Here is a 113464-nt window from a genome sequence, read left to right on the forward strand (position 1 = left end):
GAAGTGGGCCTGAGCCAGGCCACCCGCGCCCGCGAGGCGATCGCCGGCATCAGCGGCAATGTGGAGCGGGTGAAACAGTCGCTGTCCACCATCTCCATTTCCTTGAACGAACAGCAGCAGGCCGGCACCGGCATCGCCGCCAATGTCGAGCAGGTGGCGCAGATGTCGGAAGAAACCAGCGCCGCCGCGGTGCAGACCGCCGAAGCCGCCAGCCAGGTCGAGCAGATGGCCGGCGCGCTGCAAGTTGCCATCAGCCATTTCAAGCTGCCGGCCGGCGGCCAGCCGTATTCGGCCGATGCGCCGCTGCCCGCCATTTCCGCCACGGCGCTGCGCGCCTGAGCGCGCGTCTCCCCGCCCCCTCGCCGCCGGCCTTGCCGGCGGCTTTTCCTTTTGCGCCGCGGATAGCAAAATATTGCATCGCAGCATTACCACTACGATCAGCGATGTTGGTTTACGAAAATAAAAATGGTATTTGATTGGATCGAATTTCGGCAGTGCTCAGCCTTGTTGGCGTTTTGCGCGCAAATTCAAAATTAAATTTCAAATTTATATTCAAACTTAAGTAAATTCATTTAGTTGTCCGCTATTTTTATAACTTTATTTGAATTTTCATCCCGCATGGCAGCATTGCAACGCCATGACAATCGATTTCAACCAGAATAGTCTCATACCATTTGAAGACCACTATAAGACCAGCTAACTTGCCTCCAGGACTTCCACGCAGGGATTCCGCAACTGGACCTGGAGACAATAAATGCACAAGCAACGCGTCTTACTCTTGGCCGTCCTGGCCGCCCTTTCCGGCCTGGCCCTGGCGGAAGAAGAACCCTCCGTCCCGCCTTCCAGCGATGGCCCGGCGCTGAAAGGCACCAAGCAGGCCATTCCGGCAAGCGATGTCTACGACCTGATCACCAAGTCGGAAACCACCTTCAGCGCGCTGTACTACGGCCGCGACCGCCAGGAAAAACAGCCGAACAACAGCAACGGCGGCGATATCCGCGTCAACGCGCTGAACCTGGGGCTGAACTTCAAGTCCGGCTATGCCTGGAACGTGCTGGGCTTCGACGCCGCCGCCCATAGTTCCATCCGCCTGACCAAGGGCATAGGTTTCTCCGAAGTGCTGTACCACGACTACAAGGACATGAGCAATCCGGCCGAAGGCGGCGGCGGCAAGGACAAAAGCGACGCGGTGCTGAGCCAGGCGGCGGTGAAATTCCGCCAGAGCCCGGACGGCCAGGGCTTTTCCGCCCGCGCCGGCTACACCCCGATCAGCATCGGCACCATGGGCACCTCCGGCGGCCTGCAGTCGCACTCCTACCGCGGCTTCGAAGGCAAGTACAAGCTTGGCGACTTCGAAATCGGCTACGGCTGGGCCGACCAGTTCCGCAACGAGTGGGACAACCGCTTCCGCGACATGACCAATTCCTGGGAACAGGGCCGCAGCAACGGCAGCGCCGCCAAGCAGGTGGACTACGTCAACAGCCTGGGCCTGCGTTACGCGCCGGAAAACGCCTTCATCGACTTCGGCGTCGGCGAAGGCAAGGACTACCGCCGCACCGCGCAGATCGCCGGCTCCTACACCTGGAAGCTGGCCGGCGGCGACAGCCTGACCGGCGTCGCCTACTACTTCCAAGGCAAGGATGAAGCCCAGCTCGGCATGAAGAACTCCCAAACCGCCTGGCACACCAGCGCCAGCCTGGCTTACACCACCGGCGGCCTCACCGTGCAAGGCGGCCTGGGCAAGAGCCATAACCCGGACGGCGGCGAAGTGAACTTCCGCATGACGCCGTACGGCAACAGCGACAACCGCAACTTCATCCAGACCTGGGGCCAGGACGACGACTTCGTCTGGGACGGCACCCAAGTGGTCAAGCTGGGAGTCAACTACGACTTCGCCAAGCAAGGCCTGCCGGGCTTCTCGCTGGGAGCCAGCGCCAACTACGCCACCGGCCTGAAAAACCCGAACGGCGCGCCGGACAGCAAGGCGCATGAAATCGACCTCAGCGCCGGCTATACGGTGCAGAGCGGCCCGCTCAAGGGCGCCAGCATCGGCGTTTACCCCGCTTGGTACCGCTCCGGCGACTTCTACGGCAAGCGCGACCGCAACGACGTGAAAGTGATCGCTTCCTACAGCAAAACCTTCTGATCCACCAAGTGGCCGGTCTGCCAGTGCCGGCCGCTTCGCCCATCGGGTTCGATGGGCGAAGCCACAAAGGAGAAAACCAGACATGAAGCTGAAGACCCTGAGCCTTTCCCTGCTGATCGCCGCCGGCCTGTCCGCGCCGCTGGCAGCCCACGCCGCCGACAAGCCGGTGCTGGAAGTGTGGACGATGAGCCTGTCGCCCAAGTTCGACGGCTATTTCAAGGAGCTGGTGGCCAAGTACAACGCCCAGCATCCGAATGTGGAAGTGAAGTGGACCGACTACCCGTGGGACGTGATCCAGGCCAAGTTCACCGCCGCAGTCGGCGCCGGCAAGCCGCCGGCCCTGGTCAACCTGAACGTGCCCTGGACCTACGACTACCAGCAGCAAAACCTGATCCAGCCGCTGGACGGCCTGATAGACAAGGGCCAGTACGTGACGGGCGCGTTGAAGGACGTCACCTTCAACGGCAAGGTCTACGCCTTCCCGCACTACAACGGCGCCAACGTCATCGCCTACAACGCCGCGCTGTTCAAGAAGGCCGGCCTCGACCCCAACAAGCCGCCCAAATCGTTCGACGAGGAGCTGGCCTACGCCAAACAGATCAAGGCCAAAACCGGCGTGGCCGGCTTCGCGCCGACGCTGGGCCCGACCAAGATCGAGGCGCTGCTGATGCAAAACGGCCTGGATGTGGTCAAGGACGGCAAGCCGGCGTTCAACAGCCCGGCCCACGTCGCCTTCGTCAAGAAGCTGGCCGACGCCTACAAGGCCGGCGCCTTGCTGAAGGACAATCTGTTCGCCCAGGACAATTTCCAGGTGGCGATGGCCGCGTACAACGGCGGCCGGCTGGCGATGCTGGAATCGACGCCGACCACGCTGACCCGGGTGCGCGACGAAGCGCCCAAGCTGTACCGCGACACCCGCGTCGCCCCGGCGCCGCTGGGCCCCACCGGCATCGCCGCCGGCGGCTGGATGTTCAATTTCGCGGTGGCGCGCAATGTGGACAAGGCACTGCTGCCGGAAGTCGGCAAATTCGGCAACTACCTGACCAACGCCGACAACCAGCTGGCCTTCGCCAAGCTGGCCGGCACCTTGCCCACCGCCCGCAAGGCGGCGCTGGATCCGCACTTCCAGAAAGTGTCCGGCAACGCCGGCGCCGCCGAGCTGGCGGTCGGCATCGCCGCCGCCAACCTGGACAAGACCCGCACCCTGTTCCTGTCGGTGAAGAACGCCGACACGCTGTCGGCCAGGCTGTCGGCCGCGGTGGAAAAAGCGGTGACCGGCCGCCAGGACGCCAAGCAGGCGCTGGACGAGGCCGCCGCCTACTGGAGCGGCAAGCTGTAAACGCGGCACGCGCCCGCCGCCACGCGCGGCGGGCTGTCGTCATGCAATCAGCCCGGTGAAACCCCGATGCGCAAACCACATAAAACCACCCTGCAGACCTATCTGTTCCTGGCGCCGGCGCTCGTGCTGCTGGCGGCGTTCTCGTTCTGGCCGGTGGGCTTCGGCTCCTTTCTCGCCTTCACCCGCTATAACCTGATCGACGCGCCGCAGTGGGTGGGCTGGGACAATTTCCGCGAGCTGTTCGGCGATGAGCTGTTCCTGTCGGCGCTGAAGAATTCGGCGCTGTACCTGCTGGTGGTGCCGGCGATCCAGCTGTTGGCCATCCTGCTGGCGGTGCTGGTCAACAACAGCCTGCCCGGCATCAAGCTGTTCCGCGCCGCCTACTACCTGCCGGTGGTCACCTCGGTGTCGGTGATCGGCATCATCTGGAATTTCATGTACGCCGAAGACGGCGTGCTCAACGCCGCGCTGCGCTGGCTGCATCTGATCAACGATCCGGTGGGCTGGCTCAACGATGACCATATCGCGCTGTTCGCGGTGATGTTCATCACCGTCTGGCGCGGCATAGGCTGGTATATGGTGCTGTACCTGGCCGGCCTGCAGGCGATGCCGGCCGACCTGCACGAGGCCGCGCAACTGGACGGCGCCAGCCGTTGGCAGCGCTTCTGGCGCATCACCGTGCCGCTGCTCGCGCCCACCATCTTGCTGTGCTCGATCATGTCGATGCTGGCGGCGGTGAAGGCGTTTGAGGAAGTGCAGATCCTGACCAAGGGCGGGCCGATGCAGTCCACCTACACCGCGCTGTTTTACGCTTACGAGTTCGGCATCAAGTCGCTGAACTTCGGCCGCGCGCTGGCCGCCAGCCTGGTGATGTCGGCGTTCTGCATCGTGCTGGCCTGGCTGAATTTCCGTTACCTGCAACCGCGCGACCGCTGAGGAGGCCAGATGCATTCTTCCACCACCCTGCCCGCCGCTGCCGCCGCCATCCGCGCGCGGCCGCGGCTGGCGCGCCTGGGCAACCGCGCCGTCCATTACCTGGCGCTGGCCGCCATCGGGCTGATCACCGTCTACCCGTTCTGGTGGACGCTGGTGACCGCCTTGTCCGGCGACGGCGAAGTGTTCGCCTTTCCGCCGCCCTTGCTGCCCACCGCGCCGACGCTGGCCAACTTCCGCGAGGCGGTGTCCAGCATCGACATCCTGGCCTTCTACCGCAACTCGCTGGCCATCACCGCGCTGACGGTGGCAGGCACGCTCTTGGTCAGCGCGCTGGCCGCCTACCCGCTGGCGCGCATGCAGTTCCCCGGCCGCCGGCTGGTGTTCGGCGCCATCCTCGCCACCCTGATCCTGCCTAGCGAGGTCAATTTCCTGGTCAACTTCATCACCGTGTCCAAGCTGCACCTCACCGACAGCTACGGCGGCGTGGTGCTGCCGACGCTGGCCGGCGCGGTGGGCATCTTCCTGATGAAGCAGGCGTTCGAGGCGGTGCCGCAGGATCTGATCGACGCCGCCCGCGTCGACGGCGCCGGCGAATGGCAGATCTTCTGGAAAATCATGCTGCCGCTGTCGCGGCCGGCGCTGGCGGCGCTGACCATCCTCACCACGGTGTCGGCGTGGAACCAGTACATCTGGCCGTCCATCGTGATGTCCAGCCCGGAAAAGTTTCCGCTGTCGGTCGGCGTGCTGTACCTGGCCGGCGCCTTCAGCTTCAAGACGCGGGTGGTGGCGGCCGGCGCGGTGCTGACCGTGCTGCCCATCCTGATCGTGTTCCTGTTCACCCAGCGCTACTTCCTGCGCGGATTCGATGGAGCGGTGAAATGACCCTGAGCGACGAACAACTGGACCAACTGGCCGGCCGCTGTCTGATGGTGGACGTGGCCGGGCCAGCCCTGGGCGCCGAAGAAGCGGCGCGGCTGAGGAAAATGCGGGTGCGCGCCATCTGCCTGTTCCGCCGCAACGTGCCGGACGCGGCGTCGACGCGCCGCCTGGTGGCGGGCCTGAAAGCCGCGCTGGGCGACGACATCCTGGTGGGCCTGGACCAGGAAGGCGGCGGCGTGATGCGCACGCTGTTCCTGCCGCAGGCGCCGGCGGCGATGGCGCTGGCCGCCGTCGGCGACGCGGCGCTGGCGCGCCAGGTCGGCGCCGCGGTGGCGCGCGGGCTGAAGAGCCTGGGCGTCAACTGGAACTTCGCCCCGGTGCTGGATCTGAACAACAACCCGGCCAATCCGGTGATAGGCGAGCGCTCGTTCGGCGCCGAGCCAGCGCGCGCCGCCGCCCTGGCCCGCGCCTGGATGGAAGGCCACCTGGCCGAAGGCGTGGCCTGCTGCGTCAAGCACTTCCCCGGTCACGGCGACACCCACACCGACTCCCATCTGGACCTGCCGGTGGTGGACAAGCCTCAAGCCGAGCTGCGCGACTACGAGCTGGCGCCGTTCAAGGCGCTATCCGCGCACGCGCCGGCGCTGATGAGCGCTCACATCCGCTTCCCGGCGCTGGACCCGGAATGGCCGGCCACGCTGTCGCCGGCCATCCTCACCGGCCTGCTGCGGCATGAGCTGGGCTTCCAGGGCGTCGCCATCACCGACGCGCTGAACATGAAGGCGATACGCGAACGCTGGGGCCAGGCCGCCGGCTCGGTGCAGACGCTGAAAGCCGGGGCGGATCTCGCGCTGGTGCTGCAGTTTCCCGATGAAATGGAAGCCAGCTTCAACGCGCTGCGCGCCGCGCTGCGCGGCGGCGAGCTGGCGCCGGAACGGATGCAAGAAGCCGCGGCGCGGGTGGACGCGCTGACCCGGCGCTACCCCAGCCTCGGCGATGACGACTACGCGGCCGAACAGCGCGCCGCCGACGAGGCGCTGTTCGCCGACGCCTGGGTCCGCGCGCTGACCGCCCATGGCGAGGTTCCCCTCTTGCCCGCCGGCCAGCGGCTGCGGCTAGTGGTGCAGGACCAGGCGCCGTCCGACGGCGTGTCCGAAGCCGGTCTGTCCGCCGACCGGCTGATCGCCGCGCTGTCGCGCCGCCACGCGCTGGAAGTGGTGCGCTTCAAAAACCGGGCGATGCTCGACTGGGCCACGCTGCCGCGCGACGGCGCCTTCACCGTGCTGGCCTCCACCAGCCGCGAACGCTACCGCCGGCGCGAACAACACAGCTGGAAGCCGGACTTGCATCTGGCATTATGGAACCCTTACGCCGCCGCCGACATCGCCGCGCCGGCCTTGATCAGCTACGGCTTCGCCGACGCCGCGCTGGACGCCATCAGCCGCTGCCTGGCCGGCGAGATCGACGCCGCCGGCCGGCTGCCGGTACCGCTGGGCGGCCCCCACCAGGAGCAATGAAATGTCCCGACTGTCATTGAGCAATATCCGCAAGGTTTACGACGACGGCAACGCCGTGATCCACGATGTCAGCCTGGACATCCGCGACGGCGAATTCATGGTTTTCGTCGGCCCGTCCGGCTGCGGCAAATCGACGATGATGCGCATGATCGCCGGGCTGGAGGACATCAGCGCCGGCGAGCTGCGCATAGACGGCCAGTTGGCCAACGACATCGAGCCGGCCAAGCGCGGTGTGGCGATGGTGTTCCAAAGCTACGCGCTGTACCCGCACATGACGGTGCGCGGCAATATGGCTTTCAGCCTGAAGCTGGCCGGCAAAAGCAAGGCCGAGATCGACGCCGCGGTGAACCGCGCCGCGCAGACGCTGCAGATCGAACACCTGCTGGAGCGCAAGCCCAAGGCGCTGTCCGGCGGCCAGCGCCAACGCGTGGCCATCGGCCGCGCCATCGTCAGGAAGCCCGGCGTGTTCCTGTTCGACGAGCCCTTGTCCAATCTGGACGCCGCGCTCCGGGTGCAGATGCGCATCGAACTGGCGCGGCTGCACAAGGAGCTGGGCAGCACCATGATCTACGTCACCCACGACCAGGTGGAGGCGATGACACTGGGCCACCGGATCGCGGTGTTCAACGCCGGCCGCATCGAACAGGTGGGCACGCCGCTGGAGCTGTACAACCGCCCGGCCAACCGCTTCGTCGCCGGCTTCCTCGGCTCGCCCAAGATGAACTTCATCGCGGCGCGGCCGCTGGACCCGCGCGCCGACGGCGTGGAGCTGGAGCTGCCCGGCGGCTGCCGGCTGACGCTGCCCTTCGCCGCCGCCGGCGGCGCGGCGACGCTGGGCGTGCGCGCCGAGCACCTGTTCTTCGCCGAATCCGGCCTGCCGGCGACGGTGCAGCTGGTGGAGCATCTGGGCGATCAGCAGATCGTCTACCTGCGCCACGAAGGCGAAGGCGAGCCCATCGCGCTGAGGCTGCCCGGCCACGAGGCCGAGCCGCGCCCGGGCGAGCGCCGCTTCCTGGCGCCGGACCCGCGCCATTGCCACCTGTTCGGCGGCGACGGCGCGGCGCTGCCGCGGCGCGAGCCGGCAAGCCAGCCGGCGGCCGAACTGATCGCCTGACGCGAGCGGGCGGCCCGCCGCCCGCTCTTATCCACAAGCGCAGCCAAAGCGCGGATTTATCCACAACGCACAGCCGAGAAACCAAGCGCCGAATCCATCCGGATGCGCATCGCGCCGGGAGCCATCAGCCTGCGCGCGGCCAGTCCCGCCATTGCCGCACTGCCAAGGCGCTTATCCACAGCCGCGCCGCGATTGCACACTTGTCCACAATCAACGGCCCGCGCCGCCGCGCCTCAGCGTGGAAGGGACAAAGTTGTTGAAATTGCTAAGTAAATATTCGTAAGACATCGAGAACTGCCCTACAACTAGAGCAAGATTGTTCCAATACGGAGGTTCTCATGAACCGCCAAACCTCGCTGGCCGGGCAACTGGCCGCCATCGTCGGCCTGGTCATCGCCATCCTGCTGATTTCCTCGATTTTCTCCTTAAGCCAGCTATGGGGCAGCATCCGCGTGTTCCGCGACCAAGTGGTGGCCGACCAGCGCAGCGTGCAGCAAGTGCTGACCATGCAGGTGGACTTCAAGAAACAGGTGCAGGAGTGGAAAGACACGCTGCTGCGCGGCCAGGACCCGGCCAAGCTGGCCAAATACTGGGGCAATTTCCAGCAGCGCGAGCAGCAGGTGCGCGACGAGGGCAACAGGCTGGCGGCCTCGGTGTCCGACCCGCAGGCGCAGCAGTTGCTGCTGCAATTCGTCGCCGCCCACCAGAAAATGGGCGACGACTACCGCAAGGGGCTTGACGCCTACAAGCAGGCCGGCGCCGACTTCAAGGTGGGCGACAAGCAGGTGGCCGGCATGGATAGGCCGCCGACCGAGTTGCTGACCCAGGCCAGCGACCTGCTGGCCAAACGCGCGCAGGCCAACACCGCCGCCGCGGAAGACAGCGCCAACGCCGCCTTGTGGCGGGTGGGCATCGCGATGGCCGTCGGCACCGTGCTGGGCCTGGCCTTCTTCCTTTACTACGTCAGCCGCACCGTGATCCAGCGCGCCCGCCAGCTGGCGGACGACCTGGCCCGGCTGGCCGGCGGCGATTTCACCCGCCCGTTCCACGCCGGGCGGATGGACGAGATCGGCCGCATCGCCGCCAGCAGCGAAACGGTGCGCACCCATCTGGGTTCGCTGATCGGCGAGCTGATCCACGCCGCCAAGCAGGTCGGCGACACCAGCCAGGAGCTGGGACGCTCGGCGCAGGCGCTGGCGCGCGGCGCCGAAACGCAAAACGACGCGATCGCCGACAACGCCGCCTCGCTGGAGCAAATGGCCACCAGCGTGGACACCATCGCCGACCAGGCCTCGCGCATCAGCGACGATTCGCGCAACAGCGCGCAGAAAACCAACGACGGCCTCGACGAGGTGGCGCGGCTGCGCCGCCAGGCGGAAACCATAGACACGGTGATGGGGCAAGTAGACCAGGCCTCGCAGGCCTTCCGCGACAGCACCCAGTCGATCAGCCATTTGACCGGGCAGATCCGCGACATCGCCGAGCAGACCAATCTATTGGCGCTGAACGCGGCGATCGAGGCGGCGCGCGCCGGCGAGATGGGCCGCGGCTTCGCGGTGGTGGCCGACGAGGTGCGCAAGCTGGCGGAAAACTCGGCCAAGGCCGCCAGCGAAATCAAGGGCGTGACCGAACAACTGAGCCAGAACGCGCAATCGGTGGGCTCGACGGTGCAAAGCGGCCTGGACGCCGCCCAGCAAAGCCGCGACACCATGGAGACGGTGATGGCCAATCTGCGCGAGGCCAACGACAGCGTGCAAGAAGCCAGCGGCGGCGTCGGCCAGATCCGCGACGCCATTTCCGAGCAGAAAAGCGTCTGCGCCAGCCTGGCGCAGCGCTTCGAAACGGTATCGCAGATGGTGGCCGACAACACCCAGGCCGCCGGCGAACTGCACAGCGCGGTGCTCCGCCTGAACGGCGTGGCCGCCCACATGCAGCAAATGGTGGGCAAGTTCCAGCTGTAGCGCCGCCAAGGCTAGCGCGGGCGCAACGACGCGATGCGGCTCAGGCGGAGAAAACGGGATTCGCGGCATCCAGCCGGAAGCGCAGCAGCGTCCCCGCATGCGGCGCCAGCCGCCGCGCCAGCCAATCCATGCCGACCGCGCCGGACGGGAAGCCGGCGTCCGGGCGTTCGCTGACGAACACCACGTTGCGGCTGGCTTCGGTCAGCTTGAAATGGTCCGACTCCAGCCAATTCATGCAGCGGCAAACCGTCTCCCGGCCGCCGTTCAGCCACACCACCTCGCCGGCTTGCGGCCACTCCGCTTCGGCGCGGCCCAACGGCACGAAGGCTTCGTCGCCATGCGCCAGGTCCAGCAGCAGCTCTCCGCCCAGCTTGTCGACATCTTCGCCGCCAAACGGCACCAGGCTGAGCAAGGACGCCTGGTTGTACAGATCCACCAACGGCAGGATGCTGCGCAGCTTGTCCTTTTGCACCGCCTTGACCAGATATTCCAGCGAACAGCGCGCCTTCTTGTCGCCGGGCAACTCGCGGTACAGCGCTTTCCAGCGCTGCAGCAGCGCTTCGGTATCCGCCCCTTCCGCCAAACTCGGCGCCGCCGTCGGCAAGGCCGACGTTTGCAGATCCAGGGCCAGCAGGCCCTCCACTTCCATTGCCGGCAGGCGGCCCAACAGGTCTTGGCTCAATTCGACGCGCATCGCTTTCTCCCTCATGATCAGTGCGCTGCCTATGCTAGCCAGGCTGTGGAGCGAGGGGAAGCAAATGCTTTTAATGGGGCATTAGTAGGAGGGAGCCGATGGCTTGCAGGCGGTGCGAGAGCCTCTTTGCCCCGCGGGAGAGGGGTTGGCGAGAGGGCGGCTTGCGCGCCCAGCGGGCGGATCGCCCCTGCCGGGCATCCGCCCTAACGCATCAGGCGCTCAGCGCCTCGCGCCGCGACTGCGCGCGCGCCGCCAGCCAGGCGTCCACCACCTCCGCAGCGTTGGCCGGCAGATGCAGTTTCAGCTTGGAGCGGCGCCACAGGATGTCCTCGCTGCGCGTCGCCCATTCCTGCTCCGCCAGATATTCCAGCTCGGCCGCATAGAGGCCGGGCAGCACTTCCTCGCCCAGCTCCGCCAGGCTGGCGGCCTGGCCGATCAGCTTGCCGACGCGGGTACCGTAGGCGCGCGCCCAGCGCTCGGCCAATGCCGCCGGCAGCCATGGGCAGCGCTGGCCCAGGCCCTGCAGGAAGCGGCCGAAGTCGGCGCCCGGCATGTCGCCGCCCGGCAGCGGCGCGTCGGCGGTCCAGGTGGCCTTGCGGTTGCCCAACAGCGGCGCCAGCTTGTCCACCGCCTCCTCGGCCAGCTTGCGGAAGGTGGTGATCTTGCCGCCGAACACCGACAGCAGCGGCGCGCCGGCGAGGTCCATTTCCAGCGCGTAGTCGCGGGTGACGCTGGCGGCGTTGTCCGCAGCGTCGTCCAGCAGCGGCCGCACGCCGGAATAGGTGGACAGCACGTCGGCGGGCGCAATCTGGCTGTGGAAATAGCGGTTGCTCATCTCGCACAGATAGGCGATTTCCTGCGCGTCTATCGCCACCCGGGCCGGATCGCCGCGGTACTCGACGTCGGTGGTGCCGATCAGGGTGAAATCCTTCTCGTACGGGATGGCGAAGATGATGCGTTTGTCCGGATTCTGGAAGATGTAGGCGAACGGGTGGTCGAACAGCTTCTTCACCACGATGTGGCTGCCCTTGACCAAGCGGATGGACTTGCTGGACGGCATCGCCAGCTTGTCCTCGATCAGGCTCTGCACCCAGGGGCCGGCGGCGTTGACCAGCGCGCGGGCGCGGACCTCGAAGCGGCTGCCGTCCTCGCGCGCCAGCGTGACGATCCAGTGGCCGTCGTCGCGGCGCGCCGCCACGCAGGCGGTGCGGGTGTGGATTTTGGCGCCGTGCTCGGCGGCGTCCACCGCGTTCAGCACCACCAGCCGCGCGTCCTGCACCCAGCCGTCGGAATAGACGAAGCCGCGCTTGAACGCGTCCTTCAGCGGCGCGCCCGCCGGATGCTTGGCGAAGCTGACGGTTTCCGACCCCGGCAGCACTTCGCGCTTGGCCAGATGATCGTAGAGGAACAGGCCGGCGCGGATCATCCACTCAGGACGCTGGTCGCGCGCGTGCGGCATCACGAAGCGCAGCGGCCAGATGATGTGCGGGGCGGCCTTCAGCAGCACTTCGCGCTCCTGCAGCGCCTTGCGCACCAGGCCGAACTCGTAATACTCCAGATAGCGCAGGCCGCCGTGGATCAGCTTGGTGCTGGCCGACGAGGTATGCGAGGCCAGGTCGTCCTTTTCGCACAGCGCCACCGACAGGCCGCGCCCAGCCGCGTCGCGCGCGATGCCCGCGCCGTTGATGCCGCCGCCTATCACCATCAAGTCGTATACGTCCATTGCCCGTCCTTGCTTAATCTACCGTGTTCATTCTATCCACAATAGCTAACAAGCAACACAAATAACACATTTTTCTTTCGCTATTTTTCGTTTTTACGACACTTTGGCGGGATGCAATCAGGAAAGGCAGGAAAAGGCGGATGGGAGGCTCCGGGCGAATCGGCATTCCAGCCTTGCGGGGCAAGGTTTAGCGACGGATTGGGAGCAGCGGGACGCGCAGGCGCGCGGAGAGGGAAAAACGAACAAAAAAGGAAAACGGCGCGCCGGATAGCGCGCCGTCGACTGCGATTACAGCGTGGAAGCCAGCGCCGCCAGCGTGCCGCCGATCAACGAGCCCAGCACCGGCACCCAGGCATAGCCCCAGTCGCTGTCGCGCTTGCCCGGAATCGGCAGGATGGCGTGCATGATGCGCGGCGCCAGATCGCGCGCCGGGCTCATCGCGTAGCCGGTGGTGCCGCCCAGCGACACGCCGATGCCCAGCACCAAGAGAGCCACCGGCAATGCCTCGATGGCGCCCAGCGACATTTTCGGGCCGACCATCGACAGGATGGCGAACACCAGCACGAAGGTGGCGACGATCTCGGATACCAGGTTGCCCGGCAGGCTGCGGATGGCCGGGCCGGTGCAGAAGGTGGCCAGCTTGGTGTCGGCGCAATCGGTGGTTTCATAGTGCTTGCGGTAGATCACCCACATCAGGCCGGCGCCGGCCATGCCGCCCAGCATCTGCGCGGCGACATAGCCCGGCACCTTGTCCCACGGGAATTTGCCGGCCACCGCCAGCGCCACCGACACCGCCGGGTTCAGGTGCGCGCCGCTGATCGCCGCCACGCTGAACACGCCGACGAACACCGCCATCGCCCAGCCGAAGGCCACCACGATCAGGCCGCTGTTGTGGCCCTTGGTGTTTTTCAGCAGCACATTGGCCACCACGCCGTTGCCCAGCAGCACCAACAGCGCTGTGCCGATGAACTCGCCGACCAACGCTTTGTAAAATGGATCCATGATTCAGTCTTTCAGAAAAGAGATTGGCGTCCCGCCGCGGCTGGCGCGGCGGGCATGCTTGTCGCTGGGCAATCAAGCCTGATCGTCGGCCCACACCTTGGCGGCGTTCACCGCGCGCTGCCAGCCCTTGACGTTGGCGGCCACTTCGCCGGCCGGCATCGCCGGCTGGAAGCGGCGGTCCAGCTGCCATTGGCCCTGGATGTCGTCGACGCTCTTCCAGTAACCGACGGCCAGGCCGGCCAGGTAGGCGGCGCCCAGCGCGGTGGTTTCGGTGATCTTGGGGCGAACCACGTTCACCGCCAGGATGTCGGACTGGAACTGCATCAACAGCTCGTTGACGGTGGCGCCGCCATCGACGCGCAGCTCGGCGATGCCCATGCCGGCGTCGGCTTCCATCGCCTTCAGCACGTCGCGGGTCTGGTAGGCGATGCTGTCCAGCGCGGCGCGGGCGATGTGGGCCGCCTTGGTGCCCAGCGTGGCGCCGACGATGGTGCCGCGGGCGCTGGCGTTCCAGTGCGGCGCGCCCAGGCCGGCGAAGGCCGGCACCAGGTAGACGCCGTCGCTGTCCTTCACTTCCTGCGCCAGCGGGCCGACGTCGGCCGAGTGGCGGATGATGCCCAGACCGTCGCGCAGCCATTTCACCACCGCGCCGCCGATGAAGATCGAGCCTTCCAGCGCGTACTGCACCTTGCCGTCCACTGCCCAGGCGATGGTGGTCAGCAGATTGTTCTTCGATTCGATCGGCTTGTCGCCGGTGTTCAGCATCATGAAGCAGCCAGTGCCATAGGTATTCTTCACCATGCCGGGCTGGGTGCATTGCTGGCCGAACAGCGCCGCCTGCTGGTCGCCGGCCACGCCGGCGATCGGGATTTCCACGCCCAGGTGGGCGGCGTGGGTGTGGCCGTACACCTCGCTGGAGCTCTTCACCTGCGGCAGCATCGAGGCCGGGATGCCCATGATGTCCAGCAGCTCGGCGTCCCATTCCAGCGTGTGGATGTTGTACAGCATGGTGCGCGAGGCGTTGGACACGTCGGTGACGTGCACTTTGCCGTGGCTGAAGTTCCAGATCAGCCAGCTGTCGACGGTGCCGAAGGCCAGCTTGCCGGCCTGCGCGCGTTCGCGGGCGCCCGGCACATTGTCCAGAATCCATTTGATCTTGCTGCCGGAGAAGTAGGCGTCGACCAGCAGGCCGGTCTTGGCGCGGATCAGCTCGCCCAGGCCGCGCGCCTTCAGTTCGTCGCAGAAGCCGGCGGTGCGGCGGTCCTGCCAGACGATGGCGTTGTACACCGGCTGGCCGGTTTCGCGGTCCCAGACGATGGTGGTTTCGCGCTGGTTGGTGATGCCGATGGCGGCGATGCTGCGACCGTCGATGCCGGCTTTGGCCACGGCTTCCGCCGCCACCCCCACCTGGCCGCCCCAGATTTCCTGCGGATCATGCTCGACCCAGCCCGGTTGCGGGTAGATCTGGCGGAATTCCTTTTGCGCCAGCGACACGATGTCGCCGCCGCGGTTGAACAGGATGGCGCGGGAACTGGTGGTGCCCTGGTCCAAGGCCAGTACGTACTGATCGCTCATTGAGTCTTCTCCTGATTGCCGGCAAGGCAGCATGGTTAACAGCGGGGGTGTCAACGTTGCGCTAATGTTGCTTTTTTTGCTTATGACGTTCGTTTTATTTGCGGACAATTCTATTCCCGAACACCAGCTTGTCAATCATTCGGTAAAAAAAATACATTTTCCGCAGCGCAACCAGGCTTTTCCCGCGTGACGAACCCATTTTTATCCAATTAAATCAAAGCACTGAAAAATGTAGCGCGATGCTACATTCCGCCGACGACGCGGCCATTCCGGCACGAACCGCCGCGAACCACGCGGCTAGCGGCGGCCCCGCGCCGCGTCCTGGCTGCGTTTGCGCGTCATCCGTCGTCCATCACTGCAATTCCGCACTGCAACAAGGCTTTGCGCGATTACATCCTGATTTTTGCAAAGGAAAAAATAAGAAAATAAGCGAAAATAAAGATGGCGGATTAGAAAAAAACAACACCATCAATCGTTGTTTTGCGCGCAAATCCTTCATTTCAAGTAATCCAGCCGCTACACGGCAGTTATGGCAGCATGATCGACAACGCCGGAGACAGCCTGAACAGCCTGCCGATGCGCGCTGCGCGCCGGGCAAGGCGAGCGGATTCGACCCAACGCAAAGAAGCCGTCGCGCGGACATGGCACTATCGGTGCAGACGACGCCGGACGCCGACGGCGCGGGGAAACGAATCCCGGCGCGCCGACGCCCGGCGCAGCGTTTCCGGCTCCATGCCCATAGCTTCAACCTAACCGGCCGGACGGCCGCAAAGGACAGTCATGCTTCGCAACACCAAAATTCTCGCCACGCTGGGGCCCTCATCCAGCACCCCGGAACAAATCCTGGAGCTGGCCCGCGCCGGGGTGAACATCTTCCGCCTCAATATGAGCCACGGCAGCCATGACGACCACCGCGCCCGCCTGGCCGCCATCCGCGCCGCGGAAAAGGCATTGGACCGGCCGATAGGCGCGCTGATCGACCTGCAGGGGCCCAAGCTGCGCATCGGCAAATTCCCGCAGCCCGCCACCGTGCAGACCGGCGACCGCTACGAATTCGTGCTGGATGAAGTGGACGGCGACGCCCGCCGCGCCAGCCTGCCGCACCCGGAAGCCTTCGCCGCGCTCAAGCCCGGCCACAGCATCCTGGTCAACGACGGCAAGCTGGCGTTCCACGTGGAACATGTCGAGCCGCGCCGCATCGCCACCCGCGTCACCGTCGGCGGCGAGCTGTCCAGCAACAAAGGCTTCAATCTGCCGCACACCGTGCTGCCGCTGTCCGCCATCACCGAGAAAGACCGCAAGGACGCCGAGTTCGCGCTGGCCGAAGGCGCCGACTGGGTGGCGATGTCCTTCGTGCAGACCGCGCGGGACGTGGCCGAGCTGCGAAAGATCGTCGGCACAAAGGCCGGCATCGTCGCCAAGATCGAAAAACCGTCGGCGGTGGACGATCTGGAAGCCATCGCCACGCTGGCCGACGGCGTGATGGTGGCGCGCGGCGACCTGGGCGTGGAGCTGCCGCCGGAAGACGTGCCGGTGGCGCAACGCCGCATCGTCCACCAGTGCCGCCACCTGGGCCGCCCGGTGATCGTCGCCACCCAGATGCTGGAGTCGATGATCACCGCGCCCACCCCCACCCGCGCCGAAGCCAACGACGTGGCCACCGCCGTCTACGAGGGCGCCGACGCGGTGATGCTGTCGGCGGAAACCGCCGCCGGCCAATACCCGCTGCAGGCGGTGCAGATCATGGACCGCATCATCCGCCGCGTGGAAAGCGCGCCGGACTACCGCAAGGTGATGGCGCTGGACTACAGCGCCGCCGACGAGCCGGGCCGCACCGACGCCATCGCCGCCTGCGTGCGCAAGGTGGCGACGCTGCTGCCGGTGACGGTCTCGGTCGCCTTCACCACCAGCGGCTCCACCTGTCTGTACCTGGCGCGCGAGCGCCCGTCCACGCCCATCCTGGGGATTTCTCCCAGCCTGGACACCGCGCGCCGGCTGACGCTGGTGTGGGGGGTGGTGGCCTACCACGGTCCGGATGCGGAAAACCTGGAAGACATGGTAGTGAAGACCACCTTCTGCGCCACCAAGCTGGGCCTGGCCGAACAGGGCAAGCCGATGGTGATCATCGCCGGCGTGCCCTTCGGCACCCCCGGCTCCACCAATCTCTTGCGCATCGTTTACCCGTAAGCGCCGCGTCTTCGCGCGCTTAAGACAACGGAAGCCCGCCGGCTTCCGTTTTTCATTTCCGCCGGCGCATCGCCGGCGCCGCCAAGTACTATGCTGCAACCATGGCCATACTCGCTGATCCCACCCCATGCGGCAGAAGCTTTTCCCCACCATGCTGGCGCTATGGCTGGCCCTGGCCGGCGTCCCCGGCCTGGCCGGCGAACCGCCCGGACTGATCGTCGACTTCGACGCCAGCAATCCGCCGCTGATGTACGCCGGCCAGCAAGGCGCCGCCGGCCTGTACCCGGCGCTGGTCGCCAAGGTCTGCGAACGCGCCGGCATCGCCGTCACGCTGCGCGCCGCCTCCTGGCGCCTGGCGCTGCAGGAATTGGGCGGCGGCAGCGCAGCGGCCGGCGGCATCATCAAGACCGCCAGCCGCGAAAAACTGTTCGACTTCAGCCAGCCGCTGTTCTACGAGCGCGTGGTGATGGCTTCTCCGGCCAAGGCGCCGCGCTACCGCAAGCTTGAGGACCTGTACGGCAAAAGAGTGGGCGTGATGGCCGGCTGGAGCTACGGCGACGCCTTCGACCTGGCCAGGAAGCAAGGCCGGCTCACCGCCTTCGACGGCGACAGCGACGAGCAGAACCTGCGCCAGCTGCGCCTGGGGCGGCTGGACGTGGTGTTGGGCATACGCGAGCCGCTGCAGCTGGCGCTACGCGACGGCGGCTACCGCGACGTGGCGCTGTCGCAGGAGGCGCTGGTGACCAATCCGTCCTACCTGGCCATCAACAAGCACGCGCAGCAAGAGGCGCTGCTGACGCGCTTCAACCTGGCGCTGGAAGCGATGCGCCGCGACGGCAGCTACGACAGCGTGCTGCAGCGCGAGCTGTCCAGGCGCTGAACCGGACGCCGGCCTGCGCCGCGCGCGCGACCGCGCCCGCCTGCCACCGCCCCTGCCATCAAAAACTATAAGTGCTGACCTCGATCAGATTGCCGTCCGGGTCGTTGAAATACACCGAGGTGATCGTTCCCATCGCGCCGCTGCGGGTGATCGGCCCCTCGACGATGGCCACCCCTTCGCGCTTCAGATGCTCAGCCACCTCGGCCAAGGGCAAATGGGTGATCAGGCACAGGTCGCCGGAACCGATGGCGGCGTGGTTGCGCGTTTCCTGGCCCAAGGTTTGCAAATTGATCTTCTGGTTGCCGAAACGCAGCGCGCGGCGGCCATTGCCGAAGCTCACCGCTTCCAGCTTCAGCGCGCGCTGGTAAAAGGCGACCGCCGCCTCGATGTCGCGCACGGTCAGGACGATGTGGTCGATATGGCTGATCATGCCAGCAACTCCGGTGGAAAGTATGGACCATCCACACTGCCACAAGCCGGCCGGCCTGTCATGCCGAAAGCATGGCGGCCTGACGGCCGCCGCCTCCCCTGCTATAGTCGCCTCTCAGACTTTCTCCATGCCGAAAACATGACCGTGCACCTGCCGCTGCAACAAGCCCGCCACCTGCAACTGGCCGCCCAGGGCCTGCTGACCGCGCCGCGCCGCAAGGCGAGCAAGGCCGACGCGCTGGCCGCCATCCGCCGCATGGCGCTGCTGCAGATCGACACCATCAGCGTGGTGGCGCGCAGCCCCTACCTGGTGCTGTACAGCCGCATCGGCCAGTACGACCCGGCCTGGCTGGACCAGCTGCTGGCCGAAGGCGCGCTGTTCGAATATTGGGCGCACGAGGCCTGCTTCGTGCCGACCGAGGACTACCGGCTGCTGCGCCACCGCATGCTGAACGCCGAGGGCATGGGCTGGAAGTTTTCGCCGCGCTGGTACGCGCAGCACCGCGCCGACATCGAAGCCATCGTCGAGCGCATCCGCGCGCACGGGCCGATGCGCTCGGCCGATTTCGAGCGCCGGGACAACAAAGGCAATGGCTGGTGGGACTGGAAGCCGGAAAAACGCCACCTGGAGGCGCTGTTCACGCTGGGCCGGCTGATGGTGAAGGAGCGGCGCGCCTTCCAGCGCGTCTACGACCTGGCCGAGCGGGTGCTGCCCGGCTGGGACGACGCGCGCGACCTGCTCTCGCCGGAAGCCGCGCGGCTGGAACAGGTGCGCAACAGCTGCCGCGCGCTGGGCCTGGTCAAACCAGCCTGGGTGGCCGACTACTACCGCCTCAAGCGCGCGCCGTACACCGAGCTGCTGCATGGCCTGGCGGATGCCGGCGAACTGCTGCCGGTGAAAGTGGAAGGCTGGAGCCACGACGCCTTCGTCCACGCCAGCCTGGCCGCCGAACTGGAGCTGGCGCGCAATGGCATGCTGAACAGCGGCAACACCGCCATCCTGTCGCCGTTCGACCCGCTGGTATGGGACCGCAAGCGCGCGCTGGAGCTGTTCGATTTCGATTACAAGATCGAGTGCTATACGCCTGCGCCGAAGCGAAAGTACGGCTATTTCACGCTGCCCATCCTCAACCGCGGCAAGCTGGCGGGCCGGCTGGACGCCAAGGCCCATCGCGCGCAAGGCGTGTTCGAAGTGAAATCGCTGCACCTGGAGCCGGGCACGCGCGTCAGCCAGCGGCTGGCCGACGATCTGAAAACGGCGCTGGCCAGATTGGCCGATTGGCACGGCGCGCCGCGGCTGGCGATAAGCCAGGCGCCGGGCGACCTGGCCGCGCGCATCCTGGCCTGACGCTTACTGCGCGTTGGCGTACCAGCCGCTGACGCCGGGCTGGCGCTCGTCCCACAGCGCCACTTCGCTGAACTGGATGTCGGGCTGGATGTCGGTGTAATTGGCGATATCCCCCATGATGCGCGCCGCCACCGGGCCGAAGGCCTGCTGAAAGGCCTGCACCGAATCGCACAGCAGCAGGGCCTGCGCCACGAAGCCCGGCGGGCTGCCCGCCTCGGCGCCGGACAGGCCGCGGTCCACCCGCACGCCCTTCAGGCTATGGCCCAGCAATTGCTGCACCATCGGCATGTGGCGCTGCAGGTAGTAGTCGAAATCGAAACGCGCGGCGGGCCGATGCGGATAGACGACGGACACGACGATCATGGCAAGCTCCGGTTGTGCACAAGGAAAGGCTTAACTTACTCGCCTGGTCAAAAATTGCCAATGTCATTTAGCATGGCGCGGCGGCGATGGAACTTGCCCGCCGCCGCCGCTCTCTATCCTTCAGGCAAACCACCCGAACGGATAGACGCATGCGCACCCCGATACTCCTGATGAGCGCCGCCCTGGCGCTGGCCGGCTGCGACCAGCGCCAAACCGCCCAGCTGCAGCAGGCCGCCTCCGCCGCCATCGGCAATGTGCACCAGGGCGTCGACGCCGCCAGCGCGCCGCTGGGACAGCTGAAGGAGCAAGCCAGCGCCGCGCTGGGGGCGGCCAAGCAGGTGGGCGCGGCCGCCACCCTGCTCAATCCCGAACTGAAGGAACAAGTGGAAAAACTGAAGCGGCAGGCGTCCGACATCCAGGGCGCGATCCAGCCCAAGCCCTAGCCGCCTTAACGGCATTTTGATGGCCGGGCGCGGTTTATTTAGCTTGAATTTAGACCGGCCGACCTAGCATGGGCTTGTCATTCCCCCTGGAGAAATCCGTCATGGAAAGCCTGCCCGACTTGTGCCGCGTCAGCGACATCCTGCTGGATGTGGACGTTGACTGCAAAAACCAGCTGTTCGCCTACGCCGCCCGCCAGCTGGGCCAACGCCACGCGCTGAACAGCCAGACCGTGCAAAGCGCGCTGCAGCTGCGCGAGCAAACCGGCAGCACCGCGCTGGGCCACGGCCTGGCGCTGCCGCACGCCCGCATTCCCGGTCTGAGCGAAGCCCATGCGCTGTTTCTGCGCCTGAAGCGGGACATGGAGTTCGACTCGCCCGACGGCAAGCCGGTGCGCAGCCTGCTCTTGCTGCTGCTGCCGCAGGAAGCGCATCCGCAGCACTTGCAGCTGCTCGCCGCCATCGCCCGCATGTGCAGCGAAAGGCCGTTCCGCGAAGCGCTGGCGCGCTGCGCCCACCCGCAGCAGGTGCACCAGTTGTTCCAGCTGTGGGCTGACCCGCAGCCCAGCAACGACCCGCACTTCTGGCTGGACAGCAACCGCTACTTCCTGGACACCGAAGCCAGCCTGCGGCCCGATTACAGCATACGGCGCAAAGTGGTGGCGCGCTTCTGAGCCGGGCCGGCGGAAAACCGGGCGGGTGACAGCGGAAAACCGGCTTTGCTAGGATTAAACCGCTACCGCCCCTATTTCCGACAAGGCCTGAATGTCCAATTTCCTGCTCACCATGCTCTCCCTGACCGTCGCCAGCATAGGCGTGATCACCTGGCAGCACAGCGTGCGCGCCGATTTGCTGCGGCCGCGCCGCCGCTGGCTGCAGGCCTCGCTGCTGCTGGCCACCGGGATGATGCTGGAAGGGGAACTGCTGGGTCTGCACCCGGCGGCGCTGTCGCTGGGCAGCGGCATGAGCAACGCCGGCATCACGCTGCAGCTGATGATCATCGCCCGGCTGTGCAATCTGCGCCTGCCCGATACGCTGTGGCTGTGGGTGGGCGCCTATTCGATCCTGGACAAGTGGGTGCCGCAGCCGCTGCTGAGCGCCGCGCTGTCGGCGCTGGAAATCCCGTTGCTCTACCTGGCCGCCGCCTGGCTGTACCAACGCGCCGAACAGCAGATCTGCCACAACCGCTTCAGCCCCACCGCGCTGCTGTTCCTGCTGGGGGCGCTGCTGTTCATCTGGCGCGACGCGCCCGACCTGCTGCGGCTGTACCACGGCCAGCCCCACCTGTCGCACGAGCACACGCTGGCCCACCAGCTGGCGCTGACCGTGGCCGCCGCCGCCCAGGTATGCGGCGCGGTGGGCTTTCTCAACATCGTGCTGCAACGGCAGAACAGCCGGCTGCAGGACGCCGCCAACATCGACCCGCTCACCGCCGCCGGCAACCGGCGCGCGCTGCAATACTGGCTGCGCACGCTGGAAGCCTCGACCGAGCGGGTCTGCGTGATCATGCTGGACATCGACCATTTCAAGTCGATCAACGACCGCTTCGGCCACCCGGCCGGCGACCAGGTGATCCAGGCGCTGGCCAGCCTGCTCAACAACGGCGTGCGGGAAAACGATTTGCTGATCCGCTACGGCGGCGAGGAATTCTGCCTGGTGATGCCGGACACCGGCATCGAAACCGGCCTGGCGGTGGCGGACCGGCTGCGCCAGCAATTCAGCCAGCTGGCGCTGTTGCCGGCGCAGCCGGAGCAGCGCTGCAGCTTTTCCGCCGGCGTGCACGAATGGCAATGCCGGCAGCAGGATTTCGCCAGCGCGCAGCAAAAGGCCGACCAAGCGCTGTACCAAGCCAAGCAGAACGGCCGCAACCAGGTCTGCCGGCTGTAGTCAGCGGCCGGCGGGCTTGTCCTCGCCATCCTCCCGGTGCCGCGACTTCACCGCGTACATCTGCTGATCGGCCATCCCCACCAGCGCTTCCGGGCTGGCGAAATCCTCCGGTCCGGTTTCGACGCAGCCCATGCTCACCGTCACGCCGGACAGCGCGATTTCCATCTCGGCGCGCAGACGCTGGACGAAATTGTTCTCCGCGTGGCGGCGGCCGCAATTGGGCAGCACGATGCAGAATTCGTCGCCGCCGTAACGAAAGCAGCCGTCTTCCAGCCGCGAAATGCGATTGATGATGCCGCCCAGCACGCGCAGGATCTCGTCGCCGCGCTGATGGCCTTCGGTATCGTTGATCGCCTTGAAATCGTCGATGTCCAGATACACCAGCGCCACCCTTTCATGGCGCCGCTGCGCGCTGCGCAGCACCCGGGTCAGGGTTTCGTCCAGGTGGCGGCGGTTGAGCAGGCCGGTCAACGGGTCGGTGCGCGACAGCTCCTCCAGCTGGCGGGTGCGCATCGCCACCTTTTCCTCCAGCGCCAGCGCGTACTGCTCGGACTTGTTGCGCGAGGTTTCGATTTCCGCCACCAGGCTGCGGATATAGGTTTCGAACACCAGCGCGATGTCGAACATCACCAGCTTGTCCATCGACATCAGCGTCTGCGTGCAGACATCGGGGTCGGGAATCAGCCTGGCCACCTGCACCGACAACAGCGAGCGCAGGAAATGGATGGCCGCCAGGTACAACTTGGGCTCCACGCCGATGCGCTTGTGCACCAGGCCGATGCGCAGGCGGTTGTTGACGTATTCCAGATCGTAGACGCCGCTGAACAGGTCGATCACGTAGCGGCGCTGGGCGCTGCGCAGCCGCTGCAGGGTATCGGCGTCGCCGATCAGCAGCGCGATTTCCGGGGTGCTGGTCTGCTGCTCGTAAAAGCGCTCCACCAGATCGTCCAGCTGCGGCTCGATCAGCGCGCCGGCGGCGCGAAGCAGCAATTCGTCGCGCGGCTGCAGATCGAACAGCTGCTTGCGCTGGTCGATTTCAAACTCGGTGATGCGCAACTGCTCCAGCAACGTCTGGTCGGTCTGCTTCATGCAGCCCTCCCCCTCCATCATGACCGGTCTTATTCAAACTATATCCCAGCCTGCGGGTACGCAATCTCCTTAGCGGCGCATTGCGCGCGCCAGCGAACGCGCCTGGGTCTACATCGCCGTCTGAACGGCGCGGACAACGGCCGGCGGCTTATCCACAGGCAACCGGCGGTCTGCCTGTTTATCCACAGCTTCAGCCTTCGGCTTGCTGCAGCAGCACCGCCAGCTCGTCCGCCGCCTCGCTCCATTCGGCGTCGCACTCCAGCGCCTGGCGCAAAAAGGCCGCTTGCGACGGGCTCCAGAACGGCGCGTCGGCCAGCGACACGCGCGGCGGCAGCGGATGGCTGGCGATGAAGGCCTTGATCGCCGCCGGCTCGTCGGCCAGGCCCAACTGGCGGAACAATCCGGGCAACAGGTGGCTGCTGGTATCCATCGCGCGCTCCAATGCTGGGGGAATACGCTCATCCTAGACTGATTGCCGGCACGGCAGGCATAAAAAACGGCGGCCCGCGCCGCCGTTGTGCCAACTTGGCGACATCACACCTTGTCGTACAGCTTGGCGCCGCCCTTGACGAACTCGATGGACTTTTCCTGCATGCCCTTGTTCAGCGCGTCCTGCGCGCTGATGCCCTGTTTGGCGGCGAAATCGCGCACGTCCTGGGTGATCTTCATGCTGCAGAAATGCGGACCGCACATCGAGCAGAAATGCGCGACCTTGGCGCTATCTTTCGGCAGGGTCTCGTCGTGGAAGTCGCGCGCCTTGTCCGGGTCCAGGCCCAGGTTGAACTGGTCTTCCCAGCGGAATTCGAAACGCGCCTTGGACAGCGCGTTGTCGCGGATCTGCGCGCCGGGATGGCCCTTGGCCAGGTCGGCCGCGTGCGCCGCCAGCTTGTAGGTGATGATGCCTTCCTTGACGTCGTTCTTGTTCGGCAGGCCCAGGTGTTCCTTCTGCGTCACGTAGCACAGCATGGCCGTGCCGTACCAGCCGATCTGCGCCGCGCCGATGGCCGAGGTGATGTGGTCGTAGCCGGGCGCGATGTCGGTGGTGAGCGGCCCCAGGGTGTAGAACGGCGCTTCGCGGCACCACTCCAGCTCCTTGTCCATGTTCTCCTTGATCAGCTGCATCGGCACGTGCCCAGGGCCTTCTATCATCACTTGCACGTCGTGCCTCCAGGCGATTTCGGTCAGTTCGCCCAGCGTTTTCAATTCGCCCAGCTGCGCCGCGTCGTTGGCGTCCCAGGCGCTGCCGGGGCGCAGGCCGTCCCCCAGGCTGAAGGCCACGTCATAGGCCTTCATGATTTCGCAGATTTCCTCGAAATGGGTGTAGAGGAAGTTTTCCTGGTGATGCGCCAGACACCACTTGGCCATGATCGAGCCGCCGCGCGACACGATGCCGGTCATCCGCCCGGCGGTCAGCGGCACGTACTGCAAACGCACGCCGGCGTGGATGGTGAAGTAATCGACGCCCTGTTCGGCCTGCTCGATCAGCGTGTCCTTGAAGATTTCCCAGGTCAGGTCTTCGGCCTTGCCGTTCACCTTTTCCAGCGCCTGGTAAATCGGCACGGTGCCGATCGGCACCGGACTGTTGCGCAAAATCCACTCGCGGGTTTCGTGGATGTTCTTGCCGGTGGACAAGTCCATGATGGTGTCGGCGCCCCAGCGGATGCCCCAGGTCATCTTGTCCACTTCTTCGGATATCGACGAGGTTACCGCGCTATTGCCGATGTTGCCGTTGATTTTCACCAAGAAGTTGCGGCCGATGATCATCGGTTCGCTTTCCGGGTGATTGATGTTGGCCGGGATGATGGCGCGGCCGGCGGCCACTTCCTGGCGGACGAACTCCGGCGTGATCTCTTCCGGCAGATTGGCGCCGAAGCTCTGGCCGGCATGCTGGCGCGTCATCAGCTCCAGCAAGCGGGTGTTGCCGGTGGCCTGCAGCGCTTCCACATAGGCGCGGCGGTTCAGGTTTTCGCGGATGGCGACGAACTCCATCTCCGGGGTGATGACGCCGCGGCGGGCGTAGTGCATCTGGCTGACATTGCGGCCAGGCAAGGCGCGGCGCGGCTTGCGCTGCAGATTGAAGCGCAGCTCGGCGAGCTTGGGGTCGGCCTCGCGGGCGCGGCCGTATTCGCTGGACAGGCCATCCAGCTGCTCGCAGTCGCCGCGTTCGGCGATCCAGCCGGCGCGCACCGGCGCCAGGCCGCTCTGGATGTCGATGCGGACCGCCGGGTCGCTGTACGGGCCGCTGGTGTCGTAGACGTAGATCGGCGGGTTGGCTTCGCCGCCGAACTGGGTCGGCGTGTCGGCCTGGCGGATCTCGCGCATCGGCACGCGGATGTCCGGGCGGCTGCCGGCGACATGAATCTTGCGGGAATTGGGCAAAGGCTGGATGGCGGCGGCGTCCACCACCATCTGTTTGTTTACGGGCGCGTTCATCGGGCGGGTCTCCAGGGCGATGAAGCGGCGCAAGGAGCGGTTCGGCGCATGGCCGGCTGCGGTGGGATGGCGGGGCTATCTTCGGCAGGTGACGCTTCCCTACGCCGGGATTATCCGGGTCAGGTTCCAAGGGTATTTCTCACCCGCGCCGCCGCTTTCAACCCGATGTCCTACACTTTGGTAGCCGATCAAGCCAAACGCCAGGCGCAGGACCCCTAGCGATGCTGTGAAGGTAAGGCAAATATGGGATAATCGCAAGTTATCGTCATGACACGAGTCCTTGCCGCCCCCCAGCTTCGAACGGCGCAGCGGACTCCCAGCCCTCCGGAGTTTAAGTTGATGGATTTCGAAAAAACCCGTTTCAACATGGTCGAACAACAGATTCGCCCGTGGGACGTTCTGGATACCAACGTGCTGGATCTGCTGTTTCACGTGAAACGCGAGGACTTCGTGGCCGACAATCAGCGCCAGATGGCCTTTGTCGATACCGAACTGCCGCTGCCCAACGGCAGCAAGATGCTACAGCCCAAGATGGAAGCCCGCCTGGTGCAGGACGCCTCCATCCAGCCCACCGACAAGATCCTGGAAATCGGCACCGGCAGCGGCTATCTGACCGCGCTGCTGGCCAAGATGGGCAAGCAGGTGGTGAGCGTGGAAATCGACGCGGCCCAGAAAGCGCGCGCCGCCGAAAATCTGAAACAGGCCGGCATCGCCAACGCCACCCTGGTTGAGGGCGACGGCGTGCTGGGCCTGCCGGCGCAAGCGCCCTACGACGTGATCGTGGTCGGCGGTTCGCTGCCGGTGGTGCCGCAGGAACTGAAAGACCAGCTGGCCGTCGGCGGCCGCCTGATCCTGGTGGCCGGCGACCTGCCGGTGATGGCTTGCAAGCTGATCCAGCGCGAAACCGAAACCAGCTTCCGCGAAACCGCGCTGTTCGAGACCTGTGTCGAGCGGCTGCAGAAATTCGAAGCCGTCGAACCGGCTCGTTTCAGCTTCTGACCATGCTGCGCGAAATCACCGCTCCGCAACTGGCGGCGCTGCTGGCCGATCCGCAGGCCGCGCGCCCGGTGCTGCTGGACGTGCGCGAAGGCTGGGAATACCAGCTGGCGCACATCGAGGGCAGCGTCCACATTCCGATGAACCTGATCCCGATCCGGATGAGCGAACTGCCGGACGACGCCGCCATCGTCGCCATCTGCCATCACGGCATGCGCAGCGCCCAGGTGGCGATGTTCCTGCAGAACGCCGGCTTCGACGACGTGATCAACCTCCAGGGCGGCATCGACGCCTGGTCCGCCCAGGTGGATCCGGCCGTCGCCCGGTATTGATACTGGACTAGACGGCGCGTCGCCCATTGGGGTGACGCAGCCTACCAGCACCGCCTCCGGGCGGTGTTTTGCTTGGAACGAAACGCCGCCCGCCGCCTCCAAGGGTCGTGATCCGCCACTCCCGCCGCAAAGAAACCCTATGCAAGCTCTGAATTATCTTTCCTCCGCCCTCGCCCGCGTCCATCCGGCCTGGGAAGCGGTGCTGCGCCAAGCCGACATCGCCGCGCGGCTGGCCGACATCGACCGCCAGCTGAGCCAGCAAAGCGAGGCCGGCAAGACGCTGTTCCCGCCCGCGGCGCAGATCTTCAACGCGCTCAGCTTCGCGTCGCCGGCCGACGTCAAGGTGGTGATCCTGGGCCAGGACCCGTACCACGGCGCCGGCGAAGCGATGGGGCTGTCGTTTTCAGTGCCGGAAGGCGTGCGCGTGCCGCCGTCCTTGCGCAACATCTACAAGGAACTGGCGGCCGACCTGGGCCTGGGCATTCCCGCCAACGGCGATCTCAGCCACTGGGCGCAGCAAGGCGTATTGCTGCTCAACAGCGTGTTCACCGTCGAGCAGGACCAGGCCGGCAGCCACGGCAAGCTGGGCTGGCAGACGGTCAGCGACGCGCTGATCGACGCCGTCAACGCGCAAAGCCCCGGCTGCGTGTTCCTGCTATGGGGCAACTGGGCGCAGACCAAGGCCGAGCGCATCGACGCCAGCCGCCACCTGGCGCTGAAGGCCGCCCATCCGTCGCCGCTGTCGGCCAGCCGCGGCTTCCACGGCTGCCGCCATTTCTCCCAAGTCAACGCCTGGCTGATCGCCCGCGGCCGCCAGCCGGTGCGCTGGGCCGCCGCCGCCGCGCAAAACAGCCTGTTCTGACCTTTCTGTCCGCCGCGGCGCTTTGCGCGGCGGACGGCTTGCCCTAAGCTAGTAGCTCCGCCACTTCCCTGTCCCCATCGTGGAAATCCTGCTGCTGCTGGGCCTGATCCTGTTGAACGCCGTATTCGCGATGGCCGAGATCGCCATCGTCTCCTCGCGCAAAGTCCGGCTGCTGCAAAAGGCCGAAGACGGCCACCGCGGCGCCCGCGCGGCATTGGCGCTGGCCGCCGAACCCACCCGCTTCCTGTCCACCATCCAGATCGGCATCACCTCGATCAGCATCCTGTCCGGCGTCTACGGCGAGGCGGCGCTGTCCGAGCATCTGCGCGCCGCGCTGCTCGAGGTGCCGCTGCTGGCGCCTTACAGCAAGCCGCTGTCGGTGGCGCTGATGGTGGTGTTCATCACCACGCTGTCGCTAATCCTGGGCGAACTGGTGCCCAAACGGCTGGCGCTGCTCAATCCGGAACGGGTGGCGATGGCGCTGGCGCGGCCGATGCTGCTGCTGTCGCGCGCCAGCGCGCCGCTAGTGCAGGTGTTCAGCCGCGTCACCGACGGCCTGTTGCGCCTGTTGGGCGCCAAAAAGAGCGACGAGCCGTCGATCACCGAGGACGAGATCCGCACGCTGATGGAACAAGGCGCCGACGAAGGCGTGTTCGACCGCGCCGAACAGGAGCTGGTGGAAAACATCTTCCGCCTGGACAACCGCAAGGTGGCGGCGGTGATGACGCCGCGCAAGGACGTGGTGCTGCTGGACCTGGAAGACGGCCCGGAGCACAACCGCGAACTGCTGCTGCGGCACAACTTCAGCCATTTCCCGGTTTGCCGCGGCGACAGCGACCAGGTGATAGGCATACTCAACGCCAAGCGGCTGCTGGACCGGTTGCTCACCGGCCAGCCGGCCGACTTCGCCGCCGACCTGGCGCCGCCGCTGTACGTGCCGGCCACCTCATCGCTGATGCAGCTGCTGGAGCAGTTCAAGCAGGCGCGCAGCCACAGCGCGCTGGTGGTGGACGAATACGGCGAGCTGGAAGGCCTGGTGTCGATCAACGACGTGATGGAAGCCATCGTCGGCGATATGCCGGCCATCGGCGGCGAAGACGACGAAATCGTGCAGCGCGAGGACGGCAGCTGGCTGGTGGACGGCATGGTGTCGCTGGACAGCTTCCGCGAATTCTTCGAGCTGGACAGCCCGCTGCCGGGCGAGGCCGGCGGCAATATCCACACCCTGGGCGGCGTCATCATGTTCAAGCTGGGACGCATCCCCAGCGTCACCGATCGTTTCGAGTGGAACGGCTTCAGCTTCGAGGTGGTGGACATGGACAAGACCCGGGTCGACAAGATCCTGGTGCAGCGCCGCCATCTGCCGCAACCGGAGTTCGAGTCGATTTGAGTACGGCGGCGGACGGCGGGAAACTCGCCGCCGCGCAGGCGATCTGACAACCATCGACCGCTTCCCGCCGAGACTTCATGACCCCAGCCCTGCCCGATCGCCGCGTCGTCCAGGCCGACGCGCGCCGCCTCGCCGACTGGCTTCGCCTGCGCGCGGCGCTGTGGCCGGATTGTCCCGCCGACGACCATCGCGCGGATATCTCCCGCCAACTGACGCAAACCGGCCGCTACGCCGCCTTTCTGGCGCTTGATGCCGGCAACGCCGTCGCCTTGCTGGAGATTGCGCTACGCAACGATTACGTCAACGGCGCCCGCTCCGGCTCGCCGGTGGCCTTCATCGAAGGCCTCTACGTGGCGCCGCGGCATAGACGCGCCGGACTGACGACCATGATGCTTGCCGCGGCCAAGGCATGGGCGCTGACGCGAGGCTGTTCCGAAATGGCCTCCGACACCAGCCTGGACAACCTGGCGGCGCAGGCCGCGCATCGGGCGCTGGGCTTCGAGGAAAGCGAACGCGTGGTGTTCTACCGCATGGCGCTGTGATGCTTTGCTCGTCGCGCTGATGCCCCAGCGGGGCGATCTGCCGCCATCTCCTCCACTCTGCGCATAGGCGTAACACCCGGCGAGCCGGGCTTCCGCCCTACGGCGCCGGCCGCTGGCTGAGCCTGGCCCGGCCTTCGCCGAAAACTTCCAACACGGCCCAGGCGCCGTTCAGCAGGCTCCACTGTGGCGGCGAGTGGCCGATGTCTGCGTCCATCGCCACCGGACAGCCCAAGCCATCCAGCGCGGCGCGCACCGCCGCCTGATACGACAAAGCCCCCGCGTTGGCGGCCTCAGGGCCCGTGCTGCGGCCCAACACCAGCCCGGACAGGCCATCGAACGTTCCGGACAGCCTGAGGCCCGCCAGGGCCCTTAAAACGCCGCAGGGCGCGAGTTCGCAGTTTTCCAGGTACAGGATGGCCGGCTTGCGCTTGAAGGCCGCCAGATCGAAATACGGCGTGCCCTGCAGCGATGCCAGCACGTCCAGGCAGCCGCCGATCAGCCGGCCTGCCATTTTTCCCGCTCCGCCGTCCAGCATCCGCACTTGGTTGGCAAAGGTCTGGCCAGGCTCGTCCCAGCGCCAGTAACGCGCGTATTGCTCCTGCGCCGCCGGCATGCCGGTTTCCAACGCCGCCAGCAGCGCCTCGTAGCCGGATTGCCTTTCTTTCAGCGGCGAATCCATCAGGTTGGGCCCGTGCAGCGTGGCCCAGCCGGACAGCAGGGTCAGCGGCGCCAGAAGGGTGGAGACATCGGAGAAGCCAGCCAGCCATTTCGGCGGCAGCTTGGCCAGCGCGGCGAAATCCAGCCCCGCCAGCAGCTCTATCGCCAGTTCGCCGCCCCAGGGCGGCAGGATGGCGCGGATGCCCGGATCGAACAGGAAACGCTTCAGTTCGGCCAACCGCGCGGCGGCGGGCGCGCTGGCGTCGCATTTCTCCTCGCGCAGGCACTCGCCCTCCACCACCCGGTAGCCGCGCGCGCGCAGCATGGCCAGCGCATCATCCAGCTGGTTGTGCAGCTGCGCAGGAACCCCGGAGGAAAAGGCGGTGACGGCGATGGCGTCGCCAACCTGCAACGGCGCCGGAAAACGGGTCTGCATCTGTGGATTTCCTTCCAGCCTGGACTCCCGCCTGTGGATAAGCCGCGCTTCAAGCGCGCCGCGGCAGATCCAGCGCGAACGTGATGCCGGTGTTTTTCTGCTGGTAGCCGATACGGCGGTAGAACGCGTGCGCGTCCAGCCGCTGTTGTCCCGAGCGCAGGCGGATGCGCGGATAGCCGCGTTCTTGCGCCCAGGCCTCGCAGGCCGCCAGCAACAGCCTGCCTATCCCCAATCCCCTGTGTTCCGGCGCCACCACGATGCCGCCGATTTCCACATACGACTCCGCTTCCAGCAGATGGCCGCCATGGCCATGCGCCCAACCGGCCAGCTGGCCGTCCTTTTCCGCCACCCAGATCTCGTTGTCGGGAAAGGCGCGCACCGCGGCGTAGCGCCGGCCCACCTCTTCCGCGCTGCTCGGGTAATCCAGATCGCCGCACAGTTTGGCCACCGCGGCGATATCGGTTTCCCGCATGGTTCTGATCAATATCGACATCTCGTCATCCTGTCATGCCAAAGACATGACATTCTGCATGCGACGCGTCGCGGCAACAAACGCGGCGGTTCACGACATGGCTCCGGCAGCGGCGGAATCGGCTTGCGCTGCAACCAGACGCCAATCGTCGCCATCCCGGGTTTCATGCGCGATCTCTGTGCGTTTCTTTCTATCCCATTGATAGATAGAAGGAAAAATGCACGCTCAGCTAGCTGGCAGGCTGGCTTTCCGTTGCCGGAGCCGCCGATCAGCGGTCAGTACAACGCGGGGAAAGTGGATAACTTTCCGCTGATAGGTGCAGGCTATCGAGCAGTTCCCCCTTCGGCTTGGGTGATCCACAAGTCTTGCCATGTTTTCCAAACCACGTCCTTGCAGACGTTTTTTCCTGTTTTCCCAGAGAGTTGTCTGTCTTGAGTCCAGCCTTGTTCTGCCTTGCCGTTTCTTTTCTTGTATTCCCATTTTTATATTGAAGAAACTGGTAGAAGATGGCCCAGTCCTGTTGATAAGTATATTTATCCGTTTAAATTCAATATCTTGATCGTGATGGAAAGTTGTTGTCAGCCATGGTTGTTGCGTGCTGGCTAGTTGTGGATAAGTTTGGTCTTTTCTGCAGACAGGCAGTTTTCCACATGCTGGCAACGGGAAGTGCCCTTGTTGCTGTGAACGGTTTTTTTTGCCGCCCAAGTGTCCATTCCTCACCGTTGTTTCTTTAACGCAGCTATAAAATGATGATAATGCTGAAGGCGGAGAATATTGTGGACAATCCTGAAAAATCCATGATTTTCATCATCTTGTCCTGTTGATAGCCATGGGATTATTGCAGCGCGCAAAGGCTGGGCAGATTGTGGATAAATCCGCCGCCGCTTATCAACAGCTGTTTATCCACATTCCTTGCGGAGGGATTTTGCTTGGTTAACCACAGCCCTGCTCGGGTACAATGCCCGCCATGATGAATGTGCTGATTGTGCGCACCTCGTCGATGGGCGACCTTATCCACACCTGGCCCGCCATCACCGAGCTGAAAACGCATTACCCCAATATCCGGCTGAGCTGGCTGACCGAGGAAAGCTTCGCCGACATCGCCCGGCTGCATCCGCAGGTCGCCGAAGTGCTGACCCTGCGCTGGCGCAGCTGGCGCAAGCGTTTGCTGCAGCCTGCCGCCTGGCGCGAACTGAAGGCGCTGAAGCGGCAACTGCGCGACACCCATTTCGACCTGGTGCTGGACAGCCAGGGCTTGCTGAAAAGCGCGATCCCGGCGCGCTGGGCCGCCGCGCCGCTGGCCGGCCTGGACTGGAGCAGCGCGCGCGAGGCGCTGGCCAGCCTGTTTTACGACAAGAAACATTCGGTATCGCGCCGGTTGTCAGCGATAGAACGCAACCGCCGGCTGTTCGGCCTGAGCTTCGGCTACCAGCCGCAAGGCGAGCCTAGCTTCGGCGTGGCGGCCGGAGAGCGGCCGTCGTGGATGCTTTCCGGCCGTTACGCGGTGCTGCTGCATGCCACCAGCCGCGCCTCCAAGGAATGGCCGGAGGCGAATTGGGTGGAGCTGGGCGAACGCCTGTCCAATCAGCACGACATGGTGATGGTGCTGCCCTGGGGCAACGACGCTGAAAAAGCCCGCGCCGAAAGGCTGGCCGGGCGGATGCCGGCCGCGGTGGTGGCGCCGAAGATGAGCCTGGTGGAAGCCGCCGGCTTGCTGGGCCATGCCAGCGCGGTGGTCGGCGTGGATACCGGCCTCGCCCACCTGGCCAACGCGCTGAACGTGCCATTGGCGGCGATCTACACCGATACCGATCCGCAGCAGACCGGCGTGGTGGAAACGCCGTGGGCGACCAATCTGGGCAATATCGGCCAGTGTCCGCAGGTGGATGAGGTGCTGCGGGCGCTGCGATCGCGGCGGGACTGGACGTGAGCTGGCAGCGCTGCTTGTACGGCGCGCTGTGGCGGACGCTGACGCCGCTGATCCGCCGTTATCTGAGAAAGCGCGCGAAACAGGCGCCGGCCTATCTATTGCACTGGGACGAGCGTTTCGGCCGGGTCTTGCAGCCGCGCGCCGTCGGCGCGATCTGGATCCACGCGGTGTCGGTGGGCGAAACCCGCGCCGCGCAGCCGCTGGTGGCGGCCTTGCGCCGGCAGTGGCCGGACGCGCCGCTGCTGCTGACCCAGATGACCCCGACCGGCCGCGCCACAGCCGAAGCGCTGTACCCGGACGCCGAGGTGCGCTACCTGCCCTACGATTATCCACAGGCCGCCGCCGACTTCCTCGCCGCCTACCGGCCGCGCTGCGGCGTGCTGATGGAAACCGAGCTGTGGCCCAACCTGATCCACGCCGCCGCCGCCCAGCGGGTGCCGCTGGTTTTGGCCAACGCCAGACTGTCGGACAAATCGCTGAAAGGCTATCGCCGCATCCTGGGGCTGATTCGCCCAGCCATGCGGGATTTGGCTGCTGTTGCCGCCCAAACGGCAGCTGATGCCGATCGTTTCCGGAAGATAGGCGCGGAAAACATCACGGTTTGCGGCAACAGCAAATATGATATAGAGATTCCGGCAGAACAGATGCAACTGGCGGATGGCTTCCGCCAGCGCATAGGCGCGCGCCAGGCGCTGCTGTGCGCCAGCACCCGCGAAGGCGAGGAGGCGCTGATTCTGGACGCCTGGCTCGCGGCCGGCGACGCGGTCGGCGACGCGCTGCTGGTGTTGGCGCCGCGCCACCCGGAGCGGCTGCAGGCGGTGGCGGAGCTGGCGGCCGAGCGCGGTCTGAAGCTGCAGCGCCGCAGCGACGGCGCCGCGGTGGCGGCGGACACCCAGGTGTGGCTGGGCGACAGCATGGGCGAGATGTTCGGCTATCTTGGCGCTTGCGACGTCGCCTTCATCGGCGGCAGCCTGCTGCCTTTCGGCTGCCATAACCTGATCGAGCCGGCGATCGCCGGCGTGCCGGCGCTGTTCGGCCCGTCGGTGTTCAATTTCCAGCAGGCCGCCGCCGACGCGCAGGCGGCCGGCGCGGCGCGCCAGGTGGCCGACGCCGCCGAAATGGTGGCGCTGGCGCTCTCGCTGCTGGCCGACCCCGAGCGGCGCGCGGCGATGCGCGAAGGCGCGGCGGCGTTCCGCCAGGCCCATCGCGGCGCCAGCCAGCGCATGCTGGAAGTGATCCGCGCGACGCTGGACGCGAGCTAAACCATCCGCGGCATCGGCAAGGCAAAAGCCGTCCACCCTCGCGGGAAGACGGCTTTTTTCATGCGGGGCGGCGCTTACGGCGCGGCGGGCGGCGTCAGCGCGAAGGCGAACAGGTCGCGGCGGTAGGTTTCCACCACCAGGCTGAACGGCACATTGCCGTCGCGGTACAGCACGGCAATGTGCTGGATCACCTGTTCGGGGATGTCCAGCGCGCGTTGCGCGGCGGCCGGCGCCTGCGGCCGCATTTCCCAGCCCGGCGCCAGCGGCGACCACAGCACTCTGGCCTGCTCGGTGCGGCGGGTGAAGTCCAGCGCCCGCACCGCCGCGCCGAACGGCGTGTCGGTGGTGTCCAGCAGGCGGTTCATTTCCGGGCTGAGGCGCGACGGCACATACCAGTTGTCGGCTTCGGACAGCACATGGTCGCCGCAGGCCAGCTGAACGCGGCGGTAGCCTATGGTTTCGGCGGCGCCCACCTGCAGCTGGCGGCGGATGTCGGCGTCGGCCGGCTTGCGCACGTCGCGGTCGCGCAGCGCGCGGATGCGCGGCTCGGCGGCCAGCCGGTGATCGGCGCACCATTGCTGCAGCGTGCGGGTGGCGCTGCTGTTGCTCAGCAAGGTGGCGTTGACGGTTTGCAGCAGCGCCAGCGCTTTGACGCGGGTGTCGGCGTCGTCGCGCCAGCCCGGATAGGGCCAGCCGTCGGCGCGGGCGGCGGCGGAGAGAACCGCCGGCAGCAACAGGACCAGGGGCCAAAGCGGGGAGAAGCCGGCGCGCGGCCGGCGAAAACCGTCATGATTCATAGTTTTATCGAACACTTAGCACAAAGACATTAAAGAGGCCTGGCGTAAACGCAAAGTTCCCCGCCGCGACGCTGAACTCGGGCGGCTTTTCCGCTAACGTGAAAGCTGGGCTGTCCGCAACGGGCTGGGCAGCCTGCACCGCCCTGTATTGCCCTGCGAGGAGCCGCCATGGCTAACGATTTTCAACCCTTGCCCACCCTGACTCTGCCACGCACCACCGACCTGGTGCAACTGGAGCAGCGCCCCCACCCCCCGATCCATGCGCACAGCCCGGCCCTGGCCGTGATGACCGACCTGCGGCTGGTCAATCCGGTGGGGATTTCCGCCGACGCCGGCCTGCGCGAGGCGCACCAGCGCATGATCAGCCACGGCATCCGCCTGTTGTTCGTCCATGACGGCGACGGCAGCCTGCTGGGACTGGTGACCGCGGTGGACCTGCTGGGCGAACGGCCGATCCAGTGCATGAAGGAGCATGGCAAGCACCACGCCGATGTGCTGGTCGGCGACGTGATGACGCCGCGCGACAAGCTGGACGCGTTGCGGCTGGACGACGTGGCGGCGGCCAATGTCGGCCAGCTGGTGGCGACGATGAAGCAGCTGGGCCGCCAGCATGCGCTGGTGGTGGAGCAGAATCCGGCCAGCGGCCATCACGAAGTGTGCGGCCTGTTCTCCACCAGCCACATGGCGCGCTTGCTGGGCATGCCGCTGTCGTTCATCCGGGTGCCGCAGGCCTTGTCGGAAATCCAGTACTCGCTGCTGTACACCGGCTGATTTCGGCAAGAATCGGGTCGCCGCCGCGCTGGCGCTTTCTTAGACTTCGGGCATGATAGACAGCGCCGAAGGAGAGAAAGACATGGACTGGCAGATCGAAACCCTGGCGCCCGCCTTCATCCAGCGGGCGCGGCGCGAAGGCGTGGACGCGCTGGGGCAGCCGGTGCGGCGTCTGGCCGCGCGAGGAGGCGAACCGCTGCGCGACGCGCTGCGGCGCGCCCGTCCGGGCGAGGCGCTGATCCTGGCCAGCTACAGTCCATTCCGGCTGGATGGCCCGTACCGCGAGTTCGGCCCGGTATTCCTGGCGGCCGAGCCGCAGGCGGAAAGCCTGCCGTCGCTGGACGCCTTGCTGGCCGGACCCGGCTATTTCCGCGACGCCCCCGCGCTGCGCGCCTACGACGCCGGGCAATCGATGCTGGAGGCGGCGTTGCCGGCCTGGGACCAATTGGCCGAGCGGCTGCGGCAATGGCAGGCGCGCGCCGACATCGCTTTCGCCATGCTGCGCTTTCCCGCCCACGGCTGCTACGCGCTGCGGCTGAATCGGGGGGAACTGACATGAGCGAAACCCTGCTTGCCGGCGCCGAAGCCGGCCGCGACTACCACCGCATGGCCGACGCGATCCGCTACCTGGTGGCGCACGCCGGCCAACAGCCGCGGCTGGCCGACCTGGCCGCCGCGCTGCATCTTTCCGAATCGCGGCTGCAGCGCCTGTTCACGCAGTGGGCCGGCGTCAGTCCTAAGCGCTTCATCCAGCAACTCACTTGCGAGGCGGCCAAGGCGCGGCTGGCGGCCGGGGTGCCGGTGCTGCCGCTGGCGCATGAACTGGGCCTGTCCGGCGGCAGCCGCCTGCACGATCTGTTCGTCACGCTGGAGGCGATGACGCCGGGCGAATACCAGCGCGGCGGCGCCGGCCTGGACATAGGCTGGAGCGTGGAGGCCAGCCGCTTCGGCCCGCTGCTGCTGGCGCAGACCGCGCGCGGCGTCTGCGCGCTGCAGTTCGTCGCCGACGAGGCCGCGGCCGAGGCCTGGCTGCATGGGCAATGGCCGCAGGCGCGGCTGCGCTATCAGCCCGGCGCTGCGCGCGCGCTGGCCGAGCGGTTGTTTTCGCCGCTATCGCCGCGCGCAGGCCCGCCGCTCGCGCTGCGTGTGCAGGGCAGCAATTTCCAGATCCAGGTGTGGCGCGCGCTGCTGGCCGTGCCATACGGCAGCCTGGTCAGCTATGGCCAGTTGGCCGCCGGCATGGGCCGGCCGCAGGCGGCGCGGGCGGTCGGCGGCGCGGTGGGCGCCAATCCGGTGGCCTGGCTGATTCCCTGCCACCGGGTGATCCGCGCCGAGGGCGCGCTGGGCCAGTACCGCTGGGGCGAAACGCGCAAGGCCGAGCTGCTGGGTTGGGAAAGCGCGCAACTGGCCGCGCGGCCGGAGCCGGCGGCGTGGTTGGCCTGAGGCGCGAAGCGGCCTGGCTGACGCTGCTGGCCGCCATCTGGGGAGCGTCCTTTCTGTTCATGCGCATCGCCGCGCCGGTGTTCGGCCCGCTGGCGCTGATCGCGCTGCGGGTGGGCCTGGCTGCCTGCGCGCTGCTGCCGCTGATGGCCTGGCGCGGCCAATTGGCGGTATGGCGCGCGCATTGGCCGGACATCGCGCTGACCGGTATCTTCCTTACCGCCTTTCCCTTCTGCCTGATCGCCTGGGCGCAATTGTCGTTGCCGGCCGGCATGGCGTCGGTGCTGAACGCCACCACGCCGCTGATGACCGCGCTATGGGCCTGGCCGCTAGCCGGGGAAAAGCTGACGCCGCCGCGGCTGGCCGGCCTGGCGCTGGGTTTGGCCGGGGTGCTGGTATTGCTGCGCGGCCGCGGCGCCGGTTTCGACGCCGCTGGGCCATGGCCGGTGCTGGCGATGCTGGGCGCCACCGCCAGCTACGGCTGGGCGGGACAGATGGTGCGGCGCCGGCTGCCCGGCCTGCCGCCCTTGGCTACCGCCGGCGGCGGGTTGGCCAGCGGCGCCCTGCTGATGCTGCCGCTGGCGGCGTGGGCGTGGCCGGCCGGGCCGATTCCGGTGCGCGCCTGGCTGGCCTTGCTGGCGCTGGCCTGGCTATGCACCGCGCTGGCCTACCTGATTTTCTACCGGCTGATCGCCAGGCTGGGCGCCACCCGCGCCAGCGGCGTCACTTACCTGGTGCCGGTGTTCGGCGTGCTGTGGGGCGTGCTGTTCTTGGGCGAGGCGCTGAGTCCGGCCATGCTGCTGGCGGCGGCGCTGATCCTGGGCGGGGTGCTGTTGCTGGGGCGGCGCTAGTCCGGCGCGGCGGTGCGCTACAAGGCCAGCGGTACCGATGGCGATGTTGGCAGCGCGCCGCCGCCCGGGCCGGCCCCTTGCGTGGCGGGAGCTTTTCAGCGGCACCCGGTAGCGTTGGCCAGTGATGGCCTGGCGATGTGGCTGCCGGACGGGCGGCGCTGAACGGGCGGCGCTGAACGGGCGGCGCTGAACGGGAGCTGCCTCGGGGGGAGCGGGGAATATCGGGAATCGAGTTGGGATTTCTGCTGGCTTACCGCGTGGACTATGCAGCGCTCAGCGCCAATGTGCTGAGCACCGCCTTGCTCCGCTGGGCTGGCGGCTGTTTCGCGAACAGCCTTCGCTGGGCGGGCTGGGGCTTAGCCTGGCCGGCCTGTGGATGATGCTGCGATTCCGCTGAGGCGGACCGGGCCGCGGGCCCGGCCCGATTTCAGGCCTGCGGCAGGTGGATCGCCACCTTGAAGCCGCCGTCCTCGTCGGCCAGCTCCAGCCGGCCGCCGTGCTGCTTGACGATGCGGGAGACGATGGCGAGGCCGAGGCCGCTGCCGCCGTCGGTGCCGCGGTGCTCGGCCAGGCGCTCGAACGGCGCCAGCGCGGTTTCGCGCAGCGCCTCGGGAATGCCCTGGCCGTGATCTATCACGCTCAGCACCACTTCGCCGTCGCCTTGCTCCACCCTGACCACCACCGGCGGCTGGCCGTAGCGGCGCGCGTTTTCCAGCAGATTGCTCAGCAGGCGCTCCAGCGCCAGCGCGTCGGCTTGCAGCTCAGGCTCGCTGCGCGCCTCCAGCTTCACGTCCATGTCCTCGCGGCGGAAGCGCGCCACCACGCTGGCGGCCAGGTCGGCCAGCGCCAGCGGTTCCTGGCGGCTGGTTTCCTCGGCGCGGGCGAAGTCGATGAACTGGCGCACGATGCGCGACAATTCGTCGATGTCCAGCAGCATGTCGTGCTGGTCGTGGCTGGTTTCCTGCATTTCCAGCGTCAGTTTCAGCCGGGTCAGCGGCGTGCGCAGGTCGTGCGACAGGCCGGCCAGCATCAGCCGCCGCTCGCGCGCGGCGTTGTCCAGCGCCTGGGCCATGCCGTTGAAGTTGTGCGCCAACAGCTGCACTTCGCGCGGGCCGGTTTCCGGAATGGCTTGCGGCATCGAGCCGCCGGCCAGCTCGCGGCTGGCCATCACCACCCGGCTGATCGGCCGCGTGATGCGCCAGGCGAACAGCGAGGCCAGGACGGTGGCGAACAGCGCCGCCAGCAGCGACGCCTGCAGCATCGGGTTGATCCAGCGGTCGCGGTAGCGGCCGAACGGAATCACCAGCCAGTACGGCTGGTCCAGCACGTGCACGTGCACCCACAATTCGCTGTGGTCCTCGCGCCGCGCGTAATGCGCCTGGATAGGCTCGTTCAGGTCGTGCGACAGCCGCTGCGCCAGCATCGCGCCGATCTTGGGCAGGTCGTCGGCGAAGTTCTGGCCGTGGTCGGCGTTGAACGGCAGCAGGCTGGGCAGGCCGGGACGGTTGTAATTGTCCAGAAAGGCCTGCCTCTCCTCGTTGCTCATGCCGGTCATCGAGTCTTCCAGATAGGACAGCGTGTCCAGCACCTGGATGTACAGCTGGCGCTCCAGCAGCTTGTGCCGCTCGTGGTTGGCCAGCGAGATGGTGAACAGCTGGGTGGCGATCACCACCGCCACCATCAGCAGCGCCAGCCGGAAGAACAGCGAACCGAACAGCTTGCGTAACAAGGCTTACTCCCTGGGCGAGCCGTCCGGCACGAACACGTAGCCGTAGCCCCACACCGTCTGGATGTAGCGCAGCTGGCTGTCGCCGTTTTCCAGCGCCTTGCGCAGGCGCGAGATGTGCACGTCGATGCTGCGGTCCAGCGATTCGCCGTTGCCCTTGCCCAGCGCCAGCTCCATCAGTTGTTCGCGGGTGAGCGGGCGGCGCGGGTGGTTGACCAGCACCGACAGCACCGCGAATTCGGCGCTGGTCAGCGCGATGGCCTGGCCGCTGCGGCGCAGTTCGCGCTGGCCGAGGTTGAGCAGGAATTCGCCGAACTCCACCACGTCGTCGGCGTTGTGCTGGGCGGCCAGCGCCGGGGTGGTGTGATGGCGGCGCAGCACCGACTGGATGCGCGCGGTCAGCTCGCGCGGGTTGAACGGCTTGGGCAGGTAGTCGTCGGCGCCCATTTCCAGGCCGAGGATGCGGTCGATGTCTTCGCCGCGGGCGGTCAGCATGATGACCGGCAGCGATTCGCCCTGGGCGCGCAGGCGGCGCACCACCGCCAGGCCGTCTTCGCCCGGCATCATCACGTCCAGCACGATCAGGTCGGGGCGGTTGCGCGCCAGCTTGCGGTCCAGGTCCTTGGGATCGGGCAGGGTTTCCACGCTGTAACCCTGTTGGGTCAGATAACGGGTCAGCAGCTCGCGCAGCTTGGCATCGTCGTCCACGACCAGGATTTTATTGTGTTCCATGTGGTTTTCCTCAGTGTTCAGGCTGCCAGCTTAGCGGCGCGCGCCCTGCTGCTGGCAGGCCTTGTTTTTACAGATGTTAAGCCCGTCCGTCGCGATACAGTCGTTAACAATTGTGCGGCCGGCGAAGACGTCTGAGCAAACGCTTGGCCCTAAGCTGGGACAAGGGGAAAGCCTGATCCGGCTCCCGGAACGCAATCGCCAGCGTAATCAAGCATTTGGCAGCTCCGCGGCGTTCCGGCCGCGCGGCCGCTTTGCGGCGGTTGGCGCTTGCGGTCCCGCCCGCGGACGGACGCGGCCAGCCAGGCCATCCCGAGTGGTCATGGCAGCGGTTGTCATAGACAGGATAAAATGCCGACATGAAGCGATATCTGATCATTCTGCTGTGGGGCAGCCTGTTTGCGCAACAGGCGGCGCTGGCGCAGGGTTTCCATCCGCGCGGCCCGGCCCGCAGCGCCGAGGGCCGGCCGGCGTCTTGCCAGGCCGATCCGCAATGCCCGGAAAACCGCCGCCTGCGCAATCTGCGCCAGCGCGAGGCGGCGAAGAATGGCGATATGGCGTTCGATCCGATCAAGCACCAATCCAACCGCCTGCTGCCGCCCGCTGCGGATGGCCACGCGCAAGCGGTTCCCGCCAAGCCGAATTTTTGGCAGGATAAGCGTAGACAGGAACAACAGCAGAACCAGTCCGAATGATTCGTCGTCCGCTCGGGAAAGGACGCAGTGATGAAACCACAGGGGATGTCTGGATGGGGTCGGCGCGTCTGCGCCGGGGTCGGCCTGCTGCTGTTCTGCCTGCAGGCTCGGGCGGCGGCCGATGAGGATTGCGGCCGCGCCGTCGCGCCGCAGCGCTGCTTGCTCCATCAGCAGGGCCTGCGCAGTTGTCTTGACCTGGCCGAGTCGCGCCGCCGCGCCTGCCTCTCCTACTATACCCCCCCATTGAGCTGCCAGCGCCAGCGCGACGCCAAGCGCTGCGAGGCGTTGCTGGCGGCGCAGGCCTCCTGCGAAGGCATGACTGGCGCCTCCCGGCGCCAGTGCATAGACGAGAGGCTGCCGGCCGGAGACTGCCCGCGTTCGGCCCAGCCCTGCCCGAAACCGCTGCCGCTCGCCGATTGATCAGGGCAACAGGATGATGGAGCCGGTGGTGCGGCGCTGCTCCAGATCGCGGTGGGCCTGGGCGGCTTCGGCCAGCGGATAGCGGTGCGACGGCGCCAGCCGGATCCGGCCGTCCAGCAGCCGCTCGAACAGCGCCTGGCTGGACTGTTCCAATTCCGCGCGAGTGGCGGTGTAGTCTCCCAGCTTGGGACGGGTGAGGAACAAGGAGCCGTGCTTGGTCAATTCCAGCGGCGACACCGCCGGCACCGGGCCCGACGCGTTGCCGAAGCTGACCAGCATGCCGCGCGGCGCCAGGCAGGCCAGCGAAATCTGAAAGGTGTCCTTGCCCACCGAATCGTACGCGACCGGCACGCCCTGGCCGGAGGTGAGCTCGCGCACCCGCGCCACCACGTCTTCCGCGCGGTAGTCGATCACATGGGCGGCGCCCAGCCGGCGGGCGATTTCCGCCTTGGCCGGCGAGCCGACGGTGGCGATCACGTTCACCCCCATCGCCGTCAGCCATTGCAGCGCGATCTGGCCGACGCCGCCAGCGGCGGCATGCCACAGCACGGTCTGCCCCGCTTGCACCGGGTAGGTGCGCTGCACCAGATACTCCACGGTCATGCCCTGCAGCATTGCGCAGGCGGCGGTTTCGTCCGCCACGCCGTCGGGCAGTTTCAGCAGGTGCTGCGCCGCGATCAGCCGCTCAGCGGCGTAAGCGCCCAACGGGCCGCCGGCATAGGCGACGCGGTCGCCCGGCGCCAGCCAGTCCACCCCGGCGCCCACCGCCTCCACCACGCCGGCGGCTTCGCTGCCGAGGCCGCTGGGCAAAGGCAGCGGGTAGAGGCCGCTGCGCTGGTAGGTGTCGATGAAATTGACGCCGATGGCGGTATGGCGCAAGCGGACTTCGCCGGCCGCGGGCGCGCCAATCGACGTTTCGACCAGGCGCAGCACGTCCGGGCCGCCGGTTGCGGAAAACACGATGCTGTGGCTCATGGGGCGCTCCTTGCAAGTATGGCGGATCAGTCTGCGCCGGCGCCGCAGCGGCGGCAAGTGGCGATAGGCGAACGGGCCGTCAAGCCGGGATGGACAATTGCCGGCGCGCCCAGGCGACGATTTCCGGCAATACCTTCGGCCAGTTGTTCAGACGGTGGTCGTCGCCATTGAATACAGTTTGCCGGCTGTGGCGATAATGCGCCGCGGCTTCGCGCCAATCCAGCACCTCATCGCGGCTGCCCAGCAGCAGCCAGTAGCGCGCCGGGCTGGGTTTTTCCACCCGCTGCGCCTGCAGCGCGGCCAGGTCGGCGTCTCCCAGCGTGTAAACCTCGCCGGTGTACGGGTTGGTCTGCTCGCCGGCGAAACGTGCCAGATCGCGGTCCGGCCGCACCGCCGGATTGATCAGCGCCGCCGGACGATTTTGCTGTTCGGCCAGGAAGCCGGCGTAGAAGCCGCCGAGCGAGCTGCCGATCAAGAGCGTGTCCGCCGGCAGCGAGGCCAGCAGTTCGCCGGCCTGGCGGATGGCCTCGGCCGGATGCGGCGACAGCCGCGGGCAGTGGAACGTGATGTCGGGCGCGTGTCGGGCCAGCCAGGCGGCGGTTTCGCCGGCCTTGAGCGATTGCGGGCTGGAATTGAAGCCGTGCAGATAGACGATGTGCATGAAGTTTGCCGCCGATGTGATGGTCTGGATGTTACGACGCGGAATCGCGCTTGTCAGTTGCCGCCGACGGTCGACCGGCGTGTAAATTTGGAGTAAAAGCACTTTTCGCGCGATGCCGGCCATTGTCATCCGGCCGCGGCGGATGCTCAAATAAGCGACAAATATAAATATCGAGGAGAAAACGACATGACCACCCTGCCCGCCGCCGCGCCGACAGCCGCCCCGCATTCGCTGGAAAGCCTGATCGTGGCCTGCGGCTATCTGCAGCACAGCGCCCTGCTGTTCGCGCAGGATCTGGACAGCGACCTGGCGCTGATCCGCTCCGGCTTCTGTCCGCGCCATCAGGTGCAATGGAACGCCCAGGGCGAAATGCGGGCGTGCGCCGAAGTTCACGACGAAGTGGACGCTCTGCTGCAAGGCAGCCATACCTTGCGTTTCGCGCTGCACGAAATGCTGATGCAGTTCGGTCCGGAAGTTTGCAACGAGGCGTTGGCCCGCATCATCCTGCAAGGCGTGCGCAGCCTGCCCGACTGGCACCAGGTGTGCCAGTCGCTGGCGGACTTGGGGCGCGGCCCGGTGCGCGTGGCCGCCTGAGGCGCCGGTTGGCCGGGGCCCGCCGCAAGCGGGCGGGTTCCGGTTGTGTCCGAGCGGCGGCGGAGATAGGCTCGGAGGGCGATGCCGGAATTGCTTGCAAATAAATAGCGCGCTATTTATTATCGAGGGCATGGAAAGCAAACCGACCCTTCCCTCCGACGCCGACGCGCTGCGGCTGGACCAGCAATTGTGCTTCGCCCTGTATTCCGCCTCGCTGGCGATGAACAAGGCCTACCGCGACAGCCTGAAACCGCTTGGCCTCACCTATTCGCAGTATCTGGTGTTGCTGGTGTTGTGGGAGCAGGACCAGCGTTCAGTGTCCGACATCGGCGCCCGGCTCTACCTGGATTCGGCGACGCTGACGCCGCTTTTGAAGCGGATGGAGGCGGCGGGCTGGCTGCTGCGCGAACGGCTGTCCAGCGACGAGCGGGTGGTGGTGGTGAGGCTGAGCGAGGCCGGGCGCGATCTGCGACGCCAGGCGGAAGCGATTCCGCGGCAGATGCTATGCCGCAGCGGACTGCCGCTGCCGGAGGCGCGGCAGTTGCGCGCGGCGCTGGGCGCGTTGCGCGACCAGTTGCTGCCATGAAACCGGCAGGTTTTATGATTTGAATAGTGCACGATTTAATAGCTTATTATTTTTCCACGGGAAGACTGTAAGGAGACGTACGATGAATACCCTGCAAAAAGTGCTGTATACCGCCGAAGCCACCGCGTTCGGCGGCCGCGATGGCCGCGCCGAGTCCAGCGACCAGGCGCTGCAAGTGCAGTTGAGCACGCCGCGCGAACTGGGCGGCCTGGGCGGCGACGGCACCAACCCCGAGCAGCTGTTCGCCGCCGGTTATTCCGCCTGCTTCATCGGCGCGCTGAAGGTGGCGGCGATGCAGGCCAAGGTAGGCTTGCCGGCCGAGGTGTCGGTCAAGGGACGGGTCTCCATCGGACCGATCGAGCACGGCTTCGGCATCGCGGCGCGGCTGGAGGTTTCGCTGCCGGGGCTGGAGCGCGCGACGGCGGAAGCGCTGGTGCAGGCGGCCCACCGCATCTGCCCGTATTCCAACGCCACGCGCGGCAATATCGAAGTGGAGCTGGCGCTGGCGTGAGCGAAGCGGCCGTCAGGCGACGGTTTCGGACTGGTGGCTGGGCGACTGCTTGTTGCCGTACATCTTGCGGTCGGCCACCGCCAGCAATTCGTCTATCAGCAGGCCGTCCTCCGGATAGTAGGCGATGCCTATGCTCACTCCCACCATGATGCGGTGCTGGTCCACCTGGTAGGGCAGCTGGATCGCCTGCTTCAGCCTGGCCATCACCTTGTCGGCCTCGCGGTTGGACTCGATGTCTTCCATCAGGATGACGAATTCGTCGCCGCCCAGCCGGGCGACGGTATCCTCGTTGCGGATCACGTCCTGAATGCGGGCGGCGATCAGCTGCAGCACCCGGTCGCCGGCGACGTGGCCGTAGGTGTCGTTGACCGGCTTGAAGCGGTCTAGGTCGAGGAATAGCAAGGCCAGGCGTTTGCCGCTGCGGTCGACGCGGCTGATCGCGTGCTGCAGCCGGTCGTAGAACAGGTTGCGGTTGGCCAGGCCGGTCAGCCGGTCGTGATTGGCCAGATGGAACAGATGGTTTTCGCGCTGGCGGCGGCTGTTGCTGCTGCGCACGAAGCTGTAGCCGGCCAGCGCGAGGCCGGTGCCCAGCAGCAGCGACAGCAGCAGCCACACCACCCACTCCAGCAGGCCGATCTGCGGCCAGCCCTGCTGCCAGTTGATGGTGAAACGCAGCGGCTGGCCGGGGCCGCCCAGCAACTGACTGGTTTCCAGCCGCGGAAACAGCAGGCGCTCCAGCGCGCCGGCGCGGGCGCTGCCCAGCAGCAGAGGCTGTCCGCCCGGCGGCCGCAGCGGGTCGTCGCGCTGCTGCACGCTGATCTCCATGCCCGGCGGCAGCGGCGCGCCGCTGGGCAGCAGCGAGTCGGCGCGGATGAACAGCAGGGCGAAATGCTGCGGCTGCAGCTCCAGCAGCGCGCCGGACTGGTGGTTGTCTATGCTGCGCAGCAGCGCGTAGCCGGCCTCGCCGTTCGGCAGGCGCAGCTGGCGCGACAGCGTGGTGCGGCCGCTGTTGAGGCTGTCCTGCAGCGTTTGGCGCAACAGCGGCTGTTGCCATATGTCCATGCCCGCCAGCCGCAGATTGGCCTGCGATTGCGGTTCGGCGAACATCAGCGGGAAGTAGTCGTCCTGCAGCGGCAGCGGCAGCGGCTGGCCGGCGGCGTCCGGCGCATAGGGGCGCAGCCGGTAGCCGGCGCCGTACTCGCGTTGCAGCCAGCGGTTGTAGCTGTCCACCCGCGAGCGCGGCACGCGTTCGATATGGGCCAGGGTGATGATCTGCGGATAGCGGCGCAGCAGTTGCAGCACGAAGGGGTGTTTGCGGCGGGTTTCGTTGCGATGGTCGAGAGCGCTGAAGGTGGCGTAGCTGTCGAGCACGGTTTCATTGGTGAGCAGGCGTTGTTTCAACTGCTCGGACAATTGCTGGGACTGGCTGTTGAATTGCTGTTCCGCGCCCAGCAGCGAGCGGCTGGCAATCGACAGGGCCGCCAGCGAGCTCAGTATCAACCACAAGGTTATGCATCCAGCATAAACCAGTCTTGCTTGCATGTTAAAACCATCGACATATATTCGGCAATGGATGATTCTATAAGAATGGGCCCCTATTTTTTAGCAATAAATCAGGGAAAGCCGGATTTAAGTAATAGTACGTAACAGTGGCGCGGCGCTCAGCGCGGACTTGATGGCGGGAATCTGGCGGCGGCTCACCGGCAGCGGATCGGCCACGTCGCGCAGCCGAATCACCCACTGTTCGTCGCCGTCCAGGCCGCTGCGGCGCAGCTCCTGGACCGCGTGGCGCATCACCAGGCAATTGCGGTGTATCCGCAGCGCCAGGCCGCCCAGCCGCTGCTCCAGCGTCACCAGCGCTTCGTCCAGCAGGTATTCGTTGTCGGGGGTGACCAGGGTGACGTATTTGAGCTCGGCCTTCAGGTAGCGCGCGTCGGCGAAGGGCACGGTCAGCAGCCGGCCGCGCTGGCGCACGGTGAAGCTAGGCGCCTCGGCCTGGCCGCCGCAGCGCGCCAGCGCTTTTTGCAGCGCCTGTTCCAGCCGTTCGCGCCGCACCGGCTTGAGCAGGTAGTCGGCGGCGTTCAGCTCGAAGGCCTCCACCGCGAAGTGGTCGTGCGCGGTGCTGAACACCAGCTGCGGCTGCAGCGGCCGCTGCCTGAGCTGGCGCGCCACCGCCATGCCGTCCAGGCCTGGCATGCTGACGTCCAGCAGCAGCACGTCGGCCGGATGCTGGGCCAGCCAGGCGAGGGCGGACTGGCCGTCGGCCAGGCAATGCACCTGGCTGACGCCGCAATCGGCCAGCAGCTGGCGCAGCCGTTCGCGCGCCAGCGCCTCATCGTCCACCACCACCACCCGCAGCTCGCTCAGAGCGCCCATTGCGGCTTGTCCATCTTGTCCACCAGCTGGCGCCAGGATTGCAGGATCTTCTGGAACTTGTTGTTGGTCGGCGCGATGTCGCGCACCTTGCCCAATAGCTCGTAGGCGCGGCGCATATGGCTTTCATGCCAGCCGTTCTGGCTGACGTGGGCCAGCACCGCGTTGACCAGGTTGAGCATGATCTGCACGTTTTGCGGCATTTCCTCCAGCGCTTTGGCGAAGCGGGCGATGGCGGTGTCCAGCTCGCCGCTTTGCGCTTCGCGCACCGCCTGGTTGTTCAGCTCCAGCACCGTCTTCACGTTCTGCGCGATCAGCTGGCGGCCGGCCTGGCCCATGCCCAGCTCTTCGAACATGTCGCCGAAGTGGGCCAGCAGCTGTTCATCGTCGTGGTGGTTGCGCACCAGGTATTCCATCACTTCGTTGCCCTGCGGCTCGCGGCCCTGCTGGTAGCAGGCGCGGGCGTATTCCAGCTGCGCTTCCTGGTCCAGCTTGGCCGCCAGCGGCTTGAAGCGCTCGGTGGCGTCGGCCAGCAGTGCGGCGGCCTTGTCGGCGTTGCCGTTCTTGGCCTGCAACTGGCTGTCCACCACATTGGCCAGCCACTCCGCCTCTTCGTTGTAGCGGTAGTCGTGGCGCAGGCTGGCCAGCGTGCGGCCGGCGTTGGCGGCATCGCCGCGCGCCAGCTGGATGCGGGCCAGCGCCGCGTAATGGGTGGGGCTGCGGTGCCAGGTGTACTTGGCGATGTCCAGCGTCTGCTGGCAGGCGGCCTCGGCGGTGGCCAGGTCGTGGTTGAGCATCGCCACTTCGGCCAGCTGCTGCTGGCGGCGGAACACCGCCGGCGACATTTCGGCGGCGGTCTGCAGCGTGTGCTGCGCGCGTTCCAGATCGTGGTGGTTGCGGTAGAGCCGGGCCAGCCAGTCGTAGGCCTCCATCACTTGGCTGTTGTCGGCCAGCACCGCCTCGAACAGCAGCCGCGCCTCGTCCAGCGATTTGAGTCCGGCCAGCGATTTGGCCAGGCCCATCTTGGCCCAGGTGGCCGGTTTGAGGCGCAGCACCTGCATATAGGCGTCGCGGGCGGCGTCGTAATCCTCGATTTTCAGCGCCAGCGAGCCCTTGAGGCGCATGAAGTCGAACGCGAACTCGCCGTTTTCCTCTATCTTGCGGCCGCAGGCTTCGATGGCTGCCAGATACTCGTGACGCAGGATGTTTTCGTCCACCAGCCGGAACGCCTCGCGCTTGCGCATCGCCCGCTCCAACCGCTCGCGCAGCACCTCACCGGTGAAGGGTTTGAGCAGGTAGTCGTCCGGGGCCATCTCGGCAGCGGAAATCACCCGCTGCGAGCGGCGCTCGCCGGTGACGATCATGAACACGCAGGATTGCTTGAGCAGATTGCGCGCCCGGACTTCCTCGAACAGGTAGAGCCCGTCGTAGCCGTTGCCCAGATCGTAGTCGCACAGCACCACGTCGAACTCGTACTTGGCCATCTTGGCCAGTGCGTCGCCGGCCTTGGCCGCGTATTCGACCGAGTTGGCGCCGAACGACGACAGCGTCATCGCCAGCGCCCGCTGCATCTGCGGCAGGCTGTCTATGATCAGGAACAGCCGTTTGGCGTAGGGATCGTCGTAAGCGTTGCGCTGGGGGGCGGCCCGCACATGGTGCGTCGGGCCGTTCGGCGCGGCCGGAGGGGGAGTGGATTCGCTCATGGGGCTTTCGTCAGCTTGCGGCATGATCCTGTTTCGGTCGGATGGCGTCTCCGGCGGCATGCTCCCTCCCGGCGCCGGGCGCGGCTCAGGCCGGCGTCAGTTTTGCATAACGCAGATCCAGCCATTTCACCCCGTGTTCGGCGAAGTTGATTTGCAAGCGCACGTCCTCCCCGCTGCCCTCCGCCTGGATCACCACGCCGACGCCGAATTTGGCGTGGCTGACCGACTGGCCGATGTTCAGGCCGTAGGCGTTCGCGGCCTGCAGGCGCGGCGTCCTGGAGGCGGCGCGCGCCGGCATGGGAGACGCGGGTGTTTTCACTGTAGCAGACAGCGAGTGGATCAGTTCCGCCGGAATCTCGTCGATGAAGCGCGACGGGATCGGGTAGCGGCTCTGGCCGTGCAGCATGCGGCTTTGCGCGCTGGACAGGTACAGGCGCTTGCGGGCGCGGGTGACCGCCACGTACATCAGCCGGCGCTCCTCCTGCAGGCCCTTGCCGTCCTGCAGGCTGTTTTCGTGCGGGAATAGGCCTTCTTCCAGGCCGGTGACGAACACCGCGTCGAACTCCAGCCCCTTGGCGGCGTGCACCGTCATCAGCTGCAGCGCCTCGCTGCCGGCGTCGGCCTGGTGCTCGCCCGCTTCCAGGCTGGCGGCGGTGAGGAATTCGGTCAGCGCCTGGCTGGGGTCGTCCGGCAGGAAGCTGGCGGCGGCGTTGACCAGCTCGTCCAGGTTGGCCAGCCGCTCCTCGCCGTCCTTCTTGTCCTGCTCGTACATGTCGCGCAGGCCGCTGCGGTCGATGACCAGGCTGATGGTTTCGGCCAGGCTGAAGTCGCGGCTCTGTTCGCGCAGGCGTTCGATCAGCAGCACGAACTCGCCTACCTTGGCGGCGGTGCGGCCGCCGCCGCTCTGGCAGGCGGCCTGCCACAGCGACACGCCCTGCTCGCGGCCGACGGCCTGCAGGCCTTCCACGCTGCGCGCGCCGATGCCGCGCGCCGGCGTGTTGATCACGCGCAGCAAGGCGTTGTCGTCGTCGGGGTTGGCCACCAGCCTGAGGTAGGCCAGCGCGTGCTTGATTTCCTGGCGTTCGAAGAAGCGCAGGCCGCCGTAGATCCGGTACGGGATCTGGGCGTTGACCAGCACGTGCTCCATCAGCCGCGATTGGGCGTTGGAGCGGTACAGCACCGCCACGTCGGACAGCGGCAGGCCGTCGCGGCGCAGCGCCTTGACTTCGTCGACGATGAACTCGGCTTCCTCGCCGTCGCTCATCGCCTGGAAGAAGCGGATCTTTTCGCCTTCGCCGGCGTCGGTCCACAGGTTTTTGCCCAGCCGGCCGTCGTTCTTTTCGATCAGCGCGTTGGCGGCGTTGAGGATGGTGCCCATCGAGCGGTAGTTCTGCTCCAGCCGCACCGGCTCGGCCACGTGGAAGTCGGCCAGCAGCGCGCGCATATTGCCGACTTCGGCGCCGCGGAAGGCGTAGATGCTCTGGTCGTCGTCGCCGACGGCGAACAGCGCGCCGTGCTCGCCGGCCAGCAGTTTCAGCCACGCGTATTGCAGGCGGTTGGTGTCCTGGAATTCGTCTACCAGGATGTGGGCGAAGCGGCTGCTGTAATGGGCGCGCAGCGCCTCGTTGCGCGACAGCAGTTCGTAGCTTCTGAGCAGCAGCTCGGCGAAGTCCACCACCCCTTCGCGCCGGCATTGGGCGTCGTAGGCGGCGTACAGCTCCACCAGCTTGGCTTCGTACGGGTTCAGCGCCGGCGGCAGCGCCTCGGCGCGCACGCCGGCTTCCTTGTTGCCGTTGATGAACGACTGCACCGCGCGCGGCGGGTATTTCTCGTCGGACAGCTCCAGGCTTTTCAGCAGGCGCTTGATCGCGGCCTGCTGGTCGGCGGAGTCGAGGATCTGGAAGGTTTGCGGCAGGCCGGCGTCGCGGTAGTGGATGCGCAGCAGGCGGTTGCACAGGCCGTGGAAAGTGCCTATCCACATCGTGCGCACATTCACCGGCACCTGGGCCGACAGCCGGGTCTGCATTTCGCGCGCGGCCTTGTTGGTGAAAGTCACCGCCAGAATGCCGGCCGGCGAGGTCTGAGCGGTGGACAACAGCCAGGCGATGCGGGTGGTCAGCACCCGGGTCTTGCCGCTGCCGGCGCCGGCCAGCACCAGCGCGCTCTTGGCGGGCCAGGTGACCGCGCGCAGTTGTTCGGGATTCAGGCCGGCTAACAGATCGCTCATGACGGGACGTTTTCGCTGCAAAAACGCCATTTTAGCATGCGTGCCGCCAGGACAAGGCGGAGGGGCTTACTCCTGTGCCTGGTAATGCGCAAGCATGGTCTTGAGCTTGCCGTTCTTGTGCAATCGATCCACGGCGCGGTTGAGTTCGGCCAGCTTGACCGGCGACTGCGACGACAGCGCGCACATGGTCGGCTGCGACGATACCACTAGCGGGTGCAGCTTGAAGGCGGCGGCTTCCTGCGCATGGGAGCGCGCCCACCAGACATAGATGAACTCAGTGACGATGGCGACATCGCTCAGCCGTTTTTCCAGCGATTTGAACATCAGATCGAAGCGGGCCTCGGTGTCCCGCGTGCTGCGGTTGCTAGACCACAGGTATTCCAGCTCGGGGTAATGGTAGCCGTGCTGGGTGCCGATGCGCTTGCCGGACAAATCGTCGAGCTGGCGGATGGCCGGCATGTTTTTCAGCGACAGCACGCGCTCGGTCAGCGGGTAAATTTCCCGGCTCCAGTTCAGCCGGGAAGAATTGCTATACCAGTCGGGATTGGCATTGCAGACGATGTCGACCTTGCCGGTTTCAACCGCGGACTCCACCCGGCGGCGCGCCAGAATGACGAACTGCGGCTTCATCCCCATTTCTTCGGCCAGCAGCATCCCCAGTTCGCGCGCCAGGCCGCCGGTCAGGGTATTGCCGTCTTCGGATAGCACCGCGATGGGGGCGGCATCGGTATCGGCCACCCCGATGCGCAGCTCGGCGGCCGCCAGCGAAGGAAGCGGCGCCAACAGCAACAGGCAGGGAAGCAGCCACTTTTTATGCAAACTGGCCATATAGATGCTCTCTCTTAATTCTATTACCGGGTGTCTGATGCGCGGGATGCGGATGTTAAGATGAATCAGGAATACGCCGTAGCCTTGATATCGTTTTAGACAAAATAACTGCAAGCGACATGACGAAGCCATTAACCCATCCCGTTTATCAGCACCTCGCCCAACGCATTCTGATCCTGGATGGGGGCATGGGCACCATGATCCAGCGCCACCGGCTGGAGGAGGCCGATTATCGCGGCGAGCGTTTCGCCGACTGGCCTTGCGATGTCAAAGGCAACAACGACCTGCTGGCGCTGACTCGTCCCGATGTCATCGGCGGCATCCACCAGGCTTACCTGGACGTCGGCGCCGACATCATCGAAACCAACACCTTCAACGCCACCTCGATCGCGATGGCCGATTACCGGATGGAAGGGCTGGTGTGGGAGATCAACCAGGCCGCCGCCAAGCTGGTTAAGGATCTTTGCGCGGCGCAAACCGCCAAAAATCCGGCCAAGCCGCGTTTCTGCGCCGGCGTGCTCGGCCCCACCAACCGCACCTGTTCCATCAGCCCGGACGTCAACGATCCCGGCTACCGCAACGTCAGCTTCGACGAACTGGTGGCGAGCTACACCGAGGCGATAGACGGCCTGGTGGCCGGCGGCGCGGATTTGCTGTTGGTGGAGACCATCTTCGACACGCTGAACGCCAAGGCGGCGGTGTTCGCCATCCACCAGTATTTCGACGAGCGCCCGGACACGCCGCGCTTGCCCATCATGATTTCCGGCACCATCACCGATCAGTCCGGCCGCACGCTGACCGGACAGACCACCGAAGCTTTCTACAACTCGCTGTCGCACGCCGACGCCGCCAGCTTCGGCCTCAACTGCGCGCTGGGGCCGGACCTGCTGCGGCCGTATGTCGAGGAAATGGCGCGGGTGTCGGCCACCTATGTCTCGGTCCACGCCAACGCCGGCCTGCCCAACGCCTTCGGCGGCTATGATCTCGAACCTGAGAAGATGGGCGAGTACGTGCGCGAGTGGGCCGAGAGCGGGCTGATCAACATCGTCGGCGGCTGTTGCGGCACCACGCCGGAGCACATCGCCGCCATCGCCCGCGCGGTGGACGGCATCTCGCCGCGCGCGCTGCCGCGGATCGAGGCCAAGTGCCGGCTGTCCGGCCTGGAGCCGTTCAATATCGGCGACGAAGACCTGTTCGTGAACGTCGGCGAGCGCACCAACGTCACCGGCAGCCGCGCCTTCGCCAAGCTGATCCTCAACGGCGACTACGCCACCGCGCTGGACGTGGCCCGGCAGCAGGTGGAGAACGGCGCCCAGGTGATCGACATCAATATGGACGAGGGCATGCTGGACGCCCACGCCGCGATGGTGCGCTTCCTGAATCTGATCGCGTCGGAGCCGGATATCGCCCGCGTACCGATCATGATCGACTCGTCCAAATGGGAGGTGATCGAGGCCGGCCTGAAGTGCATCCAGGGCAAGGGCATCGTCAACTCGATCTCGATGAAGGAAGGCAAGGAGAAGTTCGTCGAGCAGGCGCGCTTGATCCGCCGTTACGGCGCGGCGGTGATCGTGATGGCCTTCGACGAGCATGGCCAGGCCGACACCTACGCCCGCAAGATCGAGATTTGCGACCACAGCTACCGCATCCTGGTGGACGAGGTGGGCTTCCCGCCGGAAGACATCATCTTCGACCCGAACATCTTCGCCGTCGCCACCGGCATCGAGGAGCACGCCCGCTACGGCCTGGATTTCATCGAGGCCACCGGCTGGATCAAGCAGCACCTGCCGCACGCCAAGATATCCGGCGGCGTGTCCAACGTCAGCTTCAGTTTCCGCGGCAACAACAAGGTGCGCGAGGCGATCCACGCGGTGTTCCTCTACCATGCGATCCAGCGCGGCATGACCATGGGCATCGTCAATGCCGGCGCGCTGGAGGTGTACGACGAGGTCGACGCAAGCTTGCGCGAGCGCATCGAGGACGTGGTGCTGATGCGCCATCCCAAGGACGGCGGCGACGCCACCGAACGGCTGATCGAGCTGGCGGAGAAATTCAAGGGCGAGGCGGTCGGCGAGAAAAAGGGCGAAGACCTGGCCTGGCGCGCCTTTCCGGTGGAAAAGCGGCTTGAGCACGCGCTGGTCAAGGGCATCACCACCTTCATCGTCGAGGACACCGAAGAGGTGCGGCTGAAGTGCGCGCGGCCGATCCACGTGATCGAAGGCCCGCTGATGGATGGCATGAACGTGGTGGGCGACCTGTTCGGCGCCGGCAAGATGTTCCTGCCGCAGGTGGTGAAGTCGGCGCGGGTGATGAAGGCTGCCGTCGCCCACCTGGAGCCGTTCATCGAGGAAGAGAAAATCCGTCTGGGCCTGGCCGACGCGCCGGCCAAGGGCGTCATCATCATGGCCACGGTCAAGGGCGATGTGCACGACATCGGCAAGAACATCGTCGGCGTGGTGCTGCGCTGCAATAACTACAAGGTGATCGATCTGGGCGTGATGGTGCCGTGCCAGACCATCCTCGACGCCGCGCGCGAGCACCAGGCCGACATCATCGGCCTGTCCGGCCTGATCACTCCCAGCCTGGAGGAGATGAGCCATGTCGCCAAGGAGATGCAGCGCCAGGGCTTCGACATTCCGCTGCTGATCGGCGGCGCCACCACCTCCAAGGTGCACACCGCGGTCAAGATCGCGCCGCACTACCAGCACCCGGTCATCTATGTTCCCGATGCCAGCCGCGCCGTCGGCGTCTGCTCCAATCTGCTGTCCGATACCTTGAAGGACGCCTTCGTCGCCGAGAACCTGGCCGAGCAAGAACGCGCGCGCGAAGGCCACGCCAACAAGGCCAATCGCAAGGTGGTTTCCCTGGAGCAGGCCCGCGCCAACAAAGAGAAAATCGACTGGGCCGATTATGTTCCGCCCAAGCCGCGATGGCTTGGCGTGCGCCGTTTCGAGAATTACCCGCTGGCCGAGATCGCCGCCTATATCGACTGGACGCCGTTCTTCCAGAGCTGGGAGCTGGCCGGCCGCTTCCCGCGCATTCTGAATGACGAGATCGTCGGCGAATCGGCGCGCGCGCTGTATGAAGACGCCCAAGTCATGCTGAAGCGGATCGTCGACGAGAACTGGCTGGCCGCCAACGCGGTGATCGGCTTGTTCCCGGCCAATAGCGTCAATCACGACGACATCGACATCCGTTCCGCCGACGGCCGGCCGCTGATGACTTGGGTCGGCCTGCGCCAGCAATTGCCCAAAACCGACGGCAAGGCCAACTGGGCGCTGGCCGACTACGTCGCGCCCCAGGGCAGCGGCGTCGACGACTACATCGGCGCCTTCGCCGTCACCGCCGGCATCGGCATCGAGCCGCATGTGAAGCGCTTCGAGGATGCCAACGACGACTACTCGGCCATCTTGCTCAAAGCGCTGGCCGACCGCCTGGCCGAGGCCTTCGCCGAGCTGATGCACGCCCGCGTGCGGCGCGAGTTCTGGGGCTATGCCGCCGACGAGCATATCGACAACGAAGGCCTGATCGATGAGCTGTACCGCGGCATCCGCCCGGCGCCCGGTTATCCGGCCTGCCCGGACCACACGGTGAAGGCCGATCTCTTCAAGCTTTTGGACGCGCCGTCTATCGGCATGACGCTGACCGAGGGCTACGCGATGCTGCCCACCGCCGCGGTGTCCGGTTTCTACTTCAGCCATCCGGCGTCGCGCTATTTCGGCGTCGGCAAGGTGGAAAAGGACCAGGTGACCAGTTACGCCGAGCGCCGCGGCGTCAGCATCGAGCAGGCCGAACGCGACTTGGCGCCCAATCTGGGGTATGACGCCTAAGCCGCGCCGCTTACGGGTTGGGTTCTTGCTGGCCGCGCTGCTGGCCGCCGGCTTGTCGTGGCGGCAGTCCCGGCTGCCCGCCGACTGCTTCTGGCTGAGCCGCGCAGCCTGTCTGGCGCGCCTTGGCGCCGGCATGGACAAGCAGATTAGCGAGGTTTGGAGCAGCGGCCAGCGGCATGGCAGCGCGCAGTTGCTGCTGGCGCGCGACGGCCGCTACCAGATTTATTCGCTGCGGGACGATGTCGACGGCGGCATCGATGTGGCTGAGGCTGGTCGCTGGCAAGAAGTGAACGCCGAACTGACGCTGAGGCCGCTGCTGGGCGGCGCAGGCGCGGCGCGCTGCGCATCGGCAGTGCCACCAGGGGCGCTATTATCTGGCTCAATTCCCCCATCCGACGGACATGGCGCGCCAAATGCGGGCCTGGGGTGAGGATCGCTCGGGTTTGCCCCCGGCTCCGCCCAGTGCGAAGCCGGACGCAACAGCGCTGTGGCAGGGCGGCCAGACCAGCGCTTGTCCGATATGACTCAGGCTGCCGCGCTATTTTTCTTGCTGTGTTCTCTCCGTCCTATTGAAATCGAAAGCCATTTGAATGTCGGGACCAAAAGGCATTTTGCCGAAGGCGGCTGTCGCCGCCTTGCTCTTCGTTGTTTGCTGCGCGCTGTGTGCCTGCCGGCCGAATGCGCAAGTCCGCAGGGATAGCGTCAATCGTGAAGCTGAAGAACTGAGCCGCAAACTACCAGAAGAGGGCAGCCAAATCTGGCTGTACTACGGTTTGACGGTGATACAGCAGCGGCTGACGCTGGCCGCCAATGGCTATTACGCTTGGGAGTCGGCGTCCGATGACGGCGGCGCGCCGCCGCCGGATCGCGATTATGGCCGTTGGCGCGAGGAAAAGGATCAATTGGTATTGGTTTCGCAATTTGACGGCGGCGAAACGCGTTTGCAGGCGGGGTGCCGCGATGGCGAGTTTGTCTGGCTATATGGTTATGCCGACGAGGAACCCGCCTGGCATGGCAATGGCGAACACTCCTGTTCGGAAATCCAGCATCCCGCTAAATCCGATAAACCCTTGGCATTCCGATGAACGCCATTGAGCCGGGCAGGCGTTCGCTGTATTGGAAGACATTGCGATATTGGAGAAAACCGCATGAAGCAACGGATTTGGCTGGTTTGGCTGCTGGGCCTGCCATGGGCGGCGCAGGCGGCGGTGCAGAGCGATACGCGCTGTTTTGTCGCCGCCAACGGCGGCAAGCCCATCCACCTGCAATTCACGACGGTGGGCGACGCCGATGCCGACTGGACGGCGGCTTATGTGCGCTATGGCAAGCGCGGCAAAGCGATTACCTTGGTATGGCTGCGCACCGAGCAAGAAGAAATGGCTGAGGGGCGGCCCTATCAATTTACCGACGAATGGCTGGAAATCGTCGATGGCCGCATCAACGGCCGTTACACGACTATCCATCAGGGCGCCAATTATTACGGCTTTCATTACCGCGGCGCCAATGGCCGCGACATCGATTTCGACGAGGATCTGGGCGCGCGCGCCGCATCGCAACACGCATGCAAGTATTAGCGCAGGCGCCGGGATGTGGATAACTGCGAAAGCCGCTGGCGGCTGTGGATAAGCGGCGGGCAAGACCCGGCGCCGGCGCCGGGCCCTGCGCTGTTACGGCTTGGGTTTTACGCGTTTTTCGGCGGCTTTGCGAACCTTGTCGCCGTCGAACAGCACGGCGCCCTGCTTGCGGCCTTCGGCGCTGAACGTCACCCGCAGTTGGCCGTTTTCCAGCTTGGCGGTGGCATTCGTGCCGGGGTTGAAGTCGCCCAGATCATATTTCTTGACGCTGCCGCCGCAGTCGCTGCTGACCAGCACCACGTCGCGGTCTTGCAGCGCATAGCTGCTGCCGCCTTGCAGGTAGACGGAGTTGTCGGAGTCGGAGTAGATGGTTTTCTTGCCCAGGCGCAGCTCGATCCGGTCTTCGTCGGACACCACGCCGTAGCGGGTTTTGATGGTTTCGGCTCCGGCTTGGTGGCAGACGGCCAACAGGCCCAGCAGCAGGGAGAGCAGAGTCTTTTTCATGGCGGCTTCGCAAATGAGGATATGGCCGCGATTTTGCCATGCGGCGCCCTGCCATCCAATTTACCTATTCACATTGCCGGATAAATGCTTTTGAGTTATCGGCTCAGCTGATCGGCTCCAGGTAGTCCAGATGCGGGATGCGCAGCGCCATCTCGCGGCGGATGCGGTCGCGCAGCGCTTGCAGTTGCTCCCGCTTGTCGCCGCTGAACAAGCCGGGCGCGGTCCAGAAAACATCGAAACGGACTTCCCGGCTGGAGACGAAGTGGTAATACAGCTGGGTGCGCGGCTCGCCGCCTATGTATTCGCCGTCGCTCGCCGCCGGGTCGCAGCGCAGGCATTGCAGCTGGAACGCTTGCGCCGCCGCGTTGAACGCCTCTATCGCCTTGGCGCGGTCAAGATCGGCGGATTCGGCGCGGCTGCGGATGCCGTATTTCTGATTCAGTTGCGGCGCCGATGTCGCGACGCAGGCGAGCAAAGCGGCCAGCGCCAAAGGCGGGGTCAGCCAGCGCCGCGCCGCCGGCGCGGACAGTGCCAGCCGCTCGCGGCGCTCGAAGGCCAGCCGGCACAGCGGCAGCACCGCCAGCGCCAGCAGGTCGCCGTAATCGACGGTGCGGGACAGGGCAAAGGGCAGCCACGCGTTGACGGCGGCGATGGCGGGGCCGGACAGCGGGCTTTTCCACCACAGCCAGGCCAGCGCGATGGCGGCGCTGGTCGCGGCGAAGCGGCGCGGCCACAGCGCCTGGGCCAGCAGGCCCGCCAGCGCCAGCCCGGCGAAGTCGGACAGCTTGCCGCTGAGCTAGCCCGGATGGGCGGACTTCAGCCACCAGTCGTTGGCCAGCAGCAGGCATAGGGCGATCAGGAAAGGCCAGCCGGCTATCACGGCGGAGATTCGTCGAAGCATTGGAAAATCCAGATGGGAGAGGCGGCGGCGATAGAGCCAGCTTGGCTGCGGCCGACGCTCAGTTGATCGGTTCCAGGTAGTCCAGGCCGGGGATGCGCTGCGCCATCTGGTAGCGGATGCTGTCGCGCATCGCTTCCAGCCGCTCGCGCTCGCCGCCGTTGAATACGCAGGGCAACACGGTCCAGATGTCGAAACGCACTTCCTGGTTCGAAGAAAACTGGTAGCGCAGCAGCACGCTGTGTTTGCCGCCGCCTTCGTAAACGCCCTTGTCCAGCGCTGGATCGCAGCTTTCGCAGCGCAACTGGTATTGCGCCGCCACCGCGTTCAGCGCTTCCACGACCTTGACGCGGTCCATCCGCGCGGCGCTGGCGCGGCTGCGCACGCCGTACTGCTGGCTGTACGGCACGGCGGACGCGGCGCAGGCCAGCACGGCGGCCAACGCCAGGGGCGGCGCCAGCCAGCGCCGCGCCGCCGGCGCGGACAGTGCCAGCCTCTTGCGCCGGACGACGGCCAGTCGGCATAGCGGCAGCACCGCCAGCGCCAAGAGGTCGCTGTAGTCGACGGTGCGGCCGATGCGGTACGGCGCCAGCGCGTTGAAAGTCTCGATCGCGGAGCTGGAGCAGGCGCTTTTCCACCAGAGCCAGGCTGCCGCCAGGCCGGCGCAGATCTCGCCGAAACGGCGCGGCCAGGCCGCCAGCAGCACGATGCCGGCCAGCGCCAGCCCGGCGAAGTCGGACAGCTTGCCGCTGAGCCAGCCCGGATGGGCGGCTTTCAGCCACCAGTCGTTGGCCAGCAGCAGGCATAGGGCGATCAGGAAGGGCCAGCCGGAGACGGCGGCGGCGAGGCGTTTGCGCATGGAACAGGCCGGGGAAGGTGGTGGGCGCGACATTTTAACAGCCGCGCGGCCCGGCGGTCCGGAACCCGCTACACTCAGGGTGCGGGCCGGCGTCGCCCGGCGCCGGGCCGTTTTGGGGGAGGGCGAATCATGGAATGGCTGAACCGCGAAAGCCTGCTTGGCCTGATGGAGGATGTGGAGGCGGAGGACCCGATAGACTACGCCGATCTGCCGTTCGACGAACGCAATCTGCGCGAATTGATCGTCGATTCGTTGCTGGAGCGCGAGTTGGTGTTCCGCGCCGAGGAGCCGGACGCCTCGCGGCGGATGCTGGTGTATCTGGCGGCTACCGCGCGGTTGACGCTGGAGAACATGGTGCTGCATGCGCGCCTGCTGCGCGCCGGCCGCGCCGAAGACTGAAACCTGCGCCGCCATTCCAGATTCACGGTCCAATTCAATGGCTTATGACGTATGACGTTTGAGATTGTTATGGTCCGCATGGTCTATTCCGCGTAGAATCCAGCGCTTGCGCGGCGCAGCAGCTTTAGTCGCCGACGCTGTTTTCCCGGCATATAAACCATAAAGAATCGTGATGAAAAAAATACTCGCGCTGTCCGCTTGCGCGCTGGCCCTGAGCGGCTGCAGCGCCATGACCACCATGAGCAGCTCCGCGCCCAAGGGCGCGGTTTCCATCTATCAGCGCCAGCAAGTGACCACGCTGGATTTGCCCAAGACCGAAACCTATCCCACCACCAGCTTCGGCAACTATGAATTCAAGGCCACCGGCGAAGGCAAGCAGCCGCTGTACGGCTTGCTGCCGTTGAAGTTCAACGGCGGCTATGTGGCCGCCGACATCCTGTTCTTCGCTCCGGCGCTGTTCTTCAACCTGCGCGAAGTCTACCCGCTGTACGATTTCGACTTGGACAAGGGCGTGGTGCGCTACCGCCTGAAGGACACCGACAACTGGACCGAGTACAAGCCGACGCAGCCGGAAGCCGAACGCGCCCGCAGCCATATCGACTTCGCCGCCTCCCAGCCGGCGGCCGAGGCCGCGCCGGTCAAGACCGGCAGCAACTGATTCGCCTGGCCGGCGGACGTTCCCGCGGAACGGACCGCCGGCGGTTTTCTCCTTTCCCTTCCTCTCCCCGTCTTTCGACATCTCCCGATACACATATGGCATAGCGTCGATTACACTGGCGCATTCCCACCCTCCCGAGCAAAGGCATTGCCATGCTGCGTATTCTCGGCCGTACCAGTTCCATCAATGTGCGCAAGGTGTTGTGGACCTGCCACGAGATCGGCATCGACTACCAACGCGAAGACTGGGGCCGCGGCTTTCAGCCCACCAGCAGCCCGGAATTCCTGGCGCTCAATCCGCATGGGTTGATCCCGGTGGTGGTGGACGGCGATACCGTGCTGAGCGAATCCAACACCATCTGCCGCTACCTGGCCGCCAAGCACGGCCGCCACGACCTGTTGCCGCAAAACCCGGCCGCGCGCGCCCAGGTGGAGCGGTGGATGGACTGGCAGGCCGCCGATCTGAACCCCGCCTGGATATACGCCTTCCACGCCCTCAGCCGCAACAGCCCCGACCACCAGGATCCGGCGAGCATCGCCGCCAGCGTGGCGGCGTGGAAAAAGCAGATGGCGGTGCTGGAGTCGCAACTGGGCGATGGATGGATATGGGGCGATGCGTTCACCTTGGCCGACATCTCGCTGGGTCTGTCGGTGCAGCGCTGGCTGCTGACGCCGTTCGACAAGCCGCGGTTGCCGGCGGTGGAGGCTTATTACCAGCGGCTGCGCCAACGCCCGGCCTACCTTACCCACGGCAGCGACGGCGTGGCCTGAGGCCGGCCGAGGCCCGATGCCAGACAAGGAGACAAACCATGTCGGACAAGCAATGGAATGAAGTGGACGATTATTTCAGCCGCAGCCTGGTCCAGCAGGACGCCGCGCTGGAAGCGGCGCTGGCCGACAGCGCCGCCGCCGGCCTGCCGGCCATCAACGTGGCGCCCAACCAGGGCAAGTTTCTCCATTTGCTGGCGCGCATCCACGGCGCGCGGCGGATTCTGGAGATCGGCACGCTGGGCGGCTACAGCGCCATCTGGCTGGCGCGGGCGCTGCCGGCGGACGGCCGGCTGGTGACGCTGGAGTACGATCCCAGGCACGCGGAAGTGGCCGCCGCCAACCTGGCGCGCGCCGGCCAGGCCGCCAAGACGGAGATCCGCCAGGGCGCGGCGCTGGATAGCCTGGCGCAGCTGATCGCGGAAGGCGCGGCGCCGTTCGACCTGATCTTCATCGACGCCGACAAGCCCAACAATCCGCATTACCTGGAAATGGCGCTGCGGCTGTCGCGGCCGGGCACCGTGATCGTCGGCGACAACGTGGTGCGCCAGGGCGAGGTGGCCAACGCCGGCAGCGTCGACCCGGCGGTGCAGGGCACGCGCCGCTTCATCGAGCTGCTGGGCGCCAATCCGCGCCTGTCCGCCACCGCGCTGCAGACGGTGGGCGGCAAGGGTTACGACGGCTTCGCGCTGGCGATTGTGGAGGCCTAGGCGAGCACATTGGCCGCCATGTAGTCGATGAAGGCGCGCAGCTTGGGCGGCATCCGCGGCGTGGCCGGCCACAGCAGGTAGAGATTGCCGCTGCGCCGCACCGCCGGCGCGTCCAGCCTGAGCAAGGCGCCGGACGCGAGCTCGCGGTGGATGGAGAAATCGGGCAGGCAGGCGATGCCCATGCCGCGCGCGGCCAGCTCGATCAAGGCCTCGCCGGTATTGCATATGGCCTTGGACGCATTGCGCAGGCGCGCCCATGAGGAACCGGAGGCTTACACGAATCCCACCAATGAGGCTGGTGGAGTGACAGCCCCGTAACGCGGCTTGGCCGCAGGCGATACACGCGGCTCCCCAATAAACCGCCGCGCGCTACAGCTGGCGAGCCACAGCCAGCTCGCCCGGCCGCCCCAGGTAATAGCCCTGATATAGCTCGACGCCCAGCGCGCGCATCGCCTCCAGCTGCTCGGCGGTTTCGATTCCTTCGATCAGCATGCGGCTGCCGATCTGCCAGCCGAATTCCAGCAGCGCCGGCAGCCGGCTGGTTTCGCCGGCCATGTGATCGAGCAGCAGGCTGCGGTCTATCTTGATGATGTCCGGGGACAGCTCGCCCATCTTGTCGCGGCGGGCGGGCAGCGCGCCGAAGTCGTCCACCGCCAGGCCGAAGCCCATTTCCGCCGCGTGGCGCATGCCGTTCAGCAGCGGCTGGCCGTGGTGTTCCACCTCGAACTCCGGCAGCTCGAAGATCACGCCGCCGCTGTCCAGCTCCACGCTTTGCAGCATATTGTTCAACAGCGGCAGATGGGTGCGGCCGCTCTGGTCCTGCTGCACGGTGGCGGGCATCAGGTTCAGGCACAGGCAGCCGCTCTGGCTGCTTTGGGCGAAGTTGCGCACGTGGATCAGCCGCGCCAGGCGGTCGGCCTCCAGCGCCATCTCCGGCGCTTGCGCGGCGAGAAAACGGTCGGGCGCGTGCCATTCGCCGCCCTCGTCCACCACGCGCAGCAGCGCCTCGTGGCCGAACAGGCTGCCGCCCTTGTAGAAAATGGGCTGGAACGCGCTCAACAGGCGGTAGCCGGCCAGGCTGGCGCAGTAGCGGCCGGAAGCGTCGCGGTACAGCATGCTGCCCGCCTGCGCGCCGAGAGTGGGCTGCATCGCGCACCTGCCTGGGAGAGAGGACGATGTTTCAGCATAGCAAAAACACCTAGCGAAATGAGAACCGCTAATGAAAGCTTGCAGAGTATCCGGCCCTGCGCGCGGGCCGGCGGGCCTCATTCCGCGATGTGCAGCTGGGTGCCGGCCTCCTGCATCAGCCGGGCGATGGCCGGCGGCACCGGCTTGTCGGTGAACAGCGCGGCGATCTGGTTCAGCCGGCCCAGCTCCACCAGCGCCGGGCGGTCGAACTTGCTGTGGTCGGCCGCCAGGAACACCTGGCGCGACTGCTGGATGATGGCCTCGGTGGTGCGCACTTCGCGGTAGTCGTAGTCGCGCAGCGTGCCGTCGGATTCGATGCTGGACACGCCGATGATGCCGTAGTCGACGCGGAACTGGCGGATCATCTGCACTGTCGCCTCGCCGGTCAGGCCGCGGTCGCGTTTCCTCAGCGAGCCGCCCAGCACGATGACTTCGCAGTCCGGGTAATCGCACATCTGCTCGGCCACGTGCAGATTGTTGGTGATCACCCTGAGGCCGCGGTGGCGGTGCAGCGCCTTGGCCACTTCCTCGGTGGTGGTGCCCAGATTGATGAACAAGGACGCGTTGTCCGGGATGTGGCGAACCAGGCTGGCGGCGATGCGGCGCTTTTCCTCTATGCACAGTACCTGGCGCGCCTGGTAGGCGACGTTTTCCACGCTGGATAGCACGCTGGCGCCGCCGTGGTAGCGCTGCAGCTGCTGGTGCTCGGCCAGCAGCGCGATGTCGCGGCGTATGGTCTGGCGGGTGACGGCGAAATGCTCGGCCAGCTTCTCCACGCTGACATAGCTGTCGCGCCTGACCATGTCCAGCAGTTCTTGTTGTCTTTGATTCAGGATCAGCATGCTAGTTGGATTCTCCCTTTGCCGGGAATTGTAAGCGATTTGCTCTAATCGATCAGCGCTCGCGCCGCGTCGGCGATGGCGAGGCAGCTGGTCAGGCCCGGCGATTCGATGCCGAACAGGTTGACCAGTCCCTTCGCGCCGTGGACTGCCGGCCCCTGGATGATGAAGTCGGCGTCCGGCTGGCCGGGGCCGGCGATCTTGGCGCGGATGCCGGCGTAGCCGGGCGACAGCGCGCCGTCCGGCAGTTGCGGCCACCAGGCGCGCACCGCGCGGTAGAAGGCTTCCGCCCGCGCCGGGTCCACCCGGTAATCGACGCCGTCCAGCCATTCCACATCCGGGCCGAAGCGCGCCTGGCCGGAGAGGTCCAGCGTCAGGTGGCTGCCCAGGCCGCCGGCTTCCGGCAGCGGGTAGATCAGCCGCGAGAACGGCGCGCGGCCCTGCAGCGAGAAATACACGCCGCGCGCGTAATGGGCTTGGGGGATGGCCTCCGGCGGCAGGCCCGCGAGGGCGCGGGCGACATCCGGCGCGAACAGGCCGGCGGCGTTGACTACCCGGCTGGCCAGGATTTCCATGCCGGCGACGCGCAATACGATGCCGTCCGGCGTAATCTCGCCGCTCTCCAGTGGCGATTCCAGCGCCAGCTGCGCGCCGGCCGCCTCGGCGTCGCCCAGCAGCGCCAGCATCAGCGCGTGGCTGTCGACGATGCCGGTAGACGGCGACAGCAGCGCGGCGGCGCAATCCAGCGCCGGCTCCAGCGCGCGGGCCTCGTCCGCCGTCAGCCGCTGGATGTCGGCCACGCCGTTGGCGCGCGCTTGCTTCTCCAGCGCGGCCAGTTTGGCCAATTGCCCGGCATGGCTGGCGACGATCAGCTTGCCCAGCCGCTGGTGCGGTATGGCGCGCTCGGCGCAGTAGCGGTACAGCGCGTCGCGGCCGGCCAGGCACAGCTTCGCCTTCAGGCTGCCGGCCGGGTAGTACAGGCCGGCGTGGATCACCTCGCTGTTGCGGCTGGACGCGTGCTGGCCTATCGCCTGCTCCGCCTCCACGATTACCACTTCGCGGCCGTTCTCGGCCAGCGCCTTGGCGACGGCCAGGCCCACCACGCCGGCGCCGACCACCACGGTATCGATTCTGTCCATGTCGCGTCCTTAATCAGGCCGGGCGCAGCGCGCGGCGCATGGCGATGCGCTGCCGCAGGCCGGCTGCGCTTTCCGCCGCCAGCCGCGCGGCCAGCGCCGAGCCGGCCGCCGGCGCGTGCTCGGCGTAGCCGTGGCGGTGGTAAAACGGCGCGTTCCACGGCAGGTGGGCAAAGGTGGTCAGCGTGACGGCGGCGAAGCCGGCGCCTTCGCCGTGGGCGGCGACTTGCGCCAGCAGCGCGGCGCCGATGCCGCGGCGCGCGTGCGCCGGGTCGACGTCCATTTCGGCCAGATGCAGCTGGCCGTCGACGATTTCGGCCATGGCGAAGCCGACGGCGCGGCCGTCTTGCTCCGCCGTCCATAGCAGGCCGGCGTCGGCGGCCGCGCGCAGCGCCGCCTCGGGCAGCGTGCGCGCGCGCAGCGCCAAGGGCAGGTCGGCCGGAGAGAACAGCCGCGCGGCCAGGCTTTCTATCTCGGCCAGGCGGGAAAAATCGGCGCTTCGGGCCGGGCGGATGACGAGATCGGCAATCAGCATGGGCTCCTCAATTGTTCGGCGGCCAGTTGCCCCAGCCGGGCGATGGCCTGTTGTTGCGCCGCGTCCCAGGGCTGGCCGAAGTTCAGCCGCAGGCAGTGGCGAAAGCGCGGCTCGGCAGAGAACAGCATGCCGGGGGCGAAGCTGATCGATTCTCGCAGCGCCGCCTCCAGCAGCCGGCCGCTGTCCAGGCCCTCCGGTCCTTCCACCCACAGCAATAGTCCGCCTTGCGGCCGCCGCAGCCGGGTGCCGCGCGGAAAGGCCGCCAGCACCGCGTCGGCCACTTGCTCCATCTGCCTGGCCAGCTGGCTGCGCAGGCGCTGGCTGATGCGGGCGTAGTCGCCGCTGGCCAACAGGTCGCTCAGCGTGCCCAAGAGCAGCGCCGGGCTGACCAGGCTGCTGCTGGCGCGCAGCCGCTCCAGCGCGGCGTGGCGGCGGCCGCCGGACAGCCAGCCCAGCCGGAACGACGGCGCCAGGCTCTTGGTGAACGACGCGCAGTAGATCACGTCGCCGTCGCGGTCCCAGGCTTTCAGCGGCGTCGGCCGCGCCTCGTCGAAATGCAGCTCGCCGAACACGTCATCCTCGATAATGGCCACGCCGTGGCGGCGCGCCAGCGCCAGCAGCCGTTTTTTATTGTCGTCCGGCATCAAGGCGCCGGTGGGATTCTGGTAATTGGTCACCGTCACCAGGCAGCGCACCGGCGGGCCGTATTGCAGCGCGAACTCCAGCGCCTCCAGCGACAGGCCGGCGTCCGGCGTGCAGGGAATCTCCAGCGCCTTCAGCCCCAGCGCCGCCAGCGTCTGCAGCAGGCCGAAGTACACCGGCGTCTCCACCGCCACCGTGTCGCCGGGGCGGGCCAGGTGGCGCAGCGCCAGGCTGATGCCTTCGGTGATGCCGTTGCAGAACAGGATTTCGTCCGACGGTATCGCCAACTGCCAGCCGGCGGCCAGCTGGCGCAGTTGCTCGCATAGCCGGTCGTGCTGGCTGGCCGGCAGATAGGCGCCGATCAGCTCCGGCCGCTGCTGCAACGCGTTTTGCAGCCGGCGCGCCAGCTCCGCCGACGGGTACAAACAGTGGTGGGCTTCGGCCATGTGCAGCTGCACCGCCACATTGGAGGCGGATAAGGCCACCAGCTGCGACATGCGGCTGTCCACCTCCACCAGCGTGGCCGGCGAGGGCAGCGCCTTGTCCGGCTTGCCGGCGGCCGAGGCCGGCGGCAGCGCGGCGAAGAAGCCGGCGCGCGGCCGCGCCACCACCCGCTGCCGCTGTTCCAGCCAGCGGTAGGCGGCCAGCGCGGTCAGGCTGTTGACGCCATGGTTTTCAGCTAGCTGGCGCACCGAGGGCAGCCGGCTGCCGGGCGGAAACTCGCCGGCGTCGAGCCGGGTTTGCAGTTGGCGGGCGATGTCCTGGTATTGCGGCATGGGCTTAGTCGACGATGAACAGCTTGGCGCCTTGCGGCGCGCGGGAACGATGGGCCTCGGCGTGGTCCGCCACCTGGTAGCTCATGCCGGGCTTGAGGATGAAGACGCGGCCATCGTCCAGTTCGGTGTGCAGTTCGCCCTCCAGGCACAGCAGGATATGGCCCTTCTCGCACCAGTGGTCGGCCAGGTAGCCCGGCGTGTATTCCACCATCCGCACCCGGATGTCGCCGAACTGGCGGCTGCGCCAGTAGGCGCGGCCTTGTTCGCCAGGGTGTTCGGCGGCGGGAATATCCGCCCAGTCGGTGACGCCGAAGGGAATGCCGCTCAGCTGCATGCAAGTCTCCTGTGGGAGTGACTGTTATATAGAACAGATAAGCCGCAGCATAAACTGTTTGGCCCAGCTGTGGGAGCGCGCGCTGCGCCGGCCGTGGCACGCTGGCGACATTGGTTTTCATCAGGAGAGTCGCCATGTGGCAAACCTTGCGGCGCGACGCTGCCCCCTCCGCCTTGCTGGCCGCCGTTCTGGCGCTGTTGGTCGGCTTTTCCGGCCCGTTTCTGATCATCGTCCATGCCGCGCAGTCGGCCGGGCTGTCGCAGGCGCAGCTGGCGTCCTGGGTGTGGGCGGTGTCCATCGGCTCCGGCGTGGCCGGGCTGTGGCTGAGCCTGCGTTGGAAAACGCCGGTGATCGCCGCCTGGAGCACGCCGGGCGCGGCGCTGCTGCTGGCCGGCCTGCCCGGCGTGCCGTATCCGGAGGCGGTGGGCGCCTTCCTCGCCGCCGCCGCCATCGTCACGCTGGTGGGCGCGAGCGGCTTGTTCGACCGGCTGATGGCGCTGTTCCCGCCGGCGCTGGCGGCGGCCCTGCTGGCCGGCATCCTGTTTCATTTCGTCGGCGAAGTGGTGGCCGAGGCGGCCGGCCATCTGGGCCTGGTGCTGACGATGGCGGGGCTGTTCTTCATCGGCCGCCGCTGGTTTCCGCGCTGGGGGCTGCTGGCCGCCATCGCCGCCGGCGCGGCCTTGTCGGCGGGCGAGCTGCACGCGCCGGCTGCCAGCGCCCTGTCCATCGTCGCGGTGCCGCTGTTCACCTGGCCGGCGTGGTCATGGTCCGCTTTCATCAACCTGGCCCTGCCGCTGGCGCTATTGGCGCTGACCAGCCAGTTCCTGCCCGGCATGGCGGTGCTGCGCGCCTTCGGCTACCAGGTGCCGGCGCGCTCGCCGGTGACCGCGCTGGGCTTGGCCTCGGTGCTCACCGCGCCGTTCGGCGGCCATGGCGTCACGCTGGCCGCCATCATCGCCGCCATCTGCACCGGGCCGGAGGCGCATCCGGACCGCAGCCGCCGCTATGTGGCCGGCGTGTTCTGCGGGCTGATCTACATCGTCATGGGCGCGCTGGGCGGCGCGCTGGCGGCGCTGGCGCTGGCCCTGCCCAAGGCGCTGCTGGTGACCGCGGCCGGCCTGGCGCTGTTCGGCACGCTGGCGTCGTCGCTGGGCGCGGCGCTGGCCGATGCCGAGCATAGGGAGTCGGCGCTGCTCACCTTCGTGGTGGCGGCTTCCGGCGTCAGCTTCGCCGGCCTGGGCGCGCCCTTGTGGGCGATGCTGGCCGGCGGCCTGCTGTGCCGGCTGTTGACTCCGGGCAAGTCCCCGGCGCAAAAGGCGGAAACGGCGGCGGCGCGCTAGGGTGGGCAGCTGGCCGGCCGGCGCGGCGCGTGATAAGTTAGGCGGTTGTATACAATATCATCCGCGCGACGACCCGCCGCATCGCGCGCTCAAGGAGAAATGCATGTTCGCCCCTTCCGTCTATGCCCAGCGCCGCGCCCGTCTGCAAGCTTCCGGCCTGTCCGGCCTGCTGCTGTTCGTCGGCAACGTCGATTCGCCGATGAACTACCACGACAACACCCTGCCCTTCGTGCAGGACTCCAGCTTCCGCTACTTCTTCGGTCTGAACGAGCCGGGCCTGGCCGGCGCCATCGACGCCGACAGCGGCGAAGCGACGCTGTTCGGCAATGACCCGGACGTGGCCGACATCGTCTGGACCGGCCCGCTGCCGTCCCTGGCCGAGCGCGCCGCCAAGGTGGCGCTGTCGCGCAGCCGTCCGTACGCCGAGCTGGCCCAGGCGGTGGCCGAAGCCCGCGCCGCCGGCCGTCCGGTGCGCTACCTGGCGCCTTACCGCGGCGAGACGCTGATCGAGATGGGCCGCCTGCTGGACACCCATCCGGCGCAGGTGAAGGCGGGCTTCTGTCCCGAGCTGACCCGCGCGGTGGTGGCGCTGCGCGAGATCAAGGGCGCGGAAGAGATCGCCGAGATGGAAGCCGCGCTGGGCGTCACCCACGCGATGCACATCGCCGCGATGCAGAACGCCAAGCCCGGCGTGGTGGAATACCAGGTGGTGGGCATCATGGAAGGCATCATGCGCCGCCATGACTGGCAGCTGGCCTACCCGTCCATCTTCTCCAAGCGCGGCGAAGTGCTGCACAATCACCACCACGACCACGTGCTGCAGCAGGGCGACCTGGTGCTGAACGACACCGGCTGCGCCAGCGGCGGCGGCTACGCCAGCGACATCACCCGCACTTTCCCGGTGGGCGGCAAGTTCTCCACCCGCCAGCGCGAGCTGTACGACATCGTGCTGGAGATGCAGGAGGCCGCCATCGCCGCGGTCAAGCCGGGCGTCAAATACCAGGACATCCACAAGCTGTCCGCCGCGGTGATGGTGGAGCGGATGGCCGCGCTGGGCTTCTTCCAGGGCGACGTCGACGCCATCGTCGAATCCGGCGCCTACGCCATCGCCTTCCCGCACGGCCTGGGCCACCAGATCGGCATGGACGTGCATGATATGGAAGCGCTGGGCGAAGACCTGGTGGGCTATGGCGACGGCACCGAGCGCAGCAAGCTGTTCGGCCTGGGCTACCTGCGCCTGGGCAAGACGCTGAAGGCCGGCATGGCGCTGACGGTGGAGCCGGGCGTCTACTTCATCCCGGCGCTGATCGAAGCCTGGGAGAAGGAAGGCCGCCACAGCCAGTTCATCAACTACGCCAAGTTCCGCGAATACGCCGACTTCGGCGGCATCCGCATCGAGGACAACGTGCTGGTGACCGAAACCGGCAGCCGCGTGCTGGGCGAGCCGATCCCGAAGACGGTGGACGAAGTGGAAGCGGTGATGGCCGTATAAGCCACCCGGCTCCGCGGCGAGAAACGCCCCGCGATGCGGGGCGTTTCTGCGCCCGGCCTGCGGATTGACCGGCCGGCCGCGATGGCGACACAATGACGCCAGTCTATTTCGCGCCGGCCGCCATGACCCACCCGCCGCTCCCTGCGCTCCATCCGCCGCCGCCCGGCCTGGCCGCGCTGTTGGGCGACATGCTGGACATCGCGCTGCCCGGCGGCCCGCTGCTGCTGCCGGCCACCCTGCACCCGATGCTGCTGTTCATCGCCGGCGGCGACATCCATTTGGCCAAACACGGCGCGTTGGCGCCGGCCGGCTTGTTGGGCGGCAGCGCCGGCGTCAGGCTGCTGGCGGCCTCGCCCGGCGCCCGCATCCTGATGGCCTGGCTCAAGCCTGGCCAATTGCCGCGCTTGTTCGGCATCGCCGCCGGCGAGATATTCGACGCCTACCTGCCCTTGGACAGCCTGCTGCCGCCGGCTTGGCTGTCGCCGCTTGGCGATGCCGTTGGCGACGACTGGCTCCCGCCGGCGCAGGCGCTGCTGAGCCGCCTGGCTGGCCGGCACGGCCAGCGCGCGCCCACGCTGGCGCTGCCGGCCGACTGGCCCCGGCGCAGCGCGGATCAGCTGGCCGCGCATTTCGGCCTCAGCCTCCGGCAGTTCGAACGCCGCTTCCGCGCCGGCGCCGGCCAGAGTCTGCGCGCTTTCCGGCCGCAGGCGCGGCTGAACCGCTTATTGCTGCATGCCCGCTGGACGCCGTCGCCCGACTGGGCCGATGTGGCCGCCGCCGCCGGCTACGCCGACCAGGCCCATCTGCACCGCGATTTCGTCCGCTTCGCCGGCCGCACGCCGTCGGCCTATGTCCAGGGACTGGGCGACGACCCGGCGCTGCGGCTGTACCGCTTGCCCAGAGAGGCTATTCTGCGGATGTGCGCCGAACCCGGCCTGCGCGCCTGACGCGCGTCGTTTCGCTTCAAGACGGCCCCGCCGCGGTTCGGCATGCTGTGCTCATCTCTAGCCAGGGAGGCCTCCATGTCTGTCCATCACGATTTTTCCGCCATTCCGCCGCTAACCGACGCCGCCAGCCGCTATCCCTGGCAAGACTGCTGCAGCGTCCCGCTGCCGCCCGATGCGCCGGCGGCCGACGCCGCCGACTTGTTGCGCGCCTTTTCCCGCGCGATGCCGCCCTGGGCCCGCGCGCTGATGCGGCTGCGCGACCGGCTGGTGTCGCCGCTGGGCCTGAAGATTGACCAAACCAACCACACTGGCGGGGCGCCGGTCGAGCCCTTCCATGTCGGCCAGCAACTGGGCGTGTTCCGCGTGCTGTACCTGGGCGAGCGCGACGCGGTGCTGGGCGAGGACGACCGCCATCTGGATTTCCGGCTGGTGTTGCAGTGGCGGCCGGGGCGTTTGCATGTGAGCACGCTGGTGCGGCCGCATAATGGCTTGGGGAGGACGTATCTGGCGCTGGTGACGCCGTTTCATCATCTTATTGTGGCCGCGAGCATGAAGAGAATGGCCGAGGCATTGGGGTGAGATGTTAGGGCGCGTCGCCCCTGCGGGGGGAAGCGCCTTGCAGATGAGATCGAACCGGCGTGGCCATGCCCCCTTCGCGCCACCCACAGGCTATCCAGAGGCTATCCAGAAGTTATCCACCGCTTTATCCACAGCCTTGCGCCGGCCAGCGCCGCGCAATGACAAACAGGCCGCCGGAGTGCTCCGGCGGCCTGTCGCATGGGGCAGGGGGGCGGGTTTAGCCGCGCGCCAGTTGGGTCGCTTCGCGCGCCAGCTGGGTGATGCGGCCCCAGTCGCGGGCGGCGATGGCGTCGTCCGGCGTCAGCCAGCTGCCGCCCACGGCCAGCACGTTCGGCAGCGCCAGGTATTCCGGCGCTTTCTTGATGTCGATGCCGCCGGTCGGGCAGAAGCGCAGGTCCGGGAAGGGGCTGGCCAGCGACTTCAGCAGCTTGACGCCGCCCACCGCCTCGGCCGGGAACAGCTTCAGCGTGTTGAAGCCTTCGTCTTGCGCCCACATCGCTTCGGACGGGGTGGCGATGCCGGGGATCAGCGTCAGCTGCGACGCGCGCGCCGCCGAGGCCAGCTCGGCGGAGAAGCCGGGGCTGATGCCGAACTGCGCGCCGGCGTCCACCGCCGCTTCCAGCTGGGCGCGGTTGCGCAGCGTGCCGGCGCCGACGATGGCTTCCGGCACTTCGTCGCGCATGCGGCGCATCGCCGCCAGCGCCGCCTTGGTGCGCAGCGTCACTTCCAGCACCTTGATGCCGCCGTCCACCAGCGCGCGGGCCAGGTCCACCGCCACCGCGGCGTCGTTGACGATGATCACCGGAACCACCGGGCCCTGGCGCAGTACAGTCAAAGCATCCATGTATTTCTCCTGTTGGCGGGCGGCGCTTGGTCCGCGCCGCCTTGCTGAATCATGCGGGCCGGGCTCAGTTCCAGGCCGGGTGGCGGAAGCTCATCGCGCCGGCCTCGGCTTCGTCGGCCGTGTGGCGGAAGCCGGCGAACAACTCGCGGCCCATGCCGTATTCATTGTGCGACAGATCGGCCTGAACCTGTTCGCGCGCCGCCCATTCGGCGGCGTTCACCAGCGCGGCCAGCTCGCCGGTATGCGCGTCGACGCGGATCAGGTCGCCGTCGCGCACCTTGCCGATGGCGCCGCCGGATAGCGCTTCCGGCGACACGTGGATGGCGGCCGGCACCTTGCCGGACGCGCCGGACATGCGGCCGTCGGTCACCAGCGCCACCTTGAAGCCGCGCTCCTGCAGGATGGTCAGCGCCGGGGTCAGCTTGTGCAGCTCCGGCATGCCGTTGGCGCGCGGGCCCTGGAAGCGGATCACCGCGACGAAGTCTTTTTCCAGCTCGCCGCGCTTGAACGCCGCCAGCATGTCGTTCTGGTCGTGGAACACTACCGCCGGCGCTTCCACCACGCGGTGTTCCGGCTTCACCGCCGACACCTTGATCACCGCGCGGCCGATATTGCCGGCCATCAGCTTCAGGCCGCCGTCGGCGGAGAACGGGTTGGAAGCCGGGCGCAGCACGCTGTCGTCGCCGCTTACCGCCGGCGCGTCGCGCCATTTCAGCTCGCCGTTGTCCAGCCACGGCTCACGGGTGTAATGCGACAGGCCGCGGCCCATCACCGTGCCCACGTCTTCGTGCAGCAGGCCGGCGGCCAGCAGTTCGCGGATCACGAAGCCCATGCCGCCGGCGGCGTGGAAGTGGTTCACGTCGGCCTTGCCGTTGGGGTAGGCGCGCACCAGCAGCGGGATGACGGCCGACAGTTCGTCGAAATCGTCCCAGTTGATGTCGATGCCGGCGGCGCGGGCGATGGCGACGATGTGCATGGTGTGGTTGGTGGAGCCGCCGGTGGCCAGCAGGCCGACGATGGCGTTGACGATGGATTTCTCATCGATCATCTCGCCCACCGGGGTGAACTGCTCGCCCTGGGCGGCGATCTTGGCGGCCTGGACGGCGGCGGCGCGGGTCAGCGCCTCGCGCAGCGCGGTGTTAGGGTTGACGAAGGCGGCGCCCGGCAGGTGCAGGCCCATGATCTCCATCAGCATCTGGTTGGAGTTGGCGGTGCCGTAGAAGGTACAGGTGCCGGGGCCATGGTAGGACTGGCACTCCGATTCCAGCAGCGCGTCGCGGCCCACCTTGCCCTCGGCGTACAGCTGGCGCACCTTGGCCTTGTCGTCGTTGGCGATGCCGGTGGTCATCGGACCGGCCGGGACGAACAGCGCCGGCAGGTGGCCGAAGGTCAGCGCGCCTATCATCAGGCCGGGCACGATCTTGTCGCACACGCCCAGGTAGAGCGCGGCGTCGAACATCTGGTGGCTCAGCGCCACCGCGGTGCTCATGGCGATGACGTCGCGGCTGAACAGCGACAGCTCCATGCCGGCCTGGCCCTGGGTGACGCCGTCGCACATCGCCGGCACGCCGCCGGCGAATTGGGCGGTGGCGCCGGCCGCCAGCGCGGCTTCTTTCAGCCAGGCCGGGAAGGCCTGCAGCGGCTGGTGGGCCGACAGCATGTCGTTGTAGGAAGACACAATCGCCAGATTGGGGCGGTGCTCTTCCTTCAGATGGATTTTCATATTGTCCGGCATCGCCGCGAAGGCGTGGGCCAGATTGGTGCACGACAAATGGGCCCGCTCCACCCGGCCCTGCTGGGCGGCGGCGCGCGCGCGCGCGAGATAGGCGCTGCGGCGCGCTTGGCTGCGCTGGACGATGCGGTCGGTAACGGCGGACAGGGTGGGATGCAAGGCCATGATGACGTTCCGTGATGAATTGAAGCAGATGGTAGTTTTACTACACGCAAAATGCAAGGCGCGCTACGCGCCGCCGACGGCGGCCTAGCGTGACTATCCGCTTTCCCGCTTGAGATTTCCAGCGGAATTTCCCGATTGTTGAGCCAGGGCAAAAGGTGTTGCAAAAGCGGCCACTTGCGGGGTTCCGGCATAGACAGCGCGGTATCGAATGGTAATATAACTACATCTAATACACTTCGAGATGGAAGATCAGGATGGAGACCCGTTCTACCCCTACCCCGGCCTTCGACATGGTGCTGTTCGGCGGCGCCGGCGATCTGGTGATGCGCAAGCTGCTGCCCTCGCTGTACCAGGCGCACGCCGCCGGCCTGCTCAACGAGCAGGGCCGCATCCTGGCGCTGGGCCGCAAGGACCTGAGCCGCGACGACTACCTGGCTTCCGTCGAGAAACAATCCCGCATCCACATCAAGAGCCACTTCGATGACGCCGCCTGGCAAAGCTTCTGCGCCCGCATCGACTACCTGAAGGTGGACGCCTCGCAGGCGGCCGACTTTCCGGCGCTGGCGGAAAAAGTCGGCGACGACAGCGGCAAGGTGGTGGTCTGTTACCTGGCCACCGCGCCCAATCTGTTCGCCGGCATTTGCGACAACTTGGCGGCGGTGGGGTTGAACCGCCCCAATGTGCGGGTGGTGCTGGAAAAGCCGCTGGGCACCGATCTGGAGTCGTCCAACGAGATCAACGACGATGTCGCGCGCTTCTTCAAGGAAGAGCAGCTGTACCGGATCGACCACTACCTGGGCAAGGAGTCGGTGCAGAACCTGATGGCGATCCGCTTCGCCAACGCGCTGTTCGAGCCGCTGTGGCGCCGCGAATGGATACACGACGTGCAGATCACCATCTCCGAGGAGCTGGGGGTGGGCAGCCGCGGCGATTTCTACGACGGCACCGGCGCGCTGCGCGACATGGTGCAAAACCACCTGCTGCAGCTGCTGTGCATCGTGGCGATGGAGCCGCCGGCCAATATGGAAGCCGACGCGGTGCGCGACGAGAAGCTGAAGGTGCTGAAGGCGCTGCGGCCGTTCAGCGAGCAGGACGTCGCCGCCAAAACCGTGCGCGGCCAGTACAAGGCCGGCGCCATCGGCGGCCAGCCGGTGGTCGGCTACCAGGACGAGAACGGCATCCCGGCCGGCAGCCAGACTGAAACCTTCGTCGCCCTCAAGGCCGAGATCGACAACTGGCGCTGGGCCGGCGTGCCCTTCTTCCTGCGCACCGGCAAGCGGATGCAGGAGCGGCTGGCCGAAATCGTCATCAATTTCCGCGACGTGCCGCACCAGCTGTTCACCGGCCCGATGGGCGGCAGCCACACCGCCAACCGGCTGGTGATCCGCCTGCAGCCGGAGGAAAGCATCCGCCTGTACTTCCTGGCCAAGGAGCCCGGCGACACCATGCGCCTGCAGCCGGCCTACCTGGACCTGGACTTCTACAAGGCCTTCAAGGTGCGCCGCGCCGACGCCTACGAGCGCCTGCTGCTGGACGTGATCCGCGGCAAGCTGGCGCTGTTCATGCGCCGCGACGAGCTGATCGAAGCCTGGCGCTGGGTGGAGCCGATCATGGATACCTGGAGCCGCAGCAACAACGCCCCGCCCAAGCAGTACACCGCCGGCAGCTGGGGCCCGGCGGCCTCCAGCGCGCTGCTGTCGCGCGACGGCATAGGCTGGCACGAGGAGTGTTAAGGCAGGGCGGAAGCCCCCAAAGGGGGCGTTCCGCTTTTTTCATCTTCATCGCCGAACATGGCGGAGCGCCCGCATGGCGGGCTTCCGCCTTACGAAAACACCGCCAGGACGGAAAATCCGCATAGCCGTTTTCCGCCCTGGCAAGCCACAACCGAGGTACGCGTATGAACTGGTTGGAATTCCCCGACGCCGCGCAGCAAACCGACGCGCTGGCCAACAGCGTGGCTTCGCGGCTGTCCGCCGCGATAGCCAGCCGCGGCCAGGCGGTGCTGGCGGTGTCCGGCGGCAAGTCGCCGATCCCGTTTTTCCAGCTGCTCAGCGAAATGGCGATAGACTGGTCGCGCGTCACCGTCACCCTGGTGGACGAACGCTTCGTCGCGCCGGACCACCCGGACAGCAACGCCGGCCTGGTGCGGCAACACCTGCTGCGAAACCGCGCCGCGCCGGCGCGCTTCTTGCCGCTGGTGCGCGCCGCCGCCGACATCGACGCCGAAGTGGCGGCCGATTGCCATGAATTCATCGCGCCCGACGTCGCGGTGCTGGGCATGGGCGAGGACGGCCACACCGCCTCGCTGTTCCCCGCCGCCGCCGAACTGGCCGCCGGCCTCGACCCGGCAGGCAGCCGCCCGCTGCTGGCGGTGACGCCGCCGGCCGCGCCGCACCGCCGCGTGTCGATGAGCTACGCCGCGCTGCTGCAGGCCGGCTGCCTGATCCTGTCGATCCAGGGCGCGAAAAAGCGCGAGGTGCTGGAAGCCGCCGCCCGCGGCCGCGACGACGCGCTGCCGATCAGCCATTTCCTGGCCCAGGACAAGGCGCCGCTCGATGTCTACTGGTCTGCCTGAAGCCTGGCCGCGGCTGCTGGCCGACATCGGCGGCAGCAACGCCCGCTTCGCGCTGGAAACCGGCCCCGGGGTGATAGAAGACATCCTGGTGCTGGCCAACGCGCAGTACCCGACGCTGGAAGACGCGCTGAAAAGCTATCTGGCCCAGGTGGGCGCGCGCCGCGTCGCCCACGCCGCCATCGCCATCGCCAATCCGCTGAACGGCGACTGGGTGGCGATGACCAACTGCCACTGGGCGTTTTCGATCGAGGCCACCCGCCAGGCGCTGGGCTTCGCCACCTTGCTGCTGCTCAACGATTTCACCGCGCTGGCGCTGGCCCTGCCCGGGCTGCCGCGCGCCGAGCTGGAGCAGATAGGCGTCGGCGCGGCCCGCGCCGACGCGCCGCTGGCGCTGATCGGCCCCGGCACCGGCCTCGGCATGTCGGCGCTGGTGCCGCATGCCGGCGGCTGGCGCGCGCTGTCCGGCGAAGGCGGCCACGCCTCGTTCGCGCCGGCCGACGAGCGCGAAGCCGGCATCTGGCGCTACGCCGCCGCGCGCTTCGGCCATGTCTCCTATGAGCGGCTGCTGTCCGGCCCCGGCCTGGAATTGCTATACCAGGCGCTGAGCGCGCGCGACGGCGAAAGCGCCGAGCCGCGCGGCGCGGCCGAAATCAGCGCGCTGGGCTTGTCGGCGCGCTGCCTGCGCTGCCGCGAAGCGCTGGAAATCTTCTGCGGCATCCTCGGTTCGGCGGCCGGAAACCTGGCCTTGACCCTCGGTGCCCATGGCGGGGTATATATAGGTGGTGGTATTGTGCCGCGTCTGAGCGGTTTTTTTGAACAATCCCCATTTCGCCGCCGTTTCGAGGACAAGGGACGGATGTCGGCCTATCTCGCCGCCATCCCGGTTTATCTGATTACCAGCGCCTACCCGGCCCTGCCGGGCGTGGCCGCCCATCTGGCGGCCCATCTGGCGTCGCGCAGCGACCATGCCCCGGTGGATGCCTCCACCCCTCCTCGAGGCGGCTTTGCAGGAGACATGCATGCTTGATCGCATCCGAGGCCAACTGGAGACGCTGTCTTCGGCCGAGCGCAAGGTGGCCGAGCTGGTGCTGGAACAACCCTACACCGTGATCCAGGCCGCGGTGGCCGACATCGCGCGCAACGCCGGCGTCAGCCAGCCCACCGTGATCCGTTTCTGCCGCACCGTCGGTTGCTCCGGCCTGCCCGACTTCAAGCTGAAGCTGGCCGGCAGCCTGGTGACCGGCGTGCCCTACGTCCACTCCAGCGTGCGTCCGGAGGACCCGACCTCGGAAATCGTCGCCAAGGTGTTCGACAACACCGTGTCGGCGCTGCTCAAGTGCCGCAACGACGTCAATCCGCAGGCGATAGAAGCCGCGGTGCGGCTGCTGACCGACGCCAACCGCATCGAATTCTACGGCCTGGGCAACTCCGGCATCATCGCCGCCGACGCCCAGCACAAATTCTTCCGCTTCGGCATTCCCACCGTCGCCTATTCCGACACCCACATCCAGATGATGGCGGCGTCGGTGCTGGGGCCGGAGGATGTGCTGGTGGCCATTTCCAGCTCCGGCCGCACCATGGAGCTCTTGGAAGCGGTGGACGTGGCCATCGCCGCCGGCGCCAAGGTGATCGCGCTGACCACCAGCGGCTCGCCGTTGGCGCGCCGCGCCACGGTGTCCTTGATCGCCGACACGCTGGAAGACAATGAAACCTATAGCCCGATGATCTCGCGCATCGTGCACCTGGTGCAGATCGACATCCTGGCGGTGAGCGTGGCGCTGCGCCGCGGCCCGGGCCTGATCCGCCAGCTGGAAAAGACCAAGCACAGCCTGAAGAACCGCAGGCTGGACAATAGACAACCGGAATAGGACATACGTCATGAGTGAACTGACCGAACTGCCGGCCTGGCAGGCCCTGTGGGACCATTTCGCCGAGGCCAGGCACCTGCACATGCGCGAGCTGTTCGCCGCCGATCCGGAGCGGGCCGAGCGCTATTCGCTGGAAGTGGGCGGCCTGTTCCTCGACTATTCCAAGAACCGCATCACCGACGCCACCTTGCTGGGCCTGATGCAGCTGGCGCGCGAAGCCGGCCTGCCGGCCAAGATCAAGGCGATGTTCAAGGGCGAGAAGATCAACCGCACCGAGAACCGCGCGGTCCTGCACGCGGCGCTGCGCAACCGCACCAACTCGCCGATCCTGGTCGACGGCGAGGACGTGATGCCGAAGGTGAACTCGGTGCTGGAGCGGATGGGCCGGTTTTCCCACGCGGTGCGCTCCGGCGACTGGCTGGGCTACACCAATCAGCCGATCACCGACATCGTCAACATCGGCATCGGCGGCTCCGACCTCGGCCCGCTGATGGTCTGTAGCGCGCTGAAGCCCTTCGGCCATCCGCGGCTGAACATGCACTTCGTCTCCAACGTCGACGGCGCGCAGCTGAAGGAAACGCTGAAGAAGGTGCATCCGGAGACCACGCTGTTCGTGGTGGAGTCCAAGACCTTCACCACCCAGGAGACGCTGACCAACGCGCTGACCGCGCGCGAGTGGTTCGTGGCGCGCGCGCGCGACGAAAAGGCGGTGGCCAAGCACTTCGTCGCGGTGTCCACCAACCAGAAGGCGGTGGCCGACTTCGGCATCGACCCGGCCAATATGTTCGAATTCTGGGACTGGGTGGGCGGCCGCTACAGCCTGTGGTCGGCCATCGGCCTGCCCATCATGCTGTACCTGGGCGAGGAGAACTTCACCGAGCTCCTCAACGGCGCCCACATCATGGACCAGCATTTCAAGAACGCGCCGTTCGAGCAGAACATGCCGGTGCTGCTGGCGATGATAGGCGTCTGGTACATCAACTACTACGGCGGCGGCTCGCACGTAATCGCGCCGTACGACCAGTACCTGCACCGGCTGCCGGCCTTCATCCAGCAGCTGGACATGGAGTCCAACGGCAAGAAGACCATGCTGGACGGCCAGCCGGTCAATTTCGAGACCGCGCCGATCATCTGGGGCGAAACCGGCATCAACGGCCAGCACGCCTTCTTCCAGCTGTTGCACCAGGGCACCCACATTTCGCCGATCGACCTGATCGCCTCGCTGGAAAACCGTTCCAGCCTGCCGGGCCACCACGAGATCCTGCTGGCCAACGTGTTCGCCCAGGCCGAGGCCTTCATGCGCGGCAAGACCGCCGACGAGGCGCGCGCCGAACTGGCCGAGCAGGGCCTGAAGGGCGAGGCGCTGGACGAATTGGTGCCGCACAAGGTGTTCGACGGCAACCGCCCGACCAACACCCTGCTGATGAGCCGGCTGGACCCGCGCAACCTGGGTTCATTGATCGCGCTGTACGAGCACAAGATCTTCGTCCAGGGCGTGATCTGGCACATCAACAGCTTCGACCAATGGGGCGTGGAGCTGGGCAAGCAGCTGGCCAAGACCATTCACGGCGAGCTGACCGGCAAGCTGCCGCTGGCGGCGCACGACAGCTCCACCAGCCGGCTGATCCAGCTGTACCGCAAGGCCAACGCCTGAGCCGCCGCGCCGTCGGTTTCCCTGATCCGCCCCCGCCTCGCGCGGGGGTTTTGTTTGCCTGGCGCCACAGTCGGGATTTCCCCGATTGTCGGACAGGATGCCGGCTGCTGAAATGGCGGGCCAAGTCAGACAAAAACAACGGACTGAAGAAGAATCATCGGGATGTGTAAGTTGCGCAGTACCTTGCTGGCCGGCGTCCTGCTGGCTTTCAGCCTGGCCGGCCATGGCGCCGGCCAGCCTGTCCACCCGGCCGGCGACGCCGCCGCTCCCATCATTCTCAGCGGCACCGTGGTCGGGCCGCTGCACACCGGCAGCAAGGCCGAGGGCACGTTTTTCCAGGCTTATCACCTGAAGCTGGCGCGGCCGCTGCGCTTCGACGACGGCGCGGCTTGCGGCGGCCAGCGCCTGTCCAGCCTGGCGCTGAGCCAGCCGGGCATGGCCCGCTTCAAGGGCCGCGCGGTCCGAATCCAGGCGCGGGTGTTCTGCCAGGAAGACCGCGGCGCCACCTACCGGCTGGCGGATATCAGCCTGCTGTAGGCGCTGCGGTCATTTCAGGCGGCAGTCGTTGCCTTCCAGCGTGTAATTGACGATGATCCCGGCCTGCACCATGAACGTGCGTTTGCAGAAGTTCTGCCGGCTGCTGAAGCCGCCGGAGCCGTTTTGCACGTCGCCGTAGACGGATGTCGAGGCGCGGGTGTAGCTCAGGTAAGTGGTTTTGCCGTTGACGTAGCTGGCATCTGGCGCGCCCAGCTCCGACAGGAGCTCGGCCTCGGTCCTGCCCAGCTGGATGTCGCGGATGAAGGTCTCGATCTGATTCCAGTTCCAGTCGTACTGGGTGTAGTAATAGCGCTCGTTGCCGCTGGGCTCAATCTTCAACGCCGAGCAATCGCCATTGGCCCGGGTCAACCTGGGGTAGGCGTTGCTGTAGTCATGGTACATCTCCCACTGCGCGCCCGAGACGGAACGCCACAAGGTCACGCATTGGCCGACGCTGTAGCCCGGATTGCCGGATACGACCAGATTGATCGCGCCGCGCGCGTCCCTGACCCGATACAGGGTCAGCGGGCCGAAATTCAGCTTTTTCCGGGAAGTGAATGCGGATTTGGACTCGATCTTCACCGGAAAGGATTTCGAGCGGGCCGGAGGCGCGTTGCCGAGAACGGGCGCTTCCCGCAGGCGCTCAACAGGGTTGCCGCCAGCAGCGGCATCATCACGGTTTTCATCAACATCGCGCTTTCTGCTTCGGCATGCGCGGCGCGGGGCGGCATGCCTTTGTTTTGCGTAAAGCGGCGATTTTAGCATTTCGGGATGCGGCGGCCGCAAGGGCGGACGGCGCCAAGCCGCGGGCTTACGCCGGTTGCGGGAACATCGCCGCCAGCTCCCGCGCCGCCGCGGCCGGGTCCAGCTGGTCGAACAGGCCGCCTATCACCGCGATGGCGTCGGCGCCGGCCTGGATGGCCTGGCCGGCGTTGGCGGCGGTGATGCCGCCTATCGCCACCCGCGGCAGCCGCAGCGCGGCCGCCTCGGCGAACAGCGACAGCGGCGCGGCCGCCGCGCCGGGCTTGGTCTGCGACGGAAACACCGCGCCGAAGGCGACGTAGCTGGCGCCGGCCGCCGCCGCCCGCCGCGCCAGCTCCAACTGGTCGTAGCAGGACGCGCCTATGATGGCCGCCGGCCCCAGCCGCGCGCGCGCGGCGGCGATGTCGCCGTCGTCGCGGCCCAGGTGGATGCCGTCCGCCCCGGTCGCCAGCGCCAGTTCGATGTCGTCGTTGACGATGAAGGCGGCGCCGCGGCCGCGGCACAGGCTGGCCAGCAGATTGGCCTGCCACAGCCGGCGCGCCGGGTCGCGGCTCTTGTCGCGGTATTGCAGCACCCGCGCGCCGCCCTCCAGCGCCGCCGCCGCCAGTTCCAGCAGCCTTTCGCTGTCGCAGCCGTCGGGCGTGACCGCGTACAGCCCCTCAATCCGGTTTGCCATCGCCGTCCTCGTCGTCGCCGCGCGCCCAGAACATGCGGTCGGGCAGGAATTGGCCCATGCCGGGGCGGAAGCCGTTGAGCAGGGTCTGGTAGGTGTATTCCTGCGCCTCGCGCACCGCTTCCGGCAGCAGCAGGCCGGTGGCCAGCATGCCGGCGATGGCGGACGCCAGCGTGCAGCCGGAGCCGTGATAGCTGCCGGGCAGCCGCTCCCAGTGGTCGGCGCGCACCACGCCGTCCGGGCTGTACAGGCTGTTGACGACTTCCTTGGTATTTTCGTGGGTACCGGTTATCAACAGATAGGGGCAGCCCAGCGCCAGGATGCGCTCGGCGCACTGGTCCAGCGTCAGTTCTTCGTCGTCGTCCGGGTCGTTGCTGGCCAGCCGGCGGGCCTCCAGGCTGTTGGGCGTCAGGATCGACACCTGCGGAATCAGTATGTCGCGCATCGCGCCTATCAAGTCCTCGTCGGCCAGTTCGTGGCCGCCGCCGCTGGCCAGCACCGGGTCCAGCACCACCGGGATGTCGGGGTAGTCGGCTAGCAGCTGCGCCACCACGGCGACGTTTTCCACGCTGCCCAGCATGCCGATCTTGAACGCGGCCACCGGCATGTCTTCCATCAGGAAGCGGGCCTGGTCGTTGACCCAGTCCGCGTCCAGCACCATCAGGTCGTTGACGCCGACGGTGTCCTGCACCGTGATGGCGGTGATCACCGACAGCGGATGGCAGCCCAGGCTGGCCAGCGTCAGGATGTCGGCCTGGATGCCGGCGCCGCCGGAGGGGTCGGAACCGGCCAGGGTCAGTACCACGGGAGGGGAGGGAGGAGTGGTCAAGGGCTAACCTCTTTTGTTTTATTGCGGTGGCACGATTTAGAATGTTCATTTTATCCGAACACGAGGGCGAAGCGATGCGTACTTGGATGTGTCTGATCTGCGGTTTCATCTACGACGAGGAAGCCGGCCGGCCGGAAGACGGCATCCCGCCCGGCACCCGCTGGGAAGACCTGCCGCCCAACTGGACCTGTCCCGATTGCGACGCGCGCAAGGACGATTTCCAGATGGTGGAGATCTGACCGCGATGTCCACGCAATGGAAACGATGGCTGTCCGGCGCCGCGCTGGCGGCGCTGTTGGCGGCTTGCGCCCAGGTCAGCACCACCGGCGGCGGCGCGGTCGGCGTCAGCCGCAGCCAGAGCATGCTGCTGTCCAGCCAGGAAGTGGCGCAGATGTCGGCCAAGGCGTACGCGCAGCAGCTGGGCGAGGCGCGCGCCGCCGGCCGGCTCAACACCAACGCCGCGCTGACCGCGCGGGTGCGGCGCGTGTCGCAGCGGCTGATCGCGCAGACGCCGGCCTTCCGCGCCGACGCCCGGGGCTGGCCCTGGGAGGTGAACGTGCTCGCTACCGACGACATGAACGCCTACGCGATGGCCGGCGGCAAGATCATGGTCTACTCCGGCCTGGTCAGCCAGCTGAAGCTGACCGACGCCGAGCTGGCGGCGGTGATCGGCCATGAGATCTCGCACGCGCTGCGCGAGCACACCCGCGAGAGCATGAGCCAGGAATACGCGCAGCAGGCCGGCCTGTCGCTGGTGGGCGCGCTGGCCGGCTTCAGCGCCGACCAGCTGAAACTGGCTTCGCTGGTGACCGACGTGACGCTGAGCAAGCCGCATAGCCGCACCATGGAGTCCGAGGCCGACATCATGGGGCTGGAACTGATGGCGCGCGCCGGCTACGACCCCAACGCGGCGGTGAACGTGTGGCAGAAGATGCAGGCGGCCGGCAACGGCGGCGGCATGGAGTTTCTGTCCACCCACCCGTCCGGCCCCACCCGCATCCGCGACCTGCAGGCCCACATCCCGCAGGTATGGCCGCTGTACCTGGCCGCGCCGAAAAAGGGCTGAGCGATGGTCCTGTCCGCCGCCTTCCTCGACGACATGCTGGGCTACGCCCGCGGGCTGCCCGGCGCCGTTTTCGACGTCAAATGGGGCGGCGTGCGGGTGGTGTCGATCGGCGGCAAGATGTTCCTGGCCTGCGGCGGCGACGGCCTGAGCTACAAGGTGGCCGACGACGACTTCCTGACGCTGTCCGGCCTGCCCGGCGCGCGGCCGGCGCCTTACCTGGCGCGGGCGCGCTGGATCCAGGTGTTGTCCACCGAGGCGCTGTCGCCGGACGACATCCGCGCGGGCATCGCCCGCTCGCGCGAACTGGCGCTGAGCAAGCTGCCCAAAAGCCAGCGCCTGGCCTGGCAATGAGGCGGCGGGCCGCGCGCCCGTCCGCCTCCACAAGGAAACCCCATGAGTTATCTGTATCTGAAAGCCTTCCATATCTTTTTCGTGGTGTCCTGGTTCGCCGGGCTGTTCTACCTGCCGCGCATCTTCGTCAACCTGGCGATGGCGCAGCAGCCGGCGGAATACGACCGCCTGCTGCAGATGGCGCGCAAGCTGTTCCGCTTCATGACGCCGCTGGCGGTGCTGGCGGTGGGCACCGGCCTCGCGCTGTGGCTGGATTTCGGCATCGGCGGCGGTTGGCTGCACGCCAAGATGGCGCTGGTGGGCGTGCTGGCGGCGTATCACGGCTATTGCGCCAAGCTGGGCCGCGACTTCCTCACCCACAGCAACCGCAAGAGCCATGTCTGGTTCCGCGTGTTCAACGAGCTGCCGGTGCTGGTGTTGCTGGCGGTGGTGATCCTGGTGGTGGTCAAGCCGTTCTGATGGGAGCGTTGCGATGAGGCGCGCATGGTTTGCCGGGCCGTTGCTGGCCGGCTGGCTGGTTCAGGCCGCCGCCGCGGCCGCTTTGCCGCCGGCGCTGCTGCTGAGCGTGGAGCGCGACGGCGAAGTCGTGCGGCAACTGCCGCTGTGCCTGGCCGCCGACGGCGGCTTCGGCGCCGATCAGCAGCGCGACGGCGCGGCGCTGGAGGTGAGCGGCCGGCTGCAGGCGCTGCGCAACCATCCGCACCCGCTGCTCAGCTTCCGGCTGAGCTGGCGCGACGAGGCCGGCGCGCAACAGCTGGACAGCCAGCTGGCGCTGGAGGGCGGCCGCCAGCTGCTGGGCGGCTTGCCGCTGCTGGTCTACCCCTATGGCCATGCGCCCGGCGTGGAGCCGCAGCGCAGCAGCCTCACTTTTTACCTGGAGCCGCAGGCGGCTTGCCCGCCGGCTGCGCCGGCCAAAACAAAGGAATGAATGAATGGGACTGGAAATCGAACGCCGCTTCGTGGTGAGCGGCGACGCCTGGCGCGGCCTGGCGCCGGCGGTGCAGTACCGCCAGGGCTATCTGTCGGTGGAGAAGGAGCGCACCGTGCGCGTGCGCGTGGTGGGCCAGCAAGCCTGGCTGACGCTGAAAGGCAATATCAGCGATGTCAGCCGCCATGAGTTCGAATACCCGATTCCGCTGGCCGACGCCCAGACCATCATGGCGGCGATGTGCCCGATGGTGGTGGACAAGCTGCGCCACCGCATCGAGCACGGCGGCTTCGTCTGGGAAGTGGACGAATTCTTCGGCGACAACGCCGGCCTGGTGCTGGCCGAGATCGAGCTGCCTAGCGAGGACACGCCGTTCGCCAAGCCGGCGTGGGTGGGCGAGGAAGTCACCCATGACGGCCGCTACACCAACGCCTATCTGTCCAAGCAGCCCTACACGCGCTGGTAGCGCGGGAACGGGCAGCCGCCGCTGACGCGGCGTCGGCTGCCCGCATGCAAGACTAGGCCGGCGCATGCTCCGGTCGATGCGCCAGGCTCAGCCCAAAGCCCATCACGGCAATCGAGCATCCTCCCAGCATATATATCGCCCGATAATAAGACAGCCCTATCATGATCGCCGTCACCCCTAGCAGCAAAGCGGCTGCCAGATAGCAGAACTTGCCCCGCGCATGGCTTGAGCGGCTTTGCCATATCGCGATCAGCAAGCTCAAAGAACCGAGCAGGTACAAAAACAGCTCCCGCGCCAGCATCAGCACCGACATCGCCCCGAGATCGGTCAGATGAAAGACCTGACGAAAATAAAGCGGGGAGATCAAGGCATAGATGCCAAACAGCGAAAACAGACCCCAACGAGCCAACTTGGCCATGCCAAACTCCAAAGTATCCAGTGCGGGCCCGACTTTACCGTTTTCCCGGCCGCGGCTCTAGCGGCATCGCTTCCTGAATCGCCATCGGCTGGCGGCGGCATTCGTCCACCTCCGCCCCCCTTCGCCGCAAAGGCGCTTGTTCCGGAGCCGATCCATTCCGTCCCTGCGCCCGCGGGACCGCTCTTCTTTGACGCCCCGCAGGATTAGGGATGCCTCACTTATCCACAGCAATCCCGCTTTTCCAATCTTATCCACACGCCACCCATCGAGACCGCCACTCGGGTAAAATGGCGGCATCACGACGGCCCCATCTGCGCCGCCGCGCCCTCTCATTTCGCGGCTGACGCCGCCAGACAAGGAAAATCCATGTCCCGCAATCTGGAACTGTTCGAACGTGGCAAGAAAGTGATCCCCGGCGGCGTCAACTCGCCGGTGCGCGCCTTTGGCCAGGTCGGCGGCACGCCGCGCTTCGTCGCCCGCGCCGAAGGCGCCTATTTCTGGGATGCCGACGGCAAACAGTATCTGGATTACGTCGGCTCCTGGGGCCCGGCCATCGTCGGCCACGCCCATCCGGAGGTGGTGAAGGCGGTGCAGGACGCCGCTGTCGGCGGCTTGTCCTTCGGCGCGCCGACCGAGGGCGAAGTGGTGATCGCCGAGGAAATCTGCAAGCTACTGCCGTCGATCGAGCAGGTGCGGCTGGTGTCGTCCGGCACCGAGGCGACGATGACCGCCATCCGCCTGGCGCGCGGCTTCACCGGCCGCGACCTGATCGTCAAGTTCGAGGGCTGCTACCACGGCCATTCGGACAGCCTGCTGGTGAAGGCCGGCTCCGGCCTCTTGACCTTCGGCAACCCGTCGTCGGGCGGCGTGCCGGCCGATTTCACCCAACACACGCTGGTGCTGCAGTACAACGATGTCGAGCAGCTGTCGCGCACCTTCGCCGAGATCGGCGACAAGATCGCCTGCGTGATCCTGGAGCCGATCGCCGGCAATATGAACCTGATCCAGCCGTCGGCCGAGTTCGTCAAAACGCTGCGCAGCCTGACCGAGCGGCACGGCGCGGTGCTGATCTACGACGAGGTGATGACCGGCTTCCGCGTGGCGCTGGGCTGCGCGCAGAGCCTGCACGGCGTCAAGCCCGACCTCACCACGCTGGGCAAGGTGGTGGGCGGCGGCATGCCGCTGGCGGCTTTCGGCGGCCGCGCCGACATCATGGGCAAGATCGCGCCCCTGGGCACCGTTTACCAGGCCGGCACGCTGTCCGGCAATCCGCTGTCGGTGGCCGCCGGCCTCGCCACGCTGAAGCTGATCCAGCAGCCCGGCTTCCACGACACCCTGGGCCGGCGCAGCGCGCGGCTGGCGCAGGGCCTGGCCGAAGCGGCGCGGCAGGCGGGCGTCACGCTGTCCAGCGACAGCGTCGGCGGCATGTTCGGCTTTTACTTCAGCGCCGCGGCGCCGAAGTCGCACGCCGAAGCCACCCGCTGCGACATCGAGGCCTTCAAGCGCTTCTTCCACGCGATGCTGGATGAGGGCATCTACTTCGCGCCGTCGGCCTACGAGGCCGGCTTCGTCTCCATCGCCCACAGCGACGAGATGATAGAGCAGACCATCGCCGCAGCCGGCCGCGCCTTCGCGCGCATCTGACGCGGCAGCGGCGGCGGACAAGGGAGCCCAGGCTCCCTTTTTTATTGCGCTGAAGAAATCCGGCCGAATTGGTAAAATTCCCGTGCATTGCAAAAACGATACCGGCCGATCAGGCCTGCGGGACATTGTGGTTCAAGGGGGATGTGGATGGAAAGGAAGACCAGGCTGCGCCTGGCCGCGGGCGCGTGCGCGCTGGCGGCCGCGACCCTGGCCGTCGGCTGGCTGCTGAGGGGCGGCGACCAGATCAAAGTGGAAAGGCTGGCATTGGCGGCCGCGCCCGGGCGCGAACTGGCGGCCAGCCTGATGAACCGGGCCTACGGCAGCGAGCAGCATGACGCGCGGCGGGATTGCTGGCATTACCTGCGCGAGGACGGCGGCGACTACTGCCTGCGCCCGCTGGCGCTGGACAGCGCCGCGATCGGCCGCGAGCGCCGGCTGTACCTGTTCGCCGGCGGCGGCAAGGATGGCGCGCGCGACGAGGAGCGCGGCGGCATGGTCGGCGCTTTCGTCGCCGACGCCGATACCCTGGCGCCGATCGCCGGCAGCCGGGAGCTGGATTTTCTCAACCAGAAGGCCGCCGGCCCGGAGCAGGTGCAGTTGCTGCAATTGTCCGGAGACGGTTATATGGGCTGGTTCGCGGCCGGCCGCGCCGGCGTCGAGGAGTTTCCGCAGTTTTACGCGCCCAGGGGCGACGAGGTGGTGGCGATAGGCGGCGAGGTATTCGGCCGCGACGCCGATGCCGTCGCCGGGCTGAAGTTCGCCTACCAGCTGGACAGCGCCCAGCGCGGCGGCCGGGTCTACCCGCTGTCGCTGGTCGTCCGCGACGGCAAGGACAAGCAGTTGGCCAGTTTCGATTTCCGTTTCGACCGCCGCCGCTGGGAATATGTTTGCGCCGATGTCGACTGCCGGGTGCGCGCCGGTCTGCCGACGCGGCCGGAGCGGGTGGCAAACGCCCAGCAAGCGCCGGCGGCCGACGCCAACGAAGCGCTGTTCGGCCGCGGCCGCAAGTTGTCCGACGCCGATCTGCGAGACGTGCTGGGCCAATTGGGCATGCGCTACGTCGCCGAGGACGGCGCGGCCGGCTTCGTCGGCCAGAACGGCTGCGACGCGCCCTATCCGCTGGACGCCCATTTCGAGCGCGACGGCGGCCAGGAGCAGCTGTGGGTGCGCGGCGGCGACGGTTGCACTTCGGGCGCGGCCGGCGCGTCGGTCTGGGTGTTTGTCCGCGGCGACGATGGCCGCCTGCGCGCCAATCTGGGCATGCCGGCCGCCGATGTGCGCCGCACCCGCGACGTGTCGGCGGGCGTGCATGACCTGCGCGTCGGCTCGGCCGGTTTCTGCGACCGGCTGTGGCGCTGGAACGGCAAGGCCTTCGTCCATCTGTTGAACATTCCCACCCAGAGCGGCGGCTGCGACGGCGCCGATCTCTAGCGGAACGGCGGCGCGGGCCGCCGTTTCGTTTTCCAGCCGTCCTGCCTGCCCTGTCCGTTCGCCAGTCAAGCCACGCCCCTCACTTGGCCTGATAGAATGACAAGTCAAATTTACTGACGAGTATTTTTTCAATTGGCATCAAGCCATCCGGGTTAAGACCATTATGGGAAACAAGAAAAAACTCGCGTTGCTGGCAGGCGGCGCGCTATTGCTGATCGCAGTCGGCTTCGGCGGCTGGAAATATTGGAAAGCGCACCAGGCGGTGCAGGTGGAGCGGCTGGCGCTGGATGGGGAGCCCGGAAAGCAACTGGCCGACGACATCATGGACAAGATGTATGGCCGGGACGCGCGCGATGGCAAGCAGGGCTGCTGGAACATCGACGCCGGCAATGGCGGAGAAGAAACCGTCGCCTACTGCATGAAGCCGTTGGCCTTGGACCGTGTGCAGGCAGAAGGCGAGGAGCGGCTCTATCTGTTCGCCGGCGGCAGCTTCCCGGATGCCAGCCATGCCGACTCGCAGGCCTTGGTCGGCGCTTTCGTGATCAATGCCAAGACTCAGGAATTGATCGCCGGCGACCGGGAATTGCCCTTTGCCAACGGATTCGCCAGCGCGCCCAGCGAGGTGAAGCTGCTGCCCTTGTCGGCGACCGGCTATATGGCCTGGTTCGCCGAGGGCGGCGACATGCATCAGGGAATTTCCGCCAGTTTCCCGCAGCTGTTCGCGCCCAAGGGCAAGAAGGTGGTGGAGATCAGCGGCGACTTGTTCGGCAAGAGCGAAGGCATGTCGGAGGAGCTGAGCTTCGACTACCGGCCGGACGCGTCCAAGGCCGATGCCAAGGTCTACCCGCTGTTGCTGACGGTGAAACAGGACAAGGACAAGACGGCGGCCAGCTTCCGTTTCGTCTTTGACCACAAAGCGTGGCATTACGTTTGCGCCGACCAGGCCTGCCGCAAGCAACAGGGCATTCCGGCATATCAGGAGCCGGCGGCCGACGACGATGACGGCGAGCAGCCGGCGCAGCCGCCGGCCGACGCCAACGCCGCCTTGTTCGACGACGGCAACAAGCTGTCCGACGCCGACCTGAAGGACGTGCTGGCGGCGCTGGGCGCGAGCTATGTGGTCAAGGACCAGGACAACTGGGGCTTCGTCACCGAGCAATGCCGGCAGCCGTTCAAGCTGAGCGCTTCCTACCCGAGCGACGAAAAGGACAGCCACAACGAACTGTGGCTGGAAGGCGGCAGCGCCTGCACCTCCGGCACCACCGGCCAGAGCGTGTGGCTGTTCATCCGCGGCGAAGACGGCCACCTGCGCGCCAACCTGGGCGTGCCGGCCAGCAAGACCGTGGTGACCGGCGACCTCAACAACGGCCGCTACGACCTGCGCCTGTCCGGCAACGGCTTCTGCGAAGCGGTGTGGCGCTGGGATGGCAGCCAGTACGCGCATCTGAAGAACATCGCCACCCAGCCCGGCGGCTGCGGCGGCGAGTAAGAACAGACGGCCGCAAGCCTGCGGCCGCGCTGGCCAAAGATTTTCCAAGGATATTCCGTGAAATTCAACAAGAAACACTGGATCGCGCTGGCGATCGTCGGCGTGCTGCTGCTGGGCCTGATATTCGCCGCCTACCGCGTGCTGCATCAGAGCAATGGCCGCGCCGAGCGGCTGGACCTGGGCAGCGAGCAGAATCGCCGGCTGGCCGCCGAACTGATGGACAAGCTGTACGGCCATGACGCCTACGACGGCAAACAGCATTGCTGGGCCAATAACGACAGCGACGCCGACTACTGCATGAAGCCCGTGCAGCTGGACCGCGTCGACAGCGCCGCCGGCCCGCGCCTGTATCTGCTGGCCGGCGCCGACGGCCACACTGTGCAAACCGAGACCGGCGGCCTCGATCTCTGGAGCGCGCTGGGCGCGGCCATCGCCAATGGCGACAGCCATGAACTGATCGCCAGCACCCGGATGGTGTCCTTCATCGACGACGCCCGCAAGGCGCCGTCCGATGTCCGGCTGCTGCAGTTGAATGGCAAGGGCGACATGGGCTGGTTGCTGGAGGGCATGACGAGCCGGCGCGGCGAGCCGCTGCTGTTGGCCGCGCGCAAGGATCAGATCGAGAATATCGGCGGCGAGCTGTTCGGCAAGCTGCCGAGCGATGCCGAGCAGCGTTTCGACTACCGCGTCGAAGCCGGATCCGGCGACGGCTATTATCCCTTGCAACTGAGCGTCGGCGGCGACAAGCAACGCTACCGTTTCGTCTTCGACGACAAGACCGGCCTGTATCAGTGCGCCGATGACGACTGCCGCCAGCGCTGGCAGAGCTGGTCCGACGCCGGCAATGACACTTCCGCGCAGAACGATGACAGCGGCGATGAGAGCGCGGCGGCCACGCAGCCGCCGGCCGACGCCAACGCCGCCTTGTTCGACGACGGCAACAAGCTGTCCGACGCCGATCTGAAGGACGTGCTGGCCGCGCTGGGCGCGACCTATGTGGTCAAGGACCAGGACACCTGGGGCTTTGTCACCGAGCAGTGCCGGACGCCGTTCCGCCTGAGCGGCTCCTATGGCAAGACGCATGACGAGGACCACAACGAGATCTGGATCCGCGGCGGCGACAGCTGCACCTCCGGCGCGACCGGCCAGAGCATCTGGACTTTCGATCGCGACGACGACGGCCATCTGCGCGTCAGCCTGGGCGTGCCGGCCACCAAGGTGGTGGTGGTGACCGACGGTCCGAACAGCCCGGACGACAATCCGCGCAACGACATCCGCCTGTCCGGCAACGGCTTCTGCGAATCGCTGTGGCGCTGGGACGGCAAGCAGTACCAGCGGCTGCGCAACGAGGCCACCCAGCCCGGCGGTTGCGACCGCGAGCCGGCGGCGCAGCAGTAAGCGCTCCTGAGTGCGATAGGAAACGGCGGCTTAGGCCGCCGTTTTCGCATTCGGCTTTGCAGCGCGGGCCGAATCCGGCAACATCGGCGCGACTTTCCTTTTCCCGATGAGCGATGACTGAAGCGCAATCCTCCACCCGGCTGATCTGGCGGCTGCGCCTGGCCGACTCCGGCGTCCAGCTGCAACCACTGCTGCAAAGCGCCGGCCCCGACGGCTGGAGCCGCGGCCGCGCCTGCGCGCTGGCCGGCCTGCTGCGGGACGAGGCGGCGGCGGTGCGTCCGCACGATCTGCCCTTGCTGAAACCGTTGCTGGCGCTGTGGCAGGCGCATGACGGCGATGCCGGCCTGATCGACGCCGCGCCCTTGCTGCCGGCCTTGGTCGACCATCCGCTGTTGTTCGACGCCGACGCGCCGGCGCGGCGCATCCGCGTCGAAGCCGGCCAGCCGGCGCTGCAGATGGAGCGTGTCGGCGCGGAGTTGCGGCTGAAGCTGCTGCCGGAAGGCCTGGCCGGCTGTGGCGGCGTGTTGTGGCGGCGGCCGCAGCCGGAGCGGCTGCTGGTCTACCAATTGACCGATGAGTTGAAGGCGCTGGCCGATCTGGTCGGCCACGGCCTGACCGTGCCGTGGCAGGCGCGGCAGCGGGTGCTGGAGGCGATACGCGACGTCGCGCCCGGCTTGCCCTTGGTGGACGCCAGCCCGCAATTCGACGCGGCGCTGCCGAGCGAGGCGGCCGATGCCACGTTATACGCCTTGTTGACCCGGCAACCGGAAGGCTTGCGGCTGCAGCTGAAGGTCAAGCCGCATCCGGCGGCCGCCTGGAGCGCGCCGGGCCGCGGCGCGGCCGGGCTGGTGCTGGACGTCGACGGCGAATACAGGCAGTTCATCCGCGATCTGGCCGACGAGGCTGCCCGGCTGCGCGCGCTGCGCGAGGCCTGCCCGGCGATAGGCCGCGGCCAGCGCGACGGCGACGGCTGGCTGTTTTCAGACCAGCACTCGGCCTTGTCCTTGCTGGCGCAGTTGCAGGCGGCCGGCGAGGAGCGCGTCGCCTGCCTGTGGCCGCACGGCGACAAAATCCGCCTGGCCGCCGCCGACGGCATGCCGCAGCTCAAGCTGAAAGTGAAGCGGCGCGGCGGCTGGCTGCAGGCAGACGGCGAACTGGAGCTGGATGATGGCCGCATCCTGACGCTGCGCCACCTGCTGGCGGCGCTGGCCAACCAAAAGGGCAAGTATCTGCAGCTGTCCGACGGCGACTGGCTGGCCTTGTCCGGCAGTCTGGGCGAACGCTTGGGCGAGCTGGCGCGGATGGTGGACCACGCCGGGCCGGACGGTTTGGCGATCAGCCCGCTGGCCGGGCCGCGCTTGCAGGCGCTGGGCGAGGAGGCTGGGCAGTTCGACGGCGACGACGGCTGGCAGCGACAGGCGGCGCGCTGGCGCGAGGCGGCTGTTTTCGATCCCCAGGTCCCGGCGACGCTGAACGCCACGCTGCGGCCTTACCAGCTGCAAGGCTTTGCCTGGATGGCTAGGCTGGCGCATTGGGGCATGGGGGCGTGCCTGGCCGACGACATGGGCCTGGGCAAGACGGTGCAGACGCTGTCGCTGCTGCTGACCCGCGCCCATCTGGGTCCGCAGCTGGCGGTGGCGCCGACCTCGGTGGCGCTGAACTGGCTGGCCGAGACCGCCCGTTTCGCGCCCAGCCTGCGTTTGCGCGCCTATCATCAACAACGGCGATTGGACGATATCGGGCCGGGCGACCTGGTGGTGGTCAGCTATGGCCTGCTGCAGCGCGAGGCCGAGGCGTTTGGCGACGTGCATTGGGCGTCGGTGGTGCTGGACGAGGCGCAGGCGATCAAGAACCCGCAAAGCCAGCGCGCCCAGGTGGCGCAAAGCCTGCGCGCCGATTTCCGCCTGGCAGCCAGCGGCACGCCGGTGGAAAACCACCTGGGCGAGTTGTGGAGCCTGTTCCGCTTCATCGCGCCGGGTTTGCTCGGCAACCTGGCGCAGTTCGAGCAGCGCTACGCCCAGCCGATCGCCGACGGCGACGAGGCCGCCCGCGCGCAGCTGAAGGCGTTGATCCAGCCCTATCTCTTGCGCCGCACCAAGCGCGAGGTGCTGACCGAGCTGCCGCCGAAGACCGAGACCACGCGGCTGATCGAGTTGTCCGAGCCGGAGCGCCACGTCTACGAGGCGATGCGGCAGGAGGCCTTGGCCCGCGTGGCCGAGGCTGATCCCGCAGCCGGCGGCCAGCCCATGCAGGCGCTGGCCGAGCTGACCCGGCTGCGGCGCTTCTGCTGCCATCCCAAGCTGGTACAGCCGGACAGCGCGCTGCCGGCCAGCAAGCTGGCGGCCTTCGCCGACATTTGCGAGGAACTGCTGGACAACGGCCACAAGGCGCTGGTGTTCAGCCAGTTCGTCGATCATCTGGCGCTGGCGGCCGAGCACCTGCGGCAGCAAGGCGTCCGCTTCCATTATCTGGATGGCAGCACGCCGACCAAGCAGCGCAAGGCCAGCATGGACGCCTTCCAGGCCGGCGACGGCGATCTGTTCCTGATCAGCCTGAAAGCCGGCGGCACCGGCCTCAACCTGACGGCCGCCGATTACGTGATTCATCTGGATCCGTGGTGGAACCCGGCGGTGGAGGACCAGGCGTCCGACCGCGCCTACCGGATGGGCCAGCGGCGGCCGGTGACGGTGTACCGGCTGGTGGCGGCCGGCACCATCGAAGAGAAAATCGTCGAATTGCACCGCGACAAACGGGCCTTGGCCGACAGCCTGCTGGCCGGCGCCGACATCAGCGCCCGGCTGGACGGCGAGGCCTTGCTGGCGCTGCTGCGCGGCGATGCCGGCTAGGGGGGGCCGGCGGCAGCGCTTCCCCATCGTCGGCTATCCTGCCCGCCCCGCCGGTGCCGGCAGATTGGCGGCCGGTGCCGGCGCGCCGCCCTGGCGCGTCGCCAGCCAGGCCCCCAGGCTGACGCAGACCAGGCCGGCGGCCAGGTAGCCGGTCAGCGGCTCGCCCAGGATGGGCACCGCCAGCAGGCCGGCCAGCAGGGGAATCAGCGCGAACAAGGCGCTGACGCGCACCGTGCCTAGGATGGCGCTGGCGCGCAGATACAGCAGCATGGCGCCGATGGCGGCGCCCGCGCCCTGGTACAGCGCCTGGAAGGCCAGCATGCCCCAGGAGGCCTCGGCCAGGTGCTTGGGCAGGAGCAGCGCGTAGATCGGCAGGTAGATCAGCGCCGCCAGGATGGTGATGGCGCGCGTCAGCGGCCAGGGCTGGAAGCCCCAGCGCCGCGCCAGCACGCCGAAGCTGGCCCAGCAGAGCGAGGACAGCAGCAATAGCACGTCGCCGGGCAGGGTATGGCCGCCGGCGTCGCCGAACATCGGCGCCGCGCTGATCGCCAGGCCCAGCGCGATCAGCGCGTAGCCCGGCAGCTTGTGCCGCTGCACAGCCTCGCCGGCCAGCAGCCAGGCGAACGCCGCCGACAGGAATGGCTGCAGGCCGGGCAGCAGCAAGCCGCCGTGCGCCGCCGGCGCGTATTTGAAGCCGCAATAGGCGAAAACGCTGACGCCGAGGCCGCCCAGCAGGGCGAGCAGCCACTGCCTGGGGTCGCGGACGGCGCCGCGCGGCAGGCCGCCGTAGGCCAGCAGGATCAGCGCGGCAGTGCCGACGCGCAGCGCCAGGATGTCGGTGCCGGCCAGCGCGCTTTTGCCCGCCAGGCGGGAGACGATGTTGAAGCCGGTCCAGATGGCGACGGCGCCGGCGGCTGCCAGATAACCCTGGCGGGAAGGGGAGGAAGGCATCATGGGCTCCTGTGTTCGGATACCCGGATGCTAGTCCGCTTCAATAATCAGGAAAAATGAATTATTCTGATTAAAATAATCTCTAGGAGAGAATGATGGAGCTGGACGAGTTGCGCATTTTCCAGGCCGTGCTGCAAGAAGGCGGCATCACCCGCGCCGCGCAGCGGTTGAACCGGGTGCAGTCCAATGTCACCACCCGGCTGCGCCAGCTGGAAGACAAGCTGGGAGTGGAACTGTTTCTGCGCGAAGGCAAGCGCCTGCTGCCCACCGACGCCGCCCACCGCCTGGGCGGCTACGCCGAGCGCCTGCTGGCGCTGGCCGAGGAGGCGCGCCAGGCGATGCAGGACCAGACCCCGCGCGGCCAATTGCGGCTGGGCGCGATGGAAAGCACCGCCGCCGCGCGGCTGGCGCCGCTGCTGGCCGACTACCATCACTGTCATCCGGAAGTGCGGCTGGAGCTGCAGGCGGGAGAGTCGCGCGCGCTGCTGCACGCGGTGCTGGACGGCAAGCTGGACGCGGCGCTGGTCAGCGGTCCGGTCGACGACGACAGGCTGGAGCAGACGGCGGCGTTCGAGGAAGAAATCGTGCTGGTGGCGGCGGCCGGCCTGGCGCAGCTGTCATTGCACTTCCTGGCCGACTCCACGCTGCTGACCTTCGGCAGCGGCTGCGCCTACCGCCAGCGGCTGGAACACTGGCTGAGGCGCCAGGGCGTGCAGCCGCGGCGCATCGTGGAGCTGACTTCCTACCACGCGATGCTCAGCTGCGTGGCCAGCGGCATGGGGCTGGCGATGGTGCCGCGCAGCCTGCTGGACTGCATGCCGCAGGTGGCCGGACAGGTGTCGGTGCATGCGCTGCCGGCCGACCTGAGCCAGGCGCGGACGGTGCTGATCCGCCGCCGCCAGTGGCGCCAGCCGGCGCTGGACGCGTTGCAGCGGATGCTGCAGGAAAAATACCAATCGCCTAAGCCAGTTGAGGAATTTCCATTTATTTCAAATAGTTTGTAATAAGAAGTTATTTATTAAAATTATTTTCATATTAAAGCATTTATCTGAATTTCATATTCCTCCCGTATGATGCGCGGCGCTGCGATGAGGCAGCCATAGAACAACAGAAATCATCCGGGAGAAAACATGAAGAAGACGATCGCGCTGCTGCTGGCCGCGGGCTGCGCCGCCAGCAGCGCCGAGGCGCTGGCCTGGGGCCAGGAGGGCCACCGCGTCACCGGCTACATCGCCCAGCAGCTGCTGAGCGCGCCGGCCAAGGCGGCGGTGGACAAGCTGATTCCCAACGCCGATTTCGCCCAGCTGGCGCTGTACATGGACCAGCACAAGCAGGAGTTGAAGCAGACTCTGCCGGGTTCCGACCAGTGGCACTACAACGACGAGCCGGTGTGCGCCGGCGTGACCGAAGACGAGTGCCCGGACGGCAATTGCGCGGCCAACCAGATCGAGCGCTACCGCCAGGTGCTGGCCGACAAATCCGCCGCCAAGGCCGACCGCGCGCAGGCGCTGACTTTCCTGATCCACATGGTCGGCGACATCCACCAGCCTTTGCATGCCGCCGACAACCTGGACCGCGGCGGCAACGACTTCAAGGTGCAGCTGCCGGGCAGCAAGAAGGTCAGCAATCTGCACGCGGTATGGGACACCGCGCTGGTGCAGCAGCAGTTGAACGGCGCCAATGAAAAGACCTGGGCCGCCGCCGATTTGCAGCGCTATCAACGCAATGTCGCCGGCTGGCAGAGCGGCGGGGTGATGGATTGGGTGCATGAATCCAACCAGTACGCGCGCGCTGACGTCTACGGCCCGCTGTCCGGCTTCGCCTGTGGCGCGTCGCCGGCCACGCCGGTTTACCTCGACAACACCTATCTGCGCGCCGGCGGGCTGCTGGTGGAGCAGCAGCTGGCCAAGGCCGGCGCCCGCATCGCCGCGGTGATCAACCAGGCGCTGAACTGAGCGCGCGCCCGGCTCCCCGCTGGCAGGCGGCGGGCCGGGCCATCTGACGCCGCGCATTTCCGCGCTGGCCGCTATGCACTAAGATGACGGCCTCAGGAGGAAATATGTCGCTCAATCTCGCCGATGTCCGATTGGAATACTCGAAGAAGGAATTGTCGCCGGAAGACTGCCTGCCGGATGCGATGGCGCAGTTCGAGGTGTGGCTGAACGAGGCGCTGACCGCCCAGGTGCCGGAGCCGACCGCGATGAACGTGGCCTCGGTGGGCGCCGACGGCCGTCCGGCCTCGCGCATCGTGCTGCTCAAGGGCGTGGAGAACGGCCAATTGCTGTTCTACACCAATTATCTCAGCCGCAAGGGCCAGCAACTGGACCACAACCCGCATGTGGCGCTGGCCTTTTTCTGGCCGGAGCTGGAGCGCCAGGTCCGGATTGAGGGCACGGTGGCGCGGGTGGCGGCGGAGGTGTCGGACGCCTATTTCGCCAGCCGGCCGTACACCAGTCGCCTGGGCGCCTGGGCCAGCGAGCAGAGCAGCGAAATCGCCTCCAAGGCGGTGCTGGTCACCCGGGCGGCGATGTTCGGCGCGCGCCACCCCATCAATGTGCCGCGCCCGCCGCACTGGGGCGGCTACGCGGTGACGCCGGAGCGGATCGAGTTCTGGCAGGGCCGGCCCAGCCGCCTGCACGACCGCGTGGTGTACACGCTGCAAGACGGCGGCGGCTGGCAGCGCTCCCGCCTGGCGCCCTGACTTCTCCCCTTCCCCAGATATCCCGCGCGGGCCGGTTTTCCGGCCCGTCTTCGTATCCGGCGGCCGCTTCAAAGACAATTGTCATGTTTTTACAACAAATGTTCGGCAATAAGAACAATCTGGAATTATATCGTTAATTTTCATTTTTCCAGATGGCCTCTGCAGCACAGAAACCTAGCCACAGCAATTGATCCAGTACAGGCAAGCATCCTAGACCCATCTGCAACTGCTAGAAAGTACAGATGAATGTGGCGAAGAAAATTCCAATACATAATTTATGCACTTGGGATTGAATGAGCCAGGATACTGCCAGCAGCATCCTTCCTGTTTGCGACTACCTGGCAGGGTGTCGCGGCGGATCCCTCCTTCCCGGTGCTAGCCGCAGACGCGCCCCGGATTCTTTTCCCTGGGTGGCGAGCCTGGCAGCAGGGCGATGCGCACGACTCCCGCAAGAGGCGTCGGCGACCATACACCGCCCGGGCGGCCCAGGTTCTCCCTTCGTCGCGCCGCTTGTCCGGCGCAGTGACGACAACCCGTCCAGGACCCGCGCTTCGGCTCAGTTGCCGCCGGCCATCAGCTGGCGGCGTCGCGCGGGACGCACCCCGTCCCGCCTTGCCTACATTTGGAGTCCGTGATGAGAAAACAGCAATTGATGTTGCGTGGTTTGGTCCTGTCCGCCCTGGCTGTGTTCAGCTCGGCGGCGCTGGCGGCCGAGCGTATCGACCTGGAAAAGCTGGGCAAGATCCAGGCCAACGGCGCGGTGGCGTTCACCGGCGTGAACCAGGCTGATCTGAAGCCCCTGCGCAGCACCCAATTCGCCACCGGCAAAGTGGTGACCCGCTTCCAGCAGTACTACCAGGGCGTGCCGGTATGGGGCGAAGCCGTGGTCGAGGAAAAACAGGCCGGCGCCGTGGCCAAGACCAGCGGCAAACTATCCGGCCAATACATCGCCGGCATCCAGTCCGACCTGGCTTCCGCCAAGCCGACGTTGAGCAGCGCCCAGGCGTTGAGCCAGGCCAAATCGCTGAAGGCCAACGGCAATCCCACCTACAACGAGAAAGCCGACCTAGTGGTGCGCCTGAACGAGCGCAACACCGCCCAGCTGGTCTACCTAGTGTCCTTCGTGGTCGACGGCAAGGAGCCCAGCCGCCCGCACCTGATCATCGACGCCAACAACGGCCAGGTGCTGAAGCAGTGGGAAGGCCTGAACCACGCCGAAGCCAACGGCCCCGGCGGCAACGCCAAGACCGGCAAGTATGTCTACGGCACCGACTACGGTCCGCTGATCGTCACCAGCGATTGCAAGATGGATAGCGGCAACGTCGCCACCGTCAACCTCAACGGCGGCACCAGCGGCACCACCCCGTACAAGTTCGCCTGCCCGACCAACACCTACAAAGCGATCAACGGCGCTTACTCGCCGCTGAACGACGCGCACTACTTCGGCAACGTGGTGTTCAACCTGTACAAGGACTGGTTCAACCTGAAGCCGATCAACCAGAAGCTGCTGATGAAGGTGCACTACAGCCGCAACTACGAAAACGCGTTCTGGGACGGCACCGCGATGACCTTCGGCGACGGCGCCAGCACCTTCTACCCGCTGGTGTCGCTGGACGTGTCCGCGCATGAAGTCAGCCACGGCTTCACCGAGCAGAACTCCGGCCTGGTCTACGACGGCCAGTCCGGCGGCATCAACGAGGCATTCTCCGACATGGCCGGCGAAGCCGCCGAGTACTACATGAAGGGCAAGAACGACTTCCTGGTGGGCGCGGAAATCTTCAAGAAGACCGGCGCGCTGCGCTACTTCGCCGATCCGACCAAGGACGGCCAATCGATCGGCAACGCCAAGGACTACTACGACGGCCTGGACGTGCACTATTCCAGCGGCGTGTACAACAAGGCCTTTTACCTGATCGCCACCAGCCCGAACTGGAACACCCGCAAGGCGTTTGAAGTGTTCGTCGACGCCAACCGGCTGTACTGGACCGCCAACGCCACCTACAACAGCGCCGCTTGCGGCGTGGTCAAGGCGGCCGACGCCCGCGGCTACAACAGCGCCGACGTCACCAAGGCCTTCACCGCAGTCGGCGTGACTTGCAAATAAGCCGCCGCCCGCGGCAGGGCGGCCCCGTTCGGGGCCGCCGCCAAAATAGCCGTACCGGCGCCGAGAGGCGCCGGCCCTCGCTCGGGAGTCCCATTATGTTGAAACTGCGTCAAAGCGCTCTGCTGGTCCTGCTGGGCCTGGCCGGCGCCGCCCAGGCCCAGCCGGTCTGGATTTCGGTAGGCGATCAAGGCTATCAGCTGCTGCGCAAGATCGATGCCGGCGCCAAGAGCCAGGAAAGCCGCAAGCTGGCGGCCGACGGCCGCCTCGCCAAGGGCGCCGCCGCCGGCGAAACCGTGCACCTGGTGCAGGTGGACGACGCGCTGCTGCCCCAGCTGTCCGACGCCATCCATGAAAACCTGCGCCACTGCGGCGGCTTCATCGTCCACGGCAGCCTGAAGGAGGCGCGCGCCGCGCTGAACGGCCCGGCCGCGCCGCTGGCCGCCCTCGCCGCGCCGAGCTATGCGATAGACAACCAGGCCACGGTGAACAAGCTGCTGCCGCAGCTGCAGGACAGCAACATCCTCGGCACCATCCAGTCGCTGTCGGGCTACCAGAACCGCTTCTACACCACCAGCCACGGCGTCAACGCCTCCAACTGGATCGCCAGCCAATGGAAGCAACTGGCCGGCAGCCGCAGCGACGTGACGGTAGAGCAGTTCAGCCACGCCGGCTGGCCGCAGAAATCGGTGATCCTCACCATCAAGGGCACCGACAACGCCGCCGAAACCCTGGTGCTGGGCGGCCACCTGGACTCCACGGTCGGCAACGGCACCGGCGAAAACAGCCGCGCGCCCGGCGCCGACGACGACGCTTCCGGCGTGGCCAGCCTGACCGAGGTGGCGCGCGTGCTGCTGGCCAGCAACTACCAGCCGCGCCGCACCATCAAGTTCATGGCCTACTCGGCGGAAGAAGTCGGCCTGCGCGGCTCGTCCGACATCGCCAAGCGCTTCAAGCAGCAGCAGGTCAAGGTGGTGGGCGCGTTGCAGCTGGACATGACCAACTACCAGGGCGACGCGCAGGACATCTTCCTGTTCACCGACTACACCAACGCCGCGCAGAACACCTTCCTGGCTAACCTGGCCAAGGTTTATCTGCCCAACTTGAAGGTGGCTTACAGCCAGTGCGGCTACGCTTGCTCCGACCACGCCTCGTGGAACGCGCAAGGCTATGCGGCGTCGTTCCCGTTCGAGTCCAGCTTCAACAACTCCAACCCCTACATCCACAGCGGCAGCGACACGCTGGCCAGCTCCGGCAACCAGGCGCGCCACGCGCTTAAGTTTTCGCAGCTGGCGCTGGCCTACGCGGTGGAGCTGGGCAGCGACGGTCCGTCTGCCAAGGCGGCGAGTCTGCGCTGAGCGCTTCTCCGTCCGGGCGCGAGCCAGCCATGGGGCCGGCGCCCAGGATTCGGCCGCGGTTCCCGCTGTGGGCGGGACCGCGGTCTTTTTTCGCCGCTCAGCCGGTGTTGCGCAGGCCGGCGGCGGTGCCGTTGATGGTCAGGTGGATCGCGTGCAGCGTGTCCTCATCCTCCGGCTCGGCGCGCAGCCGGGCCAGCAAGTCGATCTGCAGCAGGCCCAGCGCGTCCAGATAGGGCAGCCGGGTTTCCAGGCTGCGGCGCAGCGTCGGATTGGTTTCCAGCAATTCGGTCTGGCCGCTGATGGCGTAGAAGGCGTCGTGGGTTTTCTGCCATTCCGCCTCTATCATGCCGAACAGCCGCTGCGCGAGCGCGGGGTCCGCCACCAGGCCGGCGAAGCGGCGCGCGATGCCCAGATCGGCCTTGGCCAGCACCTGTTCCATATTGGACAGCATCACCTGGAAGAACGGCGAATGGCGGTACAGGCTTTGCAGCCGCGCCAGCCCGGCGTCGCCGTGCTTTTGCACATAGGCGGCCACCGCGGAGCCGACGCCGAACCAGCCGGGCAGCATCAGCCGCGATTGCGACCAGGAAAACACCCAGGGAATCGCGCGCAGATCGGCGATGGCGGCCAGGCTCTTGCGCGAAGCCGGCCGGCTGCCGATGTTCAGCTTGGCGATGGCGGCCACCGGCGTCGCCTCCAGGAAGTACTGCATGAAGCCCGGCGTCTCCACCAGCGCGCGGTAGGCGGCGAAGGCGGTGGCCGACAGCTCGTCGAAGGCCTGGATGTCGGTTTCGCCGCCGGAGACATGGCCCAGGCTGGCTTCCAGCGTGGCCGCCACCAGCGCCTCCAGGTTGCGGCCGGCGATGGCCGGGTCGGAGTATTTGGCGGTGATCACCTCGCCCTGCTCGGTGATGCGGATGCGGCCGGCCACGCTGCCGGCGGGCTGGGCGACGATGGCCTCGTACGACGGCCCGCCGCCGCGGCCCACCGAGCCGCCGCGGCCGTGGAACAGCTGCAGCCGCGCGCCGGCCTCGGCGAACGCCTTCACCAGCCGCGTCTCGGCCTGGTGGAGCTGCCACTGGCTGGTCAGGTAGCCGCCGTCCTTATTGCTGTCGGAATAGCCCAGCATCACCTCCTGCACCCGCGCGCGGCTGTCCAAGAGCTGCTGGTACCAGGGCAGCGCGAACAGCGCGCGCATCACCGTTTCGCTGTTTTCCAGGTCGGCGATGGTTTCGAACAAGGGCACCAGGTTGACGCTGGCGCGCGGCGCGCCGTTTTCCAGCCGGATCAGGCCGGCCTCCTTGCACAGCAGCGCCAGCGCCAGGATGTCGCTGACGCTGGCGCAGTTGGAGATGATGCACTGGCCGATGGCGTCGACGCCGAATTCGCGCTGGATCGCCGCCGCCTCGCGGAAGATGGCCAGCTCTTTCTCGGTGGTTTCGCCGTAGCGCAGGTAGGGCGAGAACAGCAGCCTGGGCGTCGCCAGTTCGCGCGTCAGCGCCCGCACCCGCGCGGTTTCGTCCAGCGCCTGGTACTCCTCCAGGCCGGCGGCGCTGAACAGCTCGGCCACCGCGCTTTCATGGACGGCGGCGTGCTGGCGCAGGTCCAGCGGCATCAGGAAGAAGCCGAACACGTCGACGCTGCGGATCAGCCGCGACAGGCGGCCCTCGGCCAGCAGCGCGCTGCCGTGCGCGTGCAGCGAATCGGACAGCGCGGCCAGGTCCGAAGCCAGCGCCCGGTGGTCCGGGTAAGGCGCGCGCTCGTCCCAGCGGCAGTTCAGCTCGATGCCGCGCAGCCGGGCGCTGGCGCGCAGCCGGCCCTGCATGGTGGCCAGCGCGCGGCGGTAGGGCTCCTCGCTGCGGCTGACCGCGCCGTCCGGCGAGTTTTCCGCCAGCGCCAGCACCGCTGCGCTTGCCGTCACCAGCCGCGACGACATCGACAGCTCGCGGTACAGGCTCTTCAACTCCTGCAGATAGTATTCGAACGCCTGCTGCGCCTGGCGCGTCACCGCATGGCGCAGCAAGCCGGCGTCGACATTGGGGTTGCCGTCGCGGTCGCCGCCTATCCAGCTGCCGACGCGGACGAAGGAGGGCAGACACGGCGCCTCGCCCCACAGCTGGCCGATTTCGCGCTCCAGCCGCTGGTACAGCGCCGGCAGCGCTTCGAAGAAGGCCAGCGGGTGGTAAGCGACGCCGTTGGTGATCTCGTCGCGCACCGTCATCTTGAAGTGGCGGATTTCCGAGGTTTGCCACAGCGCCAGGATCGCCCGCTTCAGTTTGGCCTCCAGCGCTTCGCGCTCCTCCGGCGTCAAGTCGGCGGCGTTGAGCTGGCACAGGAAGCGGCGCACCGCGCGGTGGCCGTCCAGCACGCTCTGGCGCTGCACCTCGGTGGGGTGGGCGGTGAGGATGGCGCCCACTTGGGCATGGCTGAGCAGCTGGTGCAGGCTGTGGAAGCTGACGCCGTCCTGGCGCAGCTTGTGCAGCGCGCGCGCCAGGCTGCCCTGCTGCGGCAGCGAACCGGCCAGCTGGTGGGCGCGGCGGCGGCGGTTGTGGTGCAGGTCTTCCGCGATGTTGAACAGCTGAGCGTACAGGCCGCAGGCGCGCAGCAGCGAGGCGGCGGCTTCCGGCGCCAACTGCGGCAGCGGATGGCTGCGCTCGTCGCCGCGGCGCTGGGCGATGGCTTGCACCGCGCCGTACACCACCGGGCCTTCCTGTTCGTTGACCACCTCGGACAGCAACCGGTCCAGACAGGCCAGGTCGGCCCTCAGCGGCAAATCCTTGTCGTGTTCGCTCGTCATCTTGTTCGTCCCTAGTTTTCGACTTGTCAGGAATGGCCGCCGCCGCGACGGCCATTCCTCACCTGTCATAACCGGATAATCATCATAAGCAGCTTCCACGCCGTAGTGGCGACACTACGGCAATTTCCGCGTTTGCGCCTTGATCTTGCTGCGTCGCAACAACAAGCGCGCCAAGTCCCTGCCGGCGTCGTGGTAGAATCTGCGCCTGATTTCACCCCTTTCGATGGGACCCGGTTTCATGGACAAGATCGTCATCGCCAGCCGCGAAAGCCGGCTGGCCATGTGGCAGGCCGAACACATCCAGGCCCGCCTGCAAGCGCTGTATCCGCACCTCGCGGTGGAAATCCTGGGCATGACTACCCAGGGCGACCAGATCCTGGACCAGACGCTGTCCAAGATCGGCGGCAAGGGCCTGTTCGTCAAGGAGCTGGAGCAGGCGCTGCTGGATGGCCGCGCCGACCTGGCGGTGCACTCGCTGAAGGATGTGCCGATGACGCTGCCGGAAGGGTTCGAGCTGGCCGCGGTGTGCGAACGCGAAGACCCGCGCGACGCCTTCGTCTCCAACCGCTTCCACAGCCTGTCCGAATTGCCGGCCGGCAGCGTGGTGGGCACCTCCAGCCTGCGGCGCGAGGCGCAGCTGCGCGCCCGCTTCCCGCAACTGACGGTGAAGCCGCTGCGCGGCAATGTGCAAACCCGGTTGAAGAAGCTGGACGACGGCGAGTTCGACGCCATCATCCTGGCGGCCGCCGGCCTGAAGCGGCTGGGTCTGGCCGAGCGCATCCGCGGCGAGCTGGCGCCGTCGGAGAGCCTGCCGGCGGCGGGCCAAGGCGCGCTGGGGATCGAAATCCGCGCCGGCCGCGCCGATCTCATGGCGCTTTTGGCGCCGCTGAACCACCCGGCCACCCGCGCCTGCACCGCCGCCGAGCGCGCGTTGGCCAAGGAGTTGGGCGGCAGCTGCCAGGTGCCGCTGGGCGCTTTCGCTACTCTGAATGAGGGCACGCTGACGCTGGGCGGCCTGGTCGCGCATCCGGACGGCTCGGTGGTGCTGACCGCCAGCGCTAGCGCGCCGGCCGACTACGCCGAGGCGCTGGGCCGGGCGGTGGCGAAGAAACTGGTGGACGACGGCGCCAAGCCGCTGATCGCGGCGGTGTTGGCCGAACCGCGCTGAGGGCGGAACCACGGCATTCAAACGGAGGGGCTGGCATGGAGCACTGCATCGCACTGATACGCGGCATCAATGTCGGCAAGGCCAAGCGCATCGCGATGGCCGATCTGCGCCAGCTGGCCGCCGACCTCGGCGGCCAGGACGCGGTCACCCTGCTCAATAGCGGCAACCTGTTGTGCCGCTACCCGTCGCCGGCCAGGCTGGCCGCCGATCTCGAGGCCGGCATCGCCGGCCGTTTCGGCTTCTCTGCGCGGGTCATCGCGCTGGGCGCCGACCTCCTGCCCGCCATCATCGCGGAAAACCCGCTGCGCGACATCGCCAGCAATCCCTCCCGCTTGCTGGTGGCCTTCAGCTCCGCGCCGGCGTCGCTGGCGGCCTGCCGCGATCTGACCGAGCGGCAGACCGGCACCGAGCGCCTGGCGCTGGGCAATCACGCCGCGTATTTCTGGAGCGCGGACAGCATACTCGACAGCAAGCTGCTGCAAGCTTTCAGCCAGCGCACCGGCGACAGCGTCACCACCCGCAACTGGGCGACGGTGCTCAAGCTGCAACAGGCGCTGGCGCGATGACGCGCGTCCTGGTGGCCAGGCCGCGGAGCCAGGCCGCCGGCCTGCTCGCGCGCCTGCGCGCCGAGGGCTGGCAGGCCGGGCATCTGCCGCTGCTGGAGCTGGCGCCGCTGGCCGCCGGCCTGGCGGCATTGCCGGCCCAGGCCGCCGGCGCGGACGCGCTGTTCTGGGTCAGCCCCGGCGCCATCGACATCGGCTGGCCGGCGCTGGCGGGACAGAATCTGGCCGGCAAGCGGCTGGCCTGCGTCGGCGCTGCCAGCGCCGAGCGGCTGCGGGCGCTCAGCGGCCTGCCGGTGCTGCATCCGCGCGACGGCAGCGACAGCGAAGCCTTGCTGGCCCTGCCGGAGCTGGCCGAAGTGCGGGGCCAGCGCTGGTTGATCGTCCGCGGCGAAGGCGGCAGGGCGCTGCTGGCGCAGACCTTGGCCGCGCGCGGCGCGGCGGTGGCGCTGGCCGAGATCTACCGCCGGCTGCCCGGCGCGCCCGACTGGGACGACTTCGACGCCGCGCCGCCGGATGCCGTCGTCCTCACTTCAGGCGAAATGGTAGAGCAATTGTTCCGACTGGCTGGCCCGAGCCGGGCGGGGACGCTACAATGCCTGCTATATTGCGTGCCGCATCCGCGCATCGCCGAGCGCCTGGCCGCGTTCGGCGCGACACGCATCGTGACAACCCGGGCCGACGATGCCGCACTGGTCGCCGGCCTCAAAGAATGGTTCCGTCGTCACCCATGAGCGAATCCCAGATCAACGAAGCCATCCAGGCGCCAGCGCGCCCGGCCCGCAAACGCCCCGGCCTCGCGCTGTGGCTGGCCGCCGCCGCCCTAGGCGTCGCCGGCTGGCAGTTCTACTCCACCCAGCAGCAGCTGGACTCCATGCGCCAGGAACTGGCGCGCCGCCTGGCTGAAGGCAGCGGCGCCGGCAAGGAGCAGCGCGCCATCGCCGAGCAGGCGATGCTGGCGGCGCGCGCCACCGACGGCAAGCTGGCGCTGGTGGAGGCGCGCGTCAACGAGGCCGCCGGCCAGTACGCGACCCTCAACGGCATGTACCAGGAGCTGACCAAGAACCGCACCGACTGGCTGCTGTCCGAGATCGAGCACACGCTGGCCATCGCCAGCCAGCAGCTGCAGCTGGCCGGCAACGTGTCGGCGGCGGTGTCGGCGCTGGAGATGGTCGACGCCCGCCTCGCCAAGTTCGACCGGCCGCAGCTGATAGGCGTGAAGAAGGCGGTGGCCACCGATCTGGAAAAATTGAAGGCGCTGCCCTATCTGGACAGCGTCGGCCTCACCGTCAAGATCGACCGCCTGATGCTGGGGGTGGACTCGCTGCCGTTGGTGGTGGACGCGCATCGCCTGGGCGGAGCCCGCGGCGCGCATCCGGCGGCGCTGCCGGCCACTGCGCCGTGGTGGGAGCGGCTGTCGGCTGAGATCAGCGCCAGCCTGGGCGAGCTGATCCACATCCGCCGGATGGACAAGCCGGAGGCGTTGCTGCTGTCGCCGGAGCAGGCCTTCTTCCTGCGCGAAAACCTGAAGATGCGCCTGCTGGACGCGCGCCTGGCGCTGTTGCAGCGCGACGGCAAGACCTACGCCGCCGACGTCGCCGCCGCGCGCAGCTACGTGCAGCGCTATTTCGACCGCGACGCCGCCGCCACCGTCCAGTGGCTGGCGACGCTGGGCGAGCTGGAAGGCGCGCCTCTGGACATCAGCTTGCCGGACATGGCCTCCAGCCTGAAGGCGGTGCGCGATGCCCAGGGCGCCAGCGGGGAGTAAACGGTGAGATTCGCATTGTGGATTACCGGCCTGTTCGCGCTGGCCGTGCTGGTGGGGCTGGCCTCCACCCTGAATACCGGCTACGCCATCCTGTTTTTGCCGCCGTACCGGATGGAAGTGTCGTTCAACCTGATGATCGTGCTGGTGATCGCGCTGATCGTCGCCACCCACCTCGTCTTGCGCCTGGTCGCGCTGGCCACCGACCTGCCGCGCCAGGTGCAGCGCTTCCAGCGCCAGAAAAAGTTGAAAGCCGCCCGCCACGCGCTGCGCGAAGCCGGCATCGCCTTCTTCGAGGGCCGCTTCCAGAAGGCCGAGCGCGAGGCCGCCAAGTCGCTGGGCGACGAGTACGCGCCGGAGAACCGGGCGCTGGCCTTGCTGATCGCCGCCCGCTCCGCCAGCGCGGCCGGCGCAGGCGACAAGCGAGACGACTACCTGGGACAGCTGGACCAACTGCCGGAGCGCCTGCAGCTGGCGCGCCACATGCTGGACGCCGAGCTGAAGCTGGAAGACAAGGACGCGTTGGGCGCGCTGGCCGCCATCGAGCGCGCGCGCGCGCTGTCGCCGAATCTGACCAACGCGCTGCGGCTGGAATTGAAGGTGCGGTTGCTGCAGAAGCAGCCCGAGGCCATCCTCAGCTTGACCGAAAAGCTGCTGAAGGCCGACGCGGTCGAGCCGGAGCAGGCGCGCCGCTACCGCTTGGCTGCCTACCAGCAGCAGCTGGCCGGCATGCTGAGCGAGCGCGAGGTGCGCGAGTGGCTGCGCCGCATCCCGGAAGCCGAGCGCGGCAACCCGCAGCTGCTGCAGCAGGTGGTCAAGCATCTGATCAAGCTGCAGCAGTACGACTACGCCGCCACCTTGCTGGCCGGCGCGCTGGCCAGCGACGAAATGGAGCTGCCGGAACTGTCGCGCGAACTGGGCCAGCTGGCCAGCCATCTGAGCGTGGAGAAGCGGCTGGAGCTGCTGAAGGACGCGGAGAATTGGCTGAAGCTGCGGCCGCGCGACCACTGGCTGCTGCTGGCGCTGGGGCGCCTGGCGCAAGCGCAGCAATTGTGGGGCAAGGCGCAGAACTATCTGGAAGCCAGCGTTTCCATCCAGCCCACGCTGTGCGCGCATGCCGAATTGGGGCGGCTGTTCGAGGCCACCGGCAAGGAGGAGCTGTCGCAGCAGCATTACCAGAAGAGCCTGGAAATGGCGCTGAACCAGGGCTATTGATCCCTTCCGGGCATTGCCGCGATGCCGCCCGCCTGATTGGCTGGCGGCATTTTTCATGGCGGATCGAGGCGGCGCGGCAAAAAAAATCGGACTCCGCGGGGAGCCCGTTCATGCCAACGTGGACTGGCAACAACAAATCGATACGAGAGTGCGGACAGACATCCTGTCAGACAATAAGGATGCCGAGCGGCGAAAGCTGTGCCAGAATCAACCATTATGCATGGTTGGCGTGAGCCCTATGCATACCGGCTGCCGTCGCCATGTCGCCGCAGCCTGCGGCAACACTCGTCCCAGCATACGTGGTGGCGCGGTTTTGCACAAAGCAGTTAATCTCATGAAAACTATGAAGAAAAGGCATGTAACAGCATGAAGCTGCCTCCGCTGAATGCCCTGCGCGTGTTTGTCGTCGCCGCCGAACACCTGTCGTTCACCCGCGCCGCGGCCGCGCTAAGCCTGACCCAGGGCGCGATCAGCCGCCATGTGCAAACATTGGAAGAGTACTACGGCGCCACGCTTTTCACCCGCCAGGCCCGCGGCCTGGCGCTGACCGCCGAGGGCGAGGCGCTGCTGAAGCCGGCGCGCGAAGCCTTCCAGCTGCTCAACGAGGCGAGCGAGGCGTTGCGCTTGCGCCAGAGCGACCTGCGGGTGCGGATGCCGCCGACGCCGGCGATGCGCTGGGTGCTGCCCAACCTGGCCGATTTCCAGGCGCGCCACCCGGAGTACACGCTGCATCTGCTGACCCAGCTGATCCACAACAAGCCGTTCAACCGCGCCGAGTACGACCTGGCGGTGGTCGGGCTGTCCAGCCCGGAGGCCGCCGCCGATCTCAGGCTGGAATGCATCTGCCGCGAAAAGCTGATCCCAGTGTGCTCGCCCAGCCTGCTGGCCGGCAAGCATCCGCTGCACACCCCGCAAGATCTCAAGCACCACACGCTGCTGCACCCATGGCGCGACCAGAACACCTGGAAGCGCTGGCTGAAGCTGGCCGGCGTTTCCGGCGTCAACCCGGAGAGCGGCGTCACTTTCGACGCGCTGGAATACGCGCTGCACGCGGCGGTGACCGGCATGGGCGTCACGCTGGCGCAGGCATCGATGGTGACCCAGGACCTGGACAGCGGCCGGCTGGTGATTCCGTTCGACACCGTGCTGGAAACCGAGTGGGCCTACTACCTGGTCTACCCGCACGAACTGGCCGAGCTGCCCAAGGTGCGCGCCTTCCGCGACTGGCTGGTGGGCACCGTCGCCCGCAGCGAGGAAGCCAGCTGGCTGACCCGCCAGGGATACTGAGCGCCCGTCACATTTCTTAACCATCGCGGTTTGGACAGCCCGGCGGCTGTTCGGCAAAATGATTGACATAGCAACTATTGCCTTGTCAATCATGAATGCCCCCTCTCCTTCTCCCGCCGACATCCAGGCGCTGGATTTCCGCCAGCGCCTGCTGGCGATGCTGGGCCTGTGCTGCGTGCTGATCATGGTGGCGCTGGACCAGACCGTGGTCGGCACCGCGATGCCGACGGTGGTGGCCGACCTGCGCGGTTTCGCGCTGTATGCCTGGGTCGGCACCGCCTACCTGCTGACCTCGGTTATCACCGTGCCCATCTTCGGCAAGCTGGGCGATGACCACGGCCGCAAGCCCTTCGTGCTGACCGCCATCGTGCTGTTCACCGCGGCCTCGGCGCTGTGCGGCCTGGCGCAGGACATGCTGCAGCTGGTGCTGGCGCGCGCGCTGCAGGGCGTCGGCGGCGGCATGCTGGTGGCCACCACCTTCGCCAGCGTGCCCGACCTGTTCCCGCATACCCGCGAACGCTTGCGCTGGCAGGTGATGCTGTCGGCGTCGTTCGGCCTGGCCAACGCCATCGGCCCGTCGCTGGGCGGCTTCCTCACCGAATACCTGGGCTGGCGCTGGGTATTTTTCGTCAATTTGCCGGTCGGCGCGGTCAGCCTGTGGTTCGTCTGGCGCTACCTGCCGGTGATCCGCCATGCCGCCCAGGCGCCGTCCAGGCTGGACTGGCAGGGCGCGGTGTTGATCGCGCTGTTCCTCGGCTCCCTGCAGCTGGCGGTGGAGTGGCTGCCGCAGCACAAGTCGCCGTGGCTGCTGGCGCTGCTGGCCGCGTTGAGCCTGGCTTCGCTCGCGGCGCTGATCTGGTGGGAAAAACGCAGCCCCAACCCCTTGCTGCCGCCCAGCATGCTGGCGCATCCGGGCCTCGCGCCGCTGTTCGGTCTGTCGCTGCTGATGGGCTTCGGCATGTTCGCGGTGATGTATTACGCGCCCTTGATGTTCCAGGCCGGCTTCGGCCTGTCGCCCAACCACGCCGGCATCCTGGTGACGCCGCTGGTGGTGTTCATCACCATAGGCAGCATGCTCAACGGCCGCATCGTGCAGCGCTTGCGCCGCCCCACCCGGCTGCTGAGCGTCGGCTTGCTGATGTTCGCGCTGACGGCGGCGCTGCTCAGCCA

At 67.0% G+C, this 113464-nt stretch carries 111 protein-coding genes and 1 riboswitch (1 of these 112 only partly in view); of the genes, 72 read left to right on the top strand and 39 right to left on the bottom strand.

Features of this window, described 5'->3' with window-relative positions; genetic code table 11:
- The 8 genes from MY55_RS11555 to MY55_RS11590 form a co-directional block, all read left to right on the top strand.
- A protein-coding gene (locus MY55_RS11555) for a methyl-accepting chemotaxis protein (protein WP_065202381.1) crosses the window boundary here: on the top strand, positions 1-339 show its 3' portion. 1359 nt of this gene lie to the left of the window's left edge; only the last 339 of its 1698 coding nucleotides appear in the window; its start codon lies beyond the left edge, outside the window; the stop codon is at positions 337-339.
- A 415-nt stretch (positions 340-754) separates the two neighbouring features.
- Complete coding sequence (locus MY55_RS11560) at positions 755-2146, top strand: OprD family outer membrane porin (protein ID WP_080509640.1); 1392 nt, start codon at positions 755-757, stop codon at positions 2144-2146.
- Positions 2147-2228: 82 nt separating this feature from the next.
- The gene (locus MY55_RS11565; RefSeq protein WP_043574946.1) at positions 2229-3485 is read left to right on the top strand and encodes an extracellular solute-binding protein; all 1257 of its coding nucleotides are present in this window, start codon (positions 2229-2231) and stop codon (positions 3483-3485) included.
- A gap of 66 nt (positions 3486-3551) precedes the next feature.
- The gene (locus MY55_RS11570; protein ID WP_047237465.1) at positions 3552-4421 is read left to right on the top strand and encodes a carbohydrate ABC transporter permease; all 870 of its coding nucleotides are present in this window, start codon (positions 3552-3554) and stop codon (positions 4419-4421) included.
- Between the two features lie 9 nt (positions 4422-4430).
- Positions 4431-5303 carry a carbohydrate ABC transporter permease gene (locus tag MY55_RS11575; protein ID WP_047237464.1) on the top strand — a complete coding sequence of 291 codons (873 nt, stop codon included), beginning with the start codon at positions 4431-4433 and terminating at the stop codon, positions 5301-5303.
- Positions 5300-6817 (top strand): beta-N-acetylhexosaminidase, encoded by a 1518-nt coding sequence (gene nagZ / locus MY55_RS11580; RefSeq protein WP_047237463.1) that lies wholly within the window; start codon positions 5300-5302, stop codon positions 6815-6817. The genes MY55_RS11575 and nagZ overlap by 4 nt, the downstream gene beginning before the upstream one ends.
- A 1-nt stretch (position 6818) precedes the next feature.
- On the top strand, positions 6819-7931 hold the full coding sequence (locus MY55_RS11585) for an ABC transporter ATP-binding protein (protein WP_047237462.1): 1113 nt from the start codon (positions 6819-6821) through the stop codon (positions 7929-7931).
- A gap of 338 nt (positions 7932-8269) precedes the next feature.
- Entirely contained in the window at positions 8270-9892 is a 1623-nt protein-coding gene (locus tag MY55_RS11590; RefSeq protein ID WP_043574929.1) for a methyl-accepting chemotaxis protein, read from the top strand.
- Positions 9893-9932: 40 nt separating this feature from the next.
- Here the strand turns inward: MY55_RS11590 and MY55_RS11595 are convergent, their stop codons facing one another.
- The 4 genes from MY55_RS11595 to glpK form a co-directional block, all read right to left on the bottom strand.
- Positions 9933-10586 (bottom strand): B3/B4 domain-containing protein, encoded by a 654-nt coding sequence (locus tag MY55_RS11595; protein ID WP_052258036.1) that lies wholly within the window; start codon positions 10584-10586, stop codon positions 9933-9935.
- Between the two features lie 211 nt (positions 10587-10797).
- Positions 10798-12309: a glycerol-3-phosphate dehydrogenase gene (gene glpD, locus MY55_RS11600; RefSeq protein ID WP_047243652.1), complete on the bottom strand. Its 1512-nt coding sequence runs from the start codon at positions 12307-12309 to the stop codon at positions 10798-10800.
- 288 nt (positions 12310-12597) lie between these two features.
- Positions 12598-13311 (bottom strand): MIP/aquaporin family protein, encoded by a 714-nt coding sequence (locus MY55_RS11605; protein ID WP_043574924.1) that lies wholly within the window; start codon positions 13309-13311, stop codon positions 12598-12600.
- A gap of 72 nt (positions 13312-13383) precedes the next feature.
- Positions 13384-14886 carry a glycerol kinase GlpK gene (glpK, locus tag MY55_RS11610; RefSeq protein ID WP_043574921.1) on the bottom strand — a complete coding sequence of 501 codons (1503 nt, stop codon included), beginning with the start codon at positions 14884-14886 and terminating at the stop codon, positions 13384-13386.
- A gap of 780 nt (positions 14887-15666) precedes the next feature.
- Here glpK and pyk point away from each other — a divergent pair.
- On the top strand, positions 15667-17073 hold the full coding sequence (pyk, locus tag MY55_RS11615) for a pyruvate kinase (protein WP_047238129.1): 1407 nt from the start codon (positions 15667-15669) through the stop codon (positions 17071-17073).
- A 127-nt stretch (positions 17074-17200) separates the two neighbouring features.
- Entirely contained in the window at positions 17201-17953 is a 753-nt protein-coding gene (locus MY55_RS11620; protein ID WP_043574916.1) for a substrate-binding periplasmic protein, read from the top strand.
- Between the two features lie 58 nt (positions 17954-18011).
- Here MY55_RS11620 and MY55_RS11625 read toward each other — a convergent pair whose 3' ends face one another.
- Positions 18012-18383 (bottom strand): VOC family protein, encoded by a 372-nt coding sequence (locus MY55_RS11625; RefSeq protein ID WP_047238128.1) that lies wholly within the window; start codon positions 18381-18383, stop codon positions 18012-18014.
- 138 nt (positions 18384-18521) lie between these two features.
- Here MY55_RS11625 and MY55_RS11630 point away from each other — a divergent pair, with 138 nt between their 5' ends.
- On the top strand, positions 18522-19730 hold the full coding sequence (locus MY55_RS11630; protein WP_065202382.1) for a winged helix-turn-helix domain-containing protein: 1209 nt from the start codon (positions 18522-18524) through the stop codon (positions 19728-19730).
- Between the two features lie 3 nt (positions 19731-19733).
- Here the strand turns inward: MY55_RS11630 and MY55_RS11635 are convergent, their stop codons facing one another.
- A complete protein-coding gene (locus tag MY55_RS11635; protein WP_043574909.1) occupies positions 19734-20093 on the bottom strand; it encodes an EthD family reductase in 360 nt (119 codons plus the stop codon).
- 149 nt (positions 20094-20242) lie between these two features.
- Between MY55_RS11635 and MY55_RS11640 the strand changes: the two genes are divergently transcribed.
- From MY55_RS11640 to MY55_RS11650, 3 genes are all read left to right on the top strand, one after another.
- Entirely contained in the window at positions 20243-20536 is a 294-nt protein-coding gene (locus MY55_RS11640) for a hypothetical protein (RefSeq protein ID WP_043574907.1), read from the top strand.
- 101 nt (positions 20537-20637) lie between these two features.
- Complete coding sequence (locus tag MY55_RS11645; RefSeq protein WP_052258035.1) at positions 20638-21207, top strand: PTS sugar transporter subunit IIA; 570 nt, start codon at positions 20638-20640, stop codon at positions 21205-21207.
- Positions 21208-21298: 91 nt separating this feature from the next.
- Entirely contained in the window at positions 21299-22420 is a 1122-nt protein-coding gene (locus MY55_RS11650) for a GGDEF domain-containing protein (RefSeq protein WP_065202383.1), read from the top strand.
- Here MY55_RS11650 and MY55_RS11655 read toward each other — a convergent pair whose 3' ends face one another.
- The 3 genes from MY55_RS11655 to thiC form a co-directional block, all read right to left on the bottom strand.
- A complete protein-coding gene (locus tag MY55_RS11655; RefSeq protein WP_043574904.1) occupies positions 22421-23509 on the bottom strand; it encodes a GGDEF domain-containing protein in 1089 nt (362 codons plus the stop codon).
- Positions 23510-23699: 190 nt separating this feature from the next.
- Positions 23700-23939 carry a DUF2789 domain-containing protein gene (locus tag MY55_RS11660; RefSeq protein ID WP_043574902.1) on the bottom strand — a complete coding sequence of 80 codons (240 nt, stop codon included), beginning with the start codon at positions 23937-23939 and terminating at the stop codon, positions 23700-23702.
- Between the two features lie 104 nt (positions 23940-24043).
- A complete protein-coding gene (thiC, locus tag MY55_RS11665; RefSeq protein ID WP_482764013.1) occupies positions 24044-25918 on the bottom strand; it encodes a phosphomethylpyrimidine synthase ThiC in 1875 nt (624 codons plus the stop codon).
- 103 nt (positions 25919-26021) lie between these two features.
- Positions 26022-26169: riboswitch (TPP riboswitch) on the bottom strand.
- Positions 26170-26281: 112 nt separating this feature from the next.
- Between thiC and MY55_RS11670 the strand changes: the two genes are divergently transcribed.
- The 5 genes from MY55_RS11670 (at position 26282) to aac(6') (ending at position 30064) form a co-directional block, all read left to right on the top strand.
- Positions 26282-26941 (top strand): protein-L-isoaspartate O-methyltransferase family protein, encoded by a 660-nt coding sequence (locus MY55_RS11670; protein ID WP_065202384.1) that lies wholly within the window; start codon positions 26282-26284, stop codon positions 26939-26941.
- 2 nt (positions 26942-26943) lie between these two features.
- Positions 26944-27270: a rhodanese-like domain-containing protein gene (locus MY55_RS11675; RefSeq protein ID WP_099049641.1), complete on the top strand. Its 327-nt coding sequence runs from the start codon at positions 26944-26946 to the stop codon at positions 27268-27270.
- Positions 27271-27409: 139 nt separating this feature from the next.
- A complete protein-coding gene (gene ung / locus MY55_RS11680; protein WP_047258301.1) occupies positions 27410-28132 on the top strand; it encodes a uracil-DNA glycosylase in 723 nt (240 codons plus the stop codon).
- Positions 28133-28211: 79 nt separating this feature from the next.
- A complete protein-coding gene (locus MY55_RS11685; protein WP_080770219.1) occupies positions 28212-29522 on the top strand; it encodes a hemolysin family protein in 1311 nt (436 codons plus the stop codon).
- A gap of 77 nt (positions 29523-29599) precedes the next feature.
- Positions 29600-30064: an aminoglycoside 6'-N-acetyltransferase gene (gene aac(6'), locus MY55_RS11690; protein ID WP_052258033.1), complete on the top strand. Its 465-nt coding sequence runs from the start codon at positions 29600-29602 to the stop codon at positions 30062-30064.
- Between the two features lie 97 nt (positions 30065-30161).
- On the opposite strand, the gene MY55_RS11695 is transcribed toward aac(6'), so the two are convergent.
- The gene (locus tag MY55_RS11695) at positions 30162-31157 is read right to left on the bottom strand and encodes a S66 family peptidase (protein ID WP_043574890.1); all 996 of its coding nucleotides are present in this window, start codon (positions 31155-31157) and stop codon (positions 30162-30164) included.
- A gap of 49 nt (positions 31158-31206) precedes the next feature.
- Positions 31207-31650 (bottom strand): GNAT family N-acetyltransferase, encoded by a 444-nt coding sequence (locus MY55_RS11700; protein WP_047237813.1) that lies wholly within the window; start codon positions 31648-31650, stop codon positions 31207-31209.
- A gap of 949 nt (positions 31651-32599) precedes the next feature.
- On the opposite strand from MY55_RS11700, the gene waaC reads away from it, so the two are divergent.
- Complete coding sequence (gene waaC / locus MY55_RS11705) at positions 32600-33559, top strand: lipopolysaccharide heptosyltransferase I (protein WP_043575163.1); 960 nt, start codon at positions 32600-32602, stop codon at positions 33557-33559.
- Positions 33556-34821 (top strand): lipid IV(A) 3-deoxy-D-manno-octulosonic acid transferase, encoded by a 1266-nt coding sequence (gene waaA, locus MY55_RS11710; RefSeq protein WP_047237812.1) that lies wholly within the window; start codon positions 33556-33558, stop codon positions 34819-34821. Before waaC ends, waaA begins: the two co-directional genes overlap by 4 nt.
- 74 nt (positions 34822-34895) lie before the next feature.
- On the opposite strand, the gene MY55_RS11715 is transcribed toward waaA, so the two are convergent.
- A complete protein-coding gene (locus tag MY55_RS11715) occupies positions 34896-35618 on the bottom strand; it encodes a hypothetical protein (protein ID WP_244270678.1) in 723 nt (240 codons plus the stop codon).
- 168 nt (positions 35619-35786) lie between these two features.
- On the opposite strand from MY55_RS11715, the gene MY55_RS11720 reads away from it, so the two are divergent.
- The 4 genes from MY55_RS11720 (at position 35787) to MY55_RS11735 (ending at position 38680) form a co-directional block, all read left to right on the top strand.
- A complete protein-coding gene (locus MY55_RS11720; protein ID WP_043574884.1) occupies positions 35787-36389 on the top strand; it encodes a CBS domain-containing protein in 603 nt (200 codons plus the stop codon).
- Positions 36390-36471: 82 nt separating this feature from the next.
- The gene (locus MY55_RS11725) at positions 36472-36948 is read left to right on the top strand and encodes a DUF1203 domain-containing protein (protein WP_047257830.1); all 477 of its coding nucleotides are present in this window, start codon (positions 36472-36474) and stop codon (positions 36946-36948) included.
- Entirely contained in the window at positions 36945-37832 is an 888-nt protein-coding gene (locus MY55_RS11730) for a methylated-DNA--[protein]-cysteine S-methyltransferase (RefSeq protein WP_047237809.1), read from the top strand. Before MY55_RS11725 ends, MY55_RS11730 begins: the two co-directional genes overlap by 4 nt.
- Complete coding sequence (locus MY55_RS11735) at positions 37820-38680, top strand: DMT family transporter (RefSeq protein ID WP_244270679.1); 861 nt, start codon at positions 37820-37822, stop codon at positions 38678-38680. The genes MY55_RS11730 and MY55_RS11735 overlap by 13 nt, the downstream gene beginning before the upstream one ends.
- 427 nt (positions 38681-39107) lie before the next feature.
- Here the strand turns inward: MY55_RS11735 and MY55_RS11740 are convergent, their stop codons facing one another.
- Positions 39108-40409, bottom strand: coding sequence for an ATP-binding protein (locus MY55_RS11740; RefSeq protein ID WP_244270680.1), 1302 nt, complete (start codon positions 40407-40409; stop codon positions 39108-39110).
- A 3-nt stretch (positions 40410-40412) separates the two neighbouring features.
- Entirely contained in the window at positions 40413-41138 is a 726-nt protein-coding gene (ompR, locus tag MY55_RS11745; protein WP_043574875.1) for an osmolarity response regulator transcription factor OmpR, read from the bottom strand.
- Positions 41139-41494: 356 nt separating this feature from the next.
- Between ompR and MY55_RS11750 the strand changes: the two genes are divergently transcribed.
- Both MY55_RS11750 and MY55_RS11755 read left to right on the top strand, forming a co-directional pair.
- A complete protein-coding gene (locus tag MY55_RS11750; protein ID WP_043574873.1) occupies positions 41495-41830 on the top strand; it encodes a hypothetical protein in 336 nt (111 codons plus the stop codon).
- Positions 41831-41875: 45 nt separating this feature from the next.
- The gene (locus MY55_RS11755; protein WP_052258031.1) at positions 41876-42250 is read left to right on the top strand and encodes a hypothetical protein; all 375 of its coding nucleotides are present in this window, start codon (positions 41876-41878) and stop codon (positions 42248-42250) included.
- Here MY55_RS11755 and MY55_RS11760 read toward each other — a convergent pair whose 3' ends face one another.
- Together MY55_RS11760 and MY55_RS11765 are read right to left on the bottom strand one after the other, a co-directional pair.
- The gene (locus MY55_RS11760; RefSeq protein ID WP_043574871.1) at positions 42251-43225 is read right to left on the bottom strand and encodes a quinone oxidoreductase family protein; all 975 of its coding nucleotides are present in this window, start codon (positions 43223-43225) and stop codon (positions 42251-42253) included.
- A 79-nt stretch (positions 43226-43304) separates the two neighbouring features.
- Positions 43305-43886 carry a YqiA/YcfP family alpha/beta fold hydrolase gene (locus MY55_RS11765; protein WP_043574869.1) on the bottom strand — a complete coding sequence of 194 codons (582 nt, stop codon included), beginning with the start codon at positions 43884-43886 and terminating at the stop codon, positions 43305-43307.
- Between the two features lie 186 nt (positions 43887-44072).
- Here MY55_RS11765 and MY55_RS11770 point away from each other — a divergent pair, with 186 nt between their 5' ends.
- From MY55_RS11770 to MY55_RS11780, 3 genes are all read left to right on the top strand, one after another.
- Complete coding sequence (locus tag MY55_RS11770; protein WP_043574867.1) at positions 44073-44480, top strand: hypothetical protein; 408 nt, start codon at positions 44073-44075, stop codon at positions 44478-44480.
- 130 nt (positions 44481-44610) lie between these two features.
- Positions 44611-45066 (top strand): MarR family winged helix-turn-helix transcriptional regulator, encoded by a 456-nt coding sequence (locus MY55_RS11775; RefSeq protein ID WP_043574866.1) that lies wholly within the window; start codon positions 44611-44613, stop codon positions 45064-45066.
- An 82-nt stretch (positions 45067-45148) separates the two neighbouring features.
- A complete protein-coding gene (locus MY55_RS11780; RefSeq protein WP_043574862.1) occupies positions 45149-45577 on the top strand; it encodes an organic hydroperoxide resistance protein in 429 nt (142 codons plus the stop codon).
- A 12-nt stretch (positions 45578-45589) separates the two neighbouring features.
- Here MY55_RS11780 and MY55_RS11785 read toward each other — a convergent pair whose 3' ends face one another.
- From MY55_RS11785 to MY55_RS11805, 5 genes are all read right to left on the bottom strand, one after another.
- Positions 45590-47083: a sensor domain-containing diguanylate cyclase gene (locus tag MY55_RS11785; RefSeq protein WP_167595295.1), complete on the bottom strand. Its 1494-nt coding sequence runs from the start codon at positions 47081-47083 to the stop codon at positions 45590-45592.
- Positions 47084-47206: 123 nt separating this feature from the next.
- The gene (locus MY55_RS11790; protein WP_047243641.1) at positions 47207-47953 is read right to left on the bottom strand and encodes a LytR/AlgR family response regulator transcription factor; all 747 of its coding nucleotides are present in this window, start codon (positions 47951-47953) and stop codon (positions 47207-47209) included.
- Positions 47941-49653, bottom strand: coding sequence for a tetratricopeptide repeat-containing response regulator (locus MY55_RS11795; protein WP_080509529.1), 1713 nt, complete (start codon positions 49651-49653; stop codon positions 47941-47943). Before MY55_RS11795 ends, MY55_RS11790 begins: the two co-directional genes overlap by 13 nt.
- 85 nt (positions 49654-49738) lie before the next feature.
- Positions 49739-51880 carry a UvrD-helicase domain-containing protein gene (locus MY55_RS11800; protein ID WP_065202386.1) on the bottom strand — a complete coding sequence of 714 codons (2142 nt, stop codon included), beginning with the start codon at positions 51878-51880 and terminating at the stop codon, positions 49739-49741.
- 66 nt (positions 51881-51946) lie between these two features.
- Positions 51947-52708 (bottom strand): substrate-binding periplasmic protein, encoded by a 762-nt coding sequence (locus MY55_RS11805; RefSeq protein WP_043574852.1) that lies wholly within the window; start codon positions 52706-52708, stop codon positions 51947-51949.
- 119 nt (positions 52709-52827) lie between these two features.
- On the opposite strand from MY55_RS11805, the gene metH reads away from it, so the two are divergent.
- The 4 genes from metH (at position 52828) to MY55_RS11825 (ending at position 58112) form a co-directional block, all read left to right on the top strand.
- Entirely contained in the window at positions 52828-56538 is a 3711-nt protein-coding gene (gene metH, locus MY55_RS11810) for a methionine synthase (protein WP_065202387.1), read from the top strand.
- Between the two features lie 25 nt (positions 56539-56563).
- On the top strand, positions 56564-56968 hold the full coding sequence (locus MY55_RS11815; protein ID WP_065202388.1) for a hypothetical protein: 405 nt from the start codon (positions 56564-56566) through the stop codon (positions 56966-56968).
- Between the two features lie 160 nt (positions 56969-57128).
- Positions 57129-57623 carry a hypothetical protein gene (locus MY55_RS23460; protein ID WP_146008399.1) on the top strand — a complete coding sequence of 165 codons (495 nt, stop codon included), beginning with the start codon at positions 57129-57131 and terminating at the stop codon, positions 57621-57623.
- A gap of 63 nt (positions 57624-57686) precedes the next feature.
- Positions 57687-58112, top strand: coding sequence for a hypothetical protein (locus MY55_RS11825; RefSeq protein ID WP_065202389.1), 426 nt, complete (start codon positions 57687-57689; stop codon positions 58110-58112).
- Between the two features lie 93 nt (positions 58113-58205).
- Here MY55_RS11825 and MY55_RS11830 read toward each other — a convergent pair whose 3' ends face one another.
- On the bottom strand, positions 58206-58616 hold the full coding sequence (locus MY55_RS11830; RefSeq protein WP_047243639.1) for a hypothetical protein: 411 nt from the start codon (positions 58614-58616) through the stop codon (positions 58206-58208).
- Between the two features lie 103 nt (positions 58617-58719).
- A complete protein-coding gene (locus MY55_RS11835) occupies positions 58720-59193 on the bottom strand; it encodes a hypothetical protein (protein WP_065202390.1) in 474 nt (157 codons plus the stop codon).
- A gap of 31 nt (positions 59194-59224) precedes the next feature.
- On the opposite strand from MY55_RS11835, the gene MY55_RS23465 reads away from it, so the two are divergent.
- Positions 59225-59416 carry a hypothetical protein gene (locus MY55_RS23465; protein ID WP_157889291.1) on the top strand — a complete coding sequence of 64 codons (192 nt, stop codon included), beginning with the start codon at positions 59225-59227 and terminating at the stop codon, positions 59414-59416.
- 159 nt (positions 59417-59575) lie between these two features.
- Here the strand turns inward: MY55_RS23465 and MY55_RS11840 are convergent, their stop codons facing one another.
- A complete protein-coding gene (locus MY55_RS11840; protein ID WP_065202391.1) occupies positions 59576-60373 on the bottom strand; it encodes a hypothetical protein in 798 nt (265 codons plus the stop codon).
- A 129-nt stretch (positions 60374-60502) separates the two neighbouring features.
- Here MY55_RS11840 and MY55_RS11845 point away from each other — a divergent pair, with 129 nt between their 5' ends.
- From MY55_RS11845 to MY55_RS11860, 4 genes are all read left to right on the top strand, one after another.
- On the top strand, positions 60503-60772 hold the full coding sequence (locus MY55_RS11845; RefSeq protein WP_043573013.1) for a hypothetical protein: 270 nt from the start codon (positions 60503-60505) through the stop codon (positions 60770-60772).
- A gap of 172 nt (positions 60773-60944) precedes the next feature.
- The gene (locus MY55_RS11850) at positions 60945-61430 is read left to right on the top strand and encodes a hypothetical protein (protein ID WP_047237011.1); all 486 of its coding nucleotides are present in this window, start codon (positions 60945-60947) and stop codon (positions 61428-61430) included.
- 152 nt (positions 61431-61582) lie between these two features.
- A complete protein-coding gene (locus MY55_RS11855) occupies positions 61583-62200 on the top strand; it encodes a glutathione S-transferase family protein (protein WP_043573011.1) in 618 nt (205 codons plus the stop codon).
- A gap of 38 nt (positions 62201-62238) precedes the next feature.
- The gene (locus MY55_RS11860) at positions 62239-62907 is read left to right on the top strand and encodes an O-methyltransferase (protein WP_043573008.1); all 669 of its coding nucleotides are present in this window, start codon (positions 62239-62241) and stop codon (positions 62905-62907) included.
- Here the strand turns inward: MY55_RS11860 and MY55_RS11865 are convergent.
- From MY55_RS11865 to MY55_RS11895, 7 genes are all read right to left on the bottom strand, one after another.
- Positions 62904-63155: a LysR substrate-binding domain-containing protein gene (locus tag MY55_RS11865; protein ID WP_080509523.1), complete on the bottom strand. Its 252-nt coding sequence runs from the start codon at positions 63153-63155 to the stop codon at positions 62904-62906. The genes MY55_RS11860 and MY55_RS11865 overlap by 4 nt on opposite strands.
- A gap of 121 nt (positions 63156-63276) precedes the next feature.
- A complete protein-coding gene (locus tag MY55_RS11870) occupies positions 63277-64056 on the bottom strand; it encodes an EAL domain-containing protein (RefSeq protein ID WP_047237009.1) in 780 nt (259 codons plus the stop codon).
- 116 nt (positions 64057-64172) lie between these two features.
- The gene (locus MY55_RS11875) at positions 64173-64937 is read right to left on the bottom strand and encodes a DeoR/GlpR family DNA-binding transcription regulator (RefSeq protein ID WP_043573004.1); all 765 of its coding nucleotides are present in this window, start codon (positions 64935-64937) and stop codon (positions 64173-64175) included.
- A 44-nt stretch (positions 64938-64981) separates the two neighbouring features.
- Positions 64982-66073: an NAD(P)/FAD-dependent oxidoreductase gene (locus tag MY55_RS11880; protein WP_047257835.1), complete on the bottom strand. Its 1092-nt coding sequence runs from the start codon at positions 66071-66073 to the stop codon at positions 64982-64984.
- A gap of 13 nt (positions 66074-66086) precedes the next feature.
- Positions 66087-66605: a GNAT family N-acetyltransferase gene (locus MY55_RS11885; protein ID WP_065202392.1), complete on the bottom strand. Its 519-nt coding sequence runs from the start codon at positions 66603-66605 to the stop codon at positions 66087-66089.
- Positions 66599-68023 carry an aminotransferase-like domain-containing protein gene (locus MY55_RS11890; RefSeq protein ID WP_065202393.1) on the bottom strand — a complete coding sequence of 475 codons (1425 nt, stop codon included), beginning with the start codon at positions 68021-68023 and terminating at the stop codon, positions 66599-66601. Before MY55_RS11890 ends, MY55_RS11885 begins: the two co-directional genes overlap by 7 nt.
- Positions 68024-68027: 4 nt before the next feature.
- Complete coding sequence (locus MY55_RS11895; RefSeq protein ID WP_047257837.1) at positions 68028-68357, bottom strand: DHCW motif cupin fold protein; 330 nt, start codon at positions 68355-68357, stop codon at positions 68028-68030.
- Positions 68358-68491: 134 nt separating this feature from the next.
- Between MY55_RS11895 and MY55_RS11900 the strand changes: the two genes are divergently transcribed.
- The 4 genes from MY55_RS11900 (at position 68492) to MY55_RS11915 (ending at position 72715) form a co-directional block, all read left to right on the top strand.
- The gene (locus tag MY55_RS11900; RefSeq protein ID WP_047237005.1) at positions 68492-69697 is read left to right on the top strand and encodes a benzoate/H(+) symporter BenE family transporter; all 1206 of its coding nucleotides are present in this window, start codon (positions 68492-68494) and stop codon (positions 69695-69697) included.
- 103 nt (positions 69698-69800) lie between these two features.
- Positions 69801-71189 carry an aminopeptidase P family protein gene (locus tag MY55_RS11905; protein ID WP_065202394.1) on the top strand — a complete coding sequence of 463 codons (1389 nt, stop codon included), beginning with the start codon at positions 69801-69803 and terminating at the stop codon, positions 71187-71189.
- A gap of 92 nt (positions 71190-71281) precedes the next feature.
- Positions 71282-72136: a helix-turn-helix domain-containing protein gene (locus tag MY55_RS11910; protein ID WP_052941639.1), complete on the top strand. Its 855-nt coding sequence runs from the start codon at positions 71282-71284 to the stop codon at positions 72134-72136.
- A gap of 75 nt (positions 72137-72211) precedes the next feature.
- On the top strand, positions 72212-72715 hold the full coding sequence (locus MY55_RS11915; protein WP_052257940.1) for a DUF2867 domain-containing protein: 504 nt from the start codon (positions 72212-72214) through the stop codon (positions 72713-72715).
- 217 nt (positions 72716-72932) lie between these two features.
- Here MY55_RS11915 and MY55_RS11920 read toward each other — a convergent pair whose 3' ends face one another.
- Positions 72933-73559 (bottom strand): bifunctional 4-hydroxy-2-oxoglutarate aldolase/2-dehydro-3-deoxy-phosphogluconate aldolase, encoded by a 627-nt coding sequence (locus MY55_RS11920; protein ID WP_043572982.1) that lies wholly within the window; start codon positions 73557-73559, stop codon positions 72933-72935.
- A gap of 64 nt (positions 73560-73623) precedes the next feature.
- Complete coding sequence (edd, locus tag MY55_RS11925) at positions 73624-75456, bottom strand: phosphogluconate dehydratase (RefSeq protein ID WP_047237003.1); 1833 nt, start codon at positions 75454-75456, stop codon at positions 73624-73626.
- A gap of 254 nt (positions 75457-75710) precedes the next feature.
- On the opposite strand from edd, the gene zwf reads away from it, so the two are divergent.
- From zwf to MY55_RS11955, 6 genes are all read left to right on the top strand, one after another.
- Positions 75711-77189, top strand: a complete 1479-nt coding sequence (gene zwf, locus MY55_RS11930; RefSeq protein WP_047237002.1) for a glucose-6-phosphate dehydrogenase — start codon at positions 75711-75713, stop codon at positions 77187-77189.
- A 164-nt stretch (positions 77190-77353) separates the two neighbouring features.
- Entirely contained in the window at positions 77354-78031 is a 678-nt protein-coding gene (gene pgl, locus MY55_RS11935; RefSeq protein ID WP_043572973.1) for a 6-phosphogluconolactonase, read from the top strand.
- Positions 78012-79058, top strand: coding sequence for a glucokinase (locus tag MY55_RS11940; protein ID WP_065202395.1), 1047 nt, complete (start codon positions 78012-78014; stop codon positions 79056-79058). The genes pgl and MY55_RS11940 overlap by 20 nt, the downstream gene beginning before the upstream one ends.
- On the top strand, positions 79051-79899 hold the full coding sequence (gene hexR / locus MY55_RS11945; protein WP_043572968.1) for a transcriptional regulator HexR: 849 nt from the start codon (positions 79051-79053) through the stop codon (positions 79897-79899). Before MY55_RS11940 ends, hexR begins: the two co-directional genes overlap by 8 nt.
- A gap of 10 nt (positions 79900-79909) precedes the next feature.
- Complete coding sequence (pgi, locus tag MY55_RS11950) at positions 79910-81553, top strand: glucose-6-phosphate isomerase (RefSeq protein WP_043572965.1); 1644 nt, start codon at positions 79910-79912, stop codon at positions 81551-81553.
- 162 nt (positions 81554-81715) lie between these two features.
- Complete coding sequence (locus MY55_RS11955; RefSeq protein WP_047257839.1) at positions 81716-82090, top strand: hypothetical protein; 375 nt, start codon at positions 81716-81718, stop codon at positions 82088-82090.
- Positions 82091-82099: 9 nt separating this feature from the next.
- Here the strand turns inward: MY55_RS11955 and MY55_RS11960 are convergent, their stop codons facing one another.
- The 3 genes from MY55_RS11960 to thiD form a co-directional block, all read right to left on the bottom strand.
- Complete coding sequence (locus MY55_RS11960) at positions 82100-82672, bottom strand: hypothetical protein (RefSeq protein WP_047237001.1); 573 nt, start codon at positions 82670-82672, stop codon at positions 82100-82102.
- A 229-nt stretch (positions 82673-82901) separates the two neighbouring features.
- Positions 82902-83528 (bottom strand): thiamine phosphate synthase, encoded by a 627-nt coding sequence (thiE, locus tag MY55_RS11965; RefSeq protein WP_043572957.1) that lies wholly within the window; start codon positions 83526-83528, stop codon positions 82902-82904.
- Complete coding sequence (thiD, locus tag MY55_RS11970; RefSeq protein WP_047237000.1) at positions 83512-84354, bottom strand: bifunctional hydroxymethylpyrimidine kinase/phosphomethylpyrimidine kinase; 843 nt, start codon at positions 84352-84354, stop codon at positions 83512-83514. The genes thiE and thiD overlap by 17 nt, the downstream gene beginning before the upstream one ends.
- A gap of 41 nt (positions 84355-84395) precedes the next feature.
- On the opposite strand from thiD, the gene MY55_RS11975 reads away from it, so the two are divergent.
- From MY55_RS11975 to MY55_RS12000, 6 genes are read left to right on the top strand one after another with little or no spacing between them, the layout of a single operon-like run.
- Positions 84396-84593, top strand: a complete 198-nt coding sequence (locus MY55_RS11975) for a rubredoxin (protein ID WP_425266101.1) — start codon at positions 84396-84398, stop codon at positions 84591-84593.
- Positions 84594-84598: 5 nt separating this feature from the next.
- Positions 84599-85420: a M48 family metallopeptidase gene (locus MY55_RS11980; RefSeq protein WP_047236999.1), complete on the top strand. Its 822-nt coding sequence runs from the start codon at positions 84599-84601 to the stop codon at positions 85418-85420.
- 3 nt (positions 85421-85423) lie between these two features.
- Positions 85424-85771, top strand: a complete 348-nt coding sequence (locus MY55_RS11985) for an MmcQ/YjbR family DNA-binding protein (protein ID WP_043572950.1) — start codon at positions 85424-85426, stop codon at positions 85769-85771.
- A 42-nt stretch (positions 85772-85813) separates the two neighbouring features.
- Positions 85814-86230 carry a CopD family protein gene (locus MY55_RS11990; protein WP_047236997.1) on the top strand — a complete coding sequence of 139 codons (417 nt, stop codon included), beginning with the start codon at positions 85814-85816 and terminating at the stop codon, positions 86228-86230.
- Between the two features lie 13 nt (positions 86231-86243).
- Positions 86244-86699, top strand: a complete 456-nt coding sequence (locus tag MY55_RS11995; protein WP_146008402.1) for a hypothetical protein — start codon at positions 86244-86246, stop codon at positions 86697-86699.
- Between the two features lie 4 nt (positions 86700-86703).
- Positions 86704-87165: a CYTH domain-containing protein gene (locus MY55_RS12000; RefSeq protein ID WP_043572943.1), complete on the top strand. Its 462-nt coding sequence runs from the start codon at positions 86704-86706 to the stop codon at positions 87163-87165.
- 52 nt (positions 87166-87217) lie between these two features.
- Here MY55_RS12000 and MY55_RS12005 read toward each other — a convergent pair whose 3' ends face one another.
- Entirely contained in the window at positions 87218-87583 is a 366-nt protein-coding gene (locus MY55_RS12005) for a hypothetical protein (protein WP_047257840.1), read from the bottom strand.
- A gap of 366 nt (positions 87584-87949) precedes the next feature.
- Here MY55_RS12005 and hemL point away from each other — a divergent pair, with 366 nt between their 5' ends.
- The 5 genes from hemL to MY55_RS12030 all read left to right on the top strand — a co-directional run bounded on the left by hemL (position 87950) and on the right by MY55_RS12030 (position 96391).
- Positions 87950-89227, top strand: coding sequence for a glutamate-1-semialdehyde 2,1-aminomutase (gene hemL / locus MY55_RS12010; protein ID WP_043572937.1), 1278 nt, complete (start codon positions 87950-87952; stop codon positions 89225-89227).
- 147 nt (positions 89228-89374) lie between these two features.
- The gene (locus tag MY55_RS12015; RefSeq protein ID WP_152681575.1) at positions 89375-90658 is read left to right on the top strand and encodes a hypothetical protein; all 1284 of its coding nucleotides are present in this window, start codon (positions 89375-89377) and stop codon (positions 90656-90658) included.
- A 163-nt stretch (positions 90659-90821) separates the two neighbouring features.
- Positions 90822-92147, top strand: a complete 1326-nt coding sequence (locus MY55_RS12020) for a hypothetical protein (protein WP_065202396.1) — start codon at positions 90822-90824, stop codon at positions 92145-92147.
- 57 nt (positions 92148-92204) lie between these two features.
- Positions 92205-93545 (top strand): hypothetical protein, encoded by a 1341-nt coding sequence (locus MY55_RS12025; RefSeq protein ID WP_065202397.1) that lies wholly within the window; start codon positions 92205-92207, stop codon positions 93543-93545.
- Positions 93546-93658: 113 nt separating this feature from the next.
- A complete protein-coding gene (locus MY55_RS12030; protein ID WP_065202398.1) occupies positions 93659-96391 on the top strand; it encodes a DEAD/DEAH box helicase in 2733 nt (910 codons plus the stop codon).
- 33 nt (positions 96392-96424) lie between these two features.
- Here the strand turns inward: MY55_RS12030 and MY55_RS12035 are convergent, their stop codons facing one another.
- Positions 96425-97345: a DMT family transporter gene (locus MY55_RS12035; RefSeq protein WP_052257938.1), complete on the bottom strand. Its 921-nt coding sequence runs from the start codon at positions 97343-97345 to the stop codon at positions 96425-96427.
- A gap of 89 nt (positions 97346-97434) precedes the next feature.
- Between MY55_RS12035 and MY55_RS12040 the strand changes: the two genes are divergently transcribed.
- The 5 genes from MY55_RS12040 (at position 97435) to MY55_RS12060 (ending at position 103502) form a co-directional block, all read left to right on the top strand.
- A complete protein-coding gene (locus MY55_RS12040) occupies positions 97435-98346 on the top strand; it encodes a LysR family transcriptional regulator (RefSeq protein ID WP_052257937.1) in 912 nt (303 codons plus the stop codon).
- Between the two features lie 126 nt (positions 98347-98472).
- Positions 98473-99297, top strand: coding sequence for a S1/P1 nuclease (locus tag MY55_RS12045; RefSeq protein WP_065202399.1), 825 nt, complete (start codon positions 98473-98475; stop codon positions 99295-99297).
- 104 nt (positions 99298-99401) lie between these two features.
- Positions 99402-100043, top strand: coding sequence for a pyridoxamine 5'-phosphate oxidase (gene pdxH / locus MY55_RS12050; protein ID WP_043572928.1), 642 nt, complete (start codon positions 99402-99404; stop codon positions 100041-100043).
- Between the two features lie 634 nt (positions 100044-100677).
- The gene (locus MY55_RS12055; RefSeq protein WP_043572925.1) at positions 100678-102147 is read left to right on the top strand and encodes a M4 family metallopeptidase; all 1470 of its coding nucleotides are present in this window, start codon (positions 100678-100680) and stop codon (positions 102145-102147) included.
- Between the two features lie 95 nt (positions 102148-102242).
- A complete protein-coding gene (locus MY55_RS12060; protein ID WP_047257844.1) occupies positions 102243-103502 on the top strand; it encodes a M28 family metallopeptidase in 1260 nt (419 codons plus the stop codon).
- A gap of 97 nt (positions 103503-103599) precedes the next feature.
- On the opposite strand, the gene ppc is transcribed toward MY55_RS12060, so the two are convergent.
- The gene (ppc, locus tag MY55_RS12065; protein WP_047243016.1) at positions 103600-106299 is read right to left on the bottom strand and encodes a phosphoenolpyruvate carboxylase; all 2700 of its coding nucleotides are present in this window, start codon (positions 106297-106299) and stop codon (positions 103600-103602) included.
- Positions 106300-106537: 238 nt separating this feature from the next.
- Here ppc and hemC point away from each other — a divergent pair, with 238 nt between their 5' ends.
- The 7 genes from hemC to MY55_RS12100 form a co-directional block, all read left to right on the top strand.
- Positions 106538-107467, top strand: coding sequence for a hydroxymethylbilane synthase (hemC, locus tag MY55_RS12070; protein WP_043572914.1), 930 nt, complete (start codon positions 106538-106540; stop codon positions 107465-107467).
- 35 nt (positions 107468-107502) lie between these two features.
- The gene (locus MY55_RS12075; protein ID WP_043572912.1) at positions 107503-108033 is read left to right on the top strand and encodes a DUF1697 domain-containing protein; all 531 of its coding nucleotides are present in this window, start codon (positions 107503-107505) and stop codon (positions 108031-108033) included.
- Positions 108030-108761: a uroporphyrinogen-III synthase gene (locus MY55_RS12080; RefSeq protein WP_047237070.1), complete on the top strand. Its 732-nt coding sequence runs from the start codon at positions 108030-108032 to the stop codon at positions 108759-108761. The genes MY55_RS12075 and MY55_RS12080 overlap by 4 nt, the downstream gene beginning before the upstream one ends.
- Positions 108758-109795 carry a uroporphyrinogen-III C-methyltransferase gene (locus tag MY55_RS12085; protein ID WP_043572908.1) on the top strand — a complete coding sequence of 346 codons (1038 nt, stop codon included), beginning with the start codon at positions 108758-108760 and terminating at the stop codon, positions 109793-109795. Before MY55_RS12080 ends, MY55_RS12085 begins: the two co-directional genes overlap by 4 nt.
- A gap of 3 nt (positions 109796-109798) precedes the next feature.
- Complete coding sequence (locus MY55_RS12090; protein ID WP_047237069.1) at positions 109799-111007, top strand: heme biosynthesis protein HemY; 1209 nt, start codon at positions 109799-109801, stop codon at positions 111005-111007.
- A gap of 366 nt (positions 111008-111373) precedes the next feature.
- A complete protein-coding gene (gcvA, locus tag MY55_RS12095) occupies positions 111374-112294 on the top strand; it encodes a transcriptional regulator GcvA (protein ID WP_043572902.1) in 921 nt (306 codons plus the stop codon).
- 91 nt (positions 112295-112385) lie between these two features.
- Positions 112386-113464: MFS transporter (locus MY55_RS12100; protein WP_244270681.1), on the top strand; the 1079-nt coding region annotated here is incomplete at its 3' end.

Origin of the sequence: Chromobacterium subtsugae (assembly GCF_001676875.1) — a bacterium.
Taxonomy (GTDB): Bacteria; Pseudomonadota; Gammaproteobacteria; order Burkholderiales; family Chromobacteriaceae; genus Chromobacterium; species Chromobacterium subtsugae.

Coding starts and splice junctions, on each gene's coding strand:
- MY55_RS11695 (WP_043574890.1), bottom strand. CDS start 31,157: ATGCAGACCCGTTTTCCGGCGCCGTTGCAGGTTGGCGACGCCATCGCC.
- MY55_RS11840 (WP_065202391.1), bottom strand. CDS start 60,373: ATGCGCAAACGCCTCGCCGCCGCCGTCTCCGGCTGGCCCTTCCTGATC.
- waaC (WP_043575163.1), top strand. CDS start 32,600: ATGAATGTGCTGATTGTGCGCACCTCGTCGATGGGCGACCTTATCCAC.
- MY55_RS11895 (WP_047257837.1), bottom strand. CDS start 68,357: ATGCAGCTGAGCGGCATTCCCTTCGGCGTCACCGACTGGGCGGATATT.
- MY55_RS11625 (WP_047238128.1), bottom strand. CDS start 18,383: ATGATCAGCCATATCGACCACATCGTCCTGACCGTGCGCGACATCGAG.
- MY55_RS12020 (WP_065202396.1), top strand. CDS start 90,822: ATGGGAAACAAGAAAAAACTCGCGTTGCTGGCAGGCGGCGCGCTATTG.
- MY55_RS12000 (WP_043572943.1), top strand. CDS start 86,704: ATGGGACTGGAAATCGAACGCCGCTTCGTGGTGAGCGGCGACGCCTGG.
- MY55_RS11620 (WP_043574916.1), top strand. CDS start 17,201: ATGCGGCAGAAGCTTTTCCCCACCATGCTGGCGCTATGGCTGGCCCTG.
- MY55_RS11795 (WP_080509529.1), bottom strand. CDS start 49,653: ATGAGCGAATCCACTCCCCCTCCGGCCGCGCCGAACGGCCCGACGCAC.
- ung (WP_047258301.1), top strand. CDS start 27,410: ATGCAAGCTCTGAATTATCTTTCCTCCGCCCTCGCCCGCGTCCATCCG.
- hemC (WP_043572914.1), top strand. CDS start 106,538: ATGGACAAGATCGTCATCGCCAGCCGCGAAAGCCGGCTGGCCATGTGG.
- MY55_RS11755 (WP_052258031.1), top strand. CDS start 41,876: ATGTCTGGATGGGGTCGGCGCGTCTGCGCCGGGGTCGGCCTGCTGCTG.
- MY55_RS11790 (WP_047243641.1), bottom strand. CDS start 47,953: ATGGGCGCTCTGAGCGAGCTGCGGGTGGTGGTGGTGGACGATGAGGCG.
- MY55_RS11575 (WP_047237464.1), top strand. CDS start 4,431: ATGCATTCTTCCACCACCCTGCCCGCCGCTGCCGCCGCCATCCGCGCG.
- MY55_RS11975 (WP_425266101.1), top strand. CDS start 84,396: ATGTTCATTTTATCCGAACACGAGGGCGAAGCGATGCGTACTTGGATG.
- MY55_RS11985 (WP_043572950.1), top strand. CDS start 85,424: ATGGTCCTGTCCGCCGCCTTCCTCGACGACATGCTGGGCTACGCCCGC.
- glpK (WP_043574921.1), bottom strand. CDS start 14,886: ATGAGCGATCAGTACGTACTGGCCTTGGACCAGGGCACCACCAGTTCC.
- MY55_RS11655 (WP_043574904.1), bottom strand. CDS start 23,509: ATGAAGCAGACCGACCAGACGTTGCTGGAGCAGTTGCGCATCACCGAG.
- MY55_RS11905 (WP_065202394.1), top strand. CDS start 69,801: ATGTTCGCCCCTTCCGTCTATGCCCAGCGCCGCGCCCGTCTGCAAGCT.
- MY55_RS11915 (WP_052257940.1), top strand. CDS start 72,212: ATGTCTGTCCATCACGATTTTTCCGCCATTCCGCCGCTAACCGACGCC.
- hemL (WP_043572937.1), top strand. CDS start 87,950: ATGTCCCGCAATCTGGAACTGTTCGAACGTGGCAAGAAAGTGATCCCC.
- MY55_RS11715 (WP_244270678.1), bottom strand. CDS start 35,618: ATGAATCATGACGGTTTTCGCCGGCCGCGCGCCGGCTTCTCCCCGCTT.
- MY55_RS11725 (WP_047257830.1), top strand. CDS start 36,472: ATGGACTGGCAGATCGAAACCCTGGCGCCCGCCTTCATCCAGCGGGCG.
- MY55_RS11645 (WP_052258035.1), top strand. CDS start 20,638: ATGGAAAGCCTGCCCGACTTGTGCCGCGTCAGCGACATCCTGCTGGAT.
- gcvA (WP_043572902.1), top strand. CDS start 111,374: ATGAAGCTGCCTCCGCTGAATGCCCTGCGCGTGTTTGTCGTCGCCGCC.
- MY55_RS11585 (WP_047237462.1), top strand. CDS start 6,819: ATGTCCCGACTGTCATTGAGCAATATCCGCAAGGTTTACGACGACGGC.
- MY55_RS11760 (WP_043574871.1), bottom strand. CDS start 43,225: ATGAGCCACAGCATCGTGTTTTCCGCAACCGGCGGCCCGGACGTGCTG.
- MY55_RS11830 (WP_047243639.1), bottom strand. CDS start 58,616: ATGAAAAAGACTCTGCTCTCCCTGCTGCTGGGCCTGTTGGCCGTCTGC.
- MY55_RS11770 (WP_043574867.1), top strand. CDS start 44,073: ATGACCACCCTGCCCGCCGCCGCGCCGACAGCCGCCCCGCATTCGCTG.
- MY55_RS12005 (WP_047257840.1), bottom strand. CDS start 87,583: ATGGCCAAGTTGGCTCGTTGGGGTCTGTTTTCGCTGTTTGGCATCTAT.
- MY55_RS11805 (WP_043574852.1), bottom strand. CDS start 52,708: ATGGCCAGTTTGCATAAAAAGTGGCTGCTTCCCTGCCTGTTGCTGTTG.
- MY55_RS23460 (WP_146008399.1), top strand. CDS start 57,129: ATGTCGGGACCAAAAGGCATTTTGCCGAAGGCGGCTGTCGCCGCCTTG.
- MY55_RS11635 (WP_043574909.1), bottom strand. CDS start 20,093: ATGATCGTCGTGTCCGTCGTCTATCCGCATCGGCCCGCCGCGCGTTTC.
- MY55_RS11605 (WP_043574924.1), bottom strand. CDS start 13,311: ATGGATCCATTTTACAAAGCGTTGGTCGGCGAGTTCATCGGCACAGCG.
- MY55_RS11775 (WP_043574866.1), top strand. CDS start 44,611: ATGGAAAGCAAACCGACCCTTCCCTCCGACGCCGACGCGCTGCGGCTG.
- nagZ (WP_047237463.1), top strand. CDS start 5,300: ATGACCCTGAGCGACGAACAACTGGACCAACTGGCCGGCCGCTGTCTG.
- MY55_RS11995 (WP_146008402.1), top strand. CDS start 86,244: ATGAGGCGCGCATGGTTTGCCGGGCCGTTGCTGGCCGGCTGGCTGGTT.
- pdxH (WP_043572928.1), top strand. CDS start 99,402: ATGTCGCTCAATCTCGCCGATGTCCGATTGGAATACTCGAAGAAGGAA.
- MY55_RS11855 (WP_043573011.1), top strand. CDS start 61,583: ATGCTGCGTATTCTCGGCCGTACCAGTTCCATCAATGTGCGCAAGGTG.
- zwf (WP_047237002.1), top strand. CDS start 75,711: ATGGAGACCCGTTCTACCCCTACCCCGGCCTTCGACATGGTGCTGTTC.
- MY55_RS11700 (WP_047237813.1), bottom strand. CDS start 31,650: ATGTCGATATTGATCAGAACCATGCGGGAAACCGATATCGCCGCGGTG.
- glpD (WP_047243652.1), bottom strand. CDS start 12,309: ATGGACGTATACGACTTGATGGTGATAGGCGGCGGCATCAACGGCGCG.
- MY55_RS12080 (WP_047237070.1), top strand. CDS start 108,030: ATGACGCGCGTCCTGGTGGCCAGGCCGCGGAGCCAGGCCGCCGGCCTG.
- MY55_RS11990 (WP_047236997.1), top strand. CDS start 85,814: ATGAGTTATCTGTATCTGAAAGCCTTCCATATCTTTTTCGTGGTGTCC.
- MY55_RS11850 (WP_047237011.1), top strand. CDS start 60,945: ATGAAAAAAATACTCGCGCTGTCCGCTTGCGCGCTGGCCCTGAGCGGC.
- MY55_RS12055 (WP_043572925.1), top strand. CDS start 100,678: ATGAGAAAACAGCAATTGATGTTGCGTGGTTTGGTCCTGTCCGCCCTG.
- edd (WP_047237003.1), bottom strand. CDS start 75,456: ATGGCCTTGCATCCCACCCTGTCCGCCGTTACCGACCGCATCGTCCAG.
- MY55_RS11875 (WP_043573004.1), bottom strand. CDS start 64,937: ATGCTGATCCTGAATCAAAGACAACAAGAACTGCTGGACATGGTCAGG.
- MY55_RS11920 (WP_043572982.1), bottom strand. CDS start 73,559: ATGGATGCTTTGACTGTACTGCGCCAGGGCCCGGTGGTTCCGGTGATC.
- MY55_RS11880 (WP_047257835.1), bottom strand. CDS start 66,073: ATGGACAGAATCGATACCGTGGTGGTCGGCGCCGGCGTGGTGGGCCTG.
- MY55_RS11650 (WP_065202383.1), top strand. CDS start 21,299: ATGTCCAATTTCCTGCTCACCATGCTCTCCCTGACCGTCGCCAGCATA.
- MY55_RS11910 (WP_052941639.1), top strand. CDS start 71,282: ATGACGCCAGTCTATTTCGCGCCGGCCGCCATGACCCACCCGCCGCTC.
- MY55_RS11730 (WP_047237809.1), top strand. CDS start 36,945: ATGAGCGAAACCCTGCTTGCCGGCGCCGAAGCCGGCCGCGACTACCAC.
- MY55_RS11675 (WP_099049641.1), top strand. CDS start 26,944: ATGCTGCGCGAAATCACCGCTCCGCAACTGGCGGCGCTGCTGGCCGAT.
- thiE (WP_043572957.1), bottom strand. CDS start 83,528: ATGGCAAACCGGATTGAGGGGCTGTACGCGGTCACGCCCGACGGCTGC.
- pyk (WP_047238129.1), top strand. CDS start 15,667: ATGCTTCGCAACACCAAAATTCTCGCCACGCTGGGGCCCTCATCCAGC.
- MY55_RS11955 (WP_047257839.1), top strand. CDS start 81,716: ATGTGTAAGTTGCGCAGTACCTTGCTGGCCGGCGTCCTGCTGGCTTTC.
- ompR (WP_043574875.1), bottom strand. CDS start 41,138: ATGGAACACAATAAAATCCTGGTCGTGGACGACGATGCCAAGCTGCGC.
- MY55_RS12035 (WP_052257938.1), bottom strand. CDS start 97,345: ATGATGCCTTCCTCCCCTTCCCGCCAGGGTTATCTGGCAGCCGCCGGC.
- MY55_RS11670 (WP_065202384.1), top strand. CDS start 26,282: ATGGATTTCGAAAAAACCCGTTTCAACATGGTCGAACAACAGATTCGC.
- MY55_RS11885 (WP_065202392.1), bottom strand. CDS start 66,605: ATGCTGATTGCCGATCTCGTCATCCGCCCGGCCCGAAGCGCCGATTTT.
- MY55_RS11630 (WP_065202382.1), top strand. CDS start 18,522: ATGACCGTGCACCTGCCGCTGCAACAAGCCCGCCACCTGCAACTGGCC.
- pgi (WP_043572965.1), top strand. CDS start 79,910: ATGAGTGAACTGACCGAACTGCCGGCCTGGCAGGCCCTGTGGGACCAT.
- MY55_RS11565 (WP_043574946.1), top strand. CDS start 2,229: ATGAAGCTGAAGACCCTGAGCCTTTCCCTGCTGATCGCCGCCGGCCTG.
- MY55_RS12075 (WP_043572912.1), top strand. CDS start 107,503: ATGGAGCACTGCATCGCACTGATACGCGGCATCAATGTCGGCAAGGCC.
- pgl (WP_043572973.1), top strand. CDS start 77,354: ATGAACTGGTTGGAATTCCCCGACGCCGCGCAGCAAACCGACGCGCTG.
- MY55_RS11845 (WP_043573013.1), top strand. CDS start 60,503: ATGGAATGGCTGAACCGCGAAAGCCTGCTTGGCCTGATGGAGGATGTG.
- MY55_RS11750 (WP_043574873.1), top strand. CDS start 41,495: ATGAAGCGATATCTGATCATTCTGCTGTGGGGCAGCCTGTTTGCGCAA.
- MY55_RS11890 (WP_065202393.1), bottom strand. CDS start 68,023: ATGCCGCAATACCAGGACATCGCCCGCCAACTGCAAACCCGGCTCGAC.
- MY55_RS11900 (WP_047237005.1), top strand. CDS start 68,492: ATGTGGCAAACCTTGCGGCGCGACGCTGCCCCCTCCGCCTTGCTGGCC.
- MY55_RS11870 (WP_047237009.1), bottom strand. CDS start 64,056: ATGCAGCCCACTCTCGGCGCGCAGGCGGGCAGCATGCTGTACCGCGAC.
- MY55_RS12030 (WP_065202398.1), top strand. CDS start 93,659: ATGACTGAAGCGCAATCCTCCACCCGGCTGATCTGGCGGCTGCGCCTG.
- MY55_RS11800 (WP_065202386.1), bottom strand. CDS start 51,880: ATGAGCGATCTGTTAGCCGGCCTGAATCCCGAACAACTGCGCGCGGTC.
- MY55_RS12045 (WP_065202399.1), top strand. CDS start 98,473: ATGAAGAAGACGATCGCGCTGCTGCTGGCCGCGGGCTGCGCCGCCAGC.
- MY55_RS12040 (WP_052257937.1), top strand. CDS start 97,435: ATGATGGAGCTGGACGAGTTGCGCATTTTCCAGGCCGTGCTGCAAGAA.
- MY55_RS11720 (WP_043574884.1), top strand. CDS start 35,787: ATGGCTAACGATTTTCAACCCTTGCCCACCCTGACTCTGCCACGCACC.
- MY55_RS12085 (WP_043572908.1), top strand. CDS start 108,758: ATGAGCGAATCCCAGATCAACGAAGCCATCCAGGCGCCAGCGCGCCCG.
- MY55_RS11660 (WP_043574902.1), bottom strand. CDS start 23,939: ATGGATACCAGCAGCCACCTGTTGCCCGGATTGTTCCGCCAGTTGGGC.
- MY55_RS11595 (WP_052258036.1), bottom strand. CDS start 10,586: ATGCGCGTCGAATTGAGCCAAGACCTGTTGGGCCGCCTGCCGGCAATG.
- MY55_RS12015 (WP_152681575.1), top strand. CDS start 89,375: ATGGAAAGGAAGACCAGGCTGCGCCTGGCCGCGGGCGCGTGCGCGCTG.
- MY55_RS12060 (WP_047257844.1), top strand. CDS start 102,243: ATGTTGAAACTGCGTCAAAGCGCTCTGCTGGTCCTGCTGGGCCTGGCC.
- MY55_RS11570 (WP_047237465.1), top strand. CDS start 3,552: ATGCGCAAACCACATAAAACCACCCTGCAGACCTATCTGTTCCTGGCG.
- MY55_RS11940 (WP_065202395.1), top strand. CDS start 78,012: ATGTCTACTGGTCTGCCTGAAGCCTGGCCGCGGCTGCTGGCCGACATC.
- metH (WP_065202387.1), top strand. CDS start 52,828: ATGACGAAGCCATTAACCCATCCCGTTTATCAGCACCTCGCCCAACGC.
- ppc (WP_047243016.1), bottom strand. CDS start 106,299: ATGACGAGCGAACACGACAAGGATTTGCCGCTGAGGGCCGACCTGGCC.
- MY55_RS11780 (WP_043574862.1), top strand. CDS start 45,149: ATGAATACCCTGCAAAAAGTGCTGTATACCGCCGAAGCCACCGCGTTC.
- MY55_RS11590 (WP_043574929.1), top strand. CDS start 8,270: ATGAACCGCCAAACCTCGCTGGCCGGGCAACTGGCCGCCATCGTCGGC.
- thiC (WP_482764013.1), bottom strand. CDS start 25,918: ATGGTGGTGGACGCCGCCGCCATCCAGCCTTTGCCCAATTCCCGCAAG.
- hexR (WP_043572968.1), top strand. CDS start 79,051: ATGCTTGATCGCATCCGAGGCCAACTGGAGACGCTGTCTTCGGCCGAG.
- MY55_RS11825 (WP_065202389.1), top strand. CDS start 57,687: ATGAAGCAACGGATTTGGCTGGTTTGGCTGCTGGGCCTGCCATGGGCG.
- MY55_RS11560 (WP_080509640.1), top strand. CDS start 755: ATGCACAAGCAACGCGTCTTACTCTTGGCCGTCCTGGCCGCCCTTTCC.
- MY55_RS11980 (WP_047236999.1), top strand. CDS start 84,599: ATGTCCACGCAATGGAAACGATGGCTGTCCGGCGCCGCGCTGGCGGCG.
- MY55_RS11765 (WP_043574869.1), bottom strand. CDS start 43,886: ATGCACATCGTCTATCTGCACGGCTTCAATTCCAGCCCGCAATCGCTC.
- MY55_RS11640 (WP_043574907.1), top strand. CDS start 20,243: ATGCGCACCCCGATACTCCTGATGAGCGCCGCCCTGGCGCTGGCCGGC.
- MY55_RS11860 (WP_043573008.1), top strand. CDS start 62,239: ATGTCGGACAAGCAATGGAATGAAGTGGACGATTATTTCAGCCGCAGC.